The sequence below is a fragment of the Citrobacter amalonaticus genome (assembly GCF_002918555.1).
In the GTDB taxonomy this organism is placed as follows: domain Bacteria; phylum Pseudomonadota; class Gammaproteobacteria; order Enterobacterales; family Enterobacteriaceae; genus Citrobacter_C; species Citrobacter_C amalonaticus_A.
On record NZ_PQMB01000001.1, the window covers coordinates 57,138 to 172,480 of the forward strand.

Genomic DNA, 115,343 nt, shown 5'->3' on the forward strand with positions numbered 1-115,343 from the left:
CTTCCCCCACCACCATCTCTTATCTGTTGCACCCCAGTTAAATCACTCTCCTGTTCTCTCTATTCTGCCCATGTGGGGAAGGATGAGAAGCTTCGACTAAGGTTCGATTCGAGCGCCAGCGAGAAAGCGTTGCCGCAGGCAACGACCCGAAGGGCGAGGCGCTATGCGCCGAGTAATCCTTCCCCCACCACCATCACCTCATATAGCACCAGCATCCAATCCATCTGTAATGCCCCATACCCTACCCTCGATCAAGCCTCAATTCGGGTCGGCAATTTGCCTGATGCGCTATGTTTATCCGGCATTAGTCGTAAAAAAACCCTGCCGGAGCAGGGTTCAGCAACACGCAACGTCGTCTTAGCGACGGGCGCGTACGACCTGATACTTACGCGTCAGATATTCGACCGGCGCGCTCCAGATGTGTACCAGACGGGAGAACGGGAACAGCAGAAACAAGGTCATCCCCAGAACCAGGTGCAGTCGGAAAATAAACGCAACGCCCTCGAGATGCCCGGACGCGCCACCGTGGAAGGTGACCACAGACTGCGCCCAACCTACCAGTTTCATCATCTCGCTGCCGTCCATATGCTGAGCCGAGAACGGAATAGTCAGCAGTCCCAGCGCGCACTGGATCACCAGCAGAGAGAGAATCAGGATATCTGCCCCGGTCGTGGTGGCTCGTACGCGTGGGCTGAACAGACGGCGCTTCAGCAGCAAGATCCCCCCCACCAGCGTCATTACGCCACAGGTGCCACCCGCAATCATCGCCATCTTCTGCTTCACGTCAACGGGCAGAAAAGCCTCATACATCCAGTGCGGCGTCAGCATTCCCAGAAAATGACCGGCGAAAATACCTAAAATCCCAAAGTGGAACAGGTTGGAAGCCAGATTCATTCCTTTGCGATCCAGCATCTGGCTGGAGGCCGCACGCCAGGTGTACTGACCATAGTCATAACGCAGCCAGCTACCAATCAGAAATACCGAGCCCGCAATATAGGGATAGATGTCAAAGAAGAACATGTTAAGGAAGTGCATTAGTGCTGTCCTCCGTTGGTGATATTCAGGTATTGCGGTGCAACGGCCCCGGCAAAACGACGCTGGTGAGCAGAGATTTCAGACTCGCCGCAGCCCTGATCGGCAAAGAATTTCACCTGCTCTTCTTCCCAGACCGCATCGAGGGCCTGAGGCGTATCATCGCGGACTTCATCCGCAATTTTTTCTGCCACTTTGTCACTGTCGATAGCGGTATTGGCCAGCTTCAGCAGCAGGTTGAACAGCACTGCGTAACCGCTTTCACGCTGTTGCAGGCGCGCGCTGAGTAACGCCAGAATCGGCGCGATATCCTGCAAACCGCCCAGCGCTTCATTTTTCGGCAGTTGCGCCAGATACTCCAGGTACAGCGGCAGATGGTCCGGCAGCTCACGGCTGTCGAGCTGTAAACCGTGCTGCTCATACTGAGCCATCAGGTTAACCATCGCCTGGCCGCGATCGCGGGATTCACCGTGTACGTGTTCAAACAACAGCAGAGACGTCGCACGACCACGGTCGAAAAGCTCGCTGTAGCGTGCCTGAACGTCCAGCATGTCCTGCGCGGTTAAATCACGCAGGAAGATCCCCAGAGCATGGGCATCTTCTTTTTCCAGGTTTTCAGATGACGCGAGTGCATCGAAAAGTTCCTGCTGATGCTGCCACAAGGCAGCATCCGGGTACTCGAGCAGACGCGAAACAATGACAAGTTCAATCATTGGTGCGGCTCCGTTTTGCTGGTTACATCGACAGCGTCGATGCGGCGGCTGTTGAACAGGTTAAATTGGCTATCAGAACCGTGGCAGCCGTCACCGAAGGTAAAGCCACAACCGCTTTTTTCCGGGAACGCATCACGCGCCAGTTCACGGTGGCTGCCCGGTACCACGAAACGATCTTCGTAGTTGGCAATCGCCAGATAACGATACATCTCCTGCGCCTGCGCTTCGCTCACCCCCACCTCTTCCAGCGCACGGGTGTCAATTTTACCGTCAACGGTTTCCGCACGTTTGTAGTGGCGCATGGCGAGCATACGTTTCAGCGCCAACAGTACCGGCTGCGTGTCCCCTGCGGTCAGGAGGTTTGCCAGGTACTGTACCGGAATACGCAGGCTGTCCACGTCCGGCAGAATACCGTTACTGCCCAGCTCGCCTGCATCTGCCGCAGACTGGATCGGTGACAGCGGCGGCACGTACCAGACCATCGGTAAAGTGCGATATTCCGGGTGCAGCGGCAGCGCCAGCTTCCAGTCCATCGCCATTTTGTAAACCGGTGACTGCTGTGCGGCATCAATGACGCTCAGCGGAATACCATCTTTCAGCGCCTGTTCAATAACGGCCGGATCGCTGGGATCGAGGAACACGTCCAGTTGACGCTGGTACAGATCTTTCTCGTTCTCAGTGCTGGCTGCGCTTTCAATGGCATCAGCGTCGTACAGCAGCACGCCGAGGTAACGGATACGTCCCACGCAGGTTTCGGAGCACACGGTCGGCTGACCCGCTTCGATACGCGGATAGCAGAAAATGCACTTCTCAGATTTCCCGCTTTTCCAGTTGAAGTAGATCTTCTTGTACGGGCAACCGGTGATGCACATGCGCCAGCCGCGGCATTTGTCCTGGTCGATCAGGACGATGCCATCCTCTTCACGCTTGTAGATAGCGCCGCTTGGGCAGGTTGCCACACATGCCGGATTAAGACAGTGCTCACACAGGCGCGGCAGATACATCATGAAGGTGTTTTCGAACTGGCCGTACATCGCCTTCTGCATGTTCTCGAAGTTCTGGTCTTTGGCGCGTTTTTCAAACTCGCCGCCCAGAATCTCCTCCCAGTTCGGACCGCTGGTGATTTTATCCATCCGCTTACCGGTAATCAGGGAACGCGGACGGGCAATCGGCTGATGCTTGCTTTCCGGCGCGGTATGCAGGTTCTGGTAGTCGTAATCAAACGGTTCGTAATAATCATCAATACCCGGCAGATGTGGGTTAGCGAAGATTTTACCGAGTAGCATCGCGCGGTTGCCCATGCGCGGCTGCAGCTTACCGTTGATTTTACGGATCCAGCCGCCCTTCCATTTTTCCTGGTTTTCCCAGTCATTCGGAAAACCAACGCCGGGTTTACTTTCCACGTTGTTAAACCAGGCGTATTCCATACCTTCACGGCTGGTCCAGACGTTTTTACAGGTCACTGAACAGGTGTGGCAGCCGATGCACTTATCAAGATTCAGCACCATGCCGACTTGTGAACGAATTTTCATTTTACGCTCTCCTGTACCTGGTCATTGCCTTCGCCGTCCAGCCAGTTAATGTTCTTCATCTTACGTACAACTACAAACTCATCGCGGTTTGAACCGACGGTACCGTAATAGTTAAAGCCATAAGCCAGCTGCGCATAGCCGCCGATCATATGGGTCGGTTTCGGCGTAATACGGGTCACGGAGTTATGAATACCGCCGCGTTGCCGGGTGATTTCTGAGCCTGGCAGGTTAACGATTCGTTCCTGGGCGTGGTACATCATGGTCATCCCCGCCGGCACGCGCTGGCTTACTACCGCACGCGCGGTCAACGCACCGTTGCTGTTGAAGACCTCAATCCAGTCGTTATCTTCGATACCCAAATCTTTGGCGTCGGCTTCGCTCATCCAGACAATCGGGCCACCGCGGGACAGCGTCAGCATCAGCAGATTGTCGCTGTAGGTAGAGTGAATCCCCCACTTCTGGTGTGGCGTCAGGAAGTTGAGCGCCTTCTCCGGATTACCATTGGATTTCTCCCCCATCACGGCTTTCACCGAACGGGTGTCGATTGGCGGACGGTAAACCAGCAGGCTTTCACCAAAATCACGCATCCACTGATGATCCTGATACAGAGACTGACGCCCCGTCAGCGTGCGCCATGGGATCAGCTCATGAACGTTGGTGTAACCTGCGTTGTAGGAGACGTGCTCATCTTCCAGGCCAGACCAGGTCGGGCTGGAGATAATTTTGCGCGGCTGCGCCTGAATATCGCGGAAGCGGATTTTCTCTTCCTCTTTATTGGTTGCCAGATGCGTATGGTCGCGACCGGTAAATTCACTGAGCGCAGCCCAGGCTTTCACCGCCACGTGACCGTTGGTTTCCGGCGCCAGAGTGAGGATCATCTCTGCCGCATCAATCGCGGTATTCAGCATCGGCTGGCCTTTGGCCGGACCGTCTGCTTTGGTGTAATTGAGCTTACGCAGCAGATCCATTTCGCTCTGGGTATTCCAGGCAATCCCTTTCCCGCCGTTACCGATTTTCTCCATCAGTGGTCCGATGGAGGTAAAGCGTTCATAAGTTGCCGGATAGTCACGTTCAACGGTCATGATATGCGGAGCCGTTACGCCCGGGATCAGGTCGCATTCGCCTTTTTTCCAGTCTTTCACATCGAACGGCTGCGCCAGTTCAGCGGCAGAGTCGTGCTGAATGGGCAGCGTGACCACATCCGTTTCTTTCCCCAGGTGACCCACACACACTTCAGAGAATTTCTTCGCGATGTCTTTGTAGATTTCCCAGTCGCTTTTGGATTCCCAGGCCGGGTCAACGGCGGCAGACAGTGGATGAATAAACGGATGCATGTCCGACGTATTCATGTCGTCTTTTTCATACCAGGTGGCGGTCGGCAGCACGATGTCGGAGTAGAGGCAGGTGCTCGACAGACGGAAATCCAGCGTCACGACCAGATCCAGCTTGCCATCCAGACCGTTATCCTGCCATTCCACTTCTTCCGGCTTCACGCCGCCCTGCTGCCCAAGATCTGTCCCCTGAATACCGTGCTCGGTACCCAGCAGATATTTCAGCATGTACTCGTGACCTTTACCGGAAGAACCAAGCAGGTTAGAACGCCAGATGAACAGGTTACGCGGATGGTTTTTGCCGTTTTCCGGCTGCTCTGCGGCAAAGCGAAGAGAACCGTCTTTCAGGGATTTGACAGTGTAATCCACCGGCGTCATCCCGACTTTTTCCGCTTCACGTGCGATGTACAGCGGGTTGGTTCCCAGCTGCGGGGCAGACGGCAGCCACCCCATACGTTCAGCGCGAACGTTAAAGTCAATCAAATGGCCGCTGTAGCGGGATTTATCCGCCATCGGCGACAGCAGTTCCTGCGCCGTCACCGTCTCGTAGCGCCACTGGCTGGAGTGGTTATAGAAGTATGACGTGCTGTTCATATGGCGCGCCGGACGCTGCCAGTCGAGGGCAAACGCCAGCGGCTGCCAGCCGGTCTGCGGGCGCAGTTTTTCCTGTCCAACATAGTGCGCCCAGCCGCCGCCGCTCTGACCGATACAGCCGCAGAACACCAGCATATTGATAAGCCCACGATAGTTCATATCGAGGTGATACCAGTGGTTCAGACCGGCACCGACGATGATCATCGAACGACCGTGCGTTTTGTCAGCGTTATCAGCAAATTCACGGGCTATACGGGCGATCTGCGCACGCGGGACACCCGTGATTTGCTCTGCCCACGCCGGAGTATAGGCTTTGATATCGTCATAGTTGGTTGCACAATTTGCGTCGTTCAGGCCGCGCTCCAGACCGTAGTTGGCCATGGTCAGGTCATAAACGGTTGTGACCAGCGCGGCAGAACCGTCCGCCAGTTGCAGGCGTTTTACCGGCAATTTGTGCAACAGCACATTTTCCAGTTCAACTTTATTGAAGTGCTCGCTGCCTTCGCCGCCAAAGTACGGGAAGCCGACTTCAGCAATCTCATCATGACTCCCCAACAGGCTAAGCTGCAATTCTGCTTCCTGACCTGTCGCACCGTCGCGCTGTTCGAGATTCCATTTACCTTTCTCACCCCAGCGGAAACCGATAGATCCATTCGGGGCGATCATGTCACCGTCAGTATTCATCGCGACGGTTTTCCATTCCGGATTATTTTCCTGGCCCAGCGCATCCACCAGATCGGCTGCGCGAAGCATACGGCCTGCCGCATAATACCCCTCACGCTCTTCCAGCAGCACCAGCATCGGCATGTCGGTGTAGCGCCGAACATAATCGGTAAAGTATTGACCTGGATTGTCGAGGTGGAACTCGCGCAGAATGACGTGGCCCATCGCCAGTGCCATTGCCGCATCGGTACCCTGCTTCGGTGCCAGCCACAGATCGCAAAGTTTTGCGATTTCAGCGTAGTCCGGGGTCACCGCAACCGTTTTAGTGCCTTTATAGCGAACTTCCGTGAAGAAGTGAGCGTCCGGGGTGCGGGTTTGCGGTACGTTAGACCCCCAGGCGATGATGTAGCTGGAGTTGTACCAGTCAGCAGATTCCGGAACGTCGGTCTGCTCACCCCAGGTCTGCGGAGACGCTGGCGGCAGGTCGCAGTACCAGTCGTAAAAACTCAGGCAGGTGCCACCAATCAGGGAGAGATAACGGGCGCCGGAGGCGTAAGAAACCATCGACATTGCCGGAATCGGCGAGAAGCCAGCCACGCGATCGGGACCGTAGGTTTTCACGGTATAGACGTTGGAAGCAGCAATCAGCTCATTGACTTCCTGCCAGGAGGAGCGGACAAAACCGCCACGACCACGCGCTTGTTTGAAGCTTTTGGCTTTGCCAGCGTCTTCAATGATGGAGGCCCAGGCGTCGACCGGATCGCTGTGCAATTTCTTCGCTTCACGCCACATCTTCATCAGACGCTTGCGCATTAGCGGATATTTCAGACGGTTAGCGCTGTAGAGATACCAGGAGTAACTTGCCCCACGCGGGCATCCACGCGGCTCATGGTTAGGCATATCCGGGCGGGTACGCGGGTAGTCCGTTTGCTGGGTTTCCCAGGTGACCAGACCGTTTTTCACGTAGATTTTCCAGCTGCATGAACCGGTGCAGTTCACCCCATGAGTTGAGCGCACGATTTTATCGTGCTGCCAACGCTGGCGATATCCATCCTCCCAGTCCCGGTTAGTTTCGAGAAGCTGGCCATGCCCATCGGCAAAGGTTTCGCCCTTCTGCTTGAAGTAGCGAAACCGGTCCAGGAATTTACTCATCGGTTCTCTCCTGTTGGAGCCTCACGGCTCTCTGATAAATCGACATTGCTTAATTGGGAGCGAAAGTAACGCGCTGAATGGGCGTGAGAATTGATAACGATCAAGGCTGGAAGGGATGAAAATAGCGGGTAGTTTTTTACATACTCCTTTTTGGGGAGACGAGAAAAATGATTAACTTTATGATTATATTCGTTATTTTCAAAAACAGTTATTCTGTGAATGTTAAGTTCTTTACAAGTGGGTATTAAGGGGTATCCCCCCTGGTTGACCCTTTCATGACACGGTGGTCACAGGCCATCGTTACGATAAATACAAAAGTATGTTGTAACTAAATACAGATGAAAAAAAGCGCGGTTTAACTCCGCGCAAAGGATAATCAACCCTGGACGCCATCCTTCAGGCTGCCTCTGCGTTAGCGTTGTCAGCCCGGTCACTGACTTACGTGAACTCCGGGGAACTGACTTCCCTTCCGCCTTGATGCGGCCTGAATGATATTGTGTATTTACGCTATTGTTATTTTTTAGAATGCCGTCCGTATACCAGCCAGGTGATGACCACGCAGGCGATATAGAAAACAAGGAACACTTTCATCGCGCCTGTCGGGGAACCGGTTAACGCCAGAGAAGAACCAAACGCTTTCGGGATAAAGAAGCCGCCAATCGCGCCAATCGCGGAGATAAAGCCCAGCGCCGCGGCCGTATCGGTTGCCGCTTCACGCATCGCTTTCTCTTCACCGCCGCCCTCTGCTTTCACGCGATCCATCGTCAGCTTGCGGAAGATAATGGAGATCATCTGGAAGGTTGAACCGCTCCCCAGTCCTGCCGTCAGGAACAGAGCCAGGAAGACAGCAAAGAAGGCAATAAAGCTGCCGCCTGTACCGTTGGTCGGTAAGGTCAGGAACAGCAGTCCGCTGAAAATTGCCATCAGGACAAAGTTAACCAGCGTGACGCGAGTACCGCCTAAACGGTCAGAGATTGCGCCTCCCGCAGAGCGTGCCAGCGCGCCAACAAACGGTCCGAAGAAGGCATAATGCAGGATCTGCACGTCCGGGAACTGGGTTCTGGAAAGCATCGCGAAACCCGCAGAGAAGCCGATAAATGAGCCGAAGGTCGCCAGATACAGCAGGCTCATGATCCACAGATGCCCCCGTTTAAGTACCGGCAATTGCTCCTTCAGCGAGGCCTTTGAGGTGGCCAGTTCGTTCATGCCGAACCATGCAGCCAGTGTGAAGATGGCCAGGAACGGCACCCAAATCCAGGCGGCGTTCGCCAGATAGAGCTGAGAGCCGTCCGGTTGTTCGACGCCGTGGCTGCCGAAGATAGCAAAAATTGAGAGGGAAACGACCAGCGGCGCAACCAGCTGCATCACGCTAACGCCCATATTTCCCAGGCCACCGTTCAGCCCCAGCGCACCACCCTGCTTCTGCTTCGGAAAGAAGAAACTGATGTTTGCCATACTGGACGCAAAGTTCGCACCGGCAAAACCGCACAGCAGAGAGATCAGAATGAAGGTACTGTACGGCGTGGAGGTATCCTGTACGGCAAAGCCCAACCATACGCAAGGCACGATCAGGATCCCGGTACTGAAGGCAGTCCAGCGACGCCCCCCAAACAGGGGCACCATAAAGGAGTAAGGCACACGCAGCAATGCGCCAGAGACAGAGGGCAACGCTGTCAGCATAAACAGCTGATCGGTTGTGAAGTTAAATCCTACTTTAGGCAGATTCACCGCCACAGCACTAAATAACATCCACACGCAAAACGCCAGCAGCAGACAGGGGACGGAAATCCACAGGTTACGGCTGGCGATACGATGACCCCGCAGCTTCCAGAATGCCGGATCCTCCGGTCTCCATTCTGTAATGACTGCGCCTGACGCCCTTTCGGGGACGGATGAGTGACTCATAGACACCTCTGATACTTGTTTCGATGCCTGCAACCTTAGGGTTTACGACCGAAGGTAAGTTGATATAAATCAAAGGAAAAGAGGTCATTATTGGCGGCGTAAATTTATCATCCTCCCAAGTGAGTAGCCTTTGTCGGCTAAAAAGATGTGGTTTTTCACGGTGCTGTGAATCCTTACTCCTTACCTCCAGGAATGCGTCATACTCATGGCAATTAAGGGGTAGCTCGTTGTAGGTATGGGTATACTCCGGGCGATCGTTGAGAATAGCGCCAATACCGATGCAACTCCGGCAACACCCTCATTCATTAAGGCTTCCCATGACTGCGAGACGGGAGTCTGAAGGAAGAAGTCATCATGTTTAAACGCTGTCTCTCCCCGCTCACTCTGGTTAACCAGGTGGCGCTTATCGTCATGCTTTCCACCGCGATTGGGGTGGCCGGGATGGCTGTTTCCGGCTGGCTGGTTCAGGGCGTACAGGGCAGCGCCCATGCGATCAACAAAGCGGGCTCGCTGCGTATGCAGAGTTATCGTCTGCTGGCGGCGGTACCGTTGGGTCAGCACGAACGCAAGCTGCTGGATGAAATGGAGCAGACGGCGTTCAGCCCTGAACTGACTCAGGCGGCGGCGCACGACGGACAGCAGGCGCAGCTGAAAGCACTCCAGGATTACTGGCACAACCAGCTGGCGCCAGGTTTGCAGCAGGCCCCCGATCGTCAGGCGGTGGCCGCAGATGTGGCCCGCTTTGTCGCCGGGCTGGACCGGCTGGTTTCCGCTTTTGACCATACCACCGAGATGCGAATCGAACGCGTCGTGATGGTTCATCGGATCATGGCTATCTTTATGGCGTTGTTGCTGGTTTTCACTATTATCTGGCTCCGCGTGCGTCTGCTACAGCCGTGGAAACAACTTCTGTCGATGGCGAGTGCCGTCAGTCAGCGGGATTTCACCCAGCGCGCCCACATCAGCGGGCGTAATGAGATGGCCGCGCTGGGAACGGCGCTGAATAATATGTCGGCAGAACTGGCTGAAAGCTACGCCGTGCTGGAACAGCGGGTCCAGGAGAAAACCGCCGGGCTGGAGCATAAAAATCAGATCCTCTCCTTCCTCTGGCAGGCTAACCGCCGTCTGCACTCGCAGGTGCCGATGTGCGAGCGTCTCTCCCCGGTACTGAACGGACTGCAAAATTTAACGCTGCTGCATGATATTGAGCTGCGCGTTTATGACCTGGAAGATGAAGATAATCATCAGGAATTTACCTGCCAGTCCAGTGTCAGCTGTGATGACAAAGGCTGCCATTTATGCCCTCGCGATGCCCTGCCTGCGGCAGAGGGAGGCACCACGCTGAAATGGCGCTTAACCGACAGCCATACCCAGTACGGCATCCTGCTGGCGACGCTCCCGACCGGTCGCCATCTGAGTAACGATCAGCAGCAGCTGGTGGATACGCTGGTCGAGCAACTTACCGCCACCCTCGCACTGGATCGCAATCAGGAACGCCAGCAGCAGTTGATTGTGATGGAAGAGCGTGCAACCATTGCGCGCGAACTGCATGATTCTATTGCACAATCGCTCTCCTGTATGAAGATGCAGGTTAGCTGTTTGCAGATGCAGGGAGACGCGTTACCGGAGCCTACCCGCGATATGCTCGCTCAAATCCGTAACGAGCTGAACTCTTCCTGGGCGCAGCTGCGCGAACTCCTCACCACCTTCCGTTTGCAGCTCACGGAACCCGGACTGCGCCCCGCACTGGAGGCCAGCTGCCAGGAGTACAGCGCGCGATTTGGTTTCACGGTGAAGCTGAATTACCAGCTGCCGCCGCGCCGGGTCCCTTCGCACCAGGCAATTCACTTACTGCAAATCGCCCGTGAAGCGCTGAGTAATGCTCTTAAGCACTCTCATGCTGATGAAGTTATCGTGACGGTGATGCAAAACGGCAAGCAGATCAAACTGACAGTACAGGACAATGGCTGCGGCGTGCCTGAAAACGCCGAGCGTAGTAACCATTACGGCATGATTATTATGCGTGACCGCGCGCAGAGTCTGCGCGGCGATTGTCAGGTACGCCGTCGCGAAACCGGCGGTACCGAAGTGGTTATCACATTTATTCCCGAAACACATTTTACAGAGCTCCAGGGAGAGACATATGAGTAATCAGGAACCGGCGACTATTTTGCTGATCGACGATCATCCGATGCTACGAACCGGTGTCAAACAGCTTGTCAGCATGGCCCCCGACATCACCGTCGTCGGCGAAGCCAGCAATGGCGAACAAGGTATTGCGCTGGCTGAATCACTGGATCCGGATCTGATCCTGTTGGATCTGAACATGCCCGGTATGAACGGTCTGGAAACCCTGGATAAGCTACGCGAAAAGGAGCTGTCAGGGCGCATTGTGGTGTTCAGCGTCTCGAATCATGAAGAAGATGTTGTCACCGCCCTGAAGCGCGGCGCAGATGGTTATCTGCTCAAAGATATGGAGCCGGAGGATCTGCTCAAGTCCCTGCAACAAGCCGCCGCAGGTGAAATGGTATTAAGCGAAGCGTTAACCCCGGTACTCGCTGCCAGCCTGCGCGCAAACCGTGCCACCTCTGACCGCGATGTCACCCAGTTAACCCCACGTGAACGCGATATCCTGAAATTGATTGCCCAGGGGTTACCTAACAAAATGATTGCCCGCCGTCTGGATATCACCGAAAGCACCGTGAAAGTCCACGTGAAGCATATGCTGAAAAAGATGAAGCTGAAATCACGGGTTGAAGCCGCGGTATGGGTGCATCAGGAACGCATCTTCTGATTACTCCTCCGGGAGCAATCTAAAGCGCGGATCGTCATTCGGCATCGCCATAAACGGCTCGGTCAGCGATAGCGCGATCTCATTGGAAGAGACACGCTGGCCTTTTTCATCCTCGATAACCACCGACAGCCGCCAGCGGTTTGTCGCCCCTTCACTGCTGTCCCATGCTGGCATGATGATTGTCCAGCCCTCGACAGCGTTAGCACTGGCTCCGGCAGTCAGGCTCAGTGCCCGGGTATCTCCTTGCCACGTCACGTGTCGGATGCCGTGCAAACTGCGAACCTGCAATTTCAGCGGCACAGTCTCACCCGACCGCAGATCCCACGGCGGTGTCGCCAGAAAAACGGTTAACGTTTTGCGTTGCCGGTATTCCATGGTCGGCAGATTATTGCGCTGCGGATTATCGTACCGGCTGCCGCGCAGAGATTGACTCTCTGCCACTTCGCCTGCCGCCAGCTGTTTGTTTAGCGGCACGCCAAAGCGATAGTTGAGATTCAGTCCGAGATTATTCTGACTGACGCCGCTCTCCCCTTGCTTATGGGCGGCGGTGACCGTGACCAGCGGCACAGGGGTATAATTCAATCCCAACTTTACCGCGACGGGATTGTGGTAGCCGGTTCCGGAATCAAACAGATCCACGCTGTCGCCAAAATACTGCTCGACGCTGACGCTGGTATTAATATGCTGCCAGAACGGCATCCGCATTTCAGCCGTAACATCGTAGCCGCGGGCCATTCGCTGTTCCAGGGTCGCCGTATGCGTTCGCCACGAGGCAAGAGGCTGATAATAGTTAGCGGATAAGCGCAGATATTCGCCCCATGCCTCTGCGCCCAGCCCGGCACGTTGCAGATTCTCATCCAGCAGGTTGTCATAAAAGGTGTTGTAACCCACCAGCCAGCCATCTCGCACCCAGCGTTGACCCATGCCCAGGTTACCGACCAGCCCGTCATCCTGCTGAGTCAGCCCCAGCTGGCTCCAGGTGAGATAGCGTTGATTATCCTGCCAGGGAATAAACCAGCTCCCCCGGCTGCCATTGAAATTCCCTTCATTATCAACCCTGACATCCACGCTGGCCTTACCCCACGGGGAAAGCCAGGACTCCAGCTGCTGATTGACTTCGGCGCTCACCGCATCGCGTACCTTACCAAAAGCGAACTGCTTTGCCTGTTCGCCGGTATCCAGCCCGTTATCGGTCATACTCGCCTCGCCAAAGGCTTTGACCATCTCGGCAAAATGTTTTTCCCCGGCACGCGATTCCGGAGCCATGCCCAGATCGGGCAGACCATCATGATTATTGTCGAAGGGGTTTTCTGCTTGCTGAACAAACGACGATTGTCCACTGGCGGTACCGCCTGCCAGCAGCAAGAGTAATGGGAGAGAGATTAAACGCAAAACAATACGGCTCAAATCGTTAGCGGCTTCTTACAACAGTAAATTCTGGTATCACAACCCTAAACGATACCCGTTCAGCCGCTATTTTGCAGCTTTTTCTCGCGCTTTCAGGAATTACCTTACTGTTACCCGGCTCTCAGCCTGGTCAGACTTTCATTGGTAACGCCCCGCCCGCGCGGTAACATAGTTGGCTGACCAATCAATCATCCCCACCAACAGGAGTTAACATGCAAAAGATTGTGATCATCGCGAACGGGGCGGCCTACGGAAGCGAGTCGTTATTTAACAGCCTGCGTCTGGCTATCGCGCTGCGTGAACAGGATGGTGACCTCGACCTGCGTCTGTTTTTAATGTCAGATGCCGTCACAGCAGGACTGCGCGGTCAGAAACCTGCCGAAGGCTACAATATTCAGCAAATGCTGGAGATCCTGACGGCGCAAAACGTACCGGTAAAATTATGCAAGACCTGCACCGATGGGCGCGGCATCACCACTCTGCCGTTAATTGACGGCGTTGAAGTGGGCACGCTGGTCGAACTGGCGCAGTGGACCCTGACTGCTGATAAGGTACTCACCTTCTGATTGTCCGTTTTCAGGCAAGCTCGCTGAATGCGCCGAATATTTCCGAATTTAATCTTATGTGGGCGCGAATTTGCCAAAAGTTAGCGCGCCCATTAAATGTTTTTTAGGGATTTTATCATTATTGTTTAATCGTAATGCCATTTTTTGATCAAAATCAGCATCCCGAACCTCACCCTTTGGTGTTATGCCATGAGTGAAATGTGAACAACATCACGCAGCACTTTCGTAAGGAAGTACGTTGTTTTCAAGAACGGGGTGAAAAATGGCATTAGTGAAGGCAAGTTTGAAGTTATTTGGTGGGGATACGGTCGTTGTGCGCTGTTCTGAGCGCTGCCATATCCACCTGATGAGCGAAAAAACTCACGTCAAAGACACGCAGACCGACATTTTAAGCGTGCAGGATCGTGATAACGCATGGCTGACCGTACCGTACACCGGCATCTGGAACGTGCTGATTGACAGCCACAGCCAGTCGCTGGAGCATTCTATCAGTTACATCGCAGCCTGAATTCTTGCCCCTGTTTTCAGGGGCAATGTTTACGCGAAACCGGGACGCAGCACGCCTTCAGGCAGGCTGTCTCCTAGTAATCCCCGGACACTCGTCACCAGATCGTTCAGACATTCATCCTGCATCCCCAGCTTAATCAGCTCTTGCTCCAGCGAAAACAGATACTGTGCATTGGTGCCCAGCGGCCCGCTGGCTGCTGCAATAAGCGGGGCGATAATCTGCGCACGCGTATCCGACTCGTACAACGGATGGCGCGGATCCATAATAAACACCAGGGCATTAACGGTACGACCATCATCCAGCGCCAGCTGGCACCAGGTGGGTAAATAACAACCGGTGATCATCTCCCGCTTCCAGAGCAGGGTTAACTCCTGTTCGAGTGACGCATCCGGCAGACGGTAGGCCACACCGGTGGTGCGCCCCCCCTCTTTCAGCGCCAGCATTCGACCGGGCTGACATGCGGTACCGCGCCCGGCGGTAAGCCGTAAACAGAAGGCCCGATGCCACCCTACCAGCGTACCGGTACAGGACTCTTCAAACTCCAGCGCCGGGTTCCACATCAACGATCCATAACCGAAGATCCACACCGGTCCATCATCTGGTCGACAGGCGAGCATGGCAGCCAGTGAAGCCGCTCGTTGTTCCGCTGACCATAAGAGTGATTCTTCAATAGTACCGAATGCCGTTTTACAGTCAGCATTCATCAAGAAATCACGCGTTAACACCTTACACCTCCACCACTGCATACTTCCCTGCGACAACTTTTTGACGCCTTCCGGGCCTTTTTACTGCTCATTTTGAAACCAGTATCAGGACAATATGCAATTAGCAGAACGCTTGCAAGGCAACAAAGGCTCAACGGAGCACAATTCATCAACGCATTCACCGGGCTGCATCAGTAAGACATTCAATTTCCAGCGCTTACTTTTTCTTGTGCCATTTGTCATCATCTCCTTTTTCATAATCATTTTTCACTGCCGCCCACGCGACTTTATGCGCAGTCTCTTCCCGACCAGCATTATCACGGCGATCGGACTTCTCTTTGTATTGCTCCCAGGCACTCCTGAACGCTGCTATATAAATATCCTGAGCGTGAGCAGGCAGAACATGTTGTACGCTTTCCGGCAGATCGCTTTTTGATTTATACGGCATTGCAGACTCCTTTTTTGGGCTAAACCCTAAGTGTGGTCAATGTTGCCCGATTCTGCTAATGGCGCAGCATTTCTGTTTTTTCATTCCTCTAACATACTGTTAATTCAGCATTCTATGAACAAGACTCTCATTTTTATTCATTTGAATGAAAAATTTTAATGATGCCGTAAAATTTCGTAAAATATCACCTGTAACACCGCGTTTTCTGTTATTTTCCCCAATCTTTATTACATTTATAATTCGAAACACCTGCACAAGACAGCGATGGAGAACCACAATGACACATGCACATGAGGCGGTGAAAACCCGCCACAAGGAGACCTCTCTCATTTTCCCGGTTTTGGCGCTGGTAGTGCTGTATTTATGGGGAAACAGCCAGTCACTACCTGTGGTCATCGGCATTAATATCCTTGCCCTTATTGGTATTTTAAGCAGCGCATTTAGCGTTGTCCGTCACGCAGACGTATTAGCCCATCGACTTGGGGAACCTTACGGCTCACTTATCTTAAGTCTTTCCGTTGTTATTCTCGAAGTCAGTTTAATCTCAGCGCTGATGGCGACCGGCGATGCCGCGCCGACGCTGATGCGCGATACGCTCTATTCAATCATCATGATTGTTACCGGCGGTCTGGTCGGTTTTTCCTTACTGCTGGGCGGACGTAAATTCGCCACGCAATATATGAATCTGTTTGGGATTAAACAGTATTTGATCGCGCTGTTCCCGCTGGCAATTATTGTGTTGGTTTTCCCGATGGCGTTACCGGGCGCGAATTTCACTACCGGGCAGGCGCTGCTGGTGGCGTTAATCTCCGCCGCGATGTACGGCGTGTTCCTGCTGATTCAGACCAAAACACACCAGAGTCTGTTTGTCTATGAGCATGAAGATGACAGCGACGACGACGACCCGCATCACGGGAAGCCCTCCGCACACAGCAATATCTGGCATTCGATGTGGCTTATCGTGCATCTGATTGCGGTTATCGCGGTGACCAAAATGAATGCCAATCCGCTGGAGACACTGCTGACCGAACTGAATGCGCCAGTTGCATTTACCGGTTTCCTGGTTGCCCTGCTGATCCTTTCTCCGGAGGGATTAGGCGCGCTGAAAGCCGTTCTGAATAACCAGGTCCAGCGAGCGATGAATTTGTTCTTCGGGTCTGTGCTGGCGACAATTTCCCTGACCGTACCGGTAGTGACGTTGATTGCCTGGGCGACGGGTAACGATCTGGTCTTCGGTCTGGGTGCCCCCGAAATGGTGGTGATGGTGGCCTCACTGGTCCTGTGCCACATCTCGTTTTCAACCGGACGCACCAACGTGCTCAACGGCTCGGCACATCTGGCGCTATTTGCCGCTTACCTGATGACGATATTTGCCTGATCAACAGACGAAAAAAACCCGCAGTGGCGCAATGCCGCGGCGGGTTTATTTATTACGGCGAGACTCAGTTCTCGGTATCAAGTTCCGCGAAATTTTTAACCAGATCGTCAATCGCTTTCATCTGCACGAGGAACGGTTCGAGCTTGTCGAGCGGCAGCGCAGACGGACCATCACATTTCGCATGGGCTGGATCCGGGTGCGCTTCGATAAACAGCCCTGCCAGACCTACCGCCATACCGGCACGCGCCAGCTCGGTAACCTGACCACGACGACCGCTGGACGCCGCGCCAAACGGGTCACGGCACTGAAGCGCGTGGGTCACGTCGAAAATAACCGGCGAGTTACCGGATACTTTCTTCATGACGCTGAAGCCCAGCATATCCACAACCAGGTTGTCGTAGCCAAAGTTAGCGCCACGGTCGCAGAGGATCACTTTATCATTACCGCCTTCATGGAATTTATCCACGATGTTACCCATCTGGCCAGGGCTTACGAACTGCGGTTTTTTCACGTTGATCACCGCGCCGGTTTTCGCCATCGCTTCCACCAGATCGGTCTGACGCGCCAGGAAGGCCGGCAGCTGAATCACATCCACGACGTCAGCGACAGGCTGCGCCTGGCTGGCTTCGTGAACATCGGTAATCACTTTAACGCCAAACGTCTGCTTCAGTTCCTGAAAGATTTTCATCCCTTCTTCCAGGCCCGGTCCACGGTATGAGTGGATAGAGGAACGGTTGGCTTTATCAAAAGAGGCCTTGAATACGTAAGGAATGCCCAGTTTCTGAGTCACCGTTACGTAGTGCTCACAAATGCGCATCGCCAGATCGCGGGATTCCAGCACGTTCATGCCGCCAAACAGCACGAATGGCAGGTCATTTGCCACGTTGATGTCGCCAATGCTAACCACTTTTTGTTTCATAGGATTGCCTTAAACATTTAGGTAAGTAACGATTACACGTCATACTTCATGTTGCACATGCGTTGGCGACGAGTGACTCGATCCATCCCTGAGCCTCGCCCTTACGGGCCGCCGCAAGCGGCGTTCAAATCTGTTCCAGACAAATTTGTCGTTCACCCCGGTCACGAGCTTGTGTACGCTCCCGGGAGTTTCTCTCTTGCCGCCTTCCTGCAACTCGAATTATTGAGTGTATAAATTAATGCAGAACAATCTGTTTGTGCGAGATGTTATTAATCTGCGCACGAATCATTTCGCTGATCGGGTCTTCCGGACACTGCTCAACAAAATAACTTAAATCCGTCAGCGCAACATGCTCACACTCCAGCTGCGCATAAATCAGCCCGCGATCGCGTATTTCATACGGATCTTCCGGGTTAAACTGCAATAATGCCTCGCTCGCGCGCAGGGCCAGCTCCATCTGCTGCTCTTCCATGAGAGATGATTTCAGCGTATCAAGCAGTTTACGAATCACTTCCGCATTATCAGCCTCATCGAGGTCTTCGTTAAACAACTCAGCGACCGGACTGATATTGCCTTTCAGCCAGACGTCCAGCATATGCTCATTCAACGTTTCACCGTTAAATGGGTTAATCAGCCACATTTCCCCCTCCAGCGACTCAATACGTAAAATGAGCTGCGTGGGGAAGATGACCGGAACCAGCGGAAGATCCAGACGATTGGCGACCCAGAGTAAAATCGCGCCCAGCGACACCGCGCTGCCCTGGCGATTCTTCAGAACCTGATCAAGCCATAATGCGTCAGAAAGGCGATAAACTCCCCGGGTATCGGTGAAGCCCCATTCGCCGTAAAACAGTGCCAGCAATTTTTCCAGTTGCTCATCCTGAGACAGGAACTGGCTAATTTCTTCTTGCGCCAGGCAGACCAGACGCTCCAGCTCGTCGTACACAGACTGGGAAGGAAAATCCAGACGGATGGATTCAGAGGCCAGGATCATCCCGTCGCACAGCGGCGCTTTATTAAATTCGAAATCAGCTAACGATCTCATGACTTACCCCAGTAACGGTAACTTTGTGGTGGCGAGTTTAATGATGATGTACAGCACCACCAACGCCAGCGGGAATGCGATGATACGCGCCTGCTGACTGTGCGCCCGACGATAATCGAGCGCAATAAAACCCAAAACGATATAGATAATAACGCCAAACAGCTTTTCAGTCAGCCATGACCCCTGTTCGGTGAATGGCAAGATGTGCGTTTTAAGCATCAACCCTACCCCGCTCAGCAGTAACACACTATCGATAATCGGCGGCACAACCCGCGTCCAGCGGGCCGTGGCCAGCGGATGATGGATATAACGCCACCAGTAACGCAGAATAAACAGGCCAACAGACAACACGATGCTGGTTAGATGAACATTTAGCAGCAACATAAAGCTGTTCATCAGGCGATCCGCCCGAGAGTAATACGTTCGTTGTTACCGTAATCCCGACAGGTTTCTACCGCCCGATATCCTGCCTGCGTGAAAGCATCCCTGACCGCCTCCCCCTGCTGCCAGCCATGCTCCAGCAGTAAAAAGCCGCCCGGCGTAAGGATGCTGCGCGACTGCCCGATAATCTGCACGATGTCCGCCATGCCGCGATCGCCCGCAACCAGCGCCGACAGAGGCTCGAAGCGCACGTCGCCCTGCATTAAGTGCGGATCCTGTTCGTCAATATAGGGCGGATTGCTGACAATCATCTCGAACCGTTCTCCCGCTAACGCGCTGAACCAGTTGCTTTGCAGGATGCGGACATTACCGATCGCCAGATGCTCCGCATTGCGACATGCCAGCGCGACGGCGTCTGGCATCCGGTCTACCGCCGTCACGTCACAGTCAGGACGCTCGCTGGCGAGCGCCAGCGCAATGGCTCCGGTGCCGGTACCCAGATCGAGAATACGGCACGGTTCCACGGGCAAACGCGCCAGCGCCTGCTCGACCAGACACTCCGTGTCCGGGCGCGGGATCAGCGTGACGGGGGACACAAACAGCGGCAACGACCAGAATTCGCGAACGCCGGTTAAGTGCGCCACGGGTTCGCCTCGCCTGCGGCGCGCCAGTAACGCGTCAAGTTGCTCACGCTGGGCGTCGGTTAAGGCTGTTTCACCGAATGCCAGAATAAACGTTCGTCCTTTACCCGTGACAAATTCGAGCAGAACCTCAGCGTCACGCCGCGGGCTTTCGCTCTCCTGTAGCTGGCTTATCGCCTCACGCAACCAGTGCTGAAAATCCATTATTCCTGCTCAGACAACGCAGCCAGCTGGTCGGCCTGATATTCCTGAACAATCGGCTCAATGAGCATGTCCAGCTTGCCTTCCATTGCTTCATCCAGCCGATAAAGCGTCAGGTTAATGCGGTGATCGGTCACACGGCCCTGCGGAAAGTTGTAGGTACGGTTGCGATCGCTGCGATCGCCGCTGCCCAGCAGGTTGCGACGCGTGGAGGCTTCCGCCTGCTGACGCTTCGCCACTTCAGCGGCGCGAATGCGGGAACCCAGTACAGATAGCGCTTTCGCCTTGTTTTTATGCTGTGAACGCTCGTCCTGACACTCCACCACGATCCCGGTTGGCAGGTGGGTGATACGGATGGCTGAATCGGTGGTGTTAACGTGCTGCCCACCGGCCCCTGAAGAACGGAAGGTATCAATGCGCAGGTCGGCCGGGTTGATGTCCGGCAGTTCCGCTTCCGGCAGTTCCGGCATAACAGCCACGGTACAGGCAGAAGTGTGAATACGTCCCTGCGATTCCGTTGCCGGTACGCGCTGGACGCGATGGCCGCCAGACTCAAATTTCAGTCGACCGTATACGCCGTCGCCGCTAATTTTGGCAATGATCTCTTTATAACCGCCATGCTCGCCGTCACTGGCGCTCATGATCTCCACGCGCCAGCGACGCGTCTCAGCATAGCGGCTGTACATACGAAACAGATCGCCCGCGAACAGCGCCGCCTCATCGCCGCCGGTTCCGGCGCGAACTTCCAGGAACGCATTGCGCTCATCGTCCGGATCTTTCGGCAGTAACAGCACCTGTAACTGCTGCTCCAGCTGTTCACTTTTATCTTTTGCTTCGCGCAGTTCTTCCTGCGCCATCTCACGCATTTCAGGATCGTCGAGCATCATCTGTGCCGTTTCGATATCATCCTGAATCTGTTGCCAGTCCGTAAAACAGCGAGAAACATCGCTTAATTGCGCATACTCACGCGACAACGCGCGAAAACGTTCCTGGTCTGCGATGGTTCCCGCATCACCCAGCAGCGCCTGAACTTCTTCATGGCGTTCGTGCAGGGCTTCCAGTTTGGCAACGATAGAAGGCTTCATAGGCGTAAATGCACCCTGTAAAAAAGAATGGTGTGCTGCTACTCCAGCCCGAGGCTGTCGCGCAGAATATTCAGGCGTTCATTATCCCCGTCACGGGCAGCCTGTTGAAGAGATTTGGTTGGCGCATGGATCAGGCGGTTGGTCAGTTTCCATGCCAGATCCTGCATAATGGTTTGCGCATCGCCACCCTGTTCAAGTGCAGCCAGCGCTTTGGCAGTCAATTCATCTCGCACCTGCTCAGACTGACTACGATATTCACGGATGCTCTCGCTGGCGCTCTGCGCACGCAGCCAGGCCATGAACTCGCTGGTTTCCTGCTCAACGATGGTTTCCGCCTCCACCGCCGCCGCTTTGCGCTGCGCCAGATTGTGCGAAATGATGCTTTGCAGGTCGTCCACGCTGTACAAATAGGCGTTCGCAAGTCGGCCCACTTCCGGTTCGACGTCACGCGGTACCGCAATGTCGACCAGCAGCATCGGCTGATTACGACGGCCTTTCAGCGCGCGCTCCACCATTCCCTTACCGATAATCGGCAGCGGGCTGGCGGTGGAGCTGATAATAATGTCGGCTTCCTGTAAACGCGCGTCGATATCGCTGAGCGAAATCACCTCTGCGCCCACTTCATCTGCCAATACCTGCGCCCGCTCGCGGGTGCGATTCGCGATGATCATCTTCTGCACTTTATGTTCGCGCAAATGACGTGCCACCAGCTCAATGGTCTCTCCTGCGCCAACCAGCAGCACGGTAACCGAAGAGAGCGACTCAAAGATCTGGCGGGCAAGAGTACAGGCGGCGAAAGCCACAGAAACTGCGCTGGCGCCGATTTCTGTTTCAGTGCGCACACGCTTAGCGACAGAGAAGGATTTCTGGAACATGCGCTCCAGCGCGCTGGCGTTCAGGTGGCCTTTTTGCGAATCCGCAAACGCTTTTTTCACCTGACCAAGAATTTGCGGCTCGCCCAGCACCAGCGAATCCAGCCCGCTGGCAACGCGCATCAGATGGCTGACCGCGTCGTTATCCTGATGCCAGTAGAGGCTATTACGCAGATCGTCTTCGTTCAGATTATGAAAGTCACATAACCAACGAATCAGCGCCTCTTGCAGGTTATCCTGCTCTTCAACGCTGAGATAAAGCTCTGTGCGGTTGCACGTCGACAGCACCACCCCGCCCTGCACCATCGGCTGCGCAAGCAGGCTATCCAGCGCCTGATCGAGCGTGTCCGGCGAAAACGTTACGCGTTCTCGCAGCGATACAGGTGCCGTTTTATGGTTAATGCCAAGCGCTAAAAGGGTCATGTCTGCGGGAGTAGTACCAGCGTTGATATGGTTAGTCTGCTCGCATCATACAGGATGCGCGTGGTCAATAAAAGAGACAGCCCCTTCTGGAGTCATTGTCAATGGCCGCTAATTTTATGATTTAAGACAACTTGAACGTAGACGATGCCACCGCGCGGCGCTAGCATTAAGAGTTATAACTGCAACGTATCTCAAGGATTTGTCATCATTATGACCCTGCCTGACTTTCGCCTGATCCGCCTGCTGCCGCTGGCAAGCCTGGTCCTCACCGCCTGTACGCTCAACGCGCCGAAAGGTCCCGGTAAAAGCCCGGACTCACCCGAGTGGCGTCAGCATCAGCAGGATGTTCGCAATCTCAACCAGTATCAAACCCGTGGCGCGTTTGCTTATATTTCTGACGAGCAAAAAGTTTACGCACGTTTCTTCTGGCAGCAGACCGGTCAGGACCGCTACCGCTTACTGTTAACAAACCCGCTGGGCAGCACGGAACTGGAGCTGAACGCACAGCCGGGCAATGTCCAGTTAGTGGATAACAAAGGCCAGCGCTACACCTCGGACGACGCAGAGGAGATGATACGTAAGCTGACCGGGATGCCGATTCCGCTCAACAGCCTGCGTCAGTGGATCCTCGGTCTGCCGGGCGATGCCACCGATTATAAACTCGATGACCAGTATCGCCTGAGCGAAGTGAACTACAGCCAGGACGGTAAAAGCTGGAAAGTCGTCTACAGCGCGTACGACAGCAAGACGCAGCCAGCAATGCCAGCCAATATGGAACTGTCCGACGGCGGCCAGCGCATTAAGCTGAAGATGGATAACTGGATTGTGAAATGATGACCCACTGGCCCTCTCCGGCAAAACTGAATCTGTTTTTATACATCACCGGGCAGCGTGCGGACGGTTATCACACGCTGCAAACCCTGTTTCAGTTTCTCGATTATGGCGACACGATAGGTATTGCGCTGCGTAGCGACGGCGAGATTCACCTGCTGACGCCGGTGGAAGGTGTCGAAAACGAAGATAATCTGATTGTTCGTGCGGCGCGGCTGTTGATGGATAGCGCATCCGGTAGCGGCCGCCTGCCTGCCGGAAGCGGCGCGGATATCTGCATTGAGAAACGCCTGCCAATGGGCGGCGGACTGGGCGGCGGTTCGTCGAATGCGGCAACGGTGCTGGTGGCGTTGAACCATCTGTGGCAATGCGGCCTCTCTGTCGACGAGCTGGCGGCAATCGGCTTAACGCTGGGTGCGGATGTTCCGGTGTTCGTGCGCGGACACGCCGCCTTTGCCGAAGGCGTGGGAGAAATCCTGACGCCGGTTAATCCCCCGGAAAAATGGTATCTGGTAGCCCATCCCGGAGTGAGCATTCCTACCCCGATTATTTTTAAAGATCCGGATCTCCCGCGCAACACGCCAAAAAGGTCAATAGAAACGTTATTAAAATGTGAATTCAGCAATGATTGTGAGCTTATCGCAAGAAAACGTTTTCGCAAGGTTGATGCGGCGCTTTCCTGGCTGTTAGAATACGCGCCGTCGCGCCTGACTGGTACAGGAGCCTGTGTCTTTGCTGAATTCGATACAGAGTCTCGTGCCCGCCAGGTGCTTGAGCAAGCCCCGGAATGGCTTGAAGGCTTTGTGGCGAAAGGTGTCAATCTCTCCCCATTGCATCAAGCGTTGCTCTGAATCATTCGGGTTTCAGGAAGATGGCGAGATGAAGAATTGCCAGGAGCATACGGCAGTATGTGCCTGGTCTGAGGCATCGACGTCAACGCACATGAAACGTAAATGATGACGAGTAAGCCGGGCAAGCTGAGTTTCGGTGACAACGTCACCTTGTTCCAGACGTTGCATCGCGCTCTTTAATACACCGCCTGGAGAGGATCCTGCCTGGCCCGCACAGTTTTCGGCAGATTCTTTCCACCAATGGACGCATGCCTGAGGTTCTTCTCGTGCCTGATATGAAGCTTTTTGCTGGTAACGCCACCCCGGAACTAGCACAACGTATTGCCAACCGCCTGTACACTTCTCTCGGCGACGCCGCTGTAGGTCGCTTTAGCGACGGCGAAGTCAGCGTACAAATTAATGAAAATGTACGCGGTGGTGATATTTTCATCATCCAGTCCACTTGTGCCCCTACCAACGACAACCTGATGGAATTGGTCGTTATGGTTGATGCCCTGCGCCGTGCTTCCGCAGGCCGTATCACTGCCGTTATCCCTTACTTTGGCTATGCGCGTCAGGATCGTCGTGTGCGTTCCGCTCGTGTACCGATTACCGCGAAAGTTGTCGCTGACTTCCTGTCCAGCGTCGGCGTTGACCGCGTACTGACCGTTGACCTGCATGCTGAACAGATTCAGGGCTTCTTCGATGTTCCGGTTGATAACGTATTCGGTAGCCCAATCCTGTTAGAGGATATGCTGCAGCTGAATCTGGATAATCCGATTGTCGTTTCTCCGGATATCGGTGGCGTCGTGCGTGCCCGCGCTATCGCCAAGCTGTTGAATGACACCGACATGGCGATCATCGACAAGCGTCGTCCACGCGCTAACGTTTCTCAGGTGATGCACATCATCGGTGACGTTGCGGGCCGTGACTGCGTACTGGTTGATGATATGATCGATACCGGTGGTACGCTGTGTAAAGCAGCTGAAGCGCTGAAAGAACGTGGTGCGAAACGCGTATTCGCTTACGCCACTCACCCGATCTTCTCAGGTAATGCAGCAAACAACCTGCGTAACTCTGTGATTGATGAAGTCGTTGTCTGTGACACCATTCCACTGACCGACGAGATCAAAGCACTGCCGAACGTGCGTACGTTGACCCTGTCGGGTATGCTGGCCGAAGCGATTCGTCGTATCAGCAACGAAGAATCTATCTCTGCCATGTTCGAGCATTAATCGAGCCTGGTTCAAAAACCCGCTGCGGCGGGTTTTTTTGTCTGTAATGATTAATTTGTCCCACAAATCATTCAGGTTGCATCGAGGCAGCAAGTGAATGCGTTCCCGGAAGCGTACAGGTAGTACGTAACAGAGACAATTGAACGCAGCCAACAAGACGCAGCCCGAAGGATGACGGGAAATGACTTAGGCCTCCTTCACCTGCCATTTAGTTGACAGATGATGCGCTCATGGATGAAACATTATTGTGAACAGATTATTTTCCTCACATGTGATGCCTTTCCGCGCCCTCATCGACGCTTGCTGGAAAGAAAAATATACCGCTTCACGGTTTACCCGTGATGTGATTGCCGGGATCACCGTCGGGATTATTGCTATCCCGTTGGCCATGGCACTGGCGATTGGCAGTGGCGTTGCGCCGCAGTACGGTCTTTACACGTCCGCCGTGGCAGGGATTGTGATTGCATTAACCGGGGGCTCGCGCTTCAGCGTCTCCGGTCCGACCGCCGCGTTTGTGGTGATCCTGTATCCCGTGTCGCAGCAGTTCGGACTGGCTGGCTTGCTGGTCGCGACATTGATGTCGGGGATTTTCCTGATCCTTTTTGGCCTGGCGCGTTTTGGCCGCCTGATTGAATACATACCCGTATCGGTCACCCTGGGCTTTACATCAGGGATTGGTATCACCATTGGTACCATGCAAATTAAGGACTTCCTGGGCCTGCAGATGGCGCATGTCCCTGAGCACTATTTGCAAAAAGTAGGGGCGCTGTTCATGGCGCTCCCCACCGTTAATCCGGGTGATGCCGCGATTGGCGTCGTCACGCTTGGGATACTGATTTTCTGGCCGCGTCTGGGCATTCGTCTGCCTGGTCACCTCCCCGCGCTGCTGGCTGGTTGCGCGGTGATGGGGATCGTTAATCTGCTGGGCGGTCACGTCGCAACGATTGGTTCTCAGTTCCACTATATTCTGGCTGACGGCTCGCAGGGTAACGGCATCCCACAACTGTTGCCGCAGCTGGTGCTGCCATGGAATCTGCCGGATTCAGAGTTTACCCTGAACTGGGATTCGCTGAGCGCCCTGCTTCCGGCGGCGTTTTCGATGGCGATGCTGGGTGCCATTGAGTCTCTGCTGTGCGCCGTGGTGCTCGACGGCATGACCGGCACCAAACACAAAGCTAACAGCGAGCTCATCGGCCAGGGGCTGGGAAACATTGTCGCGCCGTTCTTTGGCGGCATCACGGCAACGGCGGCGATTGCCCGTTCAGCGGCTAACGTGCGTGCCGGGGCGACGTCCCCCATCTCTGCGGTGATCCACGCGATTCTGGTGATCCTCGCCCTGCTGGTACTGGCACCGTTGCTCTCCTGGTTGCCGCTTTCCGCAATGGCCGCGCTTCTGCTGATGGTGGCGTGGAATATGAGTGAGGCGCATAAGGTGGTGGACCTGCTGCGTCATGCGCCGAAAGACGACATCATTGTTATGCTGATGTGTATGTCGCTGACGGTACTTTTTGACATGGTGATTGCCATCAGCGTCGGTATCGTGCTCGCCTCTCTGCTGTTTATGCGTCGAATTGCCCGGATGACCCGCCTGGCGGTGGTGAACGTTGAAGTACCGGATGATGTACTGGTACTGCGCGTTATTGGCCCACTCTTCTTTGCGGCGGCCGAAGGGCTGTTTACCGACCTGGAAACGCGTATTGAGGGTAAACGTATCGTTGTTCTGAAATGGGATGCGGTACCCGTGCTGGACGCCGGTGGGCTTGATGCGTTTCAGCGTTTTGTAAAACGGCTGCCGGAAGGCTGCGAACTACGGATCAGTAACCTCGAGTTCCAGCCGTTACGGACGATGGCGCGTGCAGGCATCAAACCGATCCCCGGACGCCTGGCGTTCTTCCCTAATCGCGACGCGGCGCTGGCTGATTTATAACGCGTCTCCGTTACCGGTTTGTCTCTGTGCAAACCGGTAACACTTCCCGTGTCGGCAGTGGTTACCCCGCCTGGATGACTATTATCCCTTTTTCGAATCCAGCCCGCGTCGAGCCCCCGGTGATTTCATTTACGCCAGACGAGATGACCCGCGCCGACATTCCTGCGGTTCAGCTATTTCTTGTTGAATATCTCAATTTGTTCTTCAATGCCGGCAGAACAAAACCTTCCGCGGATGAGAATATCGTCAATCCTGAACAGCAGTATATTTTGCAGAAAAGAAATTTGTTAGTTTGCGCGTGGAACAAGCGGGAATATGGGAAGAATATTTCAGCCAGTCAGCCGCGAAGCTGACTGGTTATATCCCTGGCGATGACTTAGCTGTGACGACGATTGTCGTTGCGACGGCAACGTTTATCGTAATGGCGGACCCACCAGTAACGGTCGCTCACCTGTTCATGCCCGCCAACGCGAGCACCTGCCAGCCAGAGAATGGCCCCCACAAAGATACTGAGAACTGCACCATGTGCGAAAAATTGTGGCAGGTTAAACTGCGGCAGCTGGTTTAAAATAGAGTAACCAACGCCCACGACCATAACCACTAATCCCAACCCCATGAGCACGTTACCGAGTAACGAAGCGTTTTTGCGTTTCATATGTCACCTCCGGAACCTTGGGTTGCTTCAGGGAATACCCCTAATCCTTATGTGTAAAGTATAGACACTGCGCCAGATTGTTAGTGCGCGAACGATCACAATTACAACGCTTAATTCAACAAAACTTTACAAATAAGCCACTGAACAGTCATGATTTCCAATAGTTCATTTTGGCAATTATTCATTTTCATTAATAAGTGACGCTGTTTTTTGTCAAGCGCGGCCGCAGACAGTAAACTACGCGCCAGTTACAGACCTGGACAGGACAAAAAAACGTGACGATTAAACTGATTGTCGGCCTGGCAAACCCCGGCGCGGAATACGCAGCGACGCGCCATAATGCTGGCGCATGGTATGTCGATCTGCTGGCGGAGCGTCTGCGGGCGCCCCTACGGGAAGAGCCGAAATTCTTCGGCTACACCTCGCGTGTCACGCTTGAAGGTGAAGATGTTCGCCTGCTGGTACCCACCACGTTTATGAATCTGAGCGGTAAAGCGGTTGGCGCAATGGCCAGTTTTTATCGTATCAATCCCGACGAAATTTTGGTGGCGCATGATGAACTCGACCTTCCCCCCGGCGTGGCAAAATTTAAGCTCGGTGGCGGACACGGGGGACACAACGGCCTGAAGGACATCATCAGCAAGCTCGGCAATAACCCGAACTTTCACCGCTTACGCGTTGGAATCGGCCATCCGGGCGATAAAAACAAAGTTGTCGGCTTTGTGCTGGGGAAACCGCCTGTATCTGAACAGAAGTTAATTGACGACGCCATTGACGAAGCGGTGCGTTGTACCGAAATTTTGTTCAAAGATGGCCTGACAAAAGCAACCAGCCGTTTGCATACCTTTAAAGCGCAATAAGCAGTGATGTGCGGCATTTTTGCCGTACGCTGTGTATAATAGGCAAAGTTATTTCCATTTCTACAATCTGTTTTCTACAACGGGTTGATTATTAAGATATTAAGGTGATTTAAATCATGGGATTCAAATGCGGTATCGTCGGTTTGCCCAACGTTGGGAAATCCACCCTGTTCAACGCGCTGACCAAAGCCGGCATTGAAGCGGCAAACTTCCCGTTCTGTACTATCGAGCCGAATACCGGTGTTGTACCAATGCCCGACCCGCGCCTGGACCAGTTGGCTGAGATCGTGAAACCGCAGCGCATTCTTCCTACCACGATGGAGTTTGTTGACATCGCCGGTCTGGTAAAAGGCGCGTCAAAAGGTGAAGGTCTGGGTAACCAGTTCCTGACCAATATCCGTGAAACTGAGGCTATCGGTCACGTCGTGCGCTGCTTTGAGAACGACAACATCATCCACGTTGCGGGTAAAGTTAACCCGGCAGAAGATATCGACGTTATCAATACCGAACTGGCGCTGGCGGATCTCGACACCTGTGAGCGTGCAATTCATCGTGTGCAGAAAAAAGCCAAAGGTGGCGATAAAGATGCTAAAGCTGAGCTGGCCGCGCTGGAAAAATGTCTGCCGCACCTCGCTGAAGCAGGCATGTTGCGTTCTCTGGACCTGACTGATGAAGATAAAGCGGCAATTCGCTATCTGAGTTTCCTGACGCTGAAACCAACCATGTACATCGCCAACGTCAACGAAGACGGTTTTGAAAATAACCCTTATCTTGACCAGGTTCGTGAAATCGCCGCTAAAGAAGGTTCTGTTGTCGTTCCGGTGTGCGCAGCCGTAGAAGCGGACATTGCTGAGCTGGATGACGAAGAACGCGATGAGTTCATGGCTGAACTGGGTCTGGAAGAACCGGGACTGAACCGCGTGATCCGTGCTGGCTACAAGCTGCTGGATCTGCAAACCTACTTTACCGCGGGTGTAAAAGAAGTACGCGCATGGACGATTCCTGTCGGCGCGACGGCACCGCAGGCGGCAGGTAAAATCCATACCGATTTCGAAAAAGGCTTTATCCGTGCTCAGACCATCGCGTTTGAAGACTTCATCACCTATAAAGGTGAACAAGGTGCAAAAGAAGCCGGTAAGATGCGCGCAGAAGGTAAAGACTATATCGTTAAAGATGGCGATGTGATGAACTTCCTGTTCAACGTCTAAATCGTTTCTGCCGTCTCATGAGGTTTCACTGAATCTCATGAAGGCTGAAAAACCCATTAAATCCACGCACCTGCGTGGATTTTTCATTTCATAGAATCTCAACTCATCTCGTAACAACGCTGTCAAACATGAGTACAACATTCTTCCATCTTCATTTTAAGTGAGTTCAATAACGGTATAATAATTAAACAAGACCCCGTTATGCTCACCGATACGCAAAGCCGCACAGTCACTATCGCTGTTAATAAAAACATGTTTTAAAAAACAGTATTGACCGCAAGTCTTAAATAAGTAAATTAGTACTCAGCAGCACAATGAAAGTGGTTAGTCAGTTAGTGAATTGAAAGAAGTTCCGGGTTAAGCCATTTTGCTTTACAGGCCACGAAGTTTGTTGTTTGGGATGTAGTTAGCTTTCAGGCCTCGTAGTGATTGTGCTGATTCGCAAAATGGTAGTGTTAGCGCGACGATGTAAGGCCTTGTTTTTTTTAGTCAATGCTGATGGTTTCGTTTTTTTGATGGTAACCGTATCAGCAAAGGGCAACGCATCAAAGAGTATATGTCGCGATGGGGGATGTGCTTGTTTAAGTTGCCACGCTGAGGTTTTGAAAGCGCAGGCGGTGTATAACGAGATAAATAGAGGGAGGTTTTTTAGTATTAATGCCCAATATTATCTGTAGTGAACGGGTACATTTGAAAGCAGTATAAATAGCAGTATCACTTTATTAAGTCCATTAATGTTAAATCTGAAGTCTGTAGTACCTTAAAAGCCCTGGCTGCAATGGTCAGGGCTTTTAAGATTACTGACCCCTTTGAATTGTAAGTTTTCCCAACAGATTACTGACAAAAATAATCTTGCTTATCAACTCATATGGGTCCACTATGCGTCATCGGTTTGGCATACAGACCTTATGAAAGCAGTTTTAGTAAAGCAGTCCTCATTTCAAGCGTTATCCTTAGATACTCTTCTGCATGAGCCTCCTCCTAAGTGCCCAATAAGACCTCATCTGCAAGCAGGCCATGTTCGCCACAACATGTGGCTCAAGAAAATTAAAGGAAGTATCTATGTCGAATAAAATGACTGGTTTAGTAAAATGGTTTAACTCTGACAAAGGTTTCGGCTTCATTACGCCAGCTGACGGCAGCAAAGATGTTTTTGTTCATTTCTCTGCCATTCAGAGCAACGATTACAAAACGCTCGACGAAGGCCAGAAGGTTGAGTTCTCGATTGAGAATGGTGCCAAAGGTCCGGCTGCCGGAAATGTTGTCGCGCTTTAATTGCCGATAACGACACAGACGCTTACGACAGCGATGACGGCATTGGCCTGAGCAGATAAGTGAACGTGATAAAAAACCCGCCCTGAGCGGGTTTTTGTGTTTCATGGATGACATGACGATCATTTTACTGCAGTTGCTGGACTGAAAAAAAGAAACTATAGCCCTCTTCCAGCAACCAGATAAAATACGGTCCGTTATTACCATAAGCTACAATAATATTAATTTTAGATAATCAACGGCACGTTTGCTGACAATTATGAGCAAAGGTTTACTATAGGCCTGTCTTTTATTAGCAGGAAAGTAAAATGAAAAAAACAAATGGGTTGATAATTGTTGCCCTTGCTTTCACACTGGCGTCATGTGCTTCAATTCCTGAGAATATCAAAGGTACTAATCAACCAGATATTCAAAAAAACTTTATCTCCGTGCATAACCAACCGGGATTATATACCGGTCAGCAGGCCCGCTTTGGGGGTAAAGTCATCAATGTGATTAACACCAAAACGGATACATTACTGGAAATCGCCGTTCTGCCACTGAACAACTATGCTAAACCGCAAATAGACGCGAGCTATCAGGGACGTATTCTGGCCCAGCAGAAAGGTTTTCTCGAACCGGTAAACTACAGAAACCACTTCGTTACTATTTTGGGAACAATTCAAGGAGATGAGTCAGGATTCATCAACAAAGTCCCGTATAACTTTGTTAAAGTTGATTTACAGGGTATTCAGGTCTGGCATTTAACAGATACTGTTAACACTACCTATAATCTCTGGGATTACGGTTACGGTGCGTTCTGGCCTGAGCCGATGTGGGGAGGCCCCTACTACACAAATACAATAACCGAGGTTACTCCTGAGCTCGTAAAATAATCCCGTAGTAAAATGGCGCTAATCTATCGCGGAATTTGATTCAGGTGAAACATCCTTATCATCTTCCGTGTTTATCTTATTGCGCCTTTCTGCTGAATGCGATCTTTCGCTTAACACGCATTCTTCCTGTTACATATAATTTTACCCGCTACCACTTGAGCGAAAAAATGGGCTTTAGCCGTCTCATGCCTGAGCATCTTTTGTTATTTACCGATAACTCTCCCACCCTGCATGCAATAAAAGAACATTTGTGTTTACGATTTATTCAGGGATTACTATGAACAGAAAATGCTTACTGTTGATACCATTATTTTTTAGTAGCATCATCATCACCGCCTGCGATAATAAACCTGCAGTAAAAACCACCACCATGGAGCCCGAGGTCGGCGTTGTTACCTTAGCGCCCTCCTCAGTGAATATTAAAAGTGAACTTCCGGGTCGGGCGGTTTCATTCGAGATCGCCGAAATCCGCCCTCAGGTTGGTGGGATCATCATAAAACGCAACTTTATTGAAGGTGATAAAGTCAGCAAAGGAGAGTCACTGTATCAAATTGATCCTGCCCCGCTGCAGGCAAGACTGGATTCAGCCAAAGGCGCGCTGGCAAAGGCACTGGCGACGGCCAATAATGTCCGTCTGACATTAAATCGGCAGTCAGCGTTAATAAAATCCAATTACGTCAGCCGCCAGGACTACGACACGACGCGCTCACAGCTTAATGAAGCACAAGCCAATGTCGCCGTCGCCAAAGCGGATCTTGAGCAGGCCACCATCAACCTTCGTTACGCTAATGTCACCTCGCCGATTGATGGCATCAGCGGTAAATCCTCCGTGACCGTAGGTGCCCTGGTCACCGCAAATCAGGAAAACGCGCTGGTCACCGTTCAGCGGCTGGATCCGATTTATGTTGATTTAACACAGTCAGTACAGGACTTCTTACGCCTGAAAGAAGAGAAAGCCAACGGCAAAATTGCCCAGCAACAAGGCAAAATCCCTGTTGAGCTGATGCTGGAAAACGGCAAACCCTATCGCCATACCGGCACGCTTGAGTTTTCCGATCCCGCCGTCGATGAGACCACCGGATCGGTGACGTTGCGCGCCGTGTTCCCCAATCCTGAAGGTGAAATTTTACCCGGGATGTATGTCACGGCGTTGCTGGACGAAGGCAGCCAGCAGAACGTTTTGATGGTCCCCCAACAAGGGATTACGCATAACGAACAAGGAAAAGCCACCGCGCTGATCCTTGACCAGCAAAACCTGGTGCAACTGCGCGAAATAAACGCCGTGAAGGCCGTTGGCAATCAATGGCTGGTGACCGCAGGATTACGCCCCGGCGATCGGGTCATTGTGTCCGGATTACAAAGAATTCGTCCGGGAATCAAAGCCCGGGTCCTCCCTTCAAAACTGAACACTCCTGACGCGGTAACTGAACAGTAATATTTCAGGTATTAAGGACAATTTCTTCATGGCCAACTTTTTTATTGAGCGCCCGGTTTTCGCCTGGGTGCTCGCCATTATCATGATGTTTACGGGCGGTATCGCGATAATGAACCTGCCGATCGCCCAGTATCCACAAATTGCTCCCCCAACCATTACCATCAGCGCTGCCTACCCTGGGGCAGATGCAAAGACCGTTGAAGACTCCGTGACTCAGGTGATTGAACAGAATATGAATGGTCTTGATGGCCTGATGTATATGTCATCCACCAGCGATGCGGCAGGTAATGCGTCGATTATCCTGACCTTCAAAACGGGCACGTCACCCGATATTGCACAGGTTCAGGTACAGAATAAACTGCAGCTGGCGATGCCTTCTTTACCGCAGGAAGTACAGCAGCAAGGGATCAGCGTTGATAAATCCAGCAGCAATATTTTGATGGTCGCCGGCTTTATCTCTGATAATAACAGTCTGAGCCAATATGATATTGCCGACTATGTGGCCTCGAATATCAAAGACCCGATAAGCCGCACTGCCGGGGTGGGGAGCGTACAGTTATTCGGTTCGCAATACGCCATGCGCATCTGGCTGGATCCGCAAAAGCTCGACAAGTATAACCTCACACCTCAGGACGTCATTACCCAGCTCAAAGTTCAGAACAACCAGATATCGGGCGGGCAGTTGGGAGGCATGCCTCAGTCAGCCGATCAGCAGCTAAATGCGTCGATAATCGTCCAGACGCGCCTGCAAACAACCGATGAATTTGGCAAGATCTTCCTTAAAGTTCAGCAAGATGGATCCCAGGTTCTGCTGCGTGATGTCGCGCGCATTGAGCTGGGTGCGGAAAATTATGCCACGGTTGCACGTTACAACGGAAAACCCGCCGCCGGGATTGCAATTAAACTTGCCGCTGGCGCGAATGCCCTGGAAACATCCCAGGCGGTCAAACAAGAGCTGAACAGATTATCGGCCTGGTTTCCGGCCAGCATGAAAACCGTTTATCCCTATGACACCACTCCGTTTATCGAGATTTCGATTCAGGGTGTTTTTCATACTTTGATCGAGGCAATCATTCTGGTATTCCTCGTCATGTATCTGTTTTTGCAAAGTTTCCGCGCGACGCTTATCCCCACAATTGCCGTTCCGGTAGTTATCCTTGGCACCTTTGCGATACTCGACGTCGCGGGTTTTTCGATTAATACGCTCACGATGTTTGGCATGGTGCTGGCGATAGGGTTGTTAGTCGATGATGCTATCGTGGTAGTTGAGAACGTAGAACGCATTATTGCCGAAGAACACTTGTCACCAAAAGCGGCGACGCACAAAGCGATGGGCCAGTTGCAGAGAGCGCTGGTCGGTATTGCCGTTGTGTTATCCGCCGTATTTATGCCGATGGCATTTATGAGCGGAGCAACGGGTGAAATTTTTCGTCAGTTTTCTATCACCTTAATCTCCTCCATGCTGCTGTCGGTGTTTGTGGCGATGAGCCTGACGCCAGCACTCTGCGCCATGCTGTTAAAAGCCCACAAGGGAGAAAAAGCAAACACACATTTTTTGTTTACCCGTTTCAATCACTTCATGGAGAAATGTACTCAGCACTACACGGACAGCACCCGTAAACTGCTACGTTGCACAGGCCGTTACATGGTCGTGTATTTAGTGATTGGCGCGGGCATGATTGTGCTGTTTTTACGTACCCCAACCTCCTTTTTGCCTGAAGAAGACCAGGGGGTATTCATGACTACCGCGCAATTGCCTTCAGGCTCAACGATGGTGAACACCAGCAAAGTGCTTGGGGAAATAACGGATTACTACCTGACGAAAGAAGAGAAAAATGTCGCTTCGGTTTTCACCGTAGGCGGATTTGGTTTCAGCGGCCAGGGGCAAAACAACGGTCTGGCGTTTATCAGCCTGAAACCGTGGTCAGAACGCGTTGGTGAAGAAAACTCAGTTACCGCCATTATTCGACGGGCGATGATGGCCTTAAGCACCATCAATAATGCCGTCGTTTATCCGTTTAATTTACCCGCAGTTGCAGAACTGGGGACGGCTTCAGGTTTTGACATGGAGCTGCTGGATAACGGTAACCTGGGGCATGAAAAAATGATGCAGGCCCGAAACGAGCTTCTGGCGCTGGCCAACCAGTCGTCCGGTGAGGTCGACGGGGTGCGCCCGAATGGTCTGGAAGATACACCGATGTTCCGCATTCATGTCAACGCCACGAAGGCAGAAGCCATGGGCGTTGCATTATCGGATATCAATCAAACTATCTCCACGGCGTTCGGTAGTCGCTATGTCAATGATTTCCTGAACCAGGGGCGCGTTAAAAAAGTGTATGTCCAGGCCGATACGCCGTTCCGTATGTTGCCGGATAATATCAATCACTGGTACGTACGTAATGCCTCCGGCGCTATGACGCCGCTTTCGGCCTACTCATCCACCGAGTGGACCTACGGTTCTCCCCGCCTTGAACGCTACAACGGTCAGCCTGCAATGGAAATTCTGGGCCAGCCAGTCGAAGGGAAAAGCAGCGGCGATGCGATGAAATTTATGGCATCGCTGATAAATAAACTGCCCGCGGGCGTCGGCTATGCCTGGACCGGTCTGTCTTATCAGGAAGCGCTGTCCACAAACCAGGCGCCAATGCTGTACGGCATTTCGCTGATTGTCGTGTTTCTGGCACTGGCGGCACTGTATGAAAGCTGGTCGATACCATTCTCGGTAATGCTGGTTGTGCCAATCGGGGTGGTTGGCGCTTTGCTGGCAACCGACTTGCGCGGCCTGAGCAATGATGTTTACTTCCAGGTCGGCCTGCTCACCACCATGGGGCTCTCGGCTAAAAACGCCATTCTGATCGTCGAGTTCGCCGTCGAGATCATGCAAAAGGAAGGAAAAACGCCGCCTGAAGCCGCAGTAGAGGCCGCACAAATGCGCTTACGCCCTATTTTGATGACGTCACTGGCCTTTATCTTAGGGGTTATCCCTCTGGCAATAAGCAACGGCGCGGGCTCTGGCGCGCAAAATGCCGTCGGTACGGGTGTTATTGGTGGGATGCTGGCCGCGACAGTGCTGGCGATCTACTTTGTTCCGCTGTTCTTTGTTCTCGTTGAAAACATGCTGGCGCGATTCAAAACGCGGCGCTGATTCCCTGCCCTCGTACGTGAGAATCCCTGGGATAAGTTTATTAAATCCCGGGGATTCTCAATGCTCTCTTCAGAAACAGTTTCATTCACCTTCAGTTCTTCATTTCATTACAGCGACGATATTGTGATTACGTTAAGAGTGGCATTCTCCACCACACTTGAGTCCCTGTGCTCTGCGGGTAATCAATGCCTGGTGGCGCTTCGCTGATCAGGCCTACGGGTGTTAGCGGGCCCTGCTATCCAGCGAATTTCTCGTGGATAGCAGGGTAAACAATACGGGGATTTTTTCTTGTTGGGGAACAACTGAGACAGGTACAGAGGTTGTCAATTCTGACTCATGCCAGGCTATCAAAACGGGTAATCAATAGTGCAGACCGGAACCCTTCAGATTTACGACCAGTTCGCCCAATTTAGCATCAGGATGTTGATGACACATTTTAACCATCTTCGGTACAGCGACAGTTTCCACCTCGTGCAGGGGGACATAATCATCGCCTCTAAAGTCCGAATTTTTATTAACAATCACAAAGGCATTTGCTGTCATGTATTGCCGACTCATATCAACGAATTCTTTACAGGTCATATCTTGTGGCGCCGCTTCCGTTGCCTGTGTAGCAAAAGCACGGTTCACCGGCGCCATAACAGAGGTCATAAGAATAACGGCAGAGACAATCAATTTAATCTTCACAATGCGCTCCAGAAGTAGCATTAATTTTTATCGGCGAGTTTTTCAGTTTGTACCAATGTTGCATTTCTGCGCAGACTGATAAAAGCCAAAGAACTAAAGATCATCTCAACGCCAATAAAGATGGAGGTAAACACATAAGAACGGTCGGGATCCATATTCAGCCACACGGCTGCAATAAGCAGGTCAAAAATACCGATAAAAATATTCCATCCATAGCCCGGACTGCGGAACATTTTGACGCCGGAAGCAATACGAAAAATACCGCCAAGAATAAACAGGCAGCAAAAAACCATTGCCAGTGAATTCATACCTATCACAGGATTTTCGAGGAAACAGTATCCCAGCAGCAACCATGCGATAGCAAAAAAGGCATAGGTAAACCCGGCTTTCAGCTGCTTTTTACCCAAGGAAAACAGGCTATAAATAGAATAGAAGCCACACACCAGGAACATAAAACCTGTTGCATAGCTTAAGTAAACACCTGCAGCGACTGGATAGATTAAGCAGCAGATGCCGCAAACCAACAACAGCACGGCCATGATTGTGGCGTGTCTTTTATAATGAAATAGTGTTTTTTCATTAAATGCTTTCAGGCTACGCTGATTAAAAACAAACATACATCCTCCGTTACATAGAAACGCAATGTAACCTGCTAATAAAAGAATAATATTCACTTAATACATCTCACTTACAATGGAATGATAATACTTTCACAGCGAATTCGTATATAAGAACAAAGGAATGTCATTATCCGTATAATCCTACACGCGTCAGACGTCTGACACTTGTAAGATTAAACGCTCATTATTCTGTCCTGACTCTGATTCCACTCGTTGAGTTTATTTAATATTCTTATTTCGTTTGGTGACATATGCCAAATTCATTCAGGAGAAAGTAATGAAAAAGATTATTCTTGCAGGTCTGCTTGCAACCATGATGGGCTCAGCGCCGGTACTGGCAGCTACCACTACCACGCCGGCACAAACTGCTACCGCCAATGTACAAAAAGAAGCTGCCGATATTATGCAGGTCGCAGTACAAGGTGCAAATGCGATGCGTGATATTCAGCTTGCCCGTCTGGCCCTGTTTCATGGACAGCCTGACAGTGCTAAAAAGTTAACCGATGACGCCGCTTCCCTGCTTGCAGGTGACAGCCACGACTGGGCGAAATTTGTAAAAACTGCGCCTAAAGCCAGGATGATTGACGATCAGTACGTGATTATTAACGCTACGATTGCGCTGTCAGAAGACTATATTGCCACCCCGGCTAAAGAATCCGCTATCAATACAGCGAATGGCAAAATGGCTAAAGGCGACTGGAAAGGTGCTGTGGATACCTTGCAACTGGCGGGGATCAGCGTGCTTCAGACCCAATACCTGATGCCCCTGAATCAGACGCGTAAAGCTGTTGCCAGCGCTCAAAAACTGCTGTCTTCAGGTAAATACTATGAAGCAAACCTTGTGTTAAAGGGTGCTGAAGAAGGTATTGTGATGGATAGCGAGATGCTGGCCGCAGGCCAGTAATACTCAGCACTGCGGAGTGTTGAACCAGGACTTTCTCTCCTGATCGGATCGCTACGGCGACCCGATCGGGGGGGTTAATGACTAATCAGACTGTCGATCTCAATCTCAATTTCCCGCATGACGGCAACAATCTTCTGTAATGCTTCCTGGCGTATTGCCAGAGGAAGATCGTCATGTCGCATAGATTCAAAAGGTTCGCATAGCGTCTGAAGAGCAGTAATGCCCAGAATTTGCGCCGAACCATGCAACCGGTGAAGGGCTCGCAAAAACAGCCGGGGTTCATCTTGCTCAACGGCTTTCTCGGCCGCCTGTAAATCGCTAAACGTTGCCTCGCGAAATGTTTCGAGTATCTCGTTCATTAATGCGCGATCGCCGCCGGTATTTTCCGTCAGGACATTGAATTTCAAATGCCGGATTGCGCAAGGAGACGAATAACCGGTTTCGATTTTGCTCAATTCATGCGTCAGTGTCTGAATCGACACGGGCTTAAACAGACACAAATTCATGCCGTTTTGCAGACACCTGTCGCGTGACTGTGGGAGCGCGCTGGCCGTCAGTCCCCATATTTGTAAATGAGGCTGCTGACGACGCAACGAAGCCGCAAGATCAAACCCGTCCTTCTTCGGCATATTCACATCGGTTATCAACAGGTCGTATGATGTTTTAGCCAGTCTGGCTTCGGCTTCCTCACCATCACACGCTTCATCCACGCTGTAACCAATGGCGTTCAACTGCCGCTTAAGCAGCAGGCGATTGGTCGGGTTGTCATCTGCTATCAAAATAGACAGACACGGCAGCGGCAACAGCGCACCCGGCGTGTCGCCATCCGGTAAAATTGACTGGCGGGCAGTCTCAACCGGCAGCGTTATGGTAAACGTGGTTCCTTGCGCCGGGACGCTCATCAGCTCCAGCGTACCGCCCATCAGCGTTACCAGCTCTTTGCAGATAAATAACCCCAGACCAGACCCCGTTTGTTGACGCCCACAGCGCCCCTGAGCGTAGCGACGAAACAGCCCGGCCTGCTCCTCTTCGCTAATCCCGCAGCCGGTGTCGCTAATGGCGATGGTCAGGGTACCGTGATTCTCCCCATCAGGTGTTAAACGGGCCGTCACATGAATGCTGCCCTGCCCGGTAAACTTCAGCGCATTGCCCACCAGGTTGGTGAGAATTTGCCGCAAAGCCTGCTGATCGACAAATACCCGCTCGTTTGCCGGCAACTGGCTAAGGCAAGCAAGCGTAACGCCTTTCTGCCTGGCTAAGGCATCGAAAGAGTGACACTGCAATTCAATGAGCTGCGAGAGATCCGTCCATTGAGGAACAACCTGGTATTTACCAGACTCAATCTTATCAACGTCCAGAATCTTACCGATCAGTCCAAGCAATGACTGGGCCGTCGCCCCGGTAAGAGCAATCGCCTCTTTTCGTTGTGCCGGGCTGAGTTCTGAGCTCGACAGTAATTCCAGAAAGCCCACAATCGAGCTGACAGGGGTACGTAATTCATGGCTCATGCTCGCAAGAAAGCGACTTTTGGCCCTGGTTGCTTCAATCGCTTTATTCTTTTCGGTTTCCAGTTCCTGAGACAATGCCTCTTTGAGATGAAGCTGCTCTTCCAGCAGCCGCTGCGATTGTTTTCTTTTATTTACCTCACGGGAGAGAGAGATCCCCCAGATCAGACTAATCGCTATCAGCAACAGCGCAAACACCACCAGTTGATAGAACTGTTTGCTGTACCGACTCCAGATATCGACCTGCGTATTAGAAATTTTCGACCACTTCTCCGTCATCTGCAAAATCTCACGTGGCGGTATCGCCTGCAGCGCTTTATCCATTACGGACTTCAACATGGGCTCGTGAGGAGAAATCGCAAAGTTCACCGACGCGCCAGGCATATCCGGAAGCCTGAAAAAGTGCATATTTTTCTGGTAGTCATGATCGACCATGAACCTTGCCGACAATTCGGTAGCAATTGCCGCGTCAACCTTGCCATCCCTGAGCATAGTCATCGCGACGCTGCCAGTATCAGCCTCAACCCAGGTGGCCTGCGGGTAGCGTTGTTTCAGGTCACTTTCCAAAACATGCCCGGCGGGCAACGCAATACGGATCGGTGTATTCAGTAACGAGTCAGCCGTTTCATCAAGGGAAGTGATAATCACAAATGCCACATTCATCAGCGGATCGCTAAAGGTCGAACTGGGCTGATTTTGATTAGTCAGGGTGATAGTGGGATACATATCCCATCGTTCGCCGCTTAATTGTTTTGTCTGTTCACTTTTGGTGTTTGCCAAAACCGGCTCAATATCAATCCCCGTTTGCAGATGAATAATATTCAGCAATTCGCCAAGAATTCCGCGTAACTCGCCGCTGCGATCGACAAGCGTATAAGGCGGGTAATCTGGATTGATAAGAATGCGAATAGTATGTTTCTTCTTCAGCCACGCTTTTTCCCGATCGGTAAAAGGAACAGGCGCATTCAGAAAAGCAAGGTTACCGCGGTTCAGCCAGTTCTGCATGATCTGCATATGAATTTCATTACTGATTGACGTAACGAAACCATCAAGAATATTTCTTAATACCGGCTGGTCGTCCCTTACCACAAAATAATTATATTGCTCTTGTTTATCAAAGTAGTGCGTAATAACCAGTGATTGCGAAAAATATCGGGAGACACAATGACTGCTGGTGATATTGTTACCAATATAATATTGGTTATCACCGTTCATTACCGACGCCATGGCCTGATACTCGTCGTCGTAAAATGAGACTTTAGCTTCAGGAAAAGCATCCTGGATAACATCAAGAAAAGGACAATCCCGCACACACGCGACGCTCACCTGATGCTCCGAGTTCAGCGGCAGCATGGTGTTTTTTAGCGAGGTCACGAGCGTCGGCAACGTAGTCAGTAATGCCGAAGTGCGCAATAAATGCCCGCCGACATCCTGTCGCCGGGACAGCTGAGTTATCAATGTATCTACATCGTTACTGGCAAGTGCGGCCAGCGCTTCTTGCTCATTATCATACTGCTTTATAACAATTTTTAGATTGAGATTCTTTTGCATTAGCGCAAGATAATCCGCGTTGACTCCCCGATAATATTCACCGCTATTTTGATAAACAATAGGGGAGACTTCCGGTAACCAGGTGCCAACAACCAGGTTTTTTTTATGCGCCAGCCAGTTTGTTTCTTCCCTGTTCAGGCCGATATGTTGTACTGAGGTATTATAGTTACTTTTTAGCTCAACTTGTCGGGCTGAGCTTACACCCGTAGAAAACCCGATGGTAAATATGACCATCAAAAAAATAAACAAACGTTCCAGCATTACTCTATCCTATTTTATTTCTTTGCGCATAATCATAAATTTCCATTAATGATGAACAATCTAATTTCTCCATCAAACGGCTTTTATAGGTGCTTACCGTTTTATTACTGATATTCATTTTGCTGGCAATCGTGCTGTAATCCATACCGTTAAGAATATAACGCAACACTTTCATTTCCTGGGTCGACAACGTATCAAGCTTATCCTGTTCGCTGACAGATGAGCCAGTAAAATGCTCAAGGGAAAAGGGAAAATAGCTATAACCATTTTTTGCTGCTTCGATTGCGGCAAGAATATTATTCATACCTTCTTTTTTACTCACAAATCCGTTGGCACCGTATTCAGCGCTACGTTTGCCGTAAAAAAATTCATTTTTGGCTGATATGATAATGATTACACCCGTATAGCGCCGCTTTCGCAGTTGCTCCAGCACTTCGATGCCGCTGATGCCCGGAATATCCACATCAATAATCAGCAGCTCCGGCTTAGTTCTTTCAACGGTTTGAACCACGTGCTCCCCGCTGTCAAGCTCGGTGGTTACGGTAATACCATTAGTATCGAGTAAGTTGCGGATGGCTATGCGAGCTAATGGGTGATCGTCAACGATTATCGCGTTCATTGCGTATAAGAATCCCGATAAATAAAGAGAGGCGATGGCTATCGAACAGGTGAGCCTTGAGCATTATAATTTATACAAATAAGGATTTATCAGATAAATCCTAACACATTCACCCGTGTATTTTATTGGTTTTTTATAAAAACGAAGAATAATGCCTAAATGCAACACTGTATTTTACAAATTTTAAACCTTGAGCCTGTCTGAATATCAAACCCTTAACACAATCAAAGGGAATATTCCTACACGTGTAGGATAAATCTCTCATTTATTATGATTCATTCTTATGACCGGGGTCATATAACCTGGGGACCGATCATCACAACTACGAAGGTGCGAGTAGCTACTGCTAACAGATTGCCTAAGTAAAAAGGCCAGGGAGCGATAGATCATCGTCCCTGGCCCTGAAAACGGCTTAATATTGACGGGTTAAGGTAATGCCTCACCCCCTCTGACCGGAGCTTTTAAGCCTGTTTTAAAGCCCCGGGTATTTCAGCGATATAAATTGCCGGTACACCTTCAAAATCGCTGGTAAACAGCACCCCATCATCGCCAGGGGTAAATGAAGGATGGGGATGCGTTATCTGACGATCGCCGTCTAACACTTTCCATGAAGAATTGTGTTTACACAATTTTTGCGCCGACTTTGTCTTTGTATTCAGCACGTAAAGGAAAGGATCGTTTTCAATATCGTAACTATCGGCATCGGCCACATCAACCGGAGCATCAGCGCCATCGCCAACCATCAATGACCCATCGAAGTTACTCATCAGGTGAGAACAAGGAGGCATCACCATCACTTCTTCGTTTTCCAACGTGTCAGGATTTACCTTGTAGATGACGCGATCGCGCTGACCTTTAAAGTAAGAAACATAGGCCATAGCGCTCCCGTCAGGGATCCAGAACTCATGAGTGCAGGACTCGCCCGGCGCATGTTCTTTAACTTTACGCACATTGCTGCCTGCTTCGTCCACCAGCCACATACGTGCATCAACCAGATCGTGTGGACCTTCATGACAAAAGCCTACGGTTGAATCATCAAAGGGACGATAAATAGGATGCCCCAGCCACGCCTGATCCTGGTGGATCACTTCCAGCTCGCCCGTATCAATGTCCACTTTGATTAAGCGGCAGGTTGGCCTGGTATGGTAAAAATCAGCAAACTTTTCCCAGGAGGTCAGCGGTTGCCAGTCGCGTTTTAAAATTTCAATCCCCACAAGCTTAGTGCATGCTGAGTTTGCAACCCACGTACCGTAACCTTTCCATTCTTCATCAACGGTATAAATCACCCGCTCTTCCAGTGTTTCAAGGTCGACTTTCATCAGGCAACGCTCGTTTTTCACATAGAAGAAGGCGCTGTCGTCTGTGGCAATAAATCCGCCAAAGGTGTTATCGCCCTCACCTTGCGTCAGTTGAACAGCCTGTCGGGTTTCCCGATTCAACAAGTAGTAGTTTCGGTTACCATCAAAATCGCCGGCAAAAAGCAGCTTTGTTCCGTCCTGGGTAAAGCACTTCTGGTAGAAGTAGTTGCGATGGCAGATAACATCAGTGGGAGTTAAACGCGTGACCTTGACCCCAGTATCACTATCAATAAGGGTTTCAAAGTTGAGCGTAATCACATCACCTTTAGCCATAATAAATCTCCAAAAAAGGCTGCCGAAGCAGCCATTAACAGTCAAATTATTGGGAAGTTTTCAGCACGTGTTTTGCTGGCGCGTCAATCTGCGCACTTTTTCTGAGTCCATAGCCAACCGCGAAGACGGTTGCCGCACAGGCCAGGAATAACAAACGGCCCCAGAGTGGGTTAGGAATCAGCATCATCAGTGAGAGGCCTGCGGCCATGTAAATCACCAACGTTCCCAGTTTTGCACGCTGCATACGGTCCACAATGTCCTGGCCTTCTTCAGCCACGCATTCGGTATCAACATCGTTGAAAAACTCGTCGGTAGATGCTTTGACGGTATCGCTCTCTTCCCGGTAGAACAGCATGGTCAGGCAGAAGAAACCTGCGGTGAAGATAAGGTGGGCAGCAATCGTAATGATCGTGCGCAGTTCGCTGATTTCTCGACGGGTGATCTCTTCCACACCGAACCAGCCCATAACAACCTCTGGTGTGAAGATTGTCACCACTGACCAGGACACAAACATCCCGACAATCACCGTTGCCCATGGTGCCCATTTCGGTGTTTTACGAATAATAATGCCCAGGAACAGCGGAACCAGAATCGGCGACTGGAGGAGCGTTGCAACCTGCATCATCAGATCGAACAGGCTAAGATGCTTCAGCGAGTTAAAGAACTGAGCCATCATAATCACCAGAATACCGTTCACCAGACAGGCAATCTGACCTGCGCGAAGCTGCTCTTTGTCGTTGGCCTTGCCCTTACGCACAATATTTGAGTAAAAGCTGCGCACAAAGATGCCGGAGTTACGGTTCAGCGCAGAGTCCATAGACGACATGGTTGCCGCAAACAGTCCCGCCATCAGCAGGCCCACCGTGCCAAGCGGCATGGCTTCACGCGCAAAGACCAGGTAGACCGCATCGCTGGCTTTAGCGCCCAGCGAGGAATATTGCGTCGCGGCGTCCGGGTACAAAATGGCAGAAGCCCAGGGCGGAATAAACCAAATGATCGCGCCAAACACCATCATGGCAAGCGCCATTACCGCCGCTTTGCTGGCATTTTTGGAGTCTTTGGCGTTCAGGAATCGGTAGGATTCCTGCATGTTGTTGACACTTTGTAGCTGTTTTACCACAAAGAACAGGAAGGTACAGACCATCAGCAATGGATAGTTCATATCCGGGCCCATGAAGAAGCCACCCGGGAAGTTTTGAACGATCTCAACCGGTCCCCCCACCAGATACAGCGCCACGCCGCCGCAGGCGATGGAGACAACAGCGACCACCAGCGTCTGAATGAAGTCAGAGGCAACAACGCCCCATGCACCGCTCAACATGGAAATAGCCAGAACAGCCAGCCCGGTTATCCAGATGGTGGTCACAATATCAGCGTTGAACACCGCAGACGCAAATACGCCCAGGCCATTGAGCCACACGCCAGCGTTGATAACGCTAAGAGGAATAATTATCCAGGTGAAAAACTGCTCGTTGGTACTGCCAAAACGACGTCTTACGGCTTCGGTCGGGGTATCAACACGCATCTGGCGAAAGCGACGTGCGAAATAAAAGTACGCAAAAACGTACGCCACCATATTACCGACAAACACCGCCAGCACGGCAAAGCCATCGTTAAAGGCTTTGCCTGCGGCACCGGTAAATGTCCAGGCAGAGAACTGGGTCATGAATGCCGTCGCCCCCACCATCCACCACAACATTTTGCCGCCCCCGCGGAAATAGTCGCTGGTACTGTTACTGGCCATCTTTTTAAAGATCAAGCTAATTGCCACCATAAGGGCAAAATAGCCCGCTATGACAAAATAATCGTAGTTCACAAAAAAACTCCTTGAAACGATGTTTTAATATAAATGAATCATCTCACCAAAAATAATCAAAAACAGAGATAAAAATCAAAACAACGGTTCATTTTTTAGTGTTTGATATCGAGCCGTGATGAAGATCACAGCCTTACATCTTGTATTTCACCTCATTTCGCCTTCGGAGGCGCAAAGTTGCTGCTTTTCGCAGCAATTTCACGAGGCCATACAAAACAGAAGAGATGCTTACCCTGTGCGCCACATCGCAGGAGACCTTGCTTTAGCTGTAGTTTTTTTGAACGGTGATGGATGAATGTTGACTGATTCAGGTCATCAGAGTACGGGCTTTTACGGAACAAATGGTTGAAACGTTTGTTATCGATCGTTGCGGGAAGCGAAGAAGTTCACATACTGCGCGTTGTCTTTCTGCATCGAAACGATACTGGCTTGGGTGCCTGAAACCGACTACTGCCGTGGCGCTGGCCTTCTCGCTCCGTGCCCGCACATCCTGCCGAAGAGTCAAACTGCTCGTTATTTTTTTGAAAAGCTGTTTCATAAAAATTATACTACGGGTTTGTGTATGCGCTGATGCGGGTGAGATAAACACCTGCACAGCATGAATACTATCACCATTTTCATGCAAAAAAGAACATTCTGCCCCTCTAAGCAATGGGTGGCATCTCGCAGAAAGGCACCCCCTGATGCGGAAATGGTTTAGCCGGAGCGGCTGGTAGCCCGGCGCTACTTTTGTCCCCGCTGAAAAATACAGAAGCATGAGTTCAACTTAAGGTTTGTTATGGGCACTTCCGTTACCCCCAATATCTTTGACTTTTTTATCCGGATAGATCCGTTTGATAAACTGCCCCCTGCGGTGGTCAAAACGCTGGCGAATTCAGTAAAAATAAAATACCTGGTCAAAGGCGAAACCATCAGTTTCAGCGCGCTGTGCGAACAACGCTACCTCTATATCATCCGCACCGGTGCCATTGAGCAACGCACGTCTGGCGGGGAGCTACGCGCCCGGCTGGGGCAGGACGATCAGTTTGGCTTCACCTTCCTTGAACCGTTGGCTAATACGGAAGATGGTTATCAGGCACAGGCTATAGAAGACTCACTACTCTACCTGGTTCCCCATTCGGTACTAAAGCAGGTAAGCGAAGCACATCCTGAATTTGCCGATCACTTCGCCGCACAGGCTAATGTGCGGCTAAGTTCGGCTGTAAACTTTGCCTGCCTCAAAGAGGAGAAAGGACTGTTCTTTCGCAAGGTGGGGGAAATTGCCAGCGAGAATATCACCATCGTAGAGATGGACGATTCTATTCGTAGCGTAGCCCAGGCAATGTGCGGTAAACAGCGCAGCTCCTGTGCCGTGGTGATGAAAGACGGTGACATTGTCGGCCTGGTGACAGACCGCGATATGACTCGCTCGGTTATTGCTGCTGACAAGGACACCCGCGCCCCTATTTCGAGTGTGATGACGCCGAATCCGATCCTGATTGAGGATGACGCCAGGGTGATTCACGCCATTTCGCTGATGCTGCAATATAACATTCGCTGCCTGCCCGTCGTGCAAGGAAAGCAGGTTAAAGGATTACTCACCACCACTCACCTGGTGCACAATCACCGTACCCAGTCGCTGTTTTTGATTGAGAAGATAAAATATACCTGCTCGCTCAATGCGCTTGCGGCGCTGAGAGAAGAGCGTCAGACCATCTTTCAGGCGCTGGTTGAAAGTGGCGTCAGTGTTGAAATCCAGGGGCATGTGATGTCGATGATCATGGATGCCTTTACCCGCCGCATTATCCAGCTTAATGAGGAGTTGCTTGGTCCGCCGCCCTGTGATTATGCCTGGCTGGTCGCAGGTTCGCACGCCCGCAACGAGGTGCATATGCTGTCGGACCAGGACAGCGCCATCGTCATTGCCGATAGCATGACCGAAGATCACCGGCTCTATTTTCTCCAGCTTGCTATGCGCGTATGCAACGGGCTGGCGGCATGTGGCTATCCGCTGTGTGAGGGTAAATATATGGCTGCATCACCCAGGTGGTGCCAGCCGGTACACCGCTGGAAGGACTATTATACGAAATGGGTCGCCAGTCCAGAATACAACAAGCTATTGAGCATCAGCGTGTTCCTTGAAATGCGCGCCATCCACGGTAACCGCGATCTGGTGGATGAAATCCAACAGCATCTGCACGAATGTATCAAGAAAAGACCCCAGTTCATCCCTGCACTGGTGCGGGATGCCATTGAGACTCAGCCACCGCTTGGCATATTCAATCATCTGGTGCTCGAAAAAGGCGGACAGAACAGCAACACCCTGAACATAAAAAAATATGCGCTGAATTTGATTATCGATCTGGCGCGCATTTTCAGTCTGAAAGCGGGCGGCTCTCTGACCGGCACCGAAGAACGCTTTCGCTACGCCGCCCAGCACGGCACGCTATCAAAAGAAAGTGCGGAAAACATTATTGGCGCATATCGATTTATTACGCAGGTACGCTTTCGCCATCAGCTTAATGCGATTCTGTCAGGCAACACGCCTGATAATCAGATTGCCCCGGATGAGTTCAGCAGCTTTGAGCGCAAGCATTTAAAAGACGCCTTTAAAATCATCACCGAGCTTCAGGACATCGCCAAACTCAAGTTTCTTAAAGGAGCATAGTGATAATGCGTTGGTTAAAACCCTGGGAGGGCACCCGTACGCCAGAGCAAAAACGCCGCAAAATTATGCCATCCCCCGCATGGCCTGATGCCCTGAAGCATTATCTCCGGCAGCCGCTGCCTGATGAGACGCTTCCGATCACTCAGATGCACTTTGTGGCTCTCGATTTTGAAACCACGGGACTGAATGCCGCTGAGGACAAAATTCTGTCAATGGGGATGGTCGATTTCACTCTGGAAGATATCGACATTGCCAGCTCAGAAGAGTTGTATATCAACCACAGCGAATTTATCAGACCAGAGACGGCCAAAGTTAACGGTCTGACGCCCCAGTCTCTGGCGCAGGGAATCGCGTTAGATGAAGGCATTAACCGTCTGCTGGAAAGAATTCGCGGTAAGGTCATCGTCGCGCACAGCAGCAATATTGAAAACGCGTTCATTCAGGCTTACTTTTCCAGCCAGTATCAGCTTAAAGAGCTACCGACCTGTTTTATCGATACCCTTTATATTGAACAAAAATTCAGTTACGCCGGTATAAGCCGCGCCCATTCGAGCTATCAGCTTGACGATCTGCGCCGCCACTATAATCTGCCTGAATATCTTCTTCATTCAGCGGCAAGTGATGCCCTCGCCTGTGCCGAACTGTTTCTGGTACAAAGCAAAAAAATCGATGCTCTTCCCGGAATTAGCCTGAAACGGCTGATGCGATAGGATTTGCATCGGGAAGATCGGTGATTAGGGTAAAAAACTAAAAAATCCAGCTTCCGACCGGGCAGCCAAATTGAGTAAACCACGACAGCACGGAGGGATTAGCGTTGCCAGACCACGCTAAGGGGGGCGGGCGTTCAATACGTGACTCTGCGGGTTTCAAATCGCGTCCTTTCGCCATTAACAGGCAGGCCCCCCGCATGAGTAAGGGCCCCCTTACTCTTTTTTTAAATAACATACCAGCGACTGCGATTCTGCCTTTATGAAGCGGCGGCGTTCCCATTTCATTAAATATGATATTGATTAAATCCTGACAACGAGCATACAGAATCTTTGCTGATGGATACTCTTCACCAGCTAATTTCTTTTGCAATAGATGCTGATATAGATGTTACATCTTGTGGCACCGGTGATAGCGGATTTCAATCGCCTCTGATGTCATTTTAAGGAAAATAATAATGAGCAGCTAAATTGCAATTCAGAAAAGAAATAACGGATAACGGGTTTTTTATTCATTATTAACGGATGGCATCGTTCCCATTCTGCCACGTCATACGGATCGGGGTGGCTTGCATCTGACGTGGCGACGAACTGACGCTATCAAATCTTCCTGTTCAGCTTATCAAGAAGGCGTTTACGCTCATCTTCGGGAAGCTTCATGATTTGCACCGCCAGTTCAGAAGCATCAGGTCCCTGCGACGTAAGATCTTCCTTTACCCGCTTCAGCGCCTGTTCCATCAGCAATGTCCGCGAAGCCGGTGACATGTTGCGAAACAGCTGTATCCAGAGACTCAGCTGGCGATCGCTGTCCACGAGAGCAAAAGTATCTCCCCTCACCCGGTGTCTCTCATCATCAAGGGACATCGTGGCAGCGCTGATATGGTAAACCACACCCTTTCCGGCTGTCCGTTTACGCCTTATCTCCGGATGCAGACTGGCCAACTTTTCCAGACGCATCCTTGCGCCGCGAGGAGTACCTGGCATCCCCTGAATTCGGGTGAATTCCTCTGCTGTCAGCCAGTCTTTTACCTCTTCAACAGAAGCTTCAGGTTGGTTTTTTTTTGCCGATGTTGATGTCTTGCCGCTCATATAAATTTCACCAGATATCAATGCGTTAATACAAAACCTCACAAATAGATACTAAAAATACTTGAAAGGTATCTATTGTTCGCATTTAATACCCATGTACTGATTCCATGGAGTTAATACTGTGCGTAACTCAACAGCATCGCAGAAAAAGCAGAGCAAAGGAAGTTCAGGGAACTGGCATCGTGCCGATATTGTGGCGGCACTTCATAAGCGTGGCCTGACGCTGGCATCACTTTCACGGAGTCACGGTCTTGCACCACGCACATTAAATAATGCCTTAGAGCGTCATTATCCCAGAGCTGAACGTATTATTGCCGGGGCTCTGGATACCATACCGGAAACATTGTGGCCGGAAAGATATGAACTTAAAACCGGACAGAAAAGCAAGTAAAGGATACAGTTATGGTAACCACCATCACTGCAATAACGGAATGCCTTAAGTACTTTTTCAGTTCTCTTTATCGCCAAAAATTCGTTAAAACCTTGCGCCTGGACGCGTGCGGCGAGCGCAAACGTCAGCCGCTGGTGCGTTACGAGCAGCCTGTCCTGGCTGACTTCTCTAATCCCTCCCGGTCAGAAAACCAGACTGAATGCTTCCGTGCTGGCCCTCTCCAGCCCGGGGAAATCACCGTAAATCCGCTTTCAGGGTGGTCTGTTTCTTTGTGAAAAAGCGCAGGCCGCTGGTTCCGGGAAAAATCACTAAAACATCCGCATCATTTAACAGGGAATTAAGTAATGAACAGAAAATTGATCGCCTTATTAATGGTAGCCATAACCCTTCCAGCTGCGGCAACGCAGTACGTCAAATCCGGAGCAGTTCTTACCCTGAATCCGGCAGAGGATAATGCTGAATTCAGCGTCAATGCCTCAACAGAAGATGGTTCTGGCGTGTGCAATATGGATGGGACTGCAAAACCAATAGATGCAGGTGAAAATCAGAAACGTCGCTGGGTCTGGAATGACAACGCCAGCCCGTGTGTTGCAGTGTTCGGTGAAATGAATAATGGTAAGGCCAGCGTTATGACACGCGGCTGCGAAGGGTATTGCGGCGCCTCCGCAACAGGCACAATGGATGGACTGTTTAACCCGAAGTCATAAGCAGCCGGTAAACTACACATGAACAGAACAATGCTTCTGGTATGGATAGCCGCTAGTTTGCTGGCGGGTTGTGGTGAGAAAACGTCCGAACAATAAGTCATAAGTCAGGGCTGGATGTCTATCAGTGCGCGGCTGATTTGACGTTTACCAAACCAGACCTGAAAGATTCATTGCCAATAACTTATCAAATTCAAAAAATGGATGAGGATAATGGGCAGTTTTTTATAAATGTATCTGGTCTGTAGTCATCTCAGCCAGCCTCAGGGATCCTTTTGGGTGAAATAATTGATTTTTTATCCCAAAAGGATATCTCATCACAAAGATCATCCCGTTGCTCCCCGCCATGAACGGTCAGTTTTGTATAAATTTACTTCTATATCAATTTATTGTGATACAGCTACGTGTAGGATATACACAGAACAACATCATTCTGCGGGTTATATTGTTGAGTTGATTACGCCACAATTAAACCTGGTTGATAAACGAAGAGTCTGGCTATGTTATATACAAAGCGTCCCATTCCTAACCTTGAACTGGATTTATTACGCACTTTTGTTGCCGTTGCTAACGGCAACAGCTTTGCCGCTGCGGCAGAATCGGTACACCGTACTCAGTCTGCCGTCAGCCAGCAGATGCAACGCCTGGAGCAATTGATTGGTAAAGAATTATTCAGTCGAAACGGGCGCAATAAGGCGCTGACTGAACATGGTGTAAAAATGCTGGGATATGCGCGACGTATCTTGCGGCTGAATGATGAAGCCTGCCTTTCTCTGATGTATGAAGACGTGGACGGCGTGCTGCGGATCGGTTCACCTGATGATACCGCCAATACGATTCTTCCCGATTTACTATCCCGCTTTTCGAAATCCTATCCGAAACTGGCGATTGAAATTGTTGTCAAGCGTAGTCCGTTCCTGATGGACATGCTGAAAAATGATGATGTTGATATGGCTATTTCAACCGTTGATGGTGTTGATTTTCCAGGTTTTGTACTGAGAACATCGCCATCACTGTGGTTTTGCGGTCAGGGCTATAAATTTAACCCTGATGAGCCATTGCCACTGGTATCGCTGGATGAACCCAGCACCTACCGGAATATGGCGATCAATCAGCTTGATCAGGCTGGGATCCCCTGGCGAATAGCCTATGTGGCAACAACACTGTCCGGTGCAAGAGCTGCAGTCGCTGCCGGACTTGGGGTTATGGCGCGTTCAATTGAGCTTTTAGGGGATGACCTGCGTGTGTTGGGAGAAGCCGACGGTTTACCCAAGTTACCTGACATTAAATTTAATTTGTACATGCGTCGCAACAGTCCGCAGAAAGCAGCGAAAGTGCTGTTTGAATCGCTGCTGGGAGAGAACCATGAGGTCTGGCGACCGATGCAAACAGGCATCACTGCTGAATCCGTGAGCCTGCCATCAAGATGAATTGTTGCTGAGCGCTTCTATTTAAGGTCAACAGTTTTTGTCAGCCACTGCGTCAGCTCAGTTACCGGATGATTTTCGATATCCGCAACCAGCTGTATCACCTTTTCAGTTGCCAGAGGCGTCAGGATCCCCTTGACGTTGTTGCGGAACTTTTGTTCAACATCGCTCGTTGTCATGGGATTCTCCGGGTTGCCGTAATTCACATTCAGGCGTCTTGTCACTTCTCTTCCGTCCTTCAGGGTTACGGAAATCAGACCGGGGAAGTATGCAGGAAAAGGGATTTCTCCTTCTTCGCAATAGCGATAAGACACTTTCCGCGCCAGTTCCAGCACGTCGGTTCTGACCAGTTGTTCCACAGAGAATGATTCCAGGCTCAAACCGTCATCGATCATGCCTGACGCGACCAGATAAGGCAGGCTGAATTTAGCTGCATAGGGTGTCCGGGGGGCAAACTTGTCATCTGTTGGTTCACAAATCAGAGCTGAAGCAATCGGATCAACAACACAGAGAATGTGCTTAACCTCTTCGGGCCTGATGCCGTCCCTGAGTAACATACGGGCGCAGTCGACAGTGGCATGAGCAAAGTGACAGCATGGATAAGGTTTAACCGAGACGCGCATGATTTCCCAGCGCTCGCCCAGCTCCCGGCAGACATCTGCTGCATCTATCTCGCTTTGTATACCGTGTGTCGCGAATAAACCGAAACGGCCTTCAAAAACAGAGAGTGGCCCGGTCATCCCGGCGTCTGCCAGATAGGCTGACAAAATACCGGAATGCGCCGCCCAGCCTGCGTGAAAACATTTGGCTGAAGAGCTATTCGTCAAATATTCAGCAATCCCGGATGCCTGACTGCCCGCCAGACCCAGGGCATGGGCGCAGGCCACAGGCGACAAATTCAGTAGTGAAGCGGCCCCGCTGACTGCACCAAAGATGCCAGCAATGGCGGTTGAATGAAAACCGCGTTTGTGGAATGTCCCCCTGGCGGCAAGCCCCACGCGAGCAGCGATTTCCCAGCCAGTGACATATGCAGTAAGCATCTCCCGACTGCTCAGATTCAGGTCTTCTGAGAGCGCGATCGCCAACGGTACCAGAACCGCACTACCATGCGTAATGGAGTCTGTATGGGTATCATCAAAGTCCAGCACGTGCGCGGCTATGCCATTGGCCAGTGCGGCGTAAGCGGGCGACAGCGTACAGGCGCTTCCCCATACGCGACATTTACCTTGTGTATTGGGCATCTTATGCAGACCGTTCCGCCCATTGATAGCGTTGTTTTGTACTGTGCCAGCCAGTGCCACGCCGAGGCTATCCAACAGGTGAAGCTTTGCCCGAGAAATAACATGAGGCGGAATCGCATCAAAATGTTTAGAGGAAATAAACTGGCTCAGTTTTTCGCTATAGGTCATTGTATTAATTCCAGGATATGAAAAGCACGGGAGTGTCACCAGACAGGACGGCTGGCTTCAACCCAATGAGAATAAAATCATGCCATGCTGGAGTTTCGGTCTTTACGGGACCTTCAGATCCCGTAAAGAAAGAGGACTAGCTGAGCCAGCCGCAGGATTTGGCTTGAGCAATAATTTTGTCAACCTGTTCCGGGGCATTACCAACATAGGTGGTGGGATCGAGAACGGCTTCAAGTTCTTCTCTGGTCATCGCGGTGTTAATACGAGGATCTTCGGACAACGCCTGAGCAAAAGTACCGCCCTCTTCCAGACCCTGCATTGACGCTTCATACACCAGTTCATGAGCTGTTTGCTTCCCAACTTTCTCTGATAGTTCAAACATGACGCGCTCTGCCAGCATAAAACCACCGAGAATATCGAGATTTTTACGCATTTTGTCTTTTTTAACGTGTAAACCGGCCAGGGTGAACTTCATGTTATCCAGAATGACAGAAAGCATCAGACAGATTTCCGGTAAAACCTTCCACTCCATTTTCCAGATAGCGCCGTCACGTTCATGCTGGTGCTTCATCAAATCAAGTAAAATCGCGACATTACCTTTCAGAGTGTTACTGACGCAGGCTGCATTCTCCGTTATTGCTGGATTACGTTTATGCGGCATGGTGGAAGAGCCAACCTGACCTTTACCGAACGGCTCAGCCACTTCGTCAATTTCATTGTGAGCCAACAACAGGATTTCATTGGCGATCTTGCCCAACGTCGCCCCAACCATCCCCAGCACCATGCCGTATTCACAAAAGCGGTCACGGGCGGGTTGCCATGATATCTCTGGAACGCCCAGCTGAAGCCGCTTCAACACGCGCTCTTCAAGTTCATCAGCACGTTCACCGAAAGAGGCTTTAGTGCCGACGGCTCCCACAACGCTACCGACGAATAAACGTGGCTCCAGCTGTATCAGTCTCTCGTGGTGGCGCATTAGCTCAGCAAGCCAGATCGCTGTTTTATGTCCAAACGTGACGGGAATAGCCTGAAGTGCCAGAGTACGACCGGCCATAGGTGTATTACGGTGTTTTTCTGACAGTTCCAGTAAAGAACGACAAATCTCCTTTAGATCACGCAGGATAATTTTATGGGCCATTCTGAACTGCAGAACCATGCCTGTGTCCATGACATCCTGAGTGGTTGGCCCAAAGTGTACATACTCACCAAACCCACCTGAACAGGCATCTTCCAGAGCTCTGATCGTCGGTACCAGTGGATGTTTGGTCAGACGAACCTGTTCCAGAATAAGCCCCATATCCAGACGTTCAAGCCTGGCACAAGCAACAATTTCATCGGCCGCCGCTTGCGGAATAATCCCCATTTCAGCCTGCTCTACAGCCAGAGCGGCTTCATAGTCCAGCCACATTTGCATGCGAATATCATCGGAAAATATCTGACGCATTTCTTCAGTAGACCAAAGATTTTTTAGCAAAACGGAGTCAAAAACGCTGGTTGACATACATTTATCTCCAGATAATAAGTGTTCTTTAAAAAATATTTACTGACGTTTTCACATATTCAGGCACAACTGCACGTTTATATCCGCGCAATAAAAGTCGATATTTACATCAATAATCCGTAAGACCAGGACATTATCAAGGCTTTTAAATCGAAGATGCATTAATAATATTTAAGCGTTATTAAGCATTATTAATGTTAACTAAGAGCAACTCAAAAAAACGCCAAAAAATACCACACACCAAAATACTAATCATTTGTTTTTTAAGTAAAAAACTTGAAACTTTAATTATTCTTTAGTCTGGAAAAATAAAATTAATGTTTGAAAATAAGATCGCGATCAATTTTTGAATGCTTGTTGGTTTTTAATCTAATTTGTAGGTGGTAGCGTCAAAAAGAGTTCAAAGTCATAAATTAGTTAATGTTCCAAATATCCAGGCTTAACTTACTTCAGATGTTTAATGGTGGATCATTGGTCAACCCGTATCACATCGAATGCTTTGTATAAGGAAAAAAATAATGTCAAAAGAACGTAAAACTCGAATTATTCATGGTGGTAGAGGCGTCGCTCGAAATATTGGTCCGGTAAACCCGCCAGTGATGAGAGCCAGTACGATTATTTTCGACTCCATTGCAACATGGCGGGATGCCCGCACGCGCAGAGAAACAGAACGCCTTTTAAGCTATGGCGCTCGCGGCACAGAAACCGCATTTGCGCTGGAGGAACTTGTTACTGAGCTGGAAGGAGGCTATCGCGCTCAATTGTTCCCTACCGGGCTTGCGGCCATTGCAGTGACCACAATGAGTTACGCCCATGCGGGTGGTCACGTACTGTTTGCGGACTCAATCTATGAACCGGTACGCAAGATCGCCCGTAGTTTTTTGACGCCAAATAATATTAGTTATGATTTTTTTAAAACTGACGGGAGTGATTTCGAGGCCAAACTTCGCCCGGAAACGCAGCTGGTTTTTGCTGAATCACCGGGTTCTCTGCTCTATGAAATGCTGGATCTGCCGAAACTCTGCAGTATTGCCCATGCACACAATATTCCGGTCGCCGTTGACAATACCTGGGGTTCTGCCTGGTTATATAACCCGCTGGAGCTGGGGGCGGATATTTCTATTATCGCCGCAACCAAGTATCTGAGCGGTCACTCTGACGTCATGATGGGCATCATGGTGGCCAACGAAAGCGCATGGAAAAAGATTGGCGCTCTCCCGGAGGCAATGGGCCAGATTAGCAGTCCTGACGATGTGTCTCTGGTACTGCGTGGAATCAGAACACTGGGTACCCGACTCGCTGCTCATGGACAAAGTGCAATGACCGTAGCTCAGTGGCTACAGGAACGTCCGGAAGTGGAAAAAGTTTATTTCCCGGGACTCGAAGATCATCCCCGACATGATTTGTTTAAGCGTGACTGTAAAGGACTTAACGGTCTGCTGACCATTGAACTGAAATCACAGTATACCCAGAAAAATACGGAAGCTTTTATTGATGCGCTGGAGCTTTTTGGTATAGGGGCCTCCTGGGGCGGATTTGAAAGCCTTGTGTTACCCGCCAATGTGAAGGGCGCTCGCTCTGCAACTGACTGGAATCAACATGGTCAGTTTATTCGATTCCACATTGGCCTTGAAGATGTCAATGATCTGCTGGCCGATCTGAACCAGGGATTAAATAAACTGAATGCCTGACATTCGCTGGCGTGCAATCTATCTGCACGCCATCCCAAAATTGTAAAACGTCGTGGATATGGGGAAATATTATGCTTGGCGTTATTCTTGCAATCATTGTAACCGGATTGGTTATTTTTATGCTGGCGAAAGGATATAAACCTCAGCCCGTATTATTATTGGGTGGACTATTACTGATGGGGCTTACGGTGATGTTTAATCTGGGAACATTATTACCGGAGAAGACCACTACCCACTTTCAATTTTTTGATATATTCAAAGTCTTCAGTGATATTATGAGCACCCGGTTAGCCGGACTGGGTTTGACGCTAATGGCCATCGCGGGTTTTTCCCGTTATATGGATCATGTCGGAGCCAGCAAGGCGCTATTTGCTGTATTTGAAAAGCCGTTGAGATCGGTTCGGTCACCTTATATGCTGCTGATCGTTGCTTTTCTTGTGACCCAGGTATTGGTTATTTTCATTCCAAGCCATGCCGGTTTAGGTATGTTGTTGATGGTAACCATGTACCCTATTCTGATTCGCACAGGGGTAAGTCCATTATCCTCACTGGCCGTCATTGGAACCTGTCAATTTATCGATCATGGTCCCGGTTCAGGCAATGTCATCATGGCGGCTAAGACCGCAGGCATTGATCCTGCTACGTACTTTGTTTATCACCAGTTACCCGTCACTGTGCCTGTGATTATTGCAGTTGCTATCGCACACTTTATCGTTCAACGCTGGTGGGATAAACGCGAAGGCTTTGTATTCACGAAGGATACGCTGGATAAAATCGATGACAATGATCATGCCCGGCCCCCGCTGATTTATGCCTTATTGCCGGTGGTACCGCTCGTGCTTATCATCGGTTTTAGCCCAATATTCAAGTCATTCATCAAAATAGACGTTACCACCGCGATGATCATCAGTACTGTCGTCGCCCTTATATTTGAATATTTCCGCCTGAAAAGTGCAAAAGCCGTAATGGATAGTTTTATGTTGTTCTTTGAGGGAATGGGTAAACAATTTGTACTGGTGGTATCGCTGATTGTCTGTGGGGAAGTCTTTGCCAATGGTCTGCTCCATATCGGTGCCGTGGATACAATGATAACTGCGGCACAAAATGCAGGATTCGGTGTCGGATCTATGATCGTTGTGATGAGTTTCATCCTTGCACTTGCTGCTTTCCTGATGGGTTCCTGCAACGCTGCATTTTTCTCTTTCGCAGCTCTTACCCCTAAAATAGCCGCCTTTCTAAAAGTGGATGTAGTCACGCTCATTCTGCCCATGCAAATCATGACGAGTTTTGGCCGGACAGTTTCACCGATAACAGCCGCGATTGTCGCCATCGCGGGTATTGCTGGCGTCTCTCCTTTTCAGGTTGTTAAACGCACGGCAATACCTATGGGAGTCGCAGCCATTGTGAATCTGGTAATGACATTTATATATTTAGGATAGCGATGAAATTTACGTTTGATTGCGTGAAATCATCGTCACCTGTGGCAAGGAGTCAAAGAAGATTAAATTATAAAACATCAGCAAACGCGTTCCAAAACGCTATCGCCTTTGAAAGAGGATTTGTTGAAAATAAACGCTCAATATATATCTGTATGTTTTATTGAAAATAACGTTGCATCCCGCAGACGAGCGTGCAATATGAATGTGACTGAAAAAAGGCAATAATATAAAAATGGGTAGCCAGAATATTCGTTCAGATAACTGTTCGATTTTCTGGCATACCTGATTTCAATAAGGAGCAGGCAATAATAATAGACCGAAGTAAAAAGATTCGCAGACGCCCATATCTGTCCCGGAAAATAAGTTATGGGGAGCGCAAACTCAGCGATCGCTGGAACATTATCGTATTTCCACTGAGATAATGCCTGTCGCGCCCCCTGACGATAAATGCAGACCTGGGGACCACCAGCGCTCCCCTGCTCTTATACGCCAGATTGTTCAACTCGACAAACTGAACTGTTGAATAAACCGATCGATGGTCTTGTTATCTTCGTGAGTCAGCGTCCAGCCCGGTTTTCGGCAATAATCATCGGCAATAATCCCCCGACGGTGCAGGATGCTTTTCTCAACCTGAATAATATACTCACAATGCTGCATCCAGCGCTGAATATAGGGTAACAGCGCCGCAGAGACGCAGAAACCCGCGAGGAACATCTTTATGCATTTTCTGGCAACGCTGTTAACGCGCATTCAGTTCCGCACCGTCAACATTGAGTGTTAACGTCCGTGAGGAATATCAATGCTGATGGGATCCCCCGTCTCAACAAGTGCCAGAATGCCGCCATCGCTGACTTCCGCTGAAATGTACCCGACAAACAAACCACACAATGACCGTGCTTCTGCGTGCAGAATAAAGAAAACATTTATTCCCTTTATTTTCTGTTCGTCTTAAAGTGTTCTTAAAAATCAATGCCAATGTAATCTATAGCACATTAAAAAATAAGCGCATTCACTTTTCTTACTCACTGAAAATTGATGATTACCTGAGATAATTTATTCATACAGGATTTTTCAAAATAATGAAAATGTCATATCCACTGAAAACTATTCAACAAAGCAATTTTGCCTGCCCGCATTCCATAATAGAGAAAAGAAATGAGACAGGTACACCCCTGAAACGTTGTACATCTGTGCATAACTCCCAGGAAAATCTTTCACTGAGGAACAACACTGAGGTAAAAGCTGCTAATATCATTAAAAATTTCTTTAGAAAAACCATTGCTGCTCAGAGCTATAGTTATATGTTTTCCAACGGTGTTTACTTTAAAATAGCCGACATCGATCTTGAAGAACCTGTGGCAGATAAGGCCCCATTGAGTACACTTGAGCATCTTGATAAGATTTCCCGAAGTTATTTAACAAGCATAAAAGAAAAAACGCAGAACTTAACGCCGAATGAAAAAGAGTTGCTGAGCAAAGTGGTTGACGCCAAATGGCACTTCAGACACCAGAGTAGTTCAAATTTGTCTGACGGACACCTGAATATTTTATCATTGAAAAAAACACAATCTGACGGGATACTGACCGGGAAAAATACTTTTCCTCAGGATATGGAATATTTAGCCAACCATGATTTCGTATTCTTTGCCGTAGAGTTTTCTGATGATGAGGCGCAACTTCCACTGAACACCCGGTTTGGTGCTCTCGATTTTGGCGCGAATGCCTATATCCTTGATGAGCAGTTTCCTTATGGATATCTGACATTAACAGACCATTTCTACAACAGCATACCCTGTGTATCTCAGTATGAACATGCTGATTTTGCGTCCCGGTTCTCCGAAGTGAGAAATGAAGTTCAGCGTAAAATACATGGAGAAAAAGGGACATTTGATGTCCCTGTTTATAGCGCGAAGAATATGAAACTCGCCCTGGGATTGCATCTTATCGATTTTCTGAGACAGTGTAGCGATGTTGATTTTAAAAACTTTGCCCTGAACGAGAATCTGGATAGTAAGGGACTGGACAGAATTCTTAATTTTGTGTTCCAGCCTGAATTTCATGTTCCGAGAATGGTAAGCACAGCGCACTTCAAAGAAGTCGAACTGAGAGAAATGAGCATGAAAGATGCCATTAAGGCCGCTAACATTCAGGCGCTTTCTCGCCATATACATAAAAAAGATGATGCAAACAAAGCCATGCGTCTGGCAATTGAATGCGCCATGCCAGAGGTTACTGAATATCTTTTTTCAAAGTTTGAATTCAGCTGCGAAGATATGATAAAAATGACATCTGACGATAAAGCTTATGATATAGAGTGCAGACTGACCAATTACGCGGCAGATATTTCGATATTAAAAAATTTTCTGGAGCGCGGACTGGTCGATCCCAACAAGATATTCATAAAAGGCAGACGTGGGAACACAATGCTGGACAACGCGATGAAAATTGATAATCAGGAAATGATTGACGTATTGCTTAATTTTGGCGCAGTGAGTGGCAAAGATCTGATTACCAATATATTATAAATTTCTTGTTGGCCTGATATGCGCCAAACAATTCGAGTTGCGGGAATCCAACGCACCAGCAACCTGAAATATAACGAGTATAGGCGTAGCGCCATCGGACATATCAGGCTTTGTCAGCAGTCTGAAAAATCCACGCAACCGCGTGGATTTTATCGGGTTTGTCACAGATGCACAGCTGGCTCCTGGCCCGCAAACTGTCCTTTTTGCAGATCCTGCACAACCGTATTCATCCTCTCTTCATTCAACTGGTAGAATTTGATCGAAATCGCGGTCAGCAGATAGAACAACGCTGGCAACAAAGTAAAGAGCAGAACCACACCCTCAACTGAGTCCGCAGACTGAGTGGCGCTATTTGTCACATAGCCATAATACGCCAGTACCCAACCGATAATCGCCCCGCCAACGGCAACCCCCAGTTTGATAACAAAGATATTTGCGGCGACGTTCATCCCGGTAATGCGGCGTCGGGTTTTCCATTCCCCGTAGTTATTAGCGTCGGTAATCATTGACCATTGAATGGCGCCATTTCCACCCTGAATGATTTGGACCGCCAGATGAACCAGTAATGGAATAATCCAGTACTCGATCGGCAGAAAATAACAGAGCACACCCAGGCCAGCATTAATAATATTGATCCAAAATGAGAGTTTAATTTTGCAAAAGCGTGTTCCGAATGGTTTTACCAGAACCGAGCCCAACATGGAGGCAAACATCCCGCCCAGCATAAACCAGGTGATAATATCCGCCCCCTCGTTCAGTACGATATTGACGTAATAAACAACGGCACCGCCGCGAATAACGACCGCCACCAGCATCATAAAATTATATACGGATAAAATGCGCCATTGCTCATTCTTAAAGAGGATTTTCACATCGCGGGCAATATTGAGATTTTCCTCTTTGATTGGCTGTACGCGCTCTTTGGTGGTCAAAAAGCAGACCAGGAACATGATGCACCCTATCACGCCGAACAGCGCCATTGCCACCTGAATCCCCGTCGCACGGTCTCCCGGGAAGAGGTAGTCGGCAACCGGCAGAATAAACGCCGTTCCCAATGCCCCGCCAACAGGGGTAATCGCAAAGCGCCAGGATTGCAGCGACAGGTTCTCATGCGGATCAGAAGTGAGCGCCGCGCCCAGCGAGCAGTAAGGAATATTAATCGCGGTATACATTAAGGTCATAAATATATAAGCCGCAACGGCGTAAACAATCTTGCCGTTATCTGAGAAATCTGGCGTGGAATAAACCAGTACGCAGCTGACCGCAAATGGCACACAGATTGCCAGCAGCCATGGGCGAAAACGTCCCCAGCGGGTGGAAGTGGCATCGGCAATTGCCCCCATGACAGGATCGGTTATTGCATCCAGCAGACGCACCAGCAGAAACATGGTTCCCATTACTGCGGGCGGTAAGCCATAAATATCGGTATAGAAATAAGCGAGGATAGCAACAGAAGAGTCGAAAACAATATGGCTTGCTGCGTCACCAAGGCTGTAACCTATTTTTTCTTTTATGGGTAATCGTTCCACTTCAGACATAATTCATCCTTATTAAAAATGACCTTTCACAAAATGTTTGTGATTCGTGCATTTCTTCACAGATGTATTTAACGGTCTATTATGATTTTTCATTCAATTCTTATGTTTTTTATCTTTTGTGATCGCGCTTACCTGGTAAACAAAGAATTCCATGCTGGTATAATTTTGATGAATATTTATTTGCCATTCCCCGGCATTTATTGCGTAACAGAAAACACGGTTGGTGCAAAAAATGACGGTCAGAAAGCGCACGTCACCCGATCCTGGTCTAAGGTTTTGTCATGGTTGAATACCGTTTACTTCGGTACGCCGCAAAGGAGAATGATCGATGATAAAACCTGCTTTTCGCCACAAGGACGCATTGTCTCTGGCGATAAAACTGGCTGTAACCTGCGCCTTTCTGAGCGTTGCCTCACTTTCCGCCAATGCACAAGACCAGCCGATCGCACTGCCGCAACCCCCGGATATTCTGCTCGGTCCCCTGTTTAATGATGTACAAAACGCCAAACTGTTCCCGGATCAGAAGACCTTTGCCGATGCGGTACCCAATAGCGATCCGTTAACGATCCTCGCGGATTACCGGATGCAAAAAAATCAGACCAGCTTTGATTTACGCCACTTCGTTAGCGTCAATTTCACGCTGCCTGAAGAGAGGGAAAAATATGTGCCTCCCGAAGGCCAGTCTCTGCGCGAACACATTGACGGTTTATGGCCGGTTTTAACCCGCTCAACACAAAGCGCCGAAAAATGGGATTCGTTATTACCGCTGCCGGAATCGTATGTCGTGCCAGGCGGACGCTTCCGGGAGGTCTATTACTGGGACAGCTACTTCACCATGCTGGGCCTTGCCGAAAGCGATCATTGGGATAACGTCGCCGATATGGTGGCTAACTTCGCTTACGAAATTGACACCTTCGGTCATATTCCGAATGGCAACCGCAGCTACTACCTGAGCCGCTCTCAACCTCCGTTTTTTGCCCTGATGGTGGAGTTACTGGCCCGGCATGATGGCGATGATGCGTTGAAGAAATATCTCCCACAGTTGCAAAAAGAGTATACGTACTGGATGGAAGGCGTTGAGACCCTCGCTCCTGGCGCGCAGAACAAGCGCGTGGTTAAATTTGCCGATGGCACCATTCTGAACCGCTACTGGGACGATCGCGACACCCCACGTCCGGAATCGTGGGTTGAAGATATCGCCACTGCCAAAAGTAACCCGAACCGCCCGGCTACGGAAATCTACCGCGATTTGCGCTCTGCCGCGGCCTCTGGATGGGACTTCAGCTCGCGCTGGATGGACAATCCCGAACAGCTCAGCACCATTCACACCACCCGCATTGTGCCGGTCGATCTTAACGCTCTGTTATTCAAAATGGAGAAAATTCTCGCCCGCGCCAGTAAAGCTTCAGGTGATGAAGCGTTAGCCCAGCAGTATGGCACCCTGGCCGATGCCCGGCAGAAGGCGATTGAAAAATATCTGTGGAATGATAAAGAAGGCTGGTACGCCGATTACGATTTGAAAAGCCACAAAGTCCGCAATCAGTTAACGGCGGCGGCGCTGTTCCCGTTGTATGTCAATGCGGCCTCGAAAGATCGGGCTGCGAAAGTGGCGGCCGCCACCAAAACACACTTGCTCCAGCCCGGCGGCTTGTCTACCACCTCGGTGAAAAGTGGGCAGCAGTGGGATGCGCCTAACGGCTGGGCACCGTTACAGTGGGTCGCAACCGAAGGACTACAAAATTACGGGCAGACCGATGTTGCAATGGACATCAGTTGGCGATTCCTGACCAATGTGCAACACACATACGATCGCGAGAAGAAACTGGTGGAAAAATATGATGTCAGTTCCACCGGAACCGGCGGTGGCGGCGGTGAATATCCGTTGCAGGACGGCTTTGGCTGGACCAACGGCGTAACGCTGAAAATGCTCGACTTAATCTGTCCAAAAGAGAAACCTTGCGACAATGTCCCTGCGCAAAGAACAGCCGCTGCGCAAGCAGAACCGACAGCGCCACAGAAACAGACGGCTCCCACGCAATAACGCCTTCTGCCTCCTTCCTCTGAAATCCGCGCCCCGGCGCGGATTTTTTTGCGCAGCAGCCCCGTCTCCCGCATGGTTATCCATCATAATTCAATAAGTTAAATTATTTCTCATCAGACATTTGATGCTGAACCTGTTTTTAATCGTTACGCATATCAACATAAGGATACGCTGGCGTTCTCTTATTCAGACAGAACGCGTTTCCCGGCACGATTGGCCTGGCTGATTTATTTATCGTTGAGAAAAAAACACGCATTTGTATTAAGTTCTGTCACGAAATGCCGATATACAACTGAGAGTCTGTCTGGCATCCTGGAGTGAGTGTGAGCCATTACAATGAGCAGTTCCTGAAGCAAAATCCATTGGCGATATTAGGTGTTCTTCGCGATTTAAGCAGAGGGCAGGTTCCTCTGCGTGTCTCCTGGTCCGGTGGACAATTCATCAGCAAGATCCTTGAGATCACGCAGGACAGGCTGGTAATGGATTTTGGCAGTCAGGATAATGCAAACCTCGCCGCGCAACATGCCACTGAGATAACGATCACCGCCGAAACGCAGGGCGCGAAGGTTGAATTCACCCTTGAACAGCTACAACGCTGCGAATTCCTACAGCTTCCGGCCTTTACTACCCCGCTTCCCCAGTCGCTGTGGTTTATTCAGCGGCGAGAATACTTCCGTATTTGCGCCCCTTTACAACCTGATTACTACTGTTCAGCCAAACTTCCCGACAACAGTACGCTGCGTTTTCGCCTGGTCGATTTATCGCTGGGCGGCATGGGGGCGCTGATGGAAGAAGCCAAACCCGGCGAACTGGAGGAAGGGATGGACTTTTCGCAGGTCGAGCTGAATATGGGGCAATGGGGCATATTTCATGTCGATGCCCAGCTTATCTCGATTAGCGAACGTAAGGCGATTGACGGAAAAAACGAGACGATTACCACTCCCCGCCTGAGCTTTCGTTTTCTCAACGTCGGCCCGGCGGTGGAGCGGGAATTACAGCGGATCATCTTTTCGCTGGAGCGCGAAGCGCGGGAAAAAGCGAATAAGGTGCGCCACTAGTTACATCACATCCAGCGCCCGCTGTAGTTTCCAGATGTAGCGAGGCGCCTGCGGGGCTGGGTGATTATCAACAACGTGTTCAAAAAACTCATCGGCACTCAACTTGTTAATCTTATCGATCGCCTTTTTGCGATCGGAAGAGAAGGTCCGCAATAGCGCGCCTGCGCCATTGGCATACGACACCACCAGAGCATACTGCATCACCTGTTGATCTTTTATTCCGGCCAACGAACCGTTTTCCAGAATGCTCAGATACGCAGCTCCCATCGAAATATTACGTTCGGGATTTTTCAGTTCGCTGGTGGTCGGTTCGCCGCTCCAGCCCATCCGCCGATAAACATCGCGCCCGGAGGTCGAGGCTTTGAGCTGCATCAGCCCCACCGCGTTTGATTTACTGACAACGTTCGGATTCCCCCCGGATTCGATGGCGATTATGGCAGTGATTAGCTGCGGACTCACACCCCAGGCGGCTCCAGCCTTTTCACTGATCGGCATCCATTGCATCGCACGTTTTACCGGAACTTCAGGGTTCCACGGGGGATTTTTATAATCCTGCTTAGCGCTACAGCCAGCCAGTAACACAATCAAAAAAGCAAACCATCTCAATTTCACGTCATCTATCCTTATAGCCGGAACTTGTCGCTGCGGTGACAACGACGTACTCATACCCTGAATAATTCGAGTTGCAGGAAGGCCGTCAGTGAGTCAATACAGCCAACGCACCGGCAACTTGAAGTATGACGGGCATAAGCGGCATGATATACATTTGCATTCTATTGTCAGCAAGGAATTGCCATGTCTGTGTTTCATCTCATCGCGCCATCAGGTTACTGTATTAATCAGCAGGCGGCGCAGCGAGGGGTTCAGCGTCTTACCGAAGCGGGCCATACGGTCAATAATTCAGCGGTCATTCAGCGCCGGAATCAGCGGTTCGCCGGGACAGAGGCGGAGCGTCTGGGCGATGTGAACGATCTCATTAATCTTACCGCCCCTGACACGATCGTGATGGCGGTACGCGGTGGCTACGGTGCCAGTCGCTTACTGGAGAAGATTGACTGGCAGGCGCTGAGCGCACGCCAGCAAAAGGATCCGCTGCTGATTTGCGGGCACAGCGATTTCACGGCTATTCAGTGTGGACTGCTGGCACAAGGCAACGTCATCAGCTTCAGCGGCCCGATGCTGGCGGCAAACTTTGGCGCTGAAGAGATGAATGCTTTCACTGAGCACCATTTCTGGCTGGCGCTGCGCCATGAGCAGTTCACGGTCGAGTGGCCTGGATCGGGTCCGGACTGCGATGCGGAAGGAACGCTGTGGGGCGGCAACCTGGCAATGCTGATCTCACTGATCGGCACACCGTGGATGCCGAAAATTAAAAACGGCATTCTGGTGCTGGAAGATATCAATGAACATCCTTTCCGTATTGAGCGTATGCTTTTGCAGCTTTACGATGCGGGTATTCTCAACCGCCAGAGCGCCATTGTGCTCGGCAGTTTTAGCGGCAGCGCGCCCAATGATTATGATGCCGGTTACAATCTCAATGCGGTCTGTGCCTTCCTGCGTTCCCGTCTCTCTGTTCCACTGATAACCGGGCTTGATTTTGGTCATGAGCAACGTACCGTAACGCTGCCGATTGGCGCCCACGCGGTGCTGAAAAACGGTGGAAATTGCACCCGGCTCACCCTGACGGGTCATCCGATACTCAGAAAGTAAAAAAAGCGGCGTCACAGGCTAAGTAAAACACTGTTCCTGTTGATATTATGTTAGGGTTAATTAATAAGAAACAGCATAATTAAGGAGTAACCGACCGTTGGATGCCGCAACTATCATCAGCCTTTTCATTTTGGGGTCCGTCCTCGTTACCAGCAGCATTTTACTCAGTTCATTTTCGTCACGGCTTGGCATCCCTATTCTGGTCATTTTTCTGGCGATTGGTATGCTCGCCGGCGTTGATGGTATCGGCGGTATCCCTTTCGACAACTACCCGTTCGCGTATATGGTCAGTAACCTTGCGCTGGCGATTATTTTGCTTGATGGCGGGATGCGCACCCAGGCCAGCTCTTTTCGCGTTGCATTGGGTCCGGCGCTGTCGCTGGCGACAATTGGCGTTCTGATCACCTCCGGGCTCACCGGTATGATGGCGGCCTGGCTGTTCCATCTGGATTTAATCGAGGGTTTGCTGATTGGCGCGATTGTTGGCTCTACCGACGCGGCGGCGGTGTTCTCGCTGCTCGGCGGCAAAGGACTCAACGAACGTGTCGGCTCAACGCTGGAAATCGAATCCGGTAGTAACGATCCGATGGCGGTATTCCTGACCATTACGCTGATAGAGATGATTCAGCAGCACGAAGCCGGTTTAAGCTGGATGTTTGCGGTACACATCATCCAGCAGTTCGGTCTGGGCATTGTGCTGGGATTAGGCGGCGGCTACCTGCTCCAGCAGACAATTAACCGCATCGCCCTGCCGCCGGGACTCTATCCGCTGCTGGCGCTGAGTGGTGGGATCCTCATCTTTGCCCTGACCACCGCGCTCGAAGGCAGCGGTATTCTGGCGGTCTACCTGTGCGGCTTCCTGCTCGGGAACCGTCCGATCCGTAACCGTTATGGCATTCTGCAAAACTTCGATGGCCTTGCCTGGCTTGCGCAAATTGGTATGTTCCTGGTGCTGGGGCTGCTGGTTACGCCATCAGACCTGCTGCCGATCGTGATTCCGGCGCTGCTCCTCTCGGCATGGATGATCTTCTTTGCCCGCCCGCTGTCGGTGTTTGTCGGGCTGTTGCCCTTCCGTGGGTTTAATCTGCGCGAACGTATTTTTATCAGTTGGGTCGGGCTGCGCGGCGCGGTGCCCATCATTCTCGCCGTCTTCCCGATGATGGCAGGTCTGGAACATGCCCGTCTGTTTTTTAACGTTGCATTTTTCGTGGTACTGATTTCACTGCTCTTCCAGGGAACATCGCTCTCCTGGGCAGCCAAAAAAGCCAAAGTGGTGGTGCCGCCCGTTGGCTGGCCCGTTTCCCGCGTAGGGCTGGATATTCATCCGGATAACCCCTGGGAGCAGTTTGTCTACCAGCTCAGCGCCGACAAATGGTGCGTTGGTGCGGCGCTGCGTGACCTGCATATGCCACGGGAGACGCGTATTGCCGCGCTGTTTCGCGACAACGTACTGTTTCACCCCACGGGCAGTACCCGGCTGCGCGAAGGTGACGTGTTGTGCGTCATTGGCCGTGAGCGCGATCTCCCGGCGCTTGGCAAACTGTTCAGCCAGTCGCCGCCTGTGGCGCTGGACCAGCGTTTCTTTGGTGATTTTATTCTTGAAGCCAGCGCAAAATATGCTGACGTGGCGCTTATCTATGGCCTTGAAGACGGGACGGAATACCGCGATCAGCAGCAAACGCTGGGGGAAATCGTTGAGCAACTGCTGGGAGCCGCGCCGGTGGTGGGCGACCAGGTTGAGTTTGCCGGGATGATATGGACCGTCGCAGAGAAAGAGGACAGCTCGGTACTTAAAGTCGGGGTGCGCGTGGCGGAAGATGAGGCGGAATAGCCGCCTCAGAAAAAGTTACACTGTCACTACCGGGACGCGTTGCGCCAGCGAGCACATCAATTCATAGCCAACCGTCCCTGCCGCGGCGGCGACATCGTCAATCTTAATCTCCTTGCCCCAGAGTTCCACCGGTGTTCCTATTCCGGCCTGCGGGCAAGGCGTTAAATCCACCGCCAGCATGTCCATTGACACCGTCCCAACCGTGGTCGTTCTGACGCCGTCCACCAGCACCGGCGTGCCGGTTTGCGCATGTCGCGGATAACCGTCAGCGTAACCTGCCGCCACTATGCCGATCCGCTGCTCGCCGCTGGCGGTATAACGCCCGCCATAGCCAACGCGATCGCCCGCTTTAAGCGTCTGTACGCCGATTATCTCGCTGCTCAGCGTCATCACCGGCTTCAGCCCGGTATTGGCGATATCGCGCCATTGTCCGGAAGGCGACGCGCCATACAAAATGATACCGGGACGCACCCAGTCGAAGTGAGATTCAGAATGCCAGAGCGTGGCCGCCGAATTCGCCAGCGAACGACGGCACTCAAGCCCTTCCGCCGCCTGTGAAATACGCACCATCGCCTCCTGAATGCCATCCGGGTGCTCCGCATCCGCGAAGTGGGACATCAGCGTCATCTCCCCAACGTTTGACATCGCCCGCAGCTGTTGCCAGACGGTCTGAACGCGTTCGGGCAGAAAACCTAATCGGTTCATGCCGCTGTTCACCTTCAGATAGACATCCAGCGGCGCTTTGAGACGCGCATTCTGGAGTGCTTTGAGCTGCCAGTTACTGTGTACGCAGGTGGTCAGTCGCAGCGTGTCATAGACCGCCAAATCTTCGGCATGGAAGAAACCTTCCAGCATCAAAATCGGCCCTTTCCATCCACGTTCGCGAAGGTTTATCGCTTCTTCAAGATTGAGCATGGCAAAACCATCGGTAGCACCAAGGGCATTCCAGACACGCTCAATGCCGTGTCCATAGGCATTGGCTTTTACCACCGACCAAACGCGGGCGTCCGGGGCGGCCTGGCGTACAATGGCCAGGTTTTGTTTCAGCGCCTGCAGGTCAATGCTGGCCAGTGTCGGGCGGGTCATCTTGTGTCCTTATTTAGTTATGAGCGCCATGCAAATATTGTGCGCGTGATGGCGTAAATCCACGGCTGTAACGTGCCACACTGAGATCATCGTAAGGGATAGCCGGTGTGCGACCAGAGAGAAGATCGCTCAGCAGTTGCCCTGAGCCGCAGGCCATCGTCCATCCCAGCGTACCGTGACCGGTATTAAGCCACAGGTTTTTGAAACTCGTACGCCCCACTACCGGCGTACCGTCTGGCGTCATTGGGCGTAATCCGGTCCAGAATGTCGCCTGCTCAACGTGCCCACCACGCGGATAGAGGGAGCGCACCACCATTTCCAGCGTTTCACGACGCGGCTGAAGCAATTCGGTATTGAAACCGACAATTTCCGCCATTCCTCCCACGCGAATACGCTGGTCAAAACGGGTAATCGCAACTTTGTAGGTTTCATCAAGGATAGTTGAAACCGGTGCGCCATCCTCTTCAGCCACCGGAATCGTTAACGAATAACCCTTCAGCGGATAAACCGGAATATCAACGATCCCTTTGAGCATTGATGTTGAGTAAGAGCCAAACGCCATCACGTAAGCATCGGCTTTGATAATCTCGTCACCACACTTAACGCCGTAGATCTGTCCCCCTTCACAGAGCAGTTTTTCCACCGGGGTGTTGAAGCGAAACGTCACGCCGGTCTGTTCGGCCATCTGCGCCAGACGTTGGGTGAAAAGCTGACAGTCTCCGGTTTCATCATTGGGCAGACGCAGCCCCCCGGTCAGCGTATGCGCCACCTCTGCCAGAGCAGGCTCCACCTCAGCAAGGCGGTTTGCCTCCAGCAACTGATACGGCACGCCCGCATCTTCGAGCACGGCAATGTCACGGGTTGCGTTCTCATACTGTTGCGCCGTGCGGAAGAGCTGTAAGGTTCCCCCCTGGCGCCCTTCATACTGAATATCGGTTGAAGCCCGCAGCGCCTTCAGGCAGTCACGGCTGTATTCCGCCAGACGTACCATCCGTCCTTTGTTTTCCATGTAATGGCTGGTGTCGCAGTTGCGTAACATCTGCCACATCCATTTCAGCTGAAACGGGGTCCCGTCCAGTCGTACCGCCAGCGGCGCATGGCGCTGAAACATCCATTTAATCGCCTTGAGCGGAACGCCCGGCGCCGCCCACGGCGCGGCATAGCCCGGAGAGATCTGTCCGGCATTCGCCGCACTGGTTTCCAGCGCCGGGCCGGATTCACGGTCAATGACGGTGACGTCATGTCCCGCCTGACTCAGATACCAGGCGCTGGTTACGCCAACCACCCCACTTCCCAGTATGACAACTCGCATAGCCACTCCGTTAACAGTAAAAGAATAATCATCTGATTACATCTTGATAACTCAGATGAAAATATTATTCAACATATGGCTTTTTTATGGTGACACATCTCACACATACCTGTTTCAGTAAGGATATCTTTGCTTTGGGATCTCCTGCTACGCGTAATCTTTATCCAGCATAAAGTAGCGTTAACACCCTGTTTTTTGGCACTCTGGCAATGATAAATCGCAAAGAAAAATATTCTTCATGAGCACGATTTTTAACAAGGTGTTCTATGATTGAAATGAGGTGCTCCAGACAGAGAGTGCCGCCAACAATGAGGGTGCGCGAATGGCTACGATTGATTCCATGAACAAGGACACCACACGGTTGAGCGATGGACCCGACTGGACGTTTGATCTGCTGGATGTCTATCTGGCAGAAATAGACCGCGTCGCAAAACTCTACAGGCTGGACACCTACCCGCACCAGATAGAGGTGATTACCTCTGAACAGATGATGGACGCTTACTCCAGCGTCGGGATGCCGATTAACTATCCTCACTGGTCATTTGGCAAAAAGTTCATCGAAACCGAACGCATGTACAAGCACGGTCAGCAGGGACTGGCCTACGAGATTGTCATTAACGCCAATCCCTGTATCGCTTATCTGATGGAGGAGAACACCATTACGATGCAGGCGCTGGTCATGGCACATGCCTGTTACGGCCACAACTCCTTCTTTAAAAACAACTATCTCTTTCGCAGCTGGACAGATGCCAGCTCGATTGTTGACTATCTGATCTTCGCACGTAACTACATTACCCAGTGTGAAGAACGCTACGGCGTCGATGAAGTGGAAAAATTGCTCGATTCCTGCCACGCCCTGATGAACTACGGCGTGGATCGCTATAAGCGGCCACAAAAAATCTCTTTGCAGGAGGAGAAAGCCCGGCAGAAAAGTCGTGAAGAGTATCTGCAAAGCCAGGTGAATATGCTGTGGCGCACGCTGCCGAAAAAAGAAGAAGAGAAGACCGTGGCCGAAAGCCGGCGCTACCCGTCAGAGCCGCAGGAGAACCTGCTCTACTTTATGGAGAAAAACGCCCCGCTGCTTGAGCCATGGCAGCGCGAAGTTTTGCGTATCGTACGTAAAGTGAGCCAGTATTTTTATCCGCAAAAACAGACGCAGGTGATGAACGAGGGCTGGGCAACATTCTGGCACTACACGATCCTTAACCATCTGTACGATGAGGGGAAAGTGACCGAACGGTTTATGCTGGAATTTTTACACAGTCACACCAACGTGGTCTTCCAGCCCCCCTATAACAGCCCGTGGTACAGCGGCATCAACCCATACGCACTCGGTTTTGCCATGTTTCAGGACATCAAACGTATTTGCCAGTCGCCAACGGAAGAGGACAAATACTGGTTCCCGGATATCGCCGGTTCCGACTGGCTGGAAACGCTGCACTTTGCAATGCGCGATTTCAAAGACGAAAGTTTTATCAGCCAGTTCCTGTCGCCGAAGGTGATGCGTGATTTCCGTTTCTTCACCGTACTGGACGACGATCGCCACAATTATCTGGAGATATCGGCCATCCATAACGAGGAAGGCTACCGGGAGATTCGTAACCGTCTGTCGTCACAGTACAATCTGAGTAACGTCGAGCCGAATATTCAGGTCTGGAATGTGGATCTGCGCGGCAACCGTTCTTTAACATTGCGCTATATCCCGCATAACCGCGCGCCGCTGGATAAAGGCCGCACAGAGGTGCTCAGGCACGTACACCGGCTGTGGGGATTTGACGTCACGCTGGAGCAGCAAAATGAGGATGGCAGCGTTGAATTGCTGGAACGCTGCCCGCCGCGCATCAACAGTCTGTAAGAGTAAAAACCCCCTCGTGATGAGGGGGTTATTTTTTAGCGGCCCTGAATCGCTAAATCGCCGGGCAAATTCTTCTGCATCCGGTGCCAGATCTCACCACTATCACGACCATAGCGGCGCACTGTTTCATATACCTGATCCTGAGCCCCTTGCAAACACAGCTGCGACAGCTTGTGGTAGAAGCCCAGCGCCAGGCTACGCGCCTCTGGATTGGCAAAATAGTGGCGACCGATACGCGTGTATAACCCTTTCATTCCGTTGAGGATCAAGCCATAAATCGGGTTACCGGAGGCAAACGCCAGCCCGCGAAAAATGTTGTAATCCAGATCGGCAAAGGCATCGGCGTGATCGGCGACTTCAGTCGCCGTCGCCAGAACTTCCAGCGCTTTATCCGGATGTTGACGAAACGCGGTGCGGATGAAAATAGTGGAAATATTAGTACGTACCGACAGCAGATTATCGATCAGCTGCGGAACGCTTTCATGATCGAGTCGTGCCAGGGTTTCCAGGATATTCAGCCCGGACGTTTCCCAGAAGTTATTTACCTTCGTTGGTTTGCCATGTTGAATGGTCAACCATCCATCTCTTGCCAGACGCTGTAACACCTCGCGTAATGTGGTACGCGTGACCCCAATCAGCTCGGAAAGCTCACGTTCTGCTGGCAAGATAGTGCCGGGAGGGAAGCGGTTATTCCAGATACTTTCAATGATGTATTCTTCCGCGAAACCCGCCGGGCTCTGCGCCTTAATGACCATAGTGAGATTTCCATTACACAGCAAAACATAGTTACACTTATCATACCAGACGGGCTACAAGGCCGATAGCAGACACAATGAAGAAAATGTGGATCAAGGCTTCATTTTCTGGATATCGCACACCTCCGATAAGCGATGCTTGCCTGCGCCCTGCCTGACCGCTAAGCTTTGCGCTCAAACATAAAAACACTATTTCATAATTAAAGGTAAGGGAAACCACCATGGAACACTCCTGGGGTCGCGCCTTCTGGCGCAACTTTTTGGGCCAGTCGCCAGACTGGTACAAACTCGCACTGCTGATTTTCTTAATCGTTAACCCACTGGTGTTTATCATCAATCCGTTTGTCGCTGGCTGGCTGCTGGTCGCGGAGTTTATTTTCACGCTGGCGATGGCGCTTAAGTGTTATCCCCTGCTGCCAGGCGGTCTGTTGGCTATCGAAGCGGTTATCATCGGAATGACCAGCGCCGCACACGTGCGCGAAGAGGTCGAGGCGAATCTCGAGGTCTTATTACTGCTGATGTTTATGGTGGCCGGGATCTACTTTATGAAGCAGCTCCTGCTCTTCATCTTCACCCGCCTGTTGCTCAGTATTCGCTCCAAATCCATGCTTTCACTCGCTTTCTGCCTCGCTGCCGCGTTCCTCTCCGCCTTTCTTGATGCGCTGACGGTCGTTGCGGTGGTCATTAGCGTCGCCGTGGGTTTTTACGGTATTTATCACCGCGTCGCGTCATCACGCACTGATGACAGTGATTTGCAAGATGACAGCCATATCGACCAGCACTACAAAACGGTGCTTGAGCAGTTCCGCGGGTTTCTGCGCAGCCTGATGATGCACGCCGGCGTCGGTACGGCGCTGGGCGGAGTGATGACCATGGTCGGCGAACCGCAGAACCTGATAATCGCCAAAGCCGCCGGATGGCATTTCGGCGACTTCTTCCTGCGTATGTCTCCGGTCACCGTTCCGGTATTGATCTGCGGGGCGATGACCTGCGTGCTCGTCGAGAAACTGCGCTGGTTTGGCTATGGTGAAACGCTGCCGGAAAAAGTACGCGATGTGCTGCAACAGTTTGACGATCAGAGCCGTCAACAGCGTACGCGCCAGGATAAGCTCAAGTTAGTGATCCAGGCCATCATCGGCGTCTGGCTGGTTGTGGCGCTGGCGCTGCATCTGGCGGAAGTGGGGCTGATTGGCCTGTCAGTGATTATTCTGGCCACCTCGCTCACCGGGGTAACTGATGAACATGCGATTGGGAAAGCGTTCACCGAGTCACTGCCGTTCACCGCGCTGTTGACGGTCTTTTTCTCGATTGTGGCGGTGATTGTCGATCAGCATCTTTTCTCTCCGATTATCCAGTACGTGTTACAGGCATCGGAACATGTGCAGCTGACGTTGTTTTACCTCTTTAACGGCCTGCTCTCTTCTATCTCTGACAACGTGTTTGTCGGTACGATCTACATCAATGAAGCAAAAGCGGCGATGGAGAGCGGTGCTATCAGCCTGAAACAGTATGAACTGCTGGCGGTGGCGATAAACACCGGCACCAACCTGCCTTCCGTTGCCACCCCCAACGGGCAGGCCGCCTTCCTGTTTTTATTGACCTCCGCGCTGGCGCCGCTGATTCGCCTTTCCTATGGTCGAATGGTGTGGATGGCATTGCCGTACACGCTGGTACTGACCCTCGTGGGCCTGCTCTGCGTCGAGTTCACCCTGACGCCGCTCACCGAATGGATGACGCAAAGCGGCTGGTTATCTACAGTTTCATAACAACTTACCGGGCAGATCGCTGCCCGGTTTGGTTTTTTGCCTGATAATTATCCAATTACACAATATTTCATTTTCCTCTAGTGGCGACAGAAACGAATTGGTTTACACTGCGTGTCTCTACGCATATTGCAGGGAAATTATTATGTTGCGATTTTTGAACCAGTGCTCACGGGGTCGGGGCGCATGGTTACTGATGGCATTAACCGCCCTGGCGCTTGAACTGGTAGCGCTGTGGTTTCAGCATGTCATGTTGCTTAAGCCTTGCGTGCTGTGTATTTACGAACGCTGTGCGCTGTTTGGCGTGATGGGCGCAGGGCTGGTCGGGGCCATCGCCCCCAAAACCCCGCTGCGCTATGTGGCGATAGTTATCTGGCTCTACAGCGCCTGGCGTGGCATACAGCTGGCTTATGAACACACCATGATTCAGCTTCACCCTTCCCCGTTCATGACCTGTGACTTTATGGCTCGCTTCCCGAGCTGGCTGCCGCTCGACAAATGGCTGCCGCAGATTTTCGTGGCGTCCGGGGATTGCGCACAGCGCCAGTGGGAGTTTTTAACTCTGGAAATGCCACAATGGCTGCTGGGCATTTTTGCGGCCTATTTCATTGTTGCGATACTGGTGGTGATAGCCCAGCCTGTTAAACCGAAAAGACGCGATCTCTTCGGTCGCTAATCCAGAACGCTCCCGACCGGGGGCGTTTTTTTTACCCTGACGGCGTTGCCTGCTGGCATTTATAAGATATATTCCCGTGAGCAGCAGCGTTACACGGGCGATAACGGTGATCTCCTCACTCGCCAGTACTCACAAAGCACCTTACGGTGGCTGAGTCATCATAGAACACAGGAGTGAGTATGTTTTTTTACATCATGCCTGAAGCTAATGATGTCGCGCGCTCAGGAGAGGCGTAGCCTTCTCCTGGACGTTCAGAGGCTTAGTCAGCCCAGGATGGCTTGTTCAGAATGTGGTCCTGCCAGTCGTTGACTTCAGACTCTTTCACCGCAATATGGCGCACGGAGATACGTTCACCGTGCATTGCCGCTTTGGAGCCGGTGAGCAGCGGATGCCACTCAGGAAGCCCCTTCCCTTCCGCCAGTAGCCGGTAGGCGCAGGTCAAAGGTAACCATTCAAATGTCGGCAGGTTATCGCGCGTAAGTTTGATACAGTCCGGCTCGTATTCAAATCGGCGTTCATAGTTACGACACTGACAGGTTTTGATGTTCAACTGACGACATGCGACGTTAGTGAAGTAGATTTCATCGGTATCTTCATCCATCAGCTTGTGCAGGCAGCACTGGCCGCAACCATCACACAACGACTCCCATTCGGCATCCGTCATGTCATCCAGGGTTTTACTTTGCCAGAAAGGTAAATCGCTCATCAGGGTATCCGCCATTGCAATAAAGCTGCACCTTATAACCAGTCTGGCACGCTGATGCAAGTTTTGCCGCCCCAAAGAGGCGGCAAGCCGGGCTTACAGTACGCGGGTGGTCAGAGAGTGACCATTAAAATTAACGACCAGCTCATCGCCGCTTCTGAGCGGACCGACGCCTTCCGGCGTTCCGGTCAGCACTACATCTCCGGCCTTGAGGGTGAAGAACTTACTCATATAGGCAATAAGCGGAACAATTTTATGAATCATATCCGCGGTGGTTCCCTGCTGGCGAACTTCGCCGTTCACTGTCAGACCCAGCGAAGTGTCCTGCGGGTCGCCGCTAAAATCAGCGACAGGAATAAATCCGGACAACGGGCATGAATTATCAAAGCCTTTGGCTTTTTCCCACGGCTGCCCGGCTTTCTTCATTTTGCCCTGGATGTCGCGCAGTGTCAGATCGAGCGCGACACCGTAACCTGCAATGGCCTTGCGCACGTGCTCTTCTGTCGCCTGACGCAAGGTCGAACCGATCAACACCGCCAGCTCAACCTCATGGTGTACAGACCCCATATCGGTCGGAATAGCCAACGGCTGACGCAGGTCGCATAAGGCCGTCTCAGGTTTTATAAAAAGTACTGGCTCATCGGGCGTTGCGCTGCCCATTTCTTTAATATGATTAGCGTAGTTACTGCCCACGCAAACCACTTTACTTACCGGGTAATCCAGCAGCGCCCCCTGCCAGTTATGATGTTGATACATACTATTCCCCTAATGTAATCGTGGATTAAAGAACCCGCCCCGACAGCGCAGAACCCAGCCGGATGCCGTTTATTTTTTTGCGTCTGGTTTACTTTCCGTCGCTGCACAAAGATGCTGTTTGAGTAAATCGTCCGGCGGCGGAGGAAGCTGTAAATAATACCCTTGCTCAGTTAACGCCTGTTTTACTTTATCAAGATCGGCATTAACGAGTTTCTTACGACCATCCAGTGGCAAAATCATCGCCAGTTGCGGTTGACCAAATCCTTTCATCAGTTCTTCAGGAACACGAGAAAAATTGTCTTTTTTTTCGACATACAAATAGGTCTGGTCGCGTTTACTACTTCGATAGATCACACAAAGCATACTTTTTACTCTGAATTAATGGGATGGTGACTTGCCTCAATATAATACTGACTATAACATGCCTGCTGGACTTCGGAATATCACCCCGTACTGGGAAAGATAATTAGCAAATTGAGTAAGGCCAGGATGTCAAACACGCCAATCGAGCTTAAAGGCAGTAGCTTCACCTTATCAGTGGTTCATTTGCACGAGGCAGAACCCGAGGTTATTCGTCAGGCGTTGGAAGACAAAATCGCTCAGGCACCGGCTTTTCTAAAGCATGCGCCGGTGGTCGTGAATGTGAGCGGCCTTGAGACTCCGGTAAACTGGCCGGTGTTACATAAGGTGGTTGCCTCCACAGGCCTGCGTATTATTGGCGTCAGCGGCTGTAAAGATGCCGGACTTAAGGCCGAAATTGACGAAATGGGCCTTCCTTTACTGACTGAAGGTAAAGAGAAAGTGGTGCGTTCTGCACCTGTTGAGGCTCCGGCCCCCGTCGCGCCGCCGCAAAACGTTACCCCCGTCACAAAAACGCGATTAATTGACGTACCGGTTCGTTCCGGTCAGCGCATTTATGCACCACAATGTGATCTGATTGTTACAAGCCACGTCAGCGCCGGCGCAGAGCTTATCGCTGACGGCAATATTCATGTCTATGGCATGATGAGAGGCCGCGCGCTGGCGGGAGCAAGCGGCGATCGGGAAGCGCAAATATTTTGTAGCCATCTGACGGCAGAACTGGTGTCTATCGCAGGTGTTTACTGGCTGAGTGATAAAATCCCGGCAGAATTTTATGGCAAAGCGGCCCGTCTGCGACTGGCAGAGAGCGCTTTGACCGTTCAACCGTTGAATTGATCCCTTTTTAACAAGGAATTTATATGGCACGCATTATTGTAGTTACTTCGGGTAAAGGGGGCGTTGGCAAGACCACCTCCAGCGCGGCCATCGCTACTGGTTTGGCCCAGAAGGGAAAGAAAACTGTCGTTATTGATTTTGATATCGGCCTGCGTAACCTCGACCTGATCATGGGTTGTGAGCGCCGCGTCGTTTACGATTTCGTCAACGTCATACAGGGCGATGCGACGCTTAATCAGGCGTTGATCAAGGACAAGCGTACTGAAAACCTCTTTATTCTTCCCGCGTCGCAAACACGCGATAAAGATGCGCTGACCCGTGAAGGCGTCGCGAAGGTTCTTGATGATTTGAAGACAATGGGTTTTGATTTTATCGTCTGTGATTCCCCGGCAGGCATTGAGACCGGTGCGCTAATGGCACTCTATTTTGCTGACGAAGCCATTATCACCACCAACCCGGAAGTCTCCTCAGTGCGTGACTCGGACCGTATTCTGGGTATTCTGGCGTCAAAATCACGCCGTGCCGAGAACGGTGAAGAGCCCATTAAAGAGCATCTGCTGTTGACCCGCTACAATCCAGGCCGCGTGAACAAGGGCGATATGCTCAGTATGGAAGACGTACTGGAGATCCTGCGGATCAAACTGGTGGGTGTAATCCCGGAAGATCAGTCAGTGCTGCGCGCCTCTAACCAGGGCGAGCCGGTGATTCTCGACATCAATGCTGATGCGGGTAAAGCGTACGCAGATACCGTGGAACGCCTGTTGGGAGAAGAACGTCCTTTCCGCTTCATCGAAGAAGAGAAGAAAGGTTTCCTCAAACGCCTGTTCGGAGGATAAGTTATGGCATTACTGGATTTTTTTCTCTCGCGGAAAAAGAGTACGGCTAACATCGCAAAAGAGCGTCTGCAGATCATTGTCGCGGAGCGCCGTCGCAGTGACGCTGAACCGCACTATTTGCCGCAGTTAAGAAAAGATATTCTTGAGGTCATCTGTAAGTATGTACAAATTGATCCTGAGATGGTGACAGTGCAACTTGAACAAAAAGACGGCGATATTTCTATCCTCGAACTTAACGTTACGTTGCCGGAAGCCGAAGAGTCAAAATAAGCCGTTTGTAGTAAAATTCCTGGATTTAAAAAGGCAGAATATTCTGCCTTTTTTATTTTATGTGCTACACCATGAATATATACATCAATTAATCACCGCGTATTGGTTTTATATACAGTGGTTTTTAAAGTCGCCGTGCGATCGTTATTCCGGAGAAAACTTAGGGTAGCGCTGCGAGAAATAGAGGCGAAGAAACTCGACGGTAATACGTACTTTGGCAGAAGCAGCGAGACGAGAAACATATACTGCCCAAATATTCGCGGGTTGATAATAGTCCGGTAATATTTGCACCAGATGCCCGCTGGCGATGTTATCGCACACGTCCCACCAGGAGCGTAATGCAATGCCCTGTCCGTCCAGACACCATTGATGCACAATCTCGCCATGATTGGACGACAGCGGTCCCGTTACCTTAATCGTGTGTGCCCCCTCTTTACTGTTCAGCTGCCACAGGCCAAACGGATGATCGCGCTCCTTAATCACCAGGCAGGGCAACGTTGCCAGCTCATCGAGCTGCTTTGGCATGTGATGTCGGGCAATGAACTCCGGTGAGGCACAGAGAATACGGTAGTTGGTTGCCAGCTTGCGGGCAATCAGATTGGGCGCGATGTCATCCCCGATGCGAATATCCAAATCGACGCCCTCTTGCGCCAGATCGACCAGCCGGTCCTCGACGTCAAAACGCAGTTCCAGCTGCGGATACTGTTTCGCCAGCGCCGACAGTGCAGGTGCGACAACCCGCCGCCCAAAACCAATACTGCTGATGATACGCAACATCCCTTGCGGCACCTGACGTGCATCGGACAGTTCATCCATCATCTGATCGACATCGTGCAGAATACGCTGCGCCCATTCGTAAATCCGCTCCCCTTCTTCAGTGATGGTCACCCGTCGGGTCGTTCTGTGCAGCAAAACCACGTTCAGCGTCTGTTCCAGTAGTGCAATACGCTTACTCACCCAGGCCGGAGAGGCGCCCAGCTCCTGGGCGACAGCGGCAAACCCGGCGCGTCGGGCGACCAGCATAAAGACGCGCAAATCATTCAGCAGCGGCAGATTATTCATGATTCGTGTTTTATGTTTCTACAGTTGAAGTGATTAACTGTCAGTCAGTCAATTATAGGATGTCAGGTAAGTCAATTTTCCCCACTGATAAGTGAGACCTGGGATGAAGAAAACCTTTCGTATTGCGGCAATTCCTGGAGATGGTATCGGTAAAGAGGTTTTACCTGAAGGAATCCGCGTGTTGCAGGCGGCCGCCGAACGCTGGGATCTGTCGCTTAGCATCGAGCAGATAGAATGGGCCAGCTGTGATTACTACGCGCGCCACGGGCAGATGATGCCCGATGACTGGCATCAACAGCTAATGCACTTTGATGCCATCTATTTTGGCGCCGTTGGCTGGCCAGAGACCGTACCCGATCACGTCTCGTTATGGGGATCGTTGCTGAAGTTTCGTCGTGAGTTCGATCAGTACGTCAACCTGCGCCCGGTTCGTCTCTTCCCTGGCGTACCCTGCCCGCTGGCGGGCAAGAAGCCAGGCGATATCAATTTCTGGGTCGTGCGCGAAAACACCGAAGGTGAATACTCATCGCTCGGCGGCCGGGTAAATGCCGGAACAGAACATGAGGTGGTGATTCAGGAGTCGGTCTTTACCCGTCGCGGCGTGGATCGCATTTTGCGCTATGCGTTTGAACTGGCGCAAAGCCGCCCACGCAAAATCCTCACCTCCGCAACCAAATCAAACGGGCTGGCCATCAGTATGCCCTGGTGGGATGAGCGCGTGGCAGCGATGGCTCAGCACTATCCGCACATTCGCTGGGACAAACAGCATATTGATATTCTCTGCGCACGCTTTGTGATGCAGCCGGAACGTTTTGACGTGGTGGTCGCCTCAAACCTGTTTGGCGACATCCTTTCGGATCTGGGACCGGCCTGTACTGGCACGATCGGCATTGCCCCTTCGGCGAATTTAAACCCGGAACGCACCTTCCCTTCACTGTTCGAACCCGTGCACGGATCGGCTCCGGATATTTACGGTAAGAACATCGCCAATCCGGTCGCCACTATCTGGGCTGGCGCGATGATGCTTGATTTCCTCGGGGATGGCGATGCCCGTTACCGGGCAGCGCATGACGGAATTATGGCCGCTATTGAGAAGGTTATCGCCGGAGGTCCGAAAACGCCGGATCTGAAAGGCACCGCCTCCACACAACAAATGGCAGAGGCTATCTGTCAGGCATTGAGCCAATAATCCCTGACAACAAAACGGGAGCGCCCGGCTCCCGTTTCCACTCTTTACTGCGGATATTCCTGTAACAAATTATGCAGCTTTTCCGCCATCAACTCCGCACGCCAGCCGGAGATGAGCTCCGGGTGTGAGTGCTGCGGCTTTAACTTCCAGTGCCAGTTGAGGAGCTGGTTAATCTGGCGACGTGAGGCCAGCAGTTCTGCACTCACGTTGTGGGCTGCACTGACCTCTGCAACCAGCGCCTTAATCGCTTTAAAAGCTTTGCGGTAGCCCGGCATATCCATCAGATTCAGCAGGGGTTCAGGTAACGCCTCTTCCGGCAGCGCCTGTGCTTTTGCCACCAGTGAGATCAGCGTCTTCCCGTGGAAACGAATTTCGCTCCCGGAAAGCCCCAGGCTGTCCAGTTCACCCAGGCTGCCGGGCATGTAACGCGCCACGGCCCACAGGTGTTCTTCACGTACCACGAAATTAACGGCCAGATCGCGCTCACGCGCTTTGCGCAGACGCCAGTCGGCCAGCAGTTGCAGGCAGGCCAGCTGGCGGGTACGCAGCTGCCAGGCGTTGGTGATATCGCGCCAGGCATCTTCTGGCGCCAGGATCTCCTGACGCCGGTTCTGCATCAGGCGGCATTCGTCCAGCGCCGCGGGCAGCCAGCCAGAGGTTTCCGTTTCAACCATCAGCTTACGGGTAATGGGTAACAGGTACCAGACATCCGCCGCGGCATACTCGCACTGGCGCTCGGTTAGCGGGCGCGCCAGCCAGTCGGTACGGGATTCGCTCTTGTCGAGCGCCACGCCGGTGTACTCTTCCACCATTGACGCAAATCCCCACGACAGCGGACGCCCACAAAACGCCGCCAGAATTTGCGTGTCAATCAGCGGCTGCGGCAGCTCGCCAAAGGTGTTAAGAAACACTTCCAGATCTTCACTGCCCGCATGCAGAAACTTGGTGATGGCTGCGTCACGCAGAATAGCCTTCAGCGGCGACCAGTCGGTAATGCCGTGTGGATCGATAAGCGCAAGATGCTCACCATCAAACAGCTGGATCAGCCCCAGTTGGGGGTAATAGGTGCGCGTACGGACGAACTCCGTATCAAGGGCAATTGCCGGAAAGGCACGAACAGCTTCGCACAGGCTCGCCAGCGCGTCGTCCGTGGTGATCATTTGGTAATTCAAATCGTGTTCTCTTAGGTTTGCGCCAAAAAAACGCCGGATTCACCGGCGCCTTATGATGACTGACTTATAACCAGGTTCTTAACGTTCAGCCTTTATTGTCCACTCTGCTGCACGCTTCGTCACGTAATTCTCGTCGCAAAATTTTACCAACATTGGATTTCGGCAGCTCGTCGCGGAACTCCACCAGCTTCGGAACCTTATAGCCCGTCAGCTGACGGCGGCAAAATGTCACCAGCGCTTCATCGGTAAGGCCCGGATCTTTTTTCACCACAAACAGCTTAACCGCCTCACCGCTGCTGCCGGATGGTACCCCTACCGCCGCAACTTCCAGCACGCCCGGATGCTGCATCACCACATCTTCAATTTCATTCGGATAGACGTTAAAACCGGAAACCAGAATCATGTCCTTCTTGCGATCGACGATACGCAGGAATCCTTCATCGTCCACCACCGCAATGTCACCCGTATGCAACCAGCCGCCTTTAATGATTTCGTCGGTGGCATCAGGGCGTTGCCAGTAACCCAGCATCACCTGCGGCCCCTTAACGCACAGTTCGCCGGGCTGATCCGGTGGCACTTCGTTATCATCATCGTCCACCAGTTTGGCTTCGGTTGACGGAACCGGTAAACCGATACTGCCGCTGTGATAATCGATATCGTACGGGTTAACGCTGACCAGCGGCGAACACTCGGTCAGTCCGTACCCTTCCAGCAGATACTGTCCGGTGAGTTTCACCCAACGCTCGGCCACCGCCTGCTGTACCGGCATACCGCCGCCCGCCGAAAGGTGTAACGTAGAGAAATCCAGCTGCTGGAACTCTTTGTTATTCAGGAGCGCGTTAAACAGCGTATTGACGCCACTCATCGCCGTAAAAGGATATTTTGCCATTTCTTTAACAAGCCCCGGAATGTCTCGCGGGTTAGTGATCAACAGATTCTGACCACCCAGCTCAATAAACAGCAAACAGTTCATGGTAAGGGCAAAAATGTGGTACAGCGGCAGCGCGGTAACCACCAGCTCTTTACCTTCGTGCAACAGCGGTCCGTAGGTGGCTTTCACCTGCTCAAGGTTAGCCAGCATATTGCGGTGGGTCAGCATCGCCCCTTTCGCCACGCCGGTTGTACCACCGGTATACTGCAAAAAGGCGAGATCCTGACTGACCACTTCTGGCTTTACATACTGCATGCGATAACCTGCGTGCAGCGCCCTGCGAAAGGAGATCGCATCCGGCAGATGGTATTTTGGTACCAGCCGCTTGATGTACTTCACGACGAAATTCACTACCGTGCCTTTTGCCGTAGAGAGCTGATCGCCCATCCGGGTCAGGATCACATGCTTAACGGCGGTGTTCTCAACCACCTTTTCCAGGGTATGTGCAAAGTTGGAAACGATCACAATCGCTGCCGCACCGCTGTCGTTGAGTTGGTGTTCAAGCTCACGCGGGGTATACAGCGGGTTGACGTTAACCACAATCATGCCAGCGCGTAAAATACCAAACAACGCAACGGGATACTGCAACAGATTCGGCATCATCAGGGCAACACGATCGCCTTTTTTAAGCCCCAGACCTTGCTGCAAATAGGCTGCAAATGCCCGACTACGCTCCTCCAGCTTGCGGAAAGTCATCACCTCGCCCATGTTAACAAAGGCAGGCTGATCGGCATAACGCGTTACGGCATGCTCAAATAATTCCACCAGGGACTGATAACGGTCAGGATTGATCTCCGCAGGAACATCTGCGGGATAACGGTTTAGCCAAACCTTCTTCAAATCATCACCTCTAAAATGCGTGTTCGTCGTCATCTCAACCCCAGATAATAAACATACCGTTAACATAATATTAACTCAGCGTACCAGTTTATTAATCACTCAACTGAAAGGTTGCGAAGCACGTCACTATTTATTTTTCTTATATCCGTATGAATGCAGAAACAGCGGACCAGCCGCTGTTTCTTTTAATTATAAAACAAAGAGTTACTCAGTTACGATAGTCTGAACCTGCGCGGGGCCAGGGTTATACCATCCCCACCCACCATAGCCATACGGCCAGCCGCGTCCGCCATAAAACCACGGATCGACAGGCTGCGGAGGCAACACCACCTGCTGGGTAAGCCGCCAGCGCTTATAACCATTGACCTGCATAGTCATAAACTTGTACGGCGTATTGCCCACTTTGCCATCCTCCGTCCCGGTGATGGGGCCGACGACGGTCACCAGCTGTCCACGAAAATCAACCGGATCGAGGAAGCCATTCACATTGGCAAAAATTCGCCCACGGGAAGGTTCCCCCAGAACCGGGCGCGCTCCGCTATCAAGCGGCACGGTGGCAATTTCCAGACGGGTTTTGCCCTGCTGGTTTTGAATATCCACCACTTTCCCGCCAAAACGCGCTTCCTGACCCACATAAAGCTGCGGAGCATTCATCACCCGCGCCAGATCCTGCTGCGGCGTTGGGCTGGAGCCCTTAATCGCATCCGGAACGGTAACGCAACCGCTCAGCATCAGCGCAATCGCGCCTGCCAGCATGCCTTTAATCATCTGTTTTTGAACCGCCATGATGCGACTCCTTTTTCTCAGCGCATATCACTGAGATTCATTCTTTACCGGGAAGTTTCTTCCATGCGACGTTGTTACGCAAATAAACCGGTTCAGCCTGCTCAACGGCGACCGTTTTACCTGTCGCCAGCATCTGGCAGGCGATGGGTAACATATCTTCCGCTGCCGGTAACAGGACGTCACCGTCGGTCAGCGTCAGGCCACATTTGTCACCCAGCGTCGGCCAGGCGGGCCAGCCGGTACCAACGGTCACCCATTCTCCACAGAGCTGTCCGAGACGTTCAGCGACCTGTTCAGGTTTCAGTACCGCTTCGCTCTCTTCCCCGTGCCAGATGCCGTTTTCATCGCGCTGATATTCCGCCCAGTAGACTTCCCCCATTCGAGCGTCAATAGCCGCCAGCACGCGGGTGGCGCCGGTTTTACGCCAGGCGCCCTGCGCCATCGTAGCGAGCGTGGAGACACCGATCATCGGCAATTCCGCTCCCAGCGCCAGCCCCTGAGCAATGCCAATACCGATGCGCACGCCGGTAAAACTGCCCGGCCCGCGGCCATAGGCCAGGGCATTAATATCAGTCAGGGTGACGCCACCGGTGCTCAGGATCGCCTGAACCATTGGCAGGATTCGTTGAGTATGTTCTCGTGGGCAAAGCTCAAAATGAGCATTGATAGTACCGTCATTCCACAGAGCAACAGAACACGCTTCTGTGGCGGTATCGATAGCCAGAATTCGCATGGGTCTTCGTGCTTAGATCAATAAAATGGCGCGCATCTTATCATACTCCGTAACAAATTACTCTGCAGAAGCGACAGCGAGAAAGCGAACGGCGCGGGCAATATCCCGCGTACGCGGTGCCGGCGGCAAGCTTGCCAGAAAGGTGGCGCCATACGGACGCATCACCAGCCGGTTATCACAGATAACCAGCACCCCGCGATCGTCAGCATCGCGAATCAGGCGCCCGACGCCCTGCTTAAGCGTAATAACCGCATCTGGCAACTGAACGTCTTCAAACGGATCGCCGCCACGCAGACGACAGTCTTCCATTCGCGCCTTCAATAGCGGATCGTCTGGCGAGGTGAACGGTAGCTTGTCGATGATGACCAGCGACAGCGTATCCCCCCGCACGTCCACCCCTTCCCAGAAGCTGCTGGTGGCCACCAGCAGGGCATTACCCGCGCTGACAAATTGTTGAAGTAGCTGGCCTTTGCTGGTCTCTCCCTGTAACAAAACGGGAAGCGTCATGGTGGCACGGAACTGCTCCGCCAGGTCGCGCATCATGGCGTGCGAGGTGCAGAGCATAAAGCAACGGCCGTTGTTGGCTTCGATGAGCGGTCTTAACATTGCCGCCAGCTGTCGGGCGGCGCCTGGCTGATTGGTTTGCGGCAGATTGCGCGGTACACAAAGCAGCGCCTGTCGTGTGTAATCAAATGGGCTGGGTAACAGCATTGATTCTGCCTGCTCAATCCCCAGCCGCGCCGTGAAGTGGTGCAGATCGTCATTAACCGACAGCGTGGCAGAGGTGAAAATCCAGCTACCGGGCTTTTGCTCCATCACTTCCTTAAATTTGTCCGCCACGGTCAGCGGCGTGAGCGCCAGAGTGAAGTTGCGCGACGTACATTCATACCAGTAGCTGTAGCCGGGCTGGTTAATCTCTTTTAAACGTTTCAGCCGCGCACGGTACTGCGTGGCGCGTTCAAAGGCGGCATCAAGCAGCGCTGAACGTCCGAGAGAGAGTTTTGCCACGTCATAACAAAGCTCCAGCGTATCGTCGAGCAGCAGGAACGCCCGCTGCACTCGCGGGTCCGCCAGCAGCTCACGCAGGTTGCCGCGGTATCCTGGCTCCCCCAGCTGCAAGCGAAAATCCTGAGCGCTCTGGGCGAGACGATCGGCACACTTTTGCAGTTGCTGAGTATCCTTCAGCTCGGTGCGGTAGGCGATAGTGATATCTTTCGCCAGATCCATCAGCTGACGGCTGGAGAGCGACTGACCAAAATACTGGCTGGCGATATCCGGTAGCTGATGGGCTTCGTCGAAAATCATCACGTCGGCCTCCGGGATCAGCTCACCGAAACCACTCTCTTTGACCACCATATCGGCCAGGAAGAGATGATGGTTCACCACCACCACATCGGCATCCATCGCTTTTTTACGTGCTTTCACCACGAAACAGTCTTTATAAAGCGGACAGTCGCTGCCCAGACAGTTGTCGTTAGTGCTGGTGACTAACGGCCAGGCCTGCGAGTCTTCCGCAACGCTGATACAGGTACTGATATCGCCGTCTTCGGTCTGACCGGACCAGGAGCGCAGGAGGATCACATCACTTAAGGTTTGCACGGGCAGATCGCCGCCCGCCAGCGCCTGTTGCTCAAGGCGTTCCAGGCACAGGTAGTTAGAGCGCCCTTTCAGCAGAGCCAGACGCCCGGTAAATTTCAGCGCCTTTGCAACCGTAGGGAGATCGCGGCTGTAGAGCTGATCCTGCAACGCTTTCGAGCCGGTCGAGATAATGATCTTCTTTTTGGCACGCAGCGCAGGCGCCAGATAAGCATAAGTTTTTCCGGTTCCGGTACCCGCTTCCACAACAAGAGGTTGCGATTTTTCAATAGCCTGAGCGACAGCAACGGCCATCTGGCGCTGTGGTTCACGCGGTTTGAATCCCGGTATCGCTTTAGCCAGCTGGCCATCTTGTGCAAAATCGTCCGTCACACTACCCCCTGTTGATTTGAACAGGGATTATGTCAGGACACAGGGGCTTACGCCAGTTGTAAGAGGTGACGGCGGACTGACAATGTGGCAGTCTTGCCGCATACAGCTAACCATTAATGAGGAAAGAGGAATGACTATCCTTCGTATTGATGCCGAAGATCGTTGGTCTGACGTGGTGATCCACAACAACACGCTCTGGTACACCGGCGTGCCGGAAAACCTCGACGCCGATGCGTTTGAACAGACAGCCAATACCCTGGCGCAGATTGATGCAGTACTGGAAAAACAGGGCAGCAACAAGTCACGTATTCTTGATGCCACCATTTTCCTTGCCGATAAGAACGATTTCGCGGCAATGAACAAAGCCTGGGACGCGTGGGTGGTTGCCGGACACGCCCCGGTACGCTGCACCGTGCAGGCCGGGTTAATGAACCCGAAATACAAAGTTGAGATTAAGATTATCGCGGCGGTATAAACCGACGTTATTCGTCCTCATCTTCAAAACGCGCCATGATCCGCTCCCCGGTATGGCTGGCGCGTATTTCCGCAGCAACCTGCATAATCGCCTCTCCGCTGCTCATTCCCTGTGACATTAGCATATGTATGCGTTCTACCGCCTGTTGCTGCTGCTCATGACTAAGTGAAGGTAATCCTGCAAACATCATTAACTCCTGCTAAATTATTGACGCTAAGAGCGGCCCCATCAGGCGCAGACACGTTGAACGCGGAGCGCACGCAGCCTCCGGAACGTACGCGAAGTACATCAGGATGGTGAATACTGTCCAGGTTCAAAATGGCAAACAAAATAGCCTGATGGGATAGGCGCTAATTATTTCATGCTACCCGGCACATAGCCAGTAAAGTCAGGATCAATGAAGAAGTTAATTTCCACTGTAATCACACTCCCCTGGCGCCAGGACGCCGCAGAGCACTACTTCGCTCCTCTGAGCCATTTACCGTGGGCAATGCTGCTCCACTCCGGCCATGCCGATCACCCCCATAGCCGCTTTGATATTCTGGTGGCCGACCCCGTTTGTACCCTGATAACACGCGGGGAAGAAACGCAGTTCAGCGATGAATGCGGTACCCGACTTTCGACCGACGATCCGCTCACCTTGCTGCATGACGCGCTGATTTCACGGAATATCCAGCCGTCCTGCCACTGTGATCTCCCGTTTCAGGGCGGGGCGCTCGGTCTGTTTGGTTACGATCTGGGACGACGTTTTGAGGCGCTGCCCAATAACGCCAGACGTGATATTGATTTACCGGATATGGCGGTCGGCATTTATGACTGGGCGCTGATTGTTGATCACCAGCGGCAAACCGTTTCGCTCCTCAGCCATCATGACGTTCAGGCAAGATACGACTGGCTGGAAAGTCAGCAATCTCCCGCACGCGTTCCTTTCGCGCTCAAAACCGACTGGCAATCGAATATGACCCGCGAGCAGTATGGTGAGAAATTTCGTCAGGTACAGGCGTATCTGCACAGCGGCGACTGTTATCAGGTCAACCTCGCCCAGCGTTTTCAGGCACGTTTTCAGGGGGATGAGTGGCTGGCCTTTGTTCAGCTTAATCGCGCCAACCGCGCGCCCTTTAGCGCCTTTATACGCCTGCCGGATGGCGCAATTCTCAGCCTCTCCCCGGAACGGTTTATTTTACTGGATGACGGGCAGATCCAGACCCGGCCAATCAAAGGGACTCTGCCCCGGCTGAACGACGATCAGGCAGACCGTCTACAGGCGCAGCGGCTGGCGCATTCACAGAAAGATCGCGCAGAAAATTTGATGATCGTCGATCTGATGCGTAATGACATCGGTCGCGTTGCCGTGCCTGGTTCGGTAAAAGTCCCTGAGCTGTTCGTGGTTGAACCCTTCCCCGCCGTGCATCACCTGGTCAGCACCGTCACCGCTCGCTTAGCGAAAAGTCTTCATGCCACCGATTTGCTGCGTGCCGCATTTCCGGGAGGCTCAATTACCGGCGCGCCTAAAGTCCGGGCGATGGAGATTATTGATGAACTGGAACCGCAAAGGCGCAGCGCCTGGTGCGGCAGCATTGGCTATCTGAGCTTTTGCGGCAATATGGATACCAGCATCACCATTCGTACCCTGAGTGCCGTAGACGGACAAATTTACTGTTCCGCAGGAGGCGGCATCGTTGCAGACAGCCGGGAAGATGCGGAATATCAGGAAACCTTTGATAAAGTGAATCGCATCCTGCAACAACTGGAGAACTGAGACGTGGACAACAGCAACCTGACACTTGATGACTTTTTATCGCGCTTCCAGCTTTTGCGTCCGCAGGTAAACCACGGGGCACTTAATCAGCGTCAGGCCGCCGTTCTTATCCCCGTCGTACGTCGCCCACAGCCGGGCCTGCTACTCACCCAACGCTCCGTTCATCTGCGAAAGCACGCCGGTCAGGTCGCCTTTCCTGGCGGCGCGGTGGACAGCAGCGACGCCTCGCTAATCGCGGCGGCACTGCGCGAAGCCGAAGAAGAGGTCGCAATTCCTCCAAAGTCCGTTGACGTGATCGGCGTTCTGCCGCCGGTCGACAGTGTGACCGGATTTCAGGTCACCCCGGTGGTGGGGATCATCCCGCCCAATCTGCCCTGGCGCGCAAGTGAAGATGAAGTCTCAGCCGTTTTTGAGATGCCGCTGGCGCAGGCCCTGCATCTGGGACGTTACCACCCGCTGGATGTTTACCGTCGTGGCAACTCGCATCGCGTATGGCTGTCCTGGTACGAGCATTATTTCGTCTGGGGAATGACCGCGGGTATCATTCGTGAACTGGCGCTGCAAATTGGCATGAAACCCTAAGCACTACCGGGCATATCGCCCGCTTTCCACGAGAAGCTATACTTATCTTTACTCGCTGAAAACACAACCTGAAACTCCCGTCGCAATATTAGTAAAAAAGCGGTTACTCATTAGTTTAATTCATGTGAATAGTTAAGCTGGTACCCGCGTTCCCTCTTACACTATGCGCTGTTATCACATCGTTACCGGAAAGCCCGGTCACCCTGTCAGGAGTATTATCGTGATTAGTCTATTCGACATGTTTAAGGTGGGGATTGGTCCCTCATCCTCCCATACTGTAGGGCCTATGAAGGCGGGTAAACAGTTCGTCGATGAGCTGGTCGAAAAAGGATTACTGGATAATGTTACCCGTGTCGCCGTCGACGTGTATGGTTCACTGTCGCTCACGGGTAAAGGTCACCACACCGATATCGCCATTATTATGGGTCTGGCAGGTAATGAGCCTGCCACCGTGGATATTGACAGTATTCCCGGTTTTATCCGCGATGTGGAAGCACGCGGACGCCTGCTGCTGGCGAACGGTCAGCACGAAGTGGATTTCCCCCAGGATAACGGGATGCGTTTTCACAATAGCAATCTGCCGTTGCATGAAAACGGTATGCAGATCCACGCTTACAACGGCGAAACCGTTGTTTACAGCAATACCTGGTATTCCATCGGCGGTGGTTTCATCGTTGATGAGGCGCATTTTGGGCAGGATGCTGCAAATGAGGTCAGCGTGCCTTATCCGTTTAAATCGGCTACCGAAATGCTGGAATATTGCAACAGCACTGGCCTGTCGCTCTCCGGGTTGGCAATGCAGAACGAACTGGCGCTGCACGATAAAAAAGAGATTGAAGAGTACTTTGGTCACGTCTGGCAGACCATGCAGGCCTGTATCGATCGTGGGATGAATACTGAAGGCGTACTGCCGGGTCCTCTGCGCGTGCCGCGTCGTGCTTCCGCGCTGCGCCGGATGCTGGTTTCCAGCGACAAACTTTCCAGCGATCCGATGAACGTGATTGACTGGGTGAACATGTTTGCGCTGGCCGTCAACGAAGAGAACGCCGCAGGGGGGCGTGTGGTTACTGCCCCCACTAACGGTGCCTGCGGTATCGTACCTGCGGTGTTGGCTTACTATGATCACTTTATCGAGTCCGTCAGCCCGGATATCTACACCCGTTACTTCCTGGCGGCAGGCGCCATCGGCGCACTGTACAAAATGAATGCCTCCATCTCCGGGGCAGAAGTCGGTTGTCAGGGGGAAGTCGGCGTGGCGTGCTCCATGGCGGCAGCCGGTCTGGCGGAGCTGCTGGGAGCAAGCCCGGAGCAGGTTTGCATCGCTGCAGAAATCGGTATGGAACATAACCTGGGATTGACCTGCGACCCGGTCGCCGGACAGGTACAGGTTCCGTGCATTGAACGTAACGCGATTGCGTCGGTGAAGGCCATCAACGCAGCCCGGATGGCAATGCGTCGCACCAGCGCCCCGCGCGTCTCGCTGGATAAAGTTATCGAAACGATGTATGAAACCGGCAAAGATATGAACGCCAAGTACCGTGAAACGTCCCGCGGTGGACTGGCAATTAAAGTTCAGTGTGACTAAGAGCCTGACCCGGCAGGCGTTATTGTCGCAGGCAGTTTGAACACGGACAGCGCGGAGAAACCGGAGCGTACACGGAGTACGTGACCGGGGTGAGCGACAAATTTGTCAGGAACAGATTTGAACGCTGTTTGCGCTGGCCCCGAAGGGGCGAGGCCCAGGGATGGGCTGAGTAACAAAGCCAACGCACCAGTAACCTGAAGTATGGCGAGTATAAATCGTTCGCTCAGAATATCTAATGCCCAATCTTCGCCCATCTGCAACGGATGGGCGAATTTTCAGTTACTTTCTCGTCTGCATCAATTTTCCCCACTACACTTGCTCTGTTGTGGTTGGCTTTTGTTGCCAACAGCTTAACGGGCGGCACGCATGCAAACAGCACAACGGATCATCAAAAGATATCGCCGAAATCGACTGATTGTGTGTACGATTTGTGCAATCGCCACGCTCGTCCTGACATTAGGAATTCGATTTATTTCGGAGCGAAACATAAATCAGCAACGTGCGATCACCTTTGCCAGCCATGCCGTCCATGAGCTGGATGAGATCCTGCGTCCCCTGCAAACCAGCCGGGATATTCTGCTGTCGCTCATCGGCCTTCCCTGCTCTGTCGCCCATCTGCCCCTGCGCAAACAGGCCGCCAGACTTCAGACGGTACGCGCAATCGCCCTGATTCAGGACGGGATCCTCTATTGCTCCAGCGTGTTTGGTTACCGCAATATACCGGTGCATCAGCTGCAGCCCACGCTGCCCGCGCCGGAAGCCCAACTGTTACTGTCAACCGATCCTGTTCTCCTGAAAGGTACGCCCATTCTTCTCCAGTGGTACCCCTCGTCACCGGATGGTACGGAAGGTGTACTGGAGATGGTGAATATCGATCTGTTGATGAAAATGCTGTTTCAACCGCAGCAGGCACAGATCACCAGCGCCAGCCTGACCGTTGGCAATCGTCACCTGCTGTATGGTCACGGTGTCGTGGAGACGTTACCGCTCCCGGACAGGGAAACCCGTTATCAGGTGAGGTCGCAACACTTCCCTTTCACTATCAGCGTCACGGCACCTGGCGCCAGCGCCCTGGCATTGCAGCAGTTACCTTCCCAGCTTCCGCTGGCCGTTCTGCTCAGCCTGCTGGTGGCCTATATCGCCTGGCTTGCGACAGCCAGACGGATGAGTTTCTCCTGGGAAATTAACCTCGGCCTTGCGCAGCGTGAGTTTGAACTGTTTTGTCAGCCACTTCTGAATGCACGAACAGAACAATGTATGGGCGTAGAGATACTCCTGCGCTGGAACAATCCGCGTCAGGGATGGATCTCCCCGGATGTGTTTATCCCTATTGCTGAGGAGCAGCATCTGATTGCGCCGTTGACCCGCTACGTCATTGCGGAAACCATTCGACAACGGCACGTTTTTCCTGTGAGCAGTCAGTTCCATATTGGCATCAACGTTGCCGCCAGCCACTTTCGTGATGGCGTTCTACTGAAAGATCTCAACCAGTACTGGTTCAGCGCACAGCCAATCCAGCAGCTGGTGCTTGAATTAACCGAACGCGACGCGCTGCTGGACGTGGACGCTGAGATGGTCAATGCCCTGCATCATCAACACATCAAGCTGGCGATTGACGATTTTGGTACGGGCAACAGTTCGCTGTCATGGCTGGAAAAACTGCATCCGGATGTCCTGAAAATTGATAAGTCGTTTACCAATGCCATTGGCACCGACGCGGTAAACTCAACGGTTACCGACATTATTATCGCACTGGGACAGCGGTTGCATATTGAACTGGTGGCGGAAGGGGTAGAAACGCAGGAGCAGGCGCAGCATTTGCGGCATCACGGAGTGCATTTATTACAAGGATATTTATATGCGCGACCTATGCCACTACAGGATTTTCCGCAATGGCTGTCGGGCAGCATGCCGCCGCCCGCCCGGCATAACGGGCATATGTCACCCGTTATGCCCCTGCATTAAAGAGGCGATTATTCCTCTTCGTCAGACGCAGGTTGCTCTTTAACAATACGAACCAGATCCACACGATAATCATTGGCTTCAATAATCGTGATACGCAGCGGTGCAACGTCAATCACATCCCCCACCTGCGGGATATGCCCGTTGGCCGCTATCACCAGCCCCGCTACCGTGGCGATATCTTCGTCTTCGTCGACCAGATTATCGACGGCCAGCGCTTGTTGCAGCGCATGCAGATCGGTTCCGCCTTTGACCAACCAGCTGTCGCCATCGCCCACGATTTCCGGCGTCTCATCGGCATCCGGGAACTCACCGGCAATGGCCTCAAGGACATCCAGCGGCGTTACCAGCCCCTGCACCACGCCAAACTCGTTGGTGACGATAACGAAGCTGCCGCGAGCACGGCGCAATACGCCCAGCAGATTAATCGGATCCAGCGTTTCCGGCACCACGATAGCCGGAGAGGCAGAGGCGATCGCCGCCACATCAACGCCCTCTTCCAGCGCCACCAGCAGCTCTTTTGCCCGGACAATACCGATTATCTCATCCAGCTCGCCGTGACACACGGGGAACAGGCTGTGCGGTGAAGAGAGCAGCTGCTCGCGGATCTCATCCACGCTGAGATCCGCATCTACCCAGCTAATCTCGCCACGAGGCGTCATAATGCCGCGCAGGGAGCGCGAAGCCAGAGTCAGGACGCCATTAATCATATAGCGCTCTTCCTCGGCAAACGCCCCTTCCGGAATCGGCACGGTCGCCTGGCTGTCAGGTTCATTCTGCGCCATCGCCTGGCGTTTCCCCCCCATCAAACGCAGAATTGCGTCAGCAGTACGGGCTCGCAGCGGCAGCGTGGATTGATGGCGAATAAAGTTGCGCCGTGCAATCTGATTAAACACTTCGATGATGATCGAGAATCCGATTGCCGCATACAGGTAACCTTTCGGAATGTGGAAACCAAAACCTTCAGCGACCAGGCTCAAACCAATCATCAGCAGGAAGCTCAGACAGAGCACCACCACCGTGGGATGTTGGTTGACGAAACGCGTCAATGGTTTCGACGCCAGCAGCATCACCGCCATCGCAATCACGACTGCCGCCATCATCACCGGCAGATGGTTAACCATGCCCACTGCGGTAATGACCGCATCCAGCGAGAACACGGCATCGAGGATCACGATCTGTGTGACCACAACCCAGAAGCTGGCATAGCCTTTTCCGTGTCCGGAGTCATGTTCGCGGTTCTCCAGTCGTTCATGCAACTCCGTTGTTGCTTTGAATAACAGGAAGATCCCCCCCAGCAGCATGATCAAATCACGTCCTGAGAAGGTGAAATCCATCACCGAGAACAGCGGTTTTGTCAGGGTGACCATCCACGAAATGATGGACAGTAAAATCAGACGCATAACCAGCGCCAGAGACAAACCGATCAAACGAGCTTTATCACGCTGTTTAGGCGGCAGTTTGTCAGCAAGAATCGCGATAAAGACCAGGTTATCTATACCCAGCACAATTTCGAGAACCACAAGCGTGAGCAAACCCGCCCAAATTGAAGGGTCCATTAAGAATTCCATGACACGCTCCTGCTTACGGAATGGCTAAACGGCGCCCAGGAAGACGCAGGCGATAAAGCGATGTGCAGACTGAGTTTGTGGCAAAAATTGCCAGAATGGCAGGCGCAATACGGCCTGAAGATGAAATGACGTCGGTGACGATCCATACGGCGGGCTACTGCCCTATACTCCTTACTAATTAAACGGAAGCTAAACATAACAGAGACAATGTCTTTTTAGCAACGATTTACCTTCATTTGCAATCAGTTGTAACTGGCATATTTTACACTACGAAATTTCTCACAGGCGAAAGCTAAATTACGGATCTTCATCACATAAAATATTTTTTTCGATATCTAAAATAATTCACGAAAATCATAGATTTTTCATTGTAACCCTTATCTGAATCGATTCGATTGCGGGCGACGATTCAGAACACAAATTCATTCAGGATGCATCAAGGCGGCAAGTGAATGAGTCCCGGCGCGTACATCAATATGTGACTGGCGCGATGGAGCGCAGCCAACAAAGAGGCAGCATGAAGGGTGAAGTGCATACATCTGTCACGTTGATGTGTTGACAATAATAAAGGAGGTAGCAAGTGACCATTGCTATTGTTATAGGCACACATGGTTGGGCTGCAGAGCAGTTACTTAAGACAGCAGAAATGCTGTTAGGCGAACAGGAAAATGTCGGCTGGATCGATTTCGTTCCAGGCGAAAATGCCGAAACGCTAATCGAAAAGTACAACGCTCAGTTGGCTAAACTCGATACCAGTAAAGGCGTGCTGTTTCTCGTTGATACATGGGGAGGCAGCCCATTCAACGCTGCGAGCCGCATTGTCGTCGACAAAGAGCATTATGAAGTCATCGCAGGCGTAAACATCCCAATGCTGGTGGAGACGTTTATGGCCCGTGACGACAACCCGAGCTTTGATGAGTTGGTTCAGATCGCCGTTGAAACCGGTAGTGAAGGCGTGAAAGCGCTGAAAGCCAAAGCGGCAGTTAAAGCAGCACCTGTTGCCGCAGCGCCAAAAGCGGCGGTACCGGCTAAGCCTATGGGTCCTGGCGACTATATGGTTATCGGTCTTGCCCGTATTGATGACCGTTTAATTCATGGCCAGGTGGCAACCCGCTGGACGAAAGAAACCAACGTTACCCGCATCATCGTTGTCAGCGATGAAGTGGCTGCCGACACCGTTCGTAGAACCCTGTTAACCCAGGTGGCACCTCCCGGTGTTACCGCACACGTAGTTGACGTTGCCAAGATGATTCGTGTTTACAACAACCCGAAATATGCAGGCGATCGCGTCATGCTGCTGTTCACCAATCCAACCGACGTGGAACGTATTGTCGAAGGCGGTGTGAAAATCACCTCCGTCAATATCGGCGGTATGGCTTATCGTCAGGGGAAAACGCAGGTTAACAATGCGGTTTCCGTCGACGAGAAAGATATCGAAGCCTTTAAAAAGCTCAACGATCGCGGTATCGAGCTTGAAGTGCGTAAGGTTTCCACCGACCAGAAACTGAAAATGATGGATTTGATTGCCAAAGTGGCGAAATAACCACCCGGCATTTACTTAGCTTTCACACTTAAGTCTGTATAGCAATAGGAGAAGTACAATGGAGATTACCACTCTTCAGATTGTGCTGGTGTTCATCGTCGCATGTATCGCGGGTATGGAGTCGGTACTCGATGAATTTCAGTTCCACCGTCCGCTGGTGGCCTGTACGTTGATTGGCATCGTTCTCGGGGACATGAAAGCCGGTATTATCATCGGCGGTACCCTGGAAATGATCGCTCTGGGCTGGATGAACATCGGTGCCGCCGTGGCGCCTGATGCCGCACTGGCTTCCATTATCGCTACCATCCTGGTTATCGCGGGTAAACAAGACATCGGTGCCGGTATCGCGCTGGCTATCCCGCTGGCAGCAGCAGGCCAGGTACTGACCATTATCGTTCGTACTATCACCGTCGCATTCCAGCACGCGGCGGATAAAGCGGCCGAAAACGGCAACCTGACGGCCATCTCATGGCTGCACGTCTCTTCCCTGTTCCTGCAGGCAATGCGTATCGCTATCCCGGCGGTTATCGTTGCAATCTCTGTCGGTACCAGCGAAGTTCAGGGCATGCTGAACGCAATTCCGGAAGTGGTCACAGGAGGTCTGAATATCGCTGGTGGCATGATCGTGGTGGTTGGTTACGCGATGGTCATCAACATGATGCGTGCAGGTTACCTGATGCCGTTCTTCTACCTCGGCTTCGTCACCGCAGCATTTACTGACTTTAACCTGGTTGCTCTGGGTGTGATTGGTACCGTTATGGCCATCCTCTACATTCAGCTGAGCCCGAAATATAACCGCGGATCCGGTGTGCCAGCTCAGGCTGCTGGTAACAACGATCTCGATAACGAACTGGACTAACAGGTGAGCGAAATGGTTGATATGACTAAAACTACCACCGAGAAAAAACTCACCCAGAGTGATATTCGTGGCGTGTTCATCCGTTCTAACCTGTTTCAGGGTTCATGGAACTTCGAACGTATGCAGGCGCTGGGTTTCTGCTTCTCTATGGTGCCAGCGATTCGTCGCCTGTATCCGGAGAACAACGATGCGCGCAAACAGGCTATTAAACGTCACCTGGAATTCTTTAACACCCATCCTTATGTCGCAGCACCGGTGCTTGGCGTTACGCTGGCGATGGAAGAGCAGCGTGCGAACGGCGCAGAGATCGACGATGGTGCCATCAACGGTATCAAAGTCGGTCTGATGGGGCCGCTGGCTGGCGTGGGCGACCCGATCTTCTGGGGTACCGTACGTCCGGTATTTGCGGCGCTGGGCGCCGGTATCGCGATGAGCGGTAGCCTGCTCGGCCCCCTGCTGTTCTTTATTCTGTTTAACGCAGTGCGTCTGCTGACCCGTTACTACGGCGTGGCTTACGGCTATCGTAAAGGTGTCGATATCGTTAAGGATATGGGCGGCGGCTTCCTGCAGAAACTGACTGAGGGGGCGTCAATCCTCGGCCTGTTTGTCATGGGGGCGTTGGTTAACAAGTGGACGCACGTGAATATCCCGCTGGTAGTCTCCACGATTACCGGTCAGGATGGTCAGACTCGTGTCACTACCGTGCAAAACATTCTCGACCAGCTGATGCCGGGTCTGGTACCCCTGCTGCTGACCTTCGCCTGTATGTGGCTGCTGCGTAAGAAAGTGAACCCGCTGTGGATTATCGTTGGCTTCTTCGTCATCGGTATCGCCGGCTACGCTGTCGGTCTGCTGGGCAAGTAACACGGTTGTATACTACCGGGGCCTTATGGCCCCGTTTTTTTATCCGGAGGAGTAATGACTATCACGGACCTGGTGCTGGTTCTTTTTATTGTCGCGTTGCTGGCTTACGCTATCTACGATCAGTTCATCATGCCCCGCCGCAATGGCCCCACCCTGCTTTCAATCCCACTGCTGCGTCGCGGGCGGGTAGATAGCGTTATTTTCGTCGGGCTAATCGTTATTCTCATCTACAACAATGTCACCAGCCACGGAGCGCAAATAACCACGTGGTTATTATGTGCGCTGGCGCTGATGGGCTTTTATATTTTCTGGATCCGCGCACCGAAGATTATCTTTAAACAGAGTGGCTTTTTCTTCGCCAATGTATGGATAGAATATAGCCGCATTAAAGAGATGAATTTATCGGAAGATGGTGTTCTGGTTATGCAACTGGAACAACGACGCCTGCTCATTCGCGTACGAAATATAGATGATCTGGAAAAGATATATAAACTTCTCGTTTCATCTCAATAAATTACAAACATAGCCTGCGCTATATTTTTGTCTGTATGTCTGATGATAAACATAGCAAAGGCTATATAGCATACCGTTCTGAATGTTATTTATTTTAACGTCCTGGCAATAAATAAATCTAAATGAAAATCGTTTTCAACTGGAAGTCAAATATTATTTCGCCTTTGTTGTTTTATATTCTCAAAATATGTTAAGGTTGCGCCGTCATTTGGGGAGTAGCCGATTTCCAGACTCCGGAAATGTACGTGTCAACATACTCGTTGAAAAACGTGGCACGTACGGTCTGAACACCCGTTCAGTCAGGCGAGACCATATGCACATCTACTGCTATGCATTCCTGCACAATGCTTTTGTGGGTATGTATGTTTACTGGGGGCAGTGATGTGTTTTATGGAAACCCCGGTCAGGACGCTGTTATGAATATCACCGCTACTGTTCTTCTCGCTTTCGGCATGTCGATGGATGCTTTCGCTGCATCAATTGGCAAAGGTGCCATGCTCCACAAACCCAAATTCTCTGAAGCTTTGCGCACCGGCCTTATTTTCGGCGCGGTAGAAACCCTGACGCCGTTGATCGGCTGGGGAATGGGAATGCTGGCAAGCAAATTCGTGCTGGAGTGGAACCACTGGATAGCCTTTTTTCTGCTGCTCTTCCTCGGTGGACGCATGATCGTTGAGGGCATTCGTGGCAACAGCGATGAAGACGAAGAGCCGCTGCGTCGTCACGGCTTCTGGCTGTTGGTGACGACCGCCATCGCCACCAGTCTGGATGCAATGGCCGTGGGCGTCGGTCTGGCGTTCCTGCAGGTGAATATCATCGCAACTGCGCTGGCCATCGGCTGCGCCACCCTGATTATGTCTACGCTGGGCATGATGGTAGGCCGTTTTATCGGCCCGCTGCTGGGCAAACGTGCGGAAATTCTCGGTGGGGTGGTACTCATTGGTATCGGCGCCCAGATCCTCTGGACGCATTTTCACGGTTAGCGTCTGGCGCAGACGGTCAGTCCACACGCTGCCAGACGTGAAGGCTAAAGTCCGTCTGGCACTCAAATACTTCCTGTCCCGCAAGCTGTTGCCAGACTTCCGGTTTTGCCCGCCAGGCAAATGGCGTCATCTGCAATAGCGCAACCGCTTCACCGCCGCTCAGCGCCATTGGATAAGCCAGTTCGACGCTTTGCTGGAGAGTAAAACCGGTCAACTGTTCCGCGTGCGGCGCGTGCAGCCGCACCTCATCGTAAATCAGTCCCTTAAGCTCCATCAGATGGCGCGGCCCCGGCGTGGCAGTAATAACCCAGCCCCCCGGTTTCACCACTCTCGCCAGCTCCTGCGCTTTACAGGGAGCGTAAATGCGGATAATCGCATCCTGCGACTCATCAGCAAAAGGCAAGCGATGGCTGGAGGCGACACAAAAGGTCACCTGCGGATAGCGCTTTGCTGCCGCTTTAATAGCCACTTTGGCGACATCTAAACCGAAGGCAGTAACCCCCTGCAGCACATCGGCGAAAGCATGGGTGTAGTACCCTTCGCCACAGCCAATATCCAGAACCGATACAGCGTCTTCCGTCAGACGCTCTTTCAGGCAATTAACGATGGCATCTCGTAACGGCTGATAGTGACCGGCATCAAGAAACGCCCGGCGCGCCTGCATCATTTCAGCGCTGTCGCCCGGATCGCGGGAACGCTTATGTTGAACCGGCAGGAGATTAACGTACCCTTCTTTCGCCACGTCAAACTGGTGACGCTGTGGACAGATATAGCTATTTTTCACCTGCGCAAGAGGCTGGTGGCAAAGAGGACAGGAAAACGACATGACAACTCCGGCAGGTAACATAAGGGCGCAAGTTTAACGCGAATTGCGCCCAGGGAGAATAACTTAGAGTGATGGGGTTGAGGCGCTGTTATTACCCAGAACCAACAGGTGCCCGGAATCGGCGGGCATCCCATCCGGCTTTACATTCTCCAGTCGCAGAACATCCCCCATTATCTGGCTGAAAACCGGTGCCGAAACTGCGCCACCATAATAGGAGCCGTTTTGCGGGTTATTGATCACCACCACCAGCGCGAATTTGGGATCGCTCGCCGGTGCCACGCCTGCGGTATAGGCTACATATTTATCAATATACCGCCCGTCATCACCGATCTTCTTTGCCGTCCCGGTTTTGACGGCCACGCGATAATCTCTCACCGCCGCTTTTGTGCCACCGCCGCCGGGGAGTGCGACACTTTCCATCATGTGCTCCACCTGATGCACCAGACTGGCTGGCATCACCCTGCGCCCCATGACGGGCGGATCGATACGGGTAATAGAAAGCGGTCGATAAATACCAAAGCTACCAATGGTGGCATACACATGCGCCAGCTGTAACGGTGTTACCATCAGCCCATAACCAAAAGCGAAGGTTGCACGATCCAGATCGCTCCAGTAGCGGCGCCGGGGCATTAATCCGCGACTCTCTCCGGTAAGCCCCAGCCCCGTAGGTTGACCAAAACCAAAGCTTTTATAAGTATCTGACAGTCGCTGAACTGGCATGGCTAAAGAGAGATGAGACACACCCGTATCACTCGATTTTTGCAAAATCCCCGTCAGCGACAGCTCAGGATAAAATCCAACGTCGCGGATCCGATGCCCGTCGAGGTTAAACGGATGGGTATCAATAACGCTGTCAGGCTGCACAATCCCCTGCTGTAAAGCCGTCATGATGACCAACGGCTTAACGGTAGACCCCGGCTCGAAGGTATCGCTGATAGCACGGTTGCGGAAATCATCCACTTCGGCCCCTTCACGGTTATTTGGATTGAAGTCAGGAAAACTGGCCATTGAAAGAATTTCACCAGTATCAATACTTACCAGCACCGCCGCGCCCGATTCTGCTTTATTCCATCTGACGGCGTTGTCCAGGGCATCCTCCGTGACGGTCTGCAAACGTTCATCGATGCTGAGTTGTAATTGATGAGCCGGTACCGGGTTCACCTCTGTGATATTTTCGATAACGTGACCAAATTTATCTTTGCGGACTAGGCGAGTACCGGGTTTCCCCATCAGCTGCGCATTGAAGCTTTTCTCTATCCCTTCTATCCCCTGACCATCAATGTTGGTAAAGCCAATCAGGTTGGCGGCAACATGTCCCGCAGGATAAAAACGACGAGACTCCTCTCGCAGGTTAATTCCCGGGAGATTGAGTTTATCAACCCACCCGGCCTGCTGAGGTGAGATCTGACGCACCAGATAGATAAATCGTCCTGACGGATCGCGATTAACGCGCTCAGCTAACGTATTCAGGGAGAGGTGTAACGATGAGGCCAGCGCCTGCCAGCGTTGATTATAGCCAACGCCCCCTTTGCTCAAAATCGTTTTGGGATCGGCCCACACGGCATTCACCGGCACGCTGACCGCCAGCGGGCGTCCTTCCCGGTCAGTGATCATACCGCGTGGGGAAGCCGTTGTGATTTCACGCAAAGAGCGCATATCCTCTTGCCTGACAAGATTCGTCGGCGTGACAATCTGTAACCACGCCACGCGTCCCAACAGCAGCCCCATGCTCAGCAGAATAGCCGCACAAAGCAGAGCAAATCGTATGGGCATGAAATGAGTCGCAGCCCCGTCGCTTTTCTTCTTCACCTTTACTCCGGCAAGGTCATTTCTCAGGTGATTGATTTAACTGGAACAGAGACAGGAAAGCGGGGAAAACAGTGCTAATAACATCGCGGCTTTGCAACAAATCGCTAACGGACGCGCATATTGCAATATTTTGAAAGAAACTGAATTAAAAAGCCCCGCTTTGGCGAGGCTTTATATCTGAGGTTGATGCGCCGGAACGCTTCAAATCAGTGGTGTCGATCAGATAGCTGTTACGTTAACAGCAGCCGGACCTTTCTGGCCGTCCTGAATTTCGAACTCAACGTTCTGGCCTTCAGCCAGCGTTTTGAAGCCATTACCCTGGATAGCGGAGAAGTGTACGAACACATCTTTGCTGCCATCAGCCGGAGTAATGAAGCCAAAACCTTTAGACTCGTTGAACCACTTAACTTGACCTTTAATCTTTGCCATTTGCAAAATTCCTTAGAGTGTTTTCTTCGCCCGCAGGCATAACATAGATGAAACTGAGACATTACTGCTTGCGGCACTAATATAAGGTTCGGCAGAGAAGCGGTATTCAACGACAACGTGTTTACTCAGGACTTCTTTACTGAAAATGCCACACATAAACAGAACTGTACCTCGTTTAACCCAAAACGTGTTATCACATACTACGTAAATTATGGCAAGCCATTTTTAAACGTGTCTCGATCAGCCGCACAAATCCCGTGAGTCATCAAAGATAATCTGCACAGTTATGCGCCAGGTAATCGAATGATATATTCTCGCGTCTCAACCTCAGCACCGCCAGGCGCACGCCTTGTTGGGTGCATTTTCTACCATAGCTCAATAACTTCGGTTGTTCCAGGTCACGTGTTCGTCTTATCGATACGCCCTACGGATAACACAAATTATGCTGAACAATGCATAATTTGTCATAACGCAAAAAACGTCATTTGTTTAAAAAGCGGTTCGTTTTCAGCCGTTTTCATGTATCTGAATAGCCCTTCCTCTTTTGCACTAAAATAATGAAAGAATGATGACAGTGCACATAAAAAGTGAGAGAAACGTTTCGCTATTAATGAAAACGACAGCTATCACAAAAAACAATCATATTATTGGGCTATAAATAATTTAATATCGGCGTAATACATACGATAAGCCATTAGGCGTTCGACAAAATAACGAAGAACGTAAAGAGAAGGCCACTTACGGCAATCCTGCACCAGAATTGGGCACCGGGGATAGCGGAGCTGCCTGCTCGCTCAGCAGGCAAACCCACGCCGGACAGTCATTAACGTTCAGCAACCAGACGAATAATACCTTCATCTTCCTGTTGCTGAACTTTCGCTGCGGTAGTCTCTTCTGCCGCTTTCTCTGGTTCGTTGGCTTCGCACAAACGACGCAACAACGCATTTTGTCGCTTCTGCTGATCCAGCAAAGACTCAAGCAGTTCAATCTGCTCGTTTGTGCGCGAACTGGCACGGTTCACAAAGAACCACAGCGCCAGCCCAACCGCGAAAACCACCGCCGATACAAGTAAAGACGCAAAGTTAAGCGCGCCAGAATTCAGGACTTCATTCATTTCACCACCTCAATGTAGAGGGACCATTCTACCACTGCTACAGAGGAAGGAAATCGACTGATGAAAAAATGCTATCACCAGGGGATGAATCTGTTGATGGTACAAATTCCGTTGAAAAATTGTACATCCTGATCGCACATAATGTTGAACACCTGCGCCCACAGCAACAGGCATACAAGCACAACAATCATCAGGATGACCCATCGAAACTTTTTCACTTCACTCTCCGCATCAACATCTTATGTCATCAAATTATCATGCGTTACCTAAACCGGGGCTAACTGTAGAGGCATTACCTCTTTTTAGGAATCATTCACTTGTATCAGGCAATGTACCAGCTAATATTAATCCAATTAAAGAAGAATAGAGGTTGAAATGCGTTTGATTATTCGCGCTGTTGTTTTGTTTGCTCTGGTATGGATAGGTTTGTTGCTGAGTGGTTATGGTGTCCTGATTGGTAGTAAGGAAAATGCAGCAGGACTGGGTCTGCAATGTCAATATCTGACCGCCCGGGGCAGCGCCACGGCGCAATACGTGCATACAAACAGCGGTATCATCGGCTTAACGGACTGCCCTGTATTGCGTAAAAGTACCGTCGTTATCGATAATGGTTAATATTGGTACAATATTAACCCTGTTATGCCGCTTATTTAATCTGATATTCCCGTTTAAACTATTTCAGAATGTCGCCCCATTCTGAAATAGTTATACTCTAAATAATTCGAGTTGCAGGACAAAACGCGTCGTCGTTTTGAACAGCGCTTGCGCTGGCCCCGAAGGGGCGAGGCCCTGGGATGGGCCGGGTAATAAAGCCAACGCAACTGCAACTTGAAGTATGACGAGTATATTCAGTATTAAATTTACTTTAGCCTGAATAACATAAAAAAACCTGTCGATGGATATCCGCGACAGGTTTTTATTATATAAAGCGCTCTTAAATTCAGAATGGATAGTCGTTATAGCCCATCTGTTCAGAAATTTTACGTGCAGCGGTATGCAGCATGGCGACATACTCGTGCAGTCGCTCCTCAGAGAAACGCAGCGTCGGGAAGGAGATACTCAACCCAGCGATGACCACGCCAAAACGGTCGAAAACCGGGACGCCGATGCAGCGTAATCCCTCTTCCTGCTCCTGGTTATCCTCGCCATAACCCTGCTCGCGTACTTTATCGAGCAGCGGCAACAGTTCTTCAGTACTGGTAATTGTACGGTCAGTGCTGCGTTTATACTCCACGCCCTCAAGGATCTGTTTCACCTCATCGCGATCGCGCCACGCCAGCAGCACCTTACCAATTGCGGTACTGTAGAGCGGGTTACGGCGACCAATGCGCGAATACATGCGCAGGTTATACATGGAGTCAATTTTATGGATGTAAACGATACTGTCTTCATCCAGTGCGCCAAGGTGCACCGTTTCTTTCGTCAGACGGGAAAGTTCGCGCATCTGAATATCCGCGCTACGAATCAGATCGACGTTTTGCAGTGCACGGGCCCCCAGTTCAAACAGTTTCAGCGTCAGAGAATACTTTTCTGACTCACCTTCCTGCGCCACATAACCCAACGTTTTCATGGTCTGTAAAAAGCGATAAACGGTGCTCTTTGACATCATGACGCGTTGCGACAGCTCGGTAATCCCTATTTCGCGCTCTTCACCCAGCGCCTGCAGAATGCCAAAAACCTTCAGCACGGAAGATACAGAATCAGGTTGCTTATCCAGATCTGCAATAGCCATTTATCACCTCATTGCGAGTGTTTTATAAAAATCAGAACCGGTTTTTATTATAATTTCCCGCCAGGATGGTCGCAATCCATCTTTGCTCATTTAGTTACAAATCTGCGACATAACGCTGATAATCAATGCTAAAATCATTATTCTGATCATTATCCCCGAAAGACAAACACTTCCTATGCAAAAAATCCAGGCAGATGGTCTACCCTTGCCCCAGCGATATGGCGCCATTTTAACCATCGTCATAGGCATTTCTATGGCGGTACTGGACGGGGTCATCGCCAACGTTGCCCTTCCAACAATCGCGACAGATTTACATGCTACGCCCGCCAGCTCGATTTGGATTGTAAACGCTTATCAGATTGCGATAGTGGTTTCATTACTGTCATTCTCTTTTCTCGGCGACATGTTCGGTTACCGACGCATTTACAAAGGTGGGCTGATTATCTTTCTCCTGGCCTCTCTTTTTTGCGCATTATCAGACTCATTACAGATACTGACGCTGGCACGCGTGGCGCAGGGCTTTGGCGGCGCGGCGTTGATGAGCGTTAACACTGCGCTGATCCGCCTCATCTATCCACAGCGTCACCTTGGTCGCGGTATGGGCATCAACTCCTTTATCGTTGCCGTCTCTTCGGCTGCCGGACCGACAATTGCAGCGGCCATTCTCTCTGTTTCCTCATGGAAGTGGCTGTTTTTGATTAACGTACCGTTAGGCATCATCGCGCTGCTTTTAGCGATCCGCTTCCTGCCGCCAAATGCGCCACGCAGCAACAAACCTCGGTTTGATCTACCCAGCGCCGTGATGAATGCCCTCACCTTTGGACTGCTCATTACCGCACTCAGCGGTTTCGCTCAGGGACAGTCATTGATACTGGTTGGCGCTGAACTTACGGCGTTGGTTGCGGTAGGGTTTTTCTTTATTCGCCGTCAACTTTCGCTCCCCGTGCCGCTGTTACCGATCGATTTGCTGCGCATTCCCCTCTTTTCACTCTCCATTTGCACCTCGATATGTTCGTTTTGTGCGCAGATGCTGGCAATGGTTTCCCTGCCCTTCTTTTTGCAAACGGTCCTGGGACGTAGCGAAGTTGAAACCGGCCTGCTGTTGACCCCCTGGCCTCTCGCCACGATGGTAATGGCGCCATTAGCCGGTTATCTGATAGAGCGAGTCCACGCCGGGGTGCTGGGCGCGCTGGGGATGGCGATTATGGCGACAGGGTTATTTGCGCTGGTGATGCTCCCGGCATCGCCATCAGACAGCAATATCATCTGGCCGATGATTTTGTGCGGTGCGGGATTTGGCCTGTTCCAGTCGCCCAATAACCATACCATCATTACCTCCGCACCGCGTGAACGCAGCGGTGGTGCAAGCGGTATGCTGGGCACCGCTCGTCTTCTGGGACAAAGTACCGGTGCGGCGCTGGTCGCGCTGATGTTGAACCAATTTGGTGACAACGGTACTCACATGTCCCTGCTGGCTGCGGGCATTCTGGCGCTCGTCGCGGCCGTAGTGAGCGGTTTACGCGTCACGCAGCCCCGCGTGCGGGCATAAAAAAGCGCGTCCGTAGACGCGCTCTTGTCATACTGCCCGCGATCGGCTTATTTCAGATATTCCCCACTGCGCAGCGCTTCAATACGCTTATCCAGCGGTGGGTGGGTCATAAACAGTTCGCTCAGCGATTTGCCTTTACCGTTAATGCAGAACGCCATCATGCTGGAGGCTTCCTGTGGCTCATAGCTGGTTTTCAGGCGCTGCAGCGCGGCAATCATTTTCTCACGACCAACCAGTTTCGCTGAACCGGCATCGGCATGGAATTCACGATGACGTGAGAACCACATGGTAATGATGCTTGCCAGAATACCAAACACCAGTTCCAGTACCATCGCTACGGCAAAGTAGATCATCGGGTTGCCGTTACTGCTTTCACCATCGTCACGGTTGCCGCCGAGAAAACCGGCTGCGATCTGCGCCAGAATACGCGAGATGAAGATAACGAAGGTGTTCACAATCCCCTGAATCAGCGTCATGGTAACCATGTCACCATTCGCAATATGGCTGATTTCATGGGCGATAACGGCTTCCGCTTCGTCCGGACTCATGTTTTGCAGCAGCCCGGTACTCACCGCGACCAGCGACGCATCACGACGGGCTCCGGTCGCAAAAGCATTAATATCCGGTGCGTGGTAGATAGCCACCTGCGGCATAGCGATACCGGCCTGACGCGCCTGCGTTGCTACCGTGTTCATCAGCCAGCGTTCTCTTTCATTGCGCGGTTGTTCAATCACTTCCCCGCCAACAGACCTTAACGCCATCCACTTAGACATCAGCAGCGAAACGAAGGAGCCACCAAAACCGAACAGCAGCGCCATGATCATCAGGCCTTGTACGCTGCTCGACTGTATCCCTGTCAGGCTCAGCACCAGCCCGAAAACGACCATTACGGCCAGGTTCGTTAGCAGGAAGAGCGCGATTCGCATCATAATTTTCTTTTAACCTCAACTTAACAAAACGCACTATGCGATTACCCACATCGTATGGGTCGTGCGCTTATTTTCAAGCATGAGTGGGCTGTAAGTCACCAGAAAGACACAACTTTACATTTTATAGCATCAGACTGACGCCAAAATGCGAGTGTTAAAAAAACAGGCACAATTTCTTGTGCCTGCTTGACGTTATTTACTGAGAGCGGGTTTGTTCCGCTGGCCTCTCTTTCTCAAGATGCGCCAGGTCAACTGCTATCTTCACTGTCTCATCAAGATACGGATCCGGCTCCTGATAATCTTTTGGCAGATCGTCCAGTTTCTTCAGCAGCGGTTTTCCTTCTCGCTTAAAGCGATCGTTAACCCGCGCCAGACGCATTGCATCATCTTCGTTATTTTCTTTCTCACGCACCGCGTAATTCAGAGAGGCAATATTGCGCTTTTCCTTCATCGCATTGAAACGGGCAATATCCTTCATGATGTACTGGAACTCAGGGTCGTTCGCGATACGCGCGTTATGCTCCTGAAGCAGCTGCGGACCAAACGGTTTGAGATCGCCAGACTTCACGTAGGCGGCAGCATCAATGCTGTCCCACGGCAGAGCGTTGTCCTCAAACTTCTCGCCAGTTTCCGTCTCTTCATTACCCGTCGGCATCATGATGTCCGGCGTAACGCCTTTGCGCTGCGTACTCCCGCCGTTCACACGATAAAACTTCTGGATGGTGTACTGCACAGACCCCAGTGCAGGCCATTCCGGACGCAGCATCTGATCGTAGATACGGTTCAGAGAGCGATACTGCTGCACCGTCCCTTTGCCAAACGTCGGTTCACCCACGATCAACGCACGGCCATAATCCTGCATCGCAGCGGCAAAAATCTCTGAAGCTGACGCGCTGAAGCGATCAACCAGAACCACCAACGGACCTTTGTAATACACAACGCCGTCAGTGTCGCTGTCTTCACGGACTTTACCGTTGTTATCCCGCACCTGCACCACAGGACCCGACGGGATGAACAGGCCGGAGAGCGATACCGCTTCCGTCAGCGCTCCGCCGCCATTGCTACGCAGATCGATAACAATACTGCTGACGTTCTGTTTTTCCAGTTTCTGTAGCTGAACCTTGACGTCATCCGTCAGACCCACGTAAAAACCTGGAATGTCCAGCACGCCGACCTTCTCTTTGCCGACGGTTTTCACCGACATTTTGACGGCGCGGTCTTCGAGACGAATGCGCTCACGGGTCAATGTGACGGTACGGGTTTTGGTTCCTTTACCGGCAGGCAGGATCTCCAGGCGAACCTTGCTGCCTTTCGGTCCTTTGATCAACGCCACAACGTCATCAAGACGCCAGCCAATCACATCGACCATCGCTTTTCCGGTCTGGCCTACGCCAACAATACGATCGCCTACGCTAATCGCCTTGCTCTTGGCCGCCGGGCCGCCTGCGACCATCGAGTTAATCACCGTGTAGTCTTCATCCATCTGTAGCACAGCGCCAATACCTTCCAGAGACAGGCTCATTTCAGTATTGAATTGCTCAGTGTTGCGCGGAGACAGATAGTTAGTATGTGGATCGATTTCACGTGCGAACGACGTCATCGCCAGTGAAAAAACATCTTCACTGTTGGTTTGCGCGAGACGGCGGATCGCGGATTTATAACGACGCGTCAGAGTTTCACGAATTTCTGCATCGTTCTTACCCGTCAGCTTAAGGCTCAATTCATCGAATTTAACCTTCCCGTTCCACAGCGCGTTCAACTCAGCCTCATCTTTCGGCCAGGGCGCTTTGCTGCGGTCAAGGTTATAGGTGTCATTCCCGGTGAAGTCCATCGGACGCGCCAGCACGGATAATGCGTACTGATAACGCTCGAAGCGACGTTTTTGCGCCAGATTGTAGAGATCGTAGAAAACCTCAAGCTTGCCGGAGCGAAGTTCATCGCCCAGTTGCCCTTTCTTTTTCGCAAACTGCTCCACATCGCTTGCCAGCAGCACGTTATGGCTGTAATCCAGCAAATTCAGGTAGCGGTCAAAAATTTTGGCTGAAAAAGCCTGATCGAGATCGAACTGACGATAGTGGGAACGCGTAAAACGTGAGGTAACACGTTCACTCACGGTCGCGTGCTGCGTCTCTTCCTTCAGTACAGGAATTTGGTCGGCACGCGTAATATCGTCCACAGCGAAGGACTGGCCTGCTATTGCAAGCAGGCCAGCTAACGCGGTAAGCCTAAAAAAAGTGTTCATGCCAGGCCTGGCCTCCGTTTCAGAACACCAGGTGTTCTGCGCGTACAATCAAAGACATACCCGAATTCAGCTGTACACGGACGCCGTCTTTGGTGATTTCTAACACGGTGGCATCCATCGCATTATTACCTGCTTTCACCTTCAGAGACTGCCCTACGGTCAGAACTGAAATATCAGAAACCGGAGTGTGCTGCTCTTCGCGAGGCGCACGCGGCGTTTTCGCTGCGGGTTTTTCAGCACGCGGTTTACGCTCCGCCGCCTCTTTACGACGAGGAGTTGCAGGACGCGGTTTACGTTCGCGACGCGGGGCATCTTCTTTTTCGCCTGCCGCTGCGGCCGCTTCGCGTTTCTTCGCTTGCTGTTCTGCACGCTGGGCCTGGACGCGAGCTTTGGCTTCTTCAAGCTGTTTACGTGCGTGCTCTACGTGCTGTTCATCCAGCTCACCGCAAGGGTTGCCGTCGAGATCGACACGTGTCGCACCCGGCTTAACGCCATACAGGTAACGCCAGCTTGAAGTATAAAGACGTAAAGCGGAACGTAGTTGCGTTTTGCTAAGGTTCATTTCACCTTCAACACGCTCTACCAGATCCTGAAAAATGCCAATTTTCAGTGGGCGCGCTTCGCCTTCCGCACTAAAACATTGTGGAAAGCGTTCGGCCAGAAACGCGATAACTTCTTTACTGCTATTCAACTTAGGTTGATTTTCCATGAAATTTCCTGATTACAACGGACGTAGCCAACAAGCCGCAGGCATGAACAGGCGTCATTATAATGACGCCATCAGTAATTGCTACGTTATCCGTTGATTATCCTGCGATGGTCGCAAAGAATTTTTTGTAATCCGTCATTGCAAGCACCGTTTCAAGCTGTTTTACGAGCTGACGAAGCCCTTGTTCATCTTCGTCTGTGAAACGGCCGAACGCCGTACTATCGATATCCAGCACACCAATAATTTGCTTATCGACGGTTAGCGGCAGCACGATTTCAGCATTGCTGGCGGCGTCACAGGCGATGTGACCGTCGAAGGCGTGAACATCCTCAACGCGCTGAACCTGGTTTTGCGCCACAGCCGTGCCGCAAACGCCGCGTCCAACCGGGATCCGCACGCAGGCAATTTTGCCCTGAAACGGACCTAACACCAGCGTATCGTTTTCGAGCAGGTAAAAACCGGCCCAGTTCACATCAGAAAGACGTTCGTACAACAAGGCGCTGGTATTCGCCAGCGTTGCCAGAAAACTGGTCTCACCTGCCATTAATGCCTGAAAATCGCGATTGAGATCCGCGTACAGCTCTGCTTTGGTCATTATATAATCACTTAGTTGTCTTACAATAAAACTGCCAGCTTATTAAAATAAGCATTAAATGCGTTAATGCTCAAGATCATTCCCATGATGAGTTAAGATTACATAATTCTAACACTTTGACTCGTGATACATGGCCCTCAACTCTCCACACATCACAACGACGAAAAAAATAACGGTCAGGTCCATCGGCGAAGCGCTCCCGCGCGATCACTATCAGCGTTGCCCACAGTGCGACATGCTGTTTAGCTTGCCGAAAATGCGCTCCAGTCAGAGTGCATATTGCCCCCGCTGCCAGGCCAAAATTCGCGATGGTCGGGACTGGTCATTGACGCGGCTGGGTGCAATGGCGGTGACCATGCTGCTGTTAATGCCTTTTGCCTGGGGCGAGCCGCTGCTGCGTATCTGGCTGCTGGGTGTGCGGATTGATGCCAACGTCATGCAGGGTATCTGGCAAATGACTCAGCAAGGCGATCCGCTCACCGCCGCAATGGTGTTCTTTTGCGTGGCGGGCGCCCCTTTGATACTGGTGACCGCAATCGCTTATCTGTGGCTCGGCAATATCCTCGGTATGAATTTACGCCCGGTGCTGCTGATGCTGGAAAAGCTCAAAGAGTGGGTCATGCTGGATATCTATCTGGTTGGGATTGGCGTGGCGTCGATTAAAGTACAGGACTACGCTTTTCTGCGTCCGGGCATTGGACTCTACGCATTTGCCGCGCTGGTGGTTCTTAGCATTCTGACGTTATCGCATCTCAATGTGGAACAGCTCTGGGAACGCTTTTATCCACAGCGTCCGGCCCGACGACCGGACGAGCAGCTTCGGGTTTGCCTCGGTTGCCACTTCACCGGCTATCCGGATTCTCGCGGGCGTTGCCATCGTTGCCATATCCCTTTGCGCTTGCGCAGAAACCAGAGCATTCAGAAGTGCTGGGCAGCGCTGCTCGCCTCGATAGT

The 115,343-nt window shown here is 51.6% G+C and carries 104 protein-coding genes, 2 other RNA genes and 1 riboswitch (2 of these 107 cut by a window edge); of the genes, 52 read left to right on the forward strand and 54 right to left on the reverse strand.

All coding sequences use genetic code 11. The annotated features are described in order from the left end of the window. Positions 1-15: non-coding RNA, RtT sRNA (locus tag C3432_RS00305), on the forward strand; it begins 117 nt to the left of the window's first position. A 46-nt stretch (positions 16-61) separates the two neighbouring features. Then, a non-coding RNA gene (locus C3432_RS00310) (RtT sRNA) lies at positions 62-193 on the forward strand. A gap of 164 nt (positions 194-357) precedes the next feature. Here the strand turns inward: C3432_RS00310 and narI are convergent. From narI to C3432_RS00335, 5 genes are all read right to left on the reverse strand, one after another. Continuing rightward, positions 358-1,035, reverse strand: coding sequence for a respiratory nitrate reductase subunit gamma (narI, locus tag C3432_RS00315; RefSeq protein ID WP_103774728.1), 678 nt, complete (start codon positions 1,033-1,035; stop codon positions 358-360). Next, positions 1,035-1,745: a nitrate reductase molybdenum cofactor assembly chaperone gene (gene narJ, locus C3432_RS00320; RefSeq protein WP_103774729.1), complete on the reverse strand. Its 711-nt coding sequence runs from the start codon at positions 1,743-1,745 to the stop codon at positions 1,035-1,037. Before narJ ends, narI begins: the two co-directional genes overlap by 1 nt. Beyond that, on the reverse strand, positions 1,742-3,277 hold the full coding sequence (gene narH, locus C3432_RS00325; protein WP_103774730.1) for a nitrate reductase subunit beta: 1,536 nt from the start codon (positions 3,275-3,277) through the stop codon (positions 1,742-1,744). The genes narJ and narH overlap by 4 nt, the downstream gene beginning before the upstream one ends. Beyond that, positions 3,274-7,017: a nitrate reductase subunit alpha gene (locus C3432_RS00330; protein ID WP_103774731.1), complete on the reverse strand. Its 3,744-nt coding sequence runs from the start codon at positions 7,015-7,017 to the stop codon at positions 3,274-3,276. Before C3432_RS00330 ends, narH begins: the two co-directional genes overlap by 4 nt. 513 nt (positions 7,018-7,530) lie before the next feature. Next, on the reverse strand, positions 7,531-8,922 hold the full coding sequence (locus tag C3432_RS00335; RefSeq protein ID WP_103774732.1) for a NarK family nitrate/nitrite MFS transporter: 1,392 nt from the start codon (positions 8,920-8,922) through the stop codon (positions 7,531-7,533). A gap of 354 nt (positions 8,923-9,276) precedes the next feature. Between C3432_RS00335 and narX the strand changes: the two genes are divergently transcribed. Continuing rightward, positions 9,277-11,073 (forward strand): nitrate/nitrite two-component system sensor histidine kinase NarX, encoded by a 1,797-nt coding sequence (gene narX, locus C3432_RS00340; protein ID WP_103774733.1) that lies wholly within the window; start codon positions 9,277-9,279, stop codon positions 11,071-11,073. Continuing rightward, complete coding sequence (gene narL, locus C3432_RS00345) at positions 11,066-11,716, forward strand: two-component system response regulator NarL (RefSeq protein WP_103774734.1); 651 nt, start codon at positions 11,066-11,068, stop codon at positions 11,714-11,716. The genes narX and narL overlap by 8 nt, the downstream gene beginning before the upstream one ends. Here the strand turns inward: narL and C3432_RS00350 are convergent, their stop codons facing one another. Beyond that, positions 11,717-13,123 (reverse strand): YchO/YchP family invasin, encoded by a 1,407-nt coding sequence (locus tag C3432_RS00350; RefSeq protein ID WP_103774735.1) that lies wholly within the window; start codon positions 13,121-13,123, stop codon positions 11,717-11,719. Positions 13,124-13,335: 212 nt separating this feature from the next. On the opposite strand from C3432_RS00350, the gene C3432_RS00355 reads away from it, so the two are divergent. Continuing rightward, on the forward strand, positions 13,336-13,689 hold the full coding sequence (locus C3432_RS00355) for a DsrE/DsrF/TusD sulfur relay family protein (RefSeq protein WP_103774736.1): 354 nt from the start codon (positions 13,336-13,338) through the stop codon (positions 13,687-13,689). Between the two features lie 262 nt (positions 13,690-13,951). Next, entirely contained in the window at positions 13,952-14,197 is a 246-nt protein-coding gene (locus tag C3432_RS00360; protein ID WP_103774737.1) for a DUF1883 domain-containing protein, read from the forward strand. A 29-nt stretch (positions 14,198-14,226) separates the two neighbouring features. On the opposite strand, the gene C3432_RS00365 is transcribed toward C3432_RS00360, so the two are convergent. Then, positions 14,227-14,922, reverse strand: coding sequence for a gamma-glutamylcyclotransferase (locus tag C3432_RS00365; RefSeq protein ID WP_103774738.1), 696 nt, complete (start codon positions 14,920-14,922; stop codon positions 14,227-14,229). Positions 14,923-15,118: 196 nt separating this feature from the next. Beyond that, the gene (chaB, locus tag C3432_RS00370; protein WP_103774739.1) at positions 15,119-15,349 is read right to left on the reverse strand and encodes a putative cation transport regulator ChaB; all 231 of its coding nucleotides are present in this window, start codon (positions 15,347-15,349) and stop codon (positions 15,119-15,121) included. 277 nt (positions 15,350-15,626) lie between these two features. Between chaB and chaA the strand changes: the two genes are divergently transcribed. Next, positions 15,627-16,727 (forward strand): sodium-potassium/proton antiporter ChaA, encoded by a 1,101-nt coding sequence (gene chaA, locus C3432_RS00375; protein WP_103774740.1) that lies wholly within the window; start codon positions 15,627-15,629, stop codon positions 16,725-16,727. Between the two features lie 64 nt (positions 16,728-16,791). On the opposite strand, the gene kdsA is transcribed toward chaA, so the two are convergent. The 6 genes from kdsA to hemA all read right to left on the reverse strand — a co-directional run bounded on the left by kdsA (position 16,792) and on the right by hemA (position 22,294). Next, on the reverse strand, positions 16,792-17,646 hold the full coding sequence (gene kdsA, locus C3432_RS00380) for a 3-deoxy-8-phosphooctulonate synthase (RefSeq protein ID WP_103774741.1): 855 nt from the start codon (positions 17,644-17,646) through the stop codon (positions 16,792-16,794). Between the two features lie 235 nt (positions 17,647-17,881). Next, positions 17,882-18,691 (reverse strand): invasion regulator SirB1, encoded by an 810-nt coding sequence (gene sirB1 / locus C3432_RS00385; protein WP_103774742.1) that lies wholly within the window; start codon positions 18,689-18,691, stop codon positions 17,882-17,884. 3 nt (positions 18,692-18,694) lie between these two features. Continuing rightward, on the reverse strand, positions 18,695-19,087 hold the full coding sequence (gene sirB2 / locus C3432_RS00390; protein WP_103774743.1) for an invasion regulator SirB2: 393 nt from the start codon (positions 19,085-19,087) through the stop codon (positions 18,695-18,697). After that, positions 19,087-19,917 (reverse strand): peptide chain release factor N(5)-glutamine methyltransferase, encoded by an 831-nt coding sequence (gene prmC, locus C3432_RS00395; protein ID WP_103774744.1) that lies wholly within the window; start codon positions 19,915-19,917, stop codon positions 19,087-19,089. Before prmC ends, sirB2 begins: the two co-directional genes overlap by 1 nt. Then, on the reverse strand, positions 19,917-20,999 hold the full coding sequence (gene prfA / locus C3432_RS00400) for a peptide chain release factor 1 (RefSeq protein ID WP_103774745.1): 1,083 nt from the start codon (positions 20,997-20,999) through the stop codon (positions 19,917-19,919). The genes prmC and prfA overlap by 1 nt, the downstream gene beginning before the upstream one ends. 38 nt (positions 21,000-21,037) lie before the next feature. After that, entirely contained in the window at positions 21,038-22,294 is a 1,257-nt protein-coding gene (gene hemA, locus C3432_RS00405; RefSeq protein WP_103774746.1) for a glutamyl-tRNA reductase, read from the reverse strand. A 210-nt stretch (positions 22,295-22,504) separates the two neighbouring features. On the opposite strand from hemA, the gene lolB reads away from it, so the two are divergent. The 5 genes from lolB to C3432_RS27600 all read left to right on the forward strand — a co-directional run bounded on the left by lolB (position 22,505) and on the right by C3432_RS27600 (position 27,470). Beyond that, positions 22,505-23,128 carry a lipoprotein insertase outer membrane protein LolB gene (gene lolB / locus C3432_RS00410; RefSeq protein WP_103774747.1) on the forward strand — a complete coding sequence of 208 codons (624 nt, stop codon included), beginning with the start codon at positions 22,505-22,507 and terminating at the stop codon, positions 23,126-23,128. After that, entirely contained in the window at positions 23,125-23,976 is an 852-nt protein-coding gene (gene ispE, locus C3432_RS00415; protein WP_103774748.1) for a 4-(cytidine 5'-diphospho)-2-C-methyl-D-erythritol kinase, read from the forward strand. Before lolB ends, ispE begins: the two co-directional genes overlap by 4 nt. Before the next feature lie 266 nt (positions 23,977-24,242). Beyond that, complete coding sequence (prs, locus tag C3432_RS00425; RefSeq protein WP_001518537.1) at positions 24,243-25,190, forward strand: ribose-phosphate diphosphokinase; 948 nt, start codon at positions 24,243-24,245, stop codon at positions 25,188-25,190. 247 nt (positions 25,191-25,437) lie between these two features. Then, positions 25,438-27,117, forward strand: coding sequence for a C4-dicarboxylic acid transporter DauA (dauA, locus tag C3432_RS00430; protein WP_103774749.1), 1,680 nt, complete (start codon positions 25,438-25,440; stop codon positions 27,115-27,117). Positions 27,118-27,143: 26 nt separating this feature from the next. Further along, positions 27,144-27,470 carry a hypothetical protein gene (locus tag C3432_RS27600; RefSeq protein ID WP_181012856.1) on the forward strand — a complete coding sequence of 109 codons (327 nt, stop codon included), beginning with the start codon at positions 27,144-27,146 and terminating at the stop codon, positions 27,468-27,470. 23 nt (positions 27,471-27,493) lie between these two features. On the opposite strand, the gene ychH is transcribed toward C3432_RS27600, so the two are convergent. Beyond that, positions 27,494-27,772: a stress-induced protein YchH gene (gene ychH, locus C3432_RS00440; RefSeq protein ID WP_012132144.1), complete on the reverse strand. Its 279-nt coding sequence runs from the start codon at positions 27,770-27,772 to the stop codon at positions 27,494-27,496. A 275-nt stretch (positions 27,773-28,047) separates the two neighbouring features. Between ychH and pth the strand changes: the two genes are divergently transcribed. From pth to C3432_RS00470, 6 genes are all read left to right on the forward strand, one after another. Beyond that, entirely contained in the window at positions 28,048-28,632 is a 585-nt protein-coding gene (pth, locus tag C3432_RS00445; protein ID WP_103774750.1) for an aminoacyl-tRNA hydrolase, read from the forward strand. Between the two features lie 116 nt (positions 28,633-28,748). Continuing rightward, the gene (gene ychF / locus C3432_RS00450) at positions 28,749-29,840 is read left to right on the forward strand and encodes a redox-regulated ATPase YchF (protein ID WP_103774751.1); all 1,092 of its coding nucleotides are present in this window, start codon (positions 28,749-28,751) and stop codon (positions 29,838-29,840) included. Positions 29,841-30,902: 1,062 nt separating this feature from the next. Continuing rightward, complete coding sequence (gene cspG / locus C3432_RS00455; protein WP_090121314.1) at positions 30,903-31,115, forward strand: cold shock protein CspG; 213 nt, start codon at positions 30,903-30,905, stop codon at positions 31,113-31,115. Positions 31,116-31,420: 305 nt separating this feature from the next. Further along, positions 31,421-31,987, forward strand: a complete 567-nt coding sequence (locus C3432_RS00460) for a Slp family lipoprotein (RefSeq protein ID WP_103774752.1) — start codon at positions 31,421-31,423, stop codon at positions 31,985-31,987. A gap of 277 nt (positions 31,988-32,264) precedes the next feature. Continuing rightward, positions 32,265-33,422 carry an efflux RND transporter periplasmic adaptor subunit gene (locus C3432_RS00465; protein WP_103774753.1) on the forward strand — a complete coding sequence of 386 codons (1,158 nt, stop codon included), beginning with the start codon at positions 32,265-32,267 and terminating at the stop codon, positions 33,420-33,422. A 28-nt stretch (positions 33,423-33,450) separates the two neighbouring features. Next, positions 33,451-36,567: an efflux RND transporter permease subunit gene (locus C3432_RS00470; protein WP_103774754.1), complete on the forward strand. Its 3,117-nt coding sequence runs from the start codon at positions 33,451-33,453 to the stop codon at positions 36,565-36,567. Between the two features lie 360 nt (positions 36,568-36,927). On the opposite strand, the gene C3432_RS00475 is transcribed toward C3432_RS00470, so the two are convergent. Both C3432_RS00475 and C3432_RS00480 read right to left on the reverse strand, forming a co-directional pair. Then, entirely contained in the window at positions 36,928-37,275 is a 348-nt protein-coding gene (locus C3432_RS00475; protein WP_103774755.1) for an HdeA/HdeB family chaperone, read from the reverse strand. Then, the gene (locus C3432_RS00480; protein WP_103774756.1) at positions 37,275-37,871 is read right to left on the reverse strand and encodes a DUF308 domain-containing protein; all 597 of its coding nucleotides are present in this window, start codon (positions 37,869-37,871) and stop codon (positions 37,275-37,277) included. Before C3432_RS00480 ends, C3432_RS00475 begins: the two co-directional genes overlap by 1 nt. 280 nt (positions 37,872-38,151) lie before the next feature. Between C3432_RS00480 and C3432_RS00485 the strand changes: the two genes are divergently transcribed. Further along, positions 38,152-38,778, forward strand: coding sequence for a YfdX family protein (locus C3432_RS00485; RefSeq protein ID WP_103774757.1), 627 nt, complete (start codon positions 38,152-38,154; stop codon positions 38,776-38,778). A gap of 74 nt (positions 38,779-38,852) precedes the next feature. On the opposite strand, the gene C3432_RS00490 is transcribed toward C3432_RS00485, so the two are convergent. From C3432_RS00490 to C3432_RS00505, 4 genes are all read right to left on the reverse strand, one after another. Further along, complete coding sequence (locus tag C3432_RS00490; RefSeq protein ID WP_103774758.1) at positions 38,853-42,095, reverse strand: ATP-binding protein; 3,243 nt, start codon at positions 42,093-42,095, stop codon at positions 38,853-38,855. A 4-nt stretch (positions 42,096-42,099) separates the two neighbouring features. Beyond that, positions 42,100-42,714 carry an acid-sensing system DNA-binding response regulator EvgA gene (evgA, locus tag C3432_RS00495; protein ID WP_103774759.1) on the reverse strand — a complete coding sequence of 205 codons (615 nt, stop codon included), beginning with the start codon at positions 42,712-42,714 and terminating at the stop codon, positions 42,100-42,102. Positions 42,715-43,175: 461 nt separating this feature from the next. After that, positions 43,176-44,345, reverse strand: a complete 1,170-nt coding sequence (locus tag C3432_RS00500) for an oligogalacturonate lyase family protein (RefSeq protein WP_103774760.1) — start codon at positions 44,343-44,345, stop codon at positions 43,176-43,178. 46 nt (positions 44,346-44,391) lie between these two features. Continuing rightward, a complete protein-coding gene (locus C3432_RS00505) occupies positions 44,392-46,161 on the reverse strand; it encodes a sodium:solute symporter family protein (RefSeq protein ID WP_103774761.1) in 1,770 nt (589 codons plus the stop codon). Between the two features lie 778 nt (positions 46,162-46,939). Between C3432_RS00505 and C3432_RS00510 the strand changes: the two genes are divergently transcribed. Both C3432_RS00510 and C3432_RS00515 read left to right on the forward strand, forming a co-directional pair. Next, positions 46,940-48,808 carry a DUF294 nucleotidyltransferase-like domain-containing protein gene (locus C3432_RS00510; protein WP_103774762.1) on the forward strand — a complete coding sequence of 623 codons (1,869 nt, stop codon included), beginning with the start codon at positions 46,940-46,942 and terminating at the stop codon, positions 48,806-48,808. Between the two features lie 5 nt (positions 48,809-48,813). Next, the gene (locus C3432_RS00515) at positions 48,814-49,518 is read left to right on the forward strand and encodes a 3'-5' exonuclease (RefSeq protein WP_219816707.1); all 705 of its coding nucleotides are present in this window, start codon (positions 48,814-48,816) and stop codon (positions 49,516-49,518) included. Between the two features lie 597 nt (positions 49,519-50,115). Here the strand turns inward: C3432_RS00515 and C3432_RS00520 are convergent. Then, positions 50,116-50,604, reverse strand: coding sequence for a hypothetical protein (locus tag C3432_RS00520; protein WP_258041576.1), 489 nt, complete (start codon positions 50,602-50,604; stop codon positions 50,116-50,118). Positions 50,605-50,725: 121 nt separating this feature from the next. On the opposite strand from C3432_RS00520, the gene C3432_RS00525 reads away from it, so the two are divergent. The 4 genes from C3432_RS00525 (at position 50,726) to C3432_RS00545 (ending at position 53,129) form a co-directional block, all read left to right on the forward strand. Continuing rightward, positions 50,726-50,995: a helix-turn-helix domain-containing protein gene (locus C3432_RS00525; RefSeq protein WP_103774764.1), complete on the forward strand. Its 270-nt coding sequence runs from the start codon at positions 50,726-50,728 to the stop codon at positions 50,993-50,995. An 11-nt stretch (positions 50,996-51,006) separates the two neighbouring features. After that, on the forward strand, positions 51,007-51,270 hold the full coding sequence (locus C3432_RS00530) for a hypothetical protein (protein ID WP_258041577.1): 264 nt from the start codon (positions 51,007-51,009) through the stop codon (positions 51,268-51,270). A gap of 69 nt (positions 51,271-51,339) precedes the next feature. Further along, entirely contained in the window at positions 51,340-51,702 is a 363-nt protein-coding gene (locus tag C3432_RS00535) for an acyl-CoA dehydrogenase (protein WP_103774765.1), read from the forward strand. A 497-nt stretch (positions 51,703-52,199) separates the two neighbouring features. After that, complete coding sequence (locus tag C3432_RS00545; protein WP_103774766.1) at positions 52,200-53,129, forward strand: LysR family transcriptional regulator; 930 nt, start codon at positions 52,200-52,202, stop codon at positions 53,127-53,129. Between the two features lie 17 nt (positions 53,130-53,146). Here C3432_RS00545 and C3432_RS00550 read toward each other — a convergent pair whose 3' ends face one another. Both C3432_RS00550 and purB read right to left on the reverse strand, forming a co-directional pair. After that, entirely contained in the window at positions 53,147-54,535 is a 1,389-nt protein-coding gene (locus C3432_RS00550) for an MmgE/PrpD family protein (RefSeq protein ID WP_103774767.1), read from the reverse strand. 136 nt (positions 54,536-54,671) lie between these two features. Further along, positions 54,672-56,036, reverse strand: a complete 1,365-nt coding sequence (gene purB / locus C3432_RS00555) for an adenylosuccinate lyase (RefSeq protein ID WP_103774768.1) — start codon at positions 56,034-56,036, stop codon at positions 54,672-54,674. Between the two features lie 518 nt (positions 56,037-56,554). On the opposite strand from purB, the gene metC reads away from it, so the two are divergent. Beyond that, positions 56,555-57,727: a cystathionine beta-lyase gene (metC, locus tag C3432_RS00560; RefSeq protein ID WP_103774769.1), complete on the forward strand. Its 1,173-nt coding sequence runs from the start codon at positions 56,555-56,557 to the stop codon at positions 57,725-57,727. Positions 57,728-57,798: 71 nt separating this feature from the next. Then, on the forward strand, positions 57,799-59,166 hold the full coding sequence (gene dcuC / locus C3432_RS00565; protein WP_103774770.1) for a C4-dicarboxylate transporter DcuC: 1,368 nt from the start codon (positions 57,799-57,801) through the stop codon (positions 59,164-59,166). A 498-nt stretch (positions 59,167-59,664) separates the two neighbouring features. Here the strand turns inward: dcuC and C3432_RS00575 are convergent, their stop codons facing one another. Next, the gene (locus tag C3432_RS00575; RefSeq protein WP_258041578.1) at positions 59,665-59,916 is read right to left on the reverse strand and encodes a hypothetical protein; all 252 of its coding nucleotides are present in this window, start codon (positions 59,914-59,916) and stop codon (positions 59,665-59,667) included. A 329-nt stretch (positions 59,917-60,245) separates the two neighbouring features. Here C3432_RS00575 and C3432_RS00580 point away from each other — a divergent pair, with 329 nt between their 5' ends. Then, positions 60,246-61,691, forward strand: coding sequence for a T3SS effector OspC family protein (locus C3432_RS00580; RefSeq protein WP_103774771.1), 1,446 nt, complete (start codon positions 60,246-60,248; stop codon positions 61,689-61,691). 161 nt (positions 61,692-61,852) lie between these two features. Here C3432_RS00580 and C3432_RS00585 read toward each other — a convergent pair whose 3' ends face one another. Continuing rightward, positions 61,853-63,229 carry a glycoside-pentoside-hexuronide (GPH):cation symporter gene (locus C3432_RS00585; RefSeq protein ID WP_103774772.1) on the reverse strand — a complete coding sequence of 459 codons (1,377 nt, stop codon included), beginning with the start codon at positions 63,227-63,229 and terminating at the stop codon, positions 61,853-61,855. 328 nt (positions 63,230-63,557) lie between these two features. On the opposite strand from C3432_RS00585, the gene C3432_RS00590 reads away from it, so the two are divergent. Both C3432_RS00590 and ycgR read left to right on the forward strand, forming a co-directional pair. After that, a complete protein-coding gene (locus C3432_RS00590; RefSeq protein ID WP_103774773.1) occupies positions 63,558-65,270 on the forward strand; it encodes an alpha,alpha-trehalase in 1,713 nt (570 codons plus the stop codon). A 323-nt stretch (positions 65,271-65,593) separates the two neighbouring features. Next, the gene (gene ycgR, locus C3432_RS00595; protein ID WP_103774774.1) at positions 65,594-66,328 is read left to right on the forward strand and encodes a flagellar brake protein YcgR; all 735 of its coding nucleotides are present in this window, start codon (positions 65,594-65,596) and stop codon (positions 66,326-66,328) included. Here ycgR and emtA read toward each other — a convergent pair whose 3' ends face one another. After that, entirely contained in the window at positions 66,329-66,940 is a 612-nt protein-coding gene (emtA, locus tag C3432_RS00600) for a membrane-bound lytic murein transglycosylase EmtA (RefSeq protein ID WP_103774775.1), read from the reverse strand. It abuts the gene before it with no gap. Between the two features lie 183 nt (positions 66,941-67,123). On the opposite strand from emtA, the gene ldcA reads away from it, so the two are divergent. Beyond that, positions 67,124-68,038, forward strand: a complete 915-nt coding sequence (gene ldcA, locus C3432_RS00605; RefSeq protein WP_103774776.1) for a muramoyltetrapeptide carboxypeptidase — start codon at positions 67,124-67,126, stop codon at positions 68,036-68,038. A 97-nt stretch (positions 68,039-68,135) separates the two neighbouring features. Then, the gene (locus C3432_RS00610; RefSeq protein WP_103774777.1) at positions 68,136-69,869 is read left to right on the forward strand and encodes a potassium/proton antiporter; all 1,734 of its coding nucleotides are present in this window, start codon (positions 68,136-68,138) and stop codon (positions 69,867-69,869) included. A gap of 15 nt (positions 69,870-69,884) precedes the next feature. Here C3432_RS00610 and dadX read toward each other — a convergent pair whose 3' ends face one another. After that, positions 69,885-70,955 carry a catabolic alanine racemase DadX gene (gene dadX / locus C3432_RS00615; RefSeq protein WP_103774778.1) on the reverse strand — a complete coding sequence of 357 codons (1,071 nt, stop codon included), beginning with the start codon at positions 70,953-70,955 and terminating at the stop codon, positions 69,885-69,887. Positions 70,956-70,968: 13 nt separating this feature from the next. Continuing rightward, the gene (locus tag C3432_RS00620) at positions 70,969-72,267 is read right to left on the reverse strand and encodes a D-amino acid dehydrogenase (RefSeq protein ID WP_103774779.1); all 1,299 of its coding nucleotides are present in this window, start codon (positions 72,265-72,267) and stop codon (positions 70,969-70,971) included. 322 nt (positions 72,268-72,589) lie between these two features. Here C3432_RS00620 and C3432_RS00625 point away from each other — a divergent pair, with 322 nt between their 5' ends. After that, positions 72,590-74,122 carry a SpoVR family protein gene (locus tag C3432_RS00625; protein WP_103774780.1) on the forward strand — a complete coding sequence of 511 codons (1,533 nt, stop codon included), beginning with the start codon at positions 72,590-72,592 and terminating at the stop codon, positions 74,120-74,122. A 35-nt stretch (positions 74,123-74,157) separates the two neighbouring features. Here the strand turns inward: C3432_RS00625 and fadR are convergent, their stop codons facing one another. After that, positions 74,158-74,877, reverse strand: coding sequence for a fatty acid metabolism transcriptional regulator FadR (gene fadR, locus C3432_RS00630; RefSeq protein ID WP_103774781.1), 720 nt, complete (start codon positions 74,875-74,877; stop codon positions 74,158-74,160). A 40-nt stretch (positions 74,878-74,917) separates the two neighbouring features. Then, a complete protein-coding gene (locus tag C3432_RS00635) occupies positions 74,918-75,100 on the reverse strand; it encodes a hypothetical protein (RefSeq protein WP_103774782.1) in 183 nt (60 codons plus the stop codon). On the opposite strand from C3432_RS00635, the gene nhaB reads away from it, so the two are divergent. Both nhaB and dsbB read left to right on the forward strand, forming a co-directional pair. Next, positions 75,099-76,643: a Na(+)/H(+) antiporter NhaB gene (gene nhaB / locus C3432_RS00640; RefSeq protein WP_103774783.1), complete on the forward strand. Its 1,545-nt coding sequence runs from the start codon at positions 75,099-75,101 to the stop codon at positions 76,641-76,643. The two genes, C3432_RS00635 and nhaB, sit on opposite strands and share 2 nt — an antisense overlap. 142 nt (positions 76,644-76,785) lie before the next feature. Beyond that, entirely contained in the window at positions 76,786-77,316 is a 531-nt protein-coding gene (gene dsbB / locus C3432_RS00645; RefSeq protein WP_103774784.1) for a disulfide bond formation protein DsbB, read from the forward strand. Between the two features lie 259 nt (positions 77,317-77,575). On the opposite strand, the gene C3432_RS00650 is transcribed toward dsbB, so the two are convergent. From C3432_RS00650 to C3432_RS00660, 3 genes are all read right to left on the reverse strand, one after another. Further along, positions 77,576-78,022, reverse strand: a complete 447-nt coding sequence (locus C3432_RS00650; protein ID WP_219816709.1) for a YcgN family cysteine cluster protein — start codon at positions 78,020-78,022, stop codon at positions 77,576-77,578. Positions 78,023-78,115: 93 nt separating this feature from the next. Next, complete coding sequence (locus C3432_RS00655) at positions 78,116-78,775, reverse strand: fumarylacetoacetate hydrolase family protein (RefSeq protein WP_103774786.1); 660 nt, start codon at positions 78,773-78,775, stop codon at positions 78,116-78,118. 69 nt (positions 78,776-78,844) lie between these two features. Continuing rightward, on the reverse strand, positions 78,845-79,138 hold the full coding sequence (locus tag C3432_RS00660; RefSeq protein WP_103774787.1) for a YcgL domain-containing protein: 294 nt from the start codon (positions 79,136-79,138) through the stop codon (positions 78,845-78,847). A gap of 126 nt (positions 79,139-79,264) precedes the next feature. Between C3432_RS00660 and minC the strand changes: the two genes are divergently transcribed. The 3 genes from minC to minE are packed head-to-tail and all read left to right on the forward strand — an operon-like array spanning position 79,265 to position 81,078. Continuing rightward, positions 79,265-79,972 carry a septum site-determining protein MinC gene (gene minC / locus C3432_RS00665; RefSeq protein ID WP_103774788.1) on the forward strand — a complete coding sequence of 236 codons (708 nt, stop codon included), beginning with the start codon at positions 79,265-79,267 and terminating at the stop codon, positions 79,970-79,972. Between the two features lie 23 nt (positions 79,973-79,995). Beyond that, positions 79,996-80,808, forward strand: a complete 813-nt coding sequence (gene minD, locus C3432_RS00670; RefSeq protein ID WP_103774789.1) for a septum site-determining protein MinD — start codon at positions 79,996-79,998, stop codon at positions 80,806-80,808. 3 nt (positions 80,809-80,811) lie between these two features. Next, on the forward strand, positions 80,812-81,078 hold the full coding sequence (gene minE, locus C3432_RS00675) for a cell division topological specificity factor MinE (RefSeq protein ID WP_001185666.1): 267 nt from the start codon (positions 80,812-80,814) through the stop codon (positions 81,076-81,078). 144 nt (positions 81,079-81,222) lie between these two features. Here minE and C3432_RS00680 read toward each other — a convergent pair whose 3' ends face one another. Continuing rightward, positions 81,223-82,140, reverse strand: coding sequence for a LysR substrate-binding domain-containing protein (locus C3432_RS00680; protein ID WP_103774790.1), 918 nt, complete (start codon positions 82,138-82,140; stop codon positions 81,223-81,225). Positions 82,141-82,243: 103 nt separating this feature from the next. Here C3432_RS00680 and C3432_RS00685 point away from each other — a divergent pair, with 103 nt between their 5' ends. Next, positions 82,244-83,329 carry a tartrate dehydrogenase gene (locus C3432_RS00685; RefSeq protein WP_103774791.1) on the forward strand — a complete coding sequence of 362 codons (1,086 nt, stop codon included), beginning with the start codon at positions 82,244-82,246 and terminating at the stop codon, positions 83,327-83,329. A gap of 44 nt (positions 83,330-83,373) precedes the next feature. Here C3432_RS00685 and rnd read toward each other — a convergent pair whose 3' ends face one another. The 5 genes from rnd to C3432_RS00715 form a co-directional block, all read right to left on the reverse strand. Next, positions 83,374-84,489 (reverse strand): ribonuclease D, encoded by a 1,116-nt coding sequence (gene rnd / locus C3432_RS00690; protein WP_181012871.1) that lies wholly within the window; start codon positions 84,487-84,489, stop codon positions 83,374-83,376. Positions 84,490-84,586: 97 nt separating this feature from the next. Further along, positions 84,587-86,272 carry a long-chain-fatty-acid--CoA ligase FadD gene (fadD, locus tag C3432_RS00695; protein ID WP_103775603.1) on the reverse strand — a complete coding sequence of 562 codons (1,686 nt, stop codon included), beginning with the start codon at positions 86,270-86,272 and terminating at the stop codon, positions 84,587-84,589. A 204-nt stretch (positions 86,273-86,476) separates the two neighbouring features. Then, entirely contained in the window at positions 86,477-87,058 is a 582-nt protein-coding gene (locus C3432_RS00705; RefSeq protein ID WP_103774794.1) for a Slp family lipoprotein, read from the reverse strand. Positions 87,059-87,095: 37 nt separating this feature from the next. After that, a complete protein-coding gene (gene tsaB / locus C3432_RS00710) occupies positions 87,096-87,791 on the reverse strand; it encodes a tRNA (adenosine(37)-N6)-threonylcarbamoyltransferase complex dimerization subunit type 1 TsaB (protein ID WP_103774795.1) in 696 nt (231 codons plus the stop codon). A 57-nt stretch (positions 87,792-87,848) separates the two neighbouring features. After that, entirely contained in the window at positions 87,849-89,759 is a 1,911-nt protein-coding gene (locus C3432_RS00715; RefSeq protein WP_103774796.1) for an ATP-dependent DNA helicase, read from the reverse strand. Positions 89,760-89,889: 130 nt separating this feature from the next. Between C3432_RS00715 and C3432_RS00720 the strand changes: the two genes are divergently transcribed. Next, entirely contained in the window at positions 89,890-90,234 is a 345-nt protein-coding gene (locus C3432_RS00720) for a RidA family protein (RefSeq protein WP_103774797.1), read from the forward strand. A gap of 7 nt (positions 90,235-90,241) precedes the next feature. On the opposite strand, the gene C3432_RS00725 is transcribed toward C3432_RS00720, so the two are convergent. Continuing rightward, on the reverse strand, positions 90,242-90,421 hold the full coding sequence (locus C3432_RS00725; protein ID WP_103774798.1) for a YoaH family protein: 180 nt from the start codon (positions 90,419-90,421) through the stop codon (positions 90,242-90,244). A 210-nt stretch (positions 90,422-90,631) separates the two neighbouring features. On the opposite strand from C3432_RS00725, the gene pabB reads away from it, so the two are divergent. The 4 genes from pabB to C3432_RS00750 all read left to right on the forward strand — a co-directional run bounded on the left by pabB (position 90,632) and on the right by C3432_RS00750 (position 96,125). Beyond that, complete coding sequence (gene pabB, locus C3432_RS00730; protein WP_103774799.1) at positions 90,632-91,993, forward strand: aminodeoxychorismate synthase component 1; 1,362 nt, start codon at positions 90,632-90,634, stop codon at positions 91,991-91,993. Between the two features lie 3 nt (positions 91,994-91,996). Then, complete coding sequence (locus C3432_RS00735; protein WP_103774800.1) at positions 91,997-92,575, forward strand: CoA pyrophosphatase; 579 nt, start codon at positions 91,997-91,999, stop codon at positions 92,573-92,575. 220 nt (positions 92,576-92,795) lie between these two features. Then, the gene (sdaA, locus tag C3432_RS00740) at positions 92,796-94,160 is read left to right on the forward strand and encodes an L-serine ammonia-lyase (RefSeq protein ID WP_103774801.1); all 1,365 of its coding nucleotides are present in this window, start codon (positions 92,796-92,798) and stop codon (positions 94,158-94,160) included. A 366-nt stretch (positions 94,161-94,526) separates the two neighbouring features. Next, positions 94,527-96,125, forward strand: coding sequence for an EAL domain-containing protein (locus tag C3432_RS00750; protein WP_103774803.1), 1,599 nt, complete (start codon positions 94,527-94,529; stop codon positions 96,123-96,125). An 8-nt stretch (positions 96,126-96,133) separates the two neighbouring features. On the opposite strand, the gene yoaE is transcribed toward C3432_RS00750, so the two are convergent. After that, complete coding sequence (yoaE, locus tag C3432_RS00755; protein ID WP_103774804.1) at positions 96,134-97,693, reverse strand: CNNM family cation transport protein YoaE; 1,560 nt, start codon at positions 97,691-97,693, stop codon at positions 96,134-96,136. Next, positions 97,681-97,890, reverse strand: a complete 210-nt coding sequence (locus tag C3432_RS28285; RefSeq protein WP_374755458.1) for a protein YoaL — start codon at positions 97,888-97,890, stop codon at positions 97,681-97,683. Before C3432_RS28285 ends, yoaE begins: the two co-directional genes overlap by 13 nt. Positions 97,891-98,273: 383 nt before the next feature. Here C3432_RS28285 and manX point away from each other — a divergent pair, with 383 nt between their 5' ends. The 5 genes from manX to mntP all read left to right on the forward strand — a co-directional run bounded on the left by manX (position 98,274) and on the right by mntP (position 102,455). Further along, the gene (manX, locus tag C3432_RS00765) at positions 98,274-99,236 is read left to right on the forward strand and encodes a PTS mannose transporter subunit IIAB (protein ID WP_103774805.1); all 963 of its coding nucleotides are present in this window, start codon (positions 98,274-98,276) and stop codon (positions 99,234-99,236) included. A gap of 58 nt (positions 99,237-99,294) precedes the next feature. Then, positions 99,295-100,095, forward strand: a complete 801-nt coding sequence (locus C3432_RS00770; RefSeq protein WP_103774806.1) for a PTS mannose/fructose/sorbose transporter subunit IIC — start codon at positions 99,295-99,297, stop codon at positions 100,093-100,095. A gap of 12 nt (positions 100,096-100,107) precedes the next feature. Next, the gene (locus tag C3432_RS00775) at positions 100,108-100,959 is read left to right on the forward strand and encodes a PTS mannose transporter subunit IID (protein WP_103774807.1); all 852 of its coding nucleotides are present in this window, start codon (positions 100,108-100,110) and stop codon (positions 100,957-100,959) included. A 54-nt stretch (positions 100,960-101,013) separates the two neighbouring features. Beyond that, positions 101,014-101,472, forward strand: a complete 459-nt coding sequence (locus C3432_RS00780) for a DUF986 family protein (RefSeq protein ID WP_103774808.1) — start codon at positions 101,014-101,016, stop codon at positions 101,470-101,472. 197 nt (positions 101,473-101,669) lie between these two features. Then, positions 101,670-101,882: riboswitch (yybP-ykoY riboswitch) on the forward strand. A 6-nt stretch (positions 101,883-101,888) separates the two neighbouring features. Next, positions 101,889-102,455 carry a manganese efflux pump MntP gene (gene mntP / locus C3432_RS00790; RefSeq protein WP_146050889.1) on the forward strand — a complete coding sequence of 189 codons (567 nt, stop codon included), beginning with the start codon at positions 101,889-101,891 and terminating at the stop codon, positions 102,453-102,455. Positions 102,456-102,471: 16 nt separating this feature from the next. On the opposite strand, the gene rlmA is transcribed toward mntP, so the two are convergent. The 6 genes from rlmA to mgrB form a co-directional block, all read right to left on the reverse strand. Next, the gene (gene rlmA / locus C3432_RS00795) at positions 102,472-103,281 is read right to left on the reverse strand and encodes a 23S rRNA (guanine(745)-N(1))-methyltransferase (RefSeq protein ID WP_103774810.1); all 810 of its coding nucleotides are present in this window, start codon (positions 103,279-103,281) and stop codon (positions 102,472-102,474) included. A 63-nt stretch (positions 103,282-103,344) separates the two neighbouring features. After that, positions 103,345-105,090 carry a peptidoglycan glycosyltransferase FtsI gene (gene ftsI, locus C3432_RS00800; protein WP_103774811.1) on the reverse strand — a complete coding sequence of 582 codons (1,746 nt, stop codon included), beginning with the start codon at positions 105,088-105,090 and terminating at the stop codon, positions 103,345-103,347. A gap of 219 nt (positions 105,091-105,309) precedes the next feature. After that, complete coding sequence (cspE, locus tag C3432_RS00805; RefSeq protein ID WP_001062678.1) at positions 105,310-105,519, reverse strand: transcription antiterminator/RNA stability regulator CspE; 210 nt, start codon at positions 105,517-105,519, stop codon at positions 105,310-105,312. Positions 105,520-105,531: 12 nt separating this feature from the next. Further along, entirely contained in the window at positions 105,532-105,675 is a 144-nt protein-coding gene (locus C3432_RS00810) for a DUF2627 domain-containing protein (protein ID WP_103774812.1), read from the reverse strand. 667 nt (positions 105,676-106,342) lie between these two features. Further along, a complete protein-coding gene (locus tag C3432_RS00815) occupies positions 106,343-106,633 on the reverse strand; it encodes a YebO family protein (RefSeq protein WP_103774813.1) in 291 nt (96 codons plus the stop codon). Between the two features lie 74 nt (positions 106,634-106,707). Continuing rightward, positions 106,708-106,851, reverse strand: coding sequence for a PhoP/PhoQ regulator MgrB (gene mgrB, locus C3432_RS00820; protein WP_103774814.1), 144 nt, complete (start codon positions 106,849-106,851; stop codon positions 106,708-106,710). A 157-nt stretch (positions 106,852-107,008) separates the two neighbouring features. Here mgrB and C3432_RS00825 point away from each other — a divergent pair, with 157 nt between their 5' ends. After that, on the forward strand, positions 107,009-107,248 hold the full coding sequence (locus tag C3432_RS00825) for a YobH family protein (RefSeq protein ID WP_103774815.1): 240 nt from the start codon (positions 107,009-107,011) through the stop codon (positions 107,246-107,248). A gap of 325 nt (positions 107,249-107,573) precedes the next feature. On the opposite strand, the gene kdgR is transcribed toward C3432_RS00825, so the two are convergent. Beyond that, entirely contained in the window at positions 107,574-108,365 is a 792-nt protein-coding gene (kdgR, locus tag C3432_RS00830) for a DNA-binding transcriptional regulator KdgR (RefSeq protein WP_103774816.1), read from the reverse strand. Between the two features lie 175 nt (positions 108,366-108,540). Between kdgR and C3432_RS00835 the strand changes: the two genes are divergently transcribed. After that, on the forward strand, positions 108,541-109,914 hold the full coding sequence (locus C3432_RS00835; protein WP_103774817.1) for an MFS transporter: 1,374 nt from the start codon (positions 108,541-108,543) through the stop codon (positions 109,912-109,914). Positions 109,915-109,961: 47 nt separating this feature from the next. Here the strand turns inward: C3432_RS00835 and htpX are convergent, their stop codons facing one another. The 4 genes from htpX to C3432_RS00855 form a co-directional block, all read right to left on the reverse strand. Then, positions 109,962-110,843, reverse strand: coding sequence for a protease HtpX (htpX, locus tag C3432_RS00840; RefSeq protein ID WP_103774818.1), 882 nt, complete (start codon positions 110,841-110,843; stop codon positions 109,962-109,964). A 196-nt stretch (positions 110,844-111,039) separates the two neighbouring features. Continuing rightward, a complete protein-coding gene (gene prc, locus C3432_RS00845) occupies positions 111,040-113,085 on the reverse strand; it encodes a carboxy terminal-processing peptidase (protein WP_103774819.1) in 2,046 nt (681 codons plus the stop codon). 19 nt (positions 113,086-113,104) lie between these two features. Then, positions 113,105-113,794, reverse strand: coding sequence for an RNA chaperone ProQ (gene proQ / locus C3432_RS00850; protein ID WP_103774820.1), 690 nt, complete (start codon positions 113,792-113,794; stop codon positions 113,105-113,107). Between the two features lie 97 nt (positions 113,795-113,891). Beyond that, entirely contained in the window at positions 113,892-114,389 is a 498-nt protein-coding gene (locus C3432_RS00855) for a GAF domain-containing protein (protein WP_103774821.1), read from the reverse strand. 130 nt (positions 114,390-114,519) lie between these two features. Between C3432_RS00855 and yebS the strand changes: the two genes are divergently transcribed. After that, on the forward strand, positions 114,520-115,343 hold the 5' portion of the coding sequence (yebS, locus tag C3432_RS00860; protein WP_103774822.1) for a membrane integrity lipid transport subunit YebS. 460 nt of this gene lie beyond the right edge of the window; 824 of the gene's 1,284 nt are visible here — the first part of the coding sequence; its start codon is at positions 114,520-114,522; its stop codon lies beyond the right edge, outside the window.

Bases quoted from the DNA above. Each gene is read 5' to 3' on its own strand.
- narI (WP_103774728.1), bottom strand. From the start codon at position 1,035: ATGCACTTCCTTAACATGTTCTTCTTTGACATCTATCCCTATATTGCG.
- narJ (WP_103774729.1), bottom strand. From the start codon at position 1,745: ATGATTGAACTTGTCATTGTTTCGCGTCTGCTCGAGTACCCGGATGCT.
- narH (WP_103774730.1), bottom strand. From the start codon at position 3,277: ATGAAAATTCGTTCACAAGTCGGCATGGTGCTGAATCTTGATAAGTGC.
- C3432_RS00330 (WP_103774731.1), bottom strand. From the start codon at position 7,017: ATGAGTAAATTCCTGGACCGGTTTCGCTACTTCAAGCAGAAGGGCGAA.
- C3432_RS00335 (WP_103774732.1), bottom strand. From the start codon at position 8,922: ATGAGTCACTCATCCGTCCCCGAAAGGGCGTCAGGCGCAGTCATTACA.
- narX (WP_103774733.1), top strand. From the start codon at position 9,277: ATGTTTAAACGCTGTCTCTCCCCGCTCACTCTGGTTAACCAGGTGGCG.
- narL (WP_103774734.1), top strand. From the start codon at position 11,066: ATGAGTAATCAGGAACCGGCGACTATTTTGCTGATCGACGATCATCCG.
- C3432_RS00355 (WP_103774736.1), top strand. From the start codon at position 13,336: ATGCAAAAGATTGTGATCATCGCGAACGGGGCGGCCTACGGAAGCGAG.
- C3432_RS00360 (WP_103774737.1), top strand. From the start codon at position 13,952: ATGGCATTAGTGAAGGCAAGTTTGAAGTTATTTGGTGGGGATACGGTC.
- chaB (WP_103774739.1), bottom strand. From the start codon at position 15,349: ATGCCGTATAAATCAAAAAGCGATCTGCCGGAAAGCGTACAACATGTT.
- chaA (WP_103774740.1), top strand. From the start codon at position 15,627: ATGACACATGCACATGAGGCGGTGAAAACCCGCCACAAGGAGACCTCT.
- kdsA (WP_103774741.1), bottom strand. From the start codon at position 17,646: ATGAAACAAAAAGTGGTTAGCATTGGCGACATCAACGTGGCAAATGAC.
- sirB1 (WP_103774742.1), bottom strand. From the start codon at position 18,691: ATGAGATCGTTAGCTGATTTCGAATTTAATAAAGCGCCGCTGTGCGAC.
- sirB2 (WP_103774743.1), bottom strand. From the start codon at position 19,087: ATGAACAGCTTTATGTTGCTGCTAAATGTTCATCTAACCAGCATCGTG.
- prmC (WP_103774744.1), bottom strand. From the start codon at position 19,917: ATGGATTTTCAGCACTGGTTGCGTGAGGCGATAAGCCAGCTACAGGAG.
- prfA (WP_103774745.1), bottom strand. From the start codon at position 20,999: ATGAAGCCTTCTATCGTTGCCAAACTGGAAGCCCTGCACGAACGCCAT.
- hemA (WP_103774746.1), bottom strand. From the start codon at position 22,294: ATGACCCTTTTAGCGCTTGGCATTAACCATAAAACGGCACCTGTATCG.
- lolB (WP_103774747.1), top strand. From the start codon at position 22,505: ATGACCCTGCCTGACTTTCGCCTGATCCGCCTGCTGCCGCTGGCAAGC.
- ispE (WP_103774748.1), top strand. From the start codon at position 23,125: ATGATGACCCACTGGCCCTCTCCGGCAAAACTGAATCTGTTTTTATAC.
- ychH (WP_012132144.1), bottom strand. From the start codon at position 27,772: ATGAAACGCAAAAACGCTTCGTTACTCGGTAACGTGCTCATGGGGTTG.
- ychF (WP_103774751.1), top strand. From the start codon at position 28,749: ATGGGATTCAAATGCGGTATCGTCGGTTTGCCCAACGTTGGGAAATCC.
- cspG (WP_090121314.1), top strand. From the start codon at position 30,903: ATGTCGAATAAAATGACTGGTTTAGTAAAATGGTTTAACTCTGACAAA.
- C3432_RS00460 (WP_103774752.1), top strand. From the start codon at position 31,421: ATGAAAAAAACAAATGGGTTGATAATTGTTGCCCTTGCTTTCACACTG.
- C3432_RS00465 (WP_103774753.1), top strand. From the start codon at position 32,265: ATGAACAGAAAATGCTTACTGTTGATACCATTATTTTTTAGTAGCATC.
- C3432_RS00470 (WP_103774754.1), top strand. From the start codon at position 33,451: ATGGCCAACTTTTTTATTGAGCGCCCGGTTTTCGCCTGGGTGCTCGCC.
- C3432_RS00475 (WP_103774755.1), bottom strand. From the start codon at position 37,275: ATGCTACTTCTGGAGCGCATTGTGAAGATTAAATTGATTGTCTCTGCC.
- C3432_RS00480 (WP_103774756.1), bottom strand. From the start codon at position 37,871: ATGTTTGTTTTTAATCAGCGTAGCCTGAAAGCATTTAATGAAAAAACA.
- C3432_RS00485 (WP_103774757.1), top strand. From the start codon at position 38,152: ATGAAAAAGATTATTCTTGCAGGTCTGCTTGCAACCATGATGGGCTCA.
- C3432_RS00490 (WP_103774758.1), bottom strand. From the start codon at position 42,095: ATGCTGGAACGTTTGTTTATTTTTTTGATGGTCATATTTACCATCGGG.
- evgA (WP_103774759.1), bottom strand. From the start codon at position 42,714: ATGAACGCGATAATCGTTGACGATCACCCATTAGCTCGCATAGCCATC.
- C3432_RS00500 (WP_103774760.1), bottom strand. From the start codon at position 44,345: ATGGCTAAAGGTGATGTGATTACGCTCAACTTTGAAACCCTTATTGAT.
- C3432_RS00510 (WP_103774762.1), top strand. From the start codon at position 46,940: ATGGGCACTTCCGTTACCCCCAATATCTTTGACTTTTTTATCCGGATA.
- C3432_RS00515 (WP_219816707.1), top strand. From the start codon at position 48,814: ATGCGTTGGTTAAAACCCTGGGAGGGCACCCGTACGCCAGAGCAAAAA.
- C3432_RS00520 (WP_258041576.1), bottom strand. From the start codon at position 50,604: ATGAGCGGCAAGACATCAACATCGGCAAAAAAAAACCAACCTGAAGCT.
- C3432_RS00530 (WP_258041577.1), top strand. From the start codon at position 51,007: ATGGTAACCACCATCACTGCAATAACGGAATGCCTTAAGTACTTTTTC.
- C3432_RS00535 (WP_103774765.1), top strand. From the start codon at position 51,340: ATGAACAGAAAATTGATCGCCTTATTAATGGTAGCCATAACCCTTCCA.
- C3432_RS00545 (WP_103774766.1), top strand. From the start codon at position 52,200: ATGTTATATACAAAGCGTCCCATTCCTAACCTTGAACTGGATTTATTA.
- C3432_RS00550 (WP_103774767.1), bottom strand. From the start codon at position 54,535: ATGACCTATAGCGAAAAACTGAGCCAGTTTATTTCCTCTAAACATTTT.
- purB (WP_103774768.1), bottom strand. From the start codon at position 56,036: ATGTCAACCAGCGTTTTTGACTCCGTTTTGCTAAAAAATCTTTGGTCT.
- metC (WP_103774769.1), top strand. From the start codon at position 56,555: ATGTCAAAAGAACGTAAAACTCGAATTATTCATGGTGGTAGAGGCGTC.
- dcuC (WP_103774770.1), top strand. From the start codon at position 57,799: ATGCTTGGCGTTATTCTTGCAATCATTGTAACCGGATTGGTTATTTTT.
- C3432_RS00575 (WP_258041578.1), bottom strand. From the start codon at position 59,916: ATGCGCGTTAACAGCGTTGCCAGAAAATGCATAAAGATGTTCCTCGCG.
- C3432_RS00580 (WP_103774771.1), top strand. From the start codon at position 60,246: ATGAAAATGTCATATCCACTGAAAACTATTCAACAAAGCAATTTTGCC.
- C3432_RS00585 (WP_103774772.1), bottom strand. From the start codon at position 63,229: ATGTCTGAAGTGGAACGATTACCCATAAAAGAAAAAATAGGTTACAGC.
- C3432_RS00590 (WP_103774773.1), top strand. From the start codon at position 63,558: ATGATAAAACCTGCTTTTCGCCACAAGGACGCATTGTCTCTGGCGATA.
- ldcA (WP_103774776.1), top strand. From the start codon at position 67,124: ATGTCTGTGTTTCATCTCATCGCGCCATCAGGTTACTGTATTAATCAG.
- dadX (WP_103774778.1), bottom strand. From the start codon at position 70,955: ATGACCCGCCCGACACTGGCCAGCATTGACCTGCAGGCGCTGAAACAA.
- C3432_RS00620 (WP_103774779.1), bottom strand. From the start codon at position 72,267: ATGCGAGTTGTCATACTGGGAAGTGGGGTGGTTGGCGTAACCAGCGCC.
- C3432_RS00625 (WP_103774780.1), top strand. From the start codon at position 72,590: ATGGCTACGATTGATTCCATGAACAAGGACACCACACGGTTGAGCGAT.
- fadR (WP_103774781.1), bottom strand. From the start codon at position 74,877: ATGGTCATTAAGGCGCAGAGCCCGGCGGGTTTCGCGGAAGAATACATC.
- nhaB (WP_103774783.1), top strand. From the start codon at position 75,099: ATGGAACACTCCTGGGGTCGCGCCTTCTGGCGCAACTTTTTGGGCCAG.
- C3432_RS00635 (WP_103774782.1), bottom strand. From the start codon at position 75,100: ATGGTGGTTTCCCTTACCTTTAATTATGAAATAGTGTTTTTATGTTTG.
- dsbB (WP_103774784.1), top strand. From the start codon at position 76,786: ATGTTGCGATTTTTGAACCAGTGCTCACGGGGTCGGGGCGCATGGTTA.
- C3432_RS00650 (WP_219816709.1), bottom strand. From the start codon at position 78,022: ATGAGCGATTTACCTTTCTGGCAAAGTAAAACCCTGGATGACATGACG.
- C3432_RS00655 (WP_103774786.1), bottom strand. From the start codon at position 78,775: ATGTATCAACATCATAACTGGCAGGGGGCGCTGCTGGATTACCCGGTA.
- C3432_RS00660 (WP_103774787.1), bottom strand. From the start codon at position 79,138: ATGCTTTGTGTGATCTATCGAAGTAGTAAACGCGACCAGACCTATTTG.
- minC (WP_103774788.1), top strand. From the start codon at position 79,265: ATGTCAAACACGCCAATCGAGCTTAAAGGCAGTAGCTTCACCTTATCA.
- minD (WP_103774789.1), top strand. From the start codon at position 79,996: ATGGCACGCATTATTGTAGTTACTTCGGGTAAAGGGGGCGTTGGCAAG.
- minE (WP_001185666.1), top strand. From the start codon at position 80,812: ATGGCATTACTGGATTTTTTTCTCTCGCGGAAAAAGAGTACGGCTAAC.
- C3432_RS00680 (WP_103774790.1), bottom strand. From the start codon at position 82,140: ATGAATAATCTGCCGCTGCTGAATGATTTGCGCGTCTTTATGCTGGTC.
- C3432_RS00685 (WP_103774791.1), top strand. From the start codon at position 82,244: ATGAAGAAAACCTTTCGTATTGCGGCAATTCCTGGAGATGGTATCGGT.
- rnd (WP_181012871.1), bottom strand. From the start codon at position 84,489: ATGATCACCACGGACGACGCGCTGGCGAGCCTGTGCGAAGCTGTTCGT.
- C3432_RS00705 (WP_103774794.1), bottom strand. From the start codon at position 87,058: ATGGCGGTTCAAAAACAGATGATTAAAGGCATGCTGGCAGGCGCGATT.
- tsaB (WP_103774795.1), bottom strand. From the start codon at position 87,791: ATGCGAATTCTGGCTATCGATACCGCCACAGAAGCGTGTTCTGTTGCT.
- C3432_RS00720 (WP_103774797.1), top strand. From the start codon at position 89,890: ATGACTATCCTTCGTATTGATGCCGAAGATCGTTGGTCTGACGTGGTG.
- C3432_RS00725 (WP_103774798.1), bottom strand. From the start codon at position 90,421: ATGTTTGCAGGATTACCTTCACTTAGTCATGAGCAGCAGCAACAGGCG.
- pabB (WP_103774799.1), top strand. From the start codon at position 90,632: ATGAAGAAGTTAATTTCCACTGTAATCACACTCCCCTGGCGCCAGGAC.
- C3432_RS00750 (WP_103774803.1), top strand. From the start codon at position 94,527: ATGCAAACAGCACAACGGATCATCAAAAGATATCGCCGAAATCGACTG.
- yoaE (WP_103774804.1), bottom strand. From the start codon at position 97,693: ATGGAATTCTTAATGGACCCTTCAATTTGGGCGGGTTTGCTCACGCTT.
- C3432_RS28285 (WP_374755458.1), bottom strand. From the start codon at position 97,890: ATGTTTAGCTTCCGTTTAATTAGTAAGGAGTATAGGGCAGTAGCCCGC.
- C3432_RS00770 (WP_103774806.1), top strand. From the start codon at position 99,295: ATGGAGATTACCACTCTTCAGATTGTGCTGGTGTTCATCGTCGCATGT.
- C3432_RS00775 (WP_103774807.1), top strand. From the start codon at position 100,108: ATGGTTGATATGACTAAAACTACCACCGAGAAAAAACTCACCCAGAGT.
- C3432_RS00780 (WP_103774808.1), top strand. From the start codon at position 101,014: ATGACTATCACGGACCTGGTGCTGGTTCTTTTTATTGTCGCGTTGCTG.
- mntP (WP_146050889.1), top strand. From the start codon at position 101,889: ATGAATATCACCGCTACTGTTCTTCTCGCTTTCGGCATGTCGATGGAT.
- rlmA (WP_103774810.1), bottom strand. From the start codon at position 103,281: ATGTCGTTTTCCTGTCCTCTTTGCCACCAGCCTCTTGCGCAGGTGAAA.
- cspE (WP_001062678.1), bottom strand. From the start codon at position 105,519: ATGGCAAAGATTAAAGGTCAAGTTAAGTGGTTCAACGAGTCTAAAGGT.
- C3432_RS00810 (WP_103774812.1), bottom strand. From the start codon at position 105,675: ATGTGTGGCATTTTCAGTAAAGAAGTCCTGAGTAAACACGTTGTCGTT.
- C3432_RS00815 (WP_103774813.1), bottom strand. From the start codon at position 106,633: ATGAATGAAGTCCTGAATTCTGGCGCGCTTAACTTTGCGTCTTTACTT.
- C3432_RS00825 (WP_103774815.1), top strand. From the start codon at position 107,009: ATGCGTTTGATTATTCGCGCTGTTGTTTTGTTTGCTCTGGTATGGATA.
- kdgR (WP_103774816.1), bottom strand. From the start codon at position 108,365: ATGGCTATTGCAGATCTGGATAAGCAACCTGATTCTGTATCTTCCGTG.
- C3432_RS00835 (WP_103774817.1), top strand. From the start codon at position 108,541: ATGCAAAAAATCCAGGCAGATGGTCTACCCTTGCCCCAGCGATATGGC.
- htpX (WP_103774818.1), bottom strand. From the start codon at position 110,843: ATGATGCGAATCGCGCTCTTCCTGCTAACGAACCTGGCCGTAATGGTC.
- prc (WP_103774819.1), bottom strand. From the start codon at position 113,085: ATGAACACTTTTTTTAGGCTTACCGCGTTAGCTGGCCTGCTTGCAATA.
- proQ (WP_103774820.1), bottom strand. From the start codon at position 113,794: ATGGAAAATCAACCTAAGTTGAATAGCAGTAAAGAAGTTATCGCGTTT.
- C3432_RS00855 (WP_103774821.1), bottom strand. From the start codon at position 114,389: ATGACCAAAGCAGAGCTGTACGCGGATCTCAATCGCGATTTTCAGGCA.